Origin of the sequence: Halomonas denitrificans (assembly GCF_003056305.1) — a bacterium.
Taxonomy (GTDB): Bacteria; Pseudomonadota; Gammaproteobacteria; order Pseudomonadales; family Halomonadaceae; genus Halomonas; species Halomonas denitrificans.
The window spans coordinates 1-112158 of record NZ_PYVX01000004.1 but is presented as its reverse complement, the minus strand read 5'-3'; the positions used below and the strand labels follow the sequence as shown (position 1 = coordinate 112158).

Here is a 112158-nt window from a genome sequence, read left to right as displayed (position 1 = left end):
GCGGGGCCCGGCGGGGCGGCGAGCGTCAGCGCGTGAGGTCCAGCCGTTCGTCGGCGATCAGGATGCCGTTGTTGTCGGCATAGAGCCACTGGCCGGGCGCGATGGTCACCCCGGCGAAGGTCACCGGCAGGTCGCGCTGCCCCTCGCCGCGCTTCTCGCTCTTGCGCGGATGGGCGCCCAGCGCCTGGATGCCGAGCTCGGTCTCGGCCAGCACGTCGACGTCTCGCACGCAGCCGTACATCACCACGCCGGCCCAGCCGTTGCCGGCGGCCTGTTCGGCCAGCATGTCGCCGAGCATGGCGCAGCGGGTCGAGCCGCCGGCGTCGACCACCAGCACGGCCCCGTCGCCTGGCTCGGCCACGGCCTCCTTGACCCGGGAGTTGTCCTCGAAGCACTTGACGGTGCGGATCGGGCCGCAGAAGGCCTCCAGGCCGCCGACGTTGACGAAGAGGGGCTCGAGTACCTGGACGTCGGGGTAGGCGTCGCAAATATCGGGGGTGACGATCTGGCTCACGGTGATGGCTCCTGGGGTCGGTCCGGATGGCAGTGCCCCCCCATGATGCCACGCCCGGGGCGCCGCGACAGGCCCCCTTTGGTGGCAGAGACCTCATAAAAAAAAGCGCCCCCGGAGGGGCGCTTCGGTCATCGGCTCCGGCCACCGCGAACGGCGGCCTTCGATGGTGCGAGCATCGGAGTCGAGCTGATGGACTCACGACATCGGAGTTCAGGCTTCCTGGGCGATCGGAATCACGTTGGAAGCGGCGTTCTGATACTCCTCGATCTCGTGGAAGTTCATGTAGCGATAGATCTCGCCGGCCATGGCGTCGAACTCACCCATGTAGCGGCGATACTCGTCGACGCTCGGCAGGCGACCCTCCACCGCGGCCACGGCCGCGAGCTCGGCGGACGCCAGGTAGACGTTGGCGCCGTCGCCCAGGCGGTTGGGGAAGTTGCGGGTCGAGGTCGAGACCACGGTGCTCTTGGCGGCCACGCGGGCCTGGTTACCCATGCACAGCGAGCAGCCCGGCATCTCCATGCGCGCGCCGGCGCGACCGTAGATGCCGTAGTAGCCCTCCTCGGTCAGCTGGTGCTGGTCCATCTTGGTCGGCGGCGCCAGCCACAGCTTGGTCTTCAGGCTGCCGGCCGGCTGCTTCTCGAGCAGCTTGCCCGCGGCGCGGAAGTGTCCGATGTTGGTCATGCACGAGCCGATGAAGACCTCGTCGATCTTCTCGCCGGCGACCTCGGAGAGCAGGCGGGCATCGTCCGGATCGTTCGGGGCGCAGAGCACCGGCTCCTTGAGCTGCTCCAGGTCGATCTCGATGACCTCGGCGTACTCGGCGTCCTTGTCGGCGCGCATCAGGCTCGGGTTGGCCAGCCACTCCTCCATGCCCTCGATGCGACGCTCGATGGTGCGACGGTCGCCGTAGCCGTTGGCGATCATCCACTTGAGCAGGGTGATGTTGGACTTCAGGTACTCGGCGACGGAGTCCTCGCCCAGGGTGATGGTGCAGCCTGCGGCGGAGCGCTCGGCGGAGGCGTCGGAGAGCTCGAAGGCCTGCTCGACGGTGAGGTCCTCGAGGCCCTCGATCTCCAGCACGCGACCGGAGAAGGCGTTCTTCTTGCCCGACTTCTCGACGGTCAGCAGGCCCTGCTGGATGGCGTAGTAGGGGATGGCGTGGACCAGGTCACGCAGGGTGACGCCGGGCTGACGCTGGCCCTTGAAGCGCACCAGCACCGATTCCGGCATGTCCAGCGGCATCACGCCGGTGGCGGCGGCGAAGGCGACCAGGCCCGAACCGGCCGGGAAGGAGATGCCCAGCGGGAAGCGGGTGTGGGAGTCGCCGCCGGTGCCCACGGTGTCGGGCAGCAGCATGCGGTTGAGCCAGCTGTGGATGATGCCGTCGCCCGGGCGCAGCGAGACGCCGCCGCGGTTCATGATGAAGTCGGGCAGGGTGTGGTGGGTGTCCACGTCCACCGGCTTCGGGTAGGCCGCGGTGTGGCAGAAGGACTGCATCACCAGGTCGGCCTGGAAGCCCAGGCACGCCAGGTCCTTGAGCTCGTCGCGGGTCATCGGCCCGGTGGTGTCCTGGGAGCCCACGGTGGTCATCTTCGGCTCGCAGTACATGCCGGGACGCACGCCGTCCATGCCGCAGGCCTTGCCGACCATCTTCTGGGCCAGGGTGAAGCCCTTGCCGGTGTCGGTCGGCTGCTCGGGCAGGCGGAAGACGTCGGAGGGGGCCAGGCCCAGGGACTCGCGCGCCTTGGCGGTCAGGCCGCGGCCGATGATCAGCGGGATACGGCCGCCGGCACGCACCTCGTCGAGGATCAGCTGGGTCTTGAGCTCGAAGGTGGTGAGCACCTCGTCGGTGCCGTGCTTGCACACCTTGCCTTCGTAGGGGTAGACGTCGATCACGTCGCCCATCTCGAGCTTCTCGACGTCCATCTCCACGGGCAGAGCGCCGGAATCTTCCATGGTGTTGAAGAAGATCGGGGCGATCTTGCCGCCGAAGCAGAAGCCGCCGGCGCGCTTGTTCGGGACGTGGGGGATGTCGTCACCGAAGAACCACAGCACGGAGTTGGTCGCGGACTTGCGCGAGGAGCCGGTGCCGACCACGTCGCCCACGTAGGCGACCGGGAAGCCCTTGGCCTTCACTTCCTCGATCTGCTTCAGCGGACCGGTGGTGCCGGGGACTTCCGGGGTGATGCCGTCGCGCTCGTTCTTGAGCATGGCGTTGGCGTGCAGCGGGATGTCCGGGCGGGACCAGGCATCCGGGGCGGGGGAGAGGTCGTCGGTGTTGGTCTCGCCCGGCACCTTGAAGACGGTGAGGGTGATCTTCTCGTCGAGCGCCGGCTTGGAGAGGAACCACTCGGCCTCGGCCCAGGACTGGATGATCTCCTTGGCCACGGCGTTGCCCGCCTTGGCGCGCTCTTCCACGTCGTGGAAGGCATCGAACATCAGCAGGGTGTGCTTGAGCTGCTCGCCCACTTCCTTGGCCAGGTCGGCGTCGTCGAGGAGCTCGACCAGCGAGACGATGTTGTAGCCGCCCTGCATGGTGCCCAGCAGCTTCACCGCGTGGATGCGGTCGATCAGCGGCGACTCGGCCTCGCCCTTGGCGAGGGCGGTGAGGAAGCCGGCCTTGACGTAGGCGGCCTCGTCGACACCGGGCGGAACGCGATTGGTGAGCAGGTCGAGGATGAACTCCTCCTCGCCGGCCGGCGGATTCTTCAGCAGCTCGACCAGTGCGGCGACCTGTTCGGCGTTCAGCGGCTTCGGCGGCACGCCGTCGGCGGCGCGCTCCTCGACATGTTGGCGATAGGCTTCAAGCACGTTGGGACCCTCATCGGTAGTGGTGGCCAGGGCCGGCGATGCTCGTCGAGATCTCGACGAACGGCACGCTTCGGCACGGAAACGGGTCCGGCAGACCCGCCCGATCGGCCAGGGTGTCAGCGGTGCCGCGATTCTAGAGGAAACTGTCGACAATGTTAAGTTGAGCCCGTGGTTGACGCCTTGAACTTTGGTCGGCGGTGACGGGCGCGGGGCAACTTCGGGATGCCAGAGCGCCGCCCTGCGCGGTACCATGATCGTTTGCCAATCCACCTGAACGTCAACGGGAGGTCACATGGGAGAGCGCATCGTCTCGCCCTGCGTCGGCGTCTGTTCGACCACGCTCGGGGACCGGGTGTGTCGCGGCTGTCAGCGCACCGACGGCGAGATCCGCGACTGGCCGGCCTACAGCGGCGGCGAGCGCCGCGACCGCCTGGCCGACATCGACCGGCTGCGGGGCGAGATCGCCGCGCGCCACCTGGTGGTCGAGGACGCCGCGCTCCTCGAGAGCCAGCTGCAGCGCCATCGCATCCGCTTTCGCGAGGATCAGCCGGCGCTGTCCCGCGCGGTGGAGCTGTTGCGGGTGGGCCGCGGCCGCATCCAGGAGCTCGCGCGTTATGGCCTGGCCGGCCTCGAGCACCAGGACGCCCCCGCCCTGCACGCGGCGATTGCCCGTGACCTGCTGGCCGCCGCCGACCGGCGCCTCTCGACCTCCTTTGCTTCCACCGACCTGCCGACACCATGATGCCCTCGACCGACATCCTCGAATCGCCCGCTTGCCAGGACCTGCTGCCCGCCGAGCTGCACGCGTTCCTGCCCTGTGCCACCCCGGATGCCTGGGTGGCCTGGGCGCTGGAGAACCCCGAACTGCTGCTGATCGATCACGCCCAGTGCGAGAAGAAGGCGGCCTCCACGGCCATGAGCCTGCTCTACCGCTACGTCGACCAGCCGCTGCTGCTGACCAAGATGAGCCAGCTCGCCCGGGAGGAGCTGCTGCACTTCGAGCAGGTGGTCAAGCTGATGGAGGCGCGGGGCATCGTCTATCGCCACATCAGCGCCTCGCGCTATGCCGAGGGGCTGCGTCGGCACGTGCGCGGCGAGGAGCCCGAGCGGCTGATCGACATCCTGATCATCGGCGCGCTGATCGAGGCGCGCAGCTGCGAGCGCTTCGCGCGGCTGATTCCGCACCTGGACGCTGAACTTGCCAAGTTCTATCGCAGTCTGGTTAAGTCGGAAGGACGCCATTTCGAGGACTATCTGATGCTGGCGCGCCGCCTGGCCACGGCGCCCATCGACGCACGCATCGCCTTCTTCACCGATCGCGAGGCCGAGCTGGTCACCACGCCGGACACGGTCTTTCGTTTTCACAGCGGTGTGCCGGCCTGAGGCCACCCCTTCCGCCACGCAGGAACGCTCACCATGCGGGATGCAGCCGACGACGTACACGAGAACGACCGGGATCACCTGGCACTCTTCGGCCACTTTTCTCTGAACCTGGGCGACGACGTCCTGACCCAGTTCAGCTACGACAAGGTCAAGGCGCTGCTGGTCTATCTGCTGCTGCATGACCAGCCCGTCAACCGCGCCACCCTGGCCGAACTGCTGTGGCCCGACCAGGGCCTGTCGTCCGGGCGTACCAACCTGCGCCACGCCCTGCACTGCCTGCGCCAGTCGCTGGGCGACGAGGCCGAGCGGGTGCTGGCGGTCTCTCGCCAGACCATCGCCTTCCGGCTGCCGGAGGCCTGGCGCTTCGACATGCACCGCCTGCAGGCGCTGCTCGACGGCCCCGGCGACGTGGCGACCCTCGAGGCGGCACTCGCCTGCTACCGGGGCGACCTCGTCGAGGAGCTGCAGCTCGGAAGCTGCGCCGAGTACCAGCGCTGGCTGGTGCAGGTGCGCAACGAGTGGCGCCAGCGGGTGATCCGCTTCGCCGAGGGCGTGCTGGAGCGTCAGGAGCCGGTGCCCGCCGCGGTGCTGGAGGCGCTGGTCAGCCGCTTCTCCGGCTACGGCCCGTTCCACGAGCGGCTGGTGCGCCAGCTCGCCGAGCAGGGACAGCTGGCCGCCGCCCACGAGCAGTACAACGCCTACCTGCAGCTGCTGGCGCTCTCCGGCCAGCAGCCCGAGCCCGCCTTCCTGCAGCTCGCCCGCTACTGGTCCGATGCGCCGGCCGAGGGCTCGCCGCTGGGGCCCAGCGGCGCCTTCTCGCGGACCCTGGCCACCGACAGCGCGCCGCTGCGCGAGGACGAGATCGAGCAGCGCCAGCTCTCGGTGATGGCCATCCGCCTGCGCCTCAAGGCCGATCTCTCGGATCGTGCCGACGCCCGCGCCTGCCTGGCGCTGCAGGTCGAGCTGATGCGCTGGCTCGAGCAGCAGTGCCACCACCTGGGCGGCTTCTGGCTGCCCGGGGCGACCGGCGGCCTGGGACTGGCCTGCTTCGGCACCCACGGTCCGGCCCACCAGCTGGCCGAGCTGGTCGCGCTCTACGAGCACTGCCGCCGGGTGCTGCCCGAGGAGTCGCTGCGCCACTGGAGCGGGGAGGGCGAGCCGCCCAGCATCGAGCTGGCGGCGGGCCTCGACAGCGGGCGGGTGGTCTATCTGCCCGAGCGCCACCTGGTCGACCCGCTGGGGCAGGTGACCCAGGGCTCCCTGGACCTGATGAGCGCCGCCGGCGGCAGCGAGCTGGTGATCTCCCAGGACGCCAGCCAGCACATGCCGCCGGCCCTGGACCTGCAGCCCCGGCTCTCCACGCGTCTGGTGGCCAGCGACGGGCGCGTGCGCCTGCGCGCGCTGGTGCTCGGCGCCAACGAGGGCGGGCGCGAGGCGCTGCCGCCGAGCCTGGTGGGGCGCGAGACCTCGCTGCGCACCCTGCGCGACGCCCTGGCCCGGGCCGGCATCGGCCTGCGCCAGAGCGTGCTGGTGCGCGGCCCCTCGGGGCTCGGCAAGTCGGCGCTGCTGGTGGGCTTTCGCCAGCTCGAGCAGAGCCGTGAGGCGGCGATCTGCTGGCAGCCGACCACCCGGCTCTCCGTGCAGGAGCCCTACGGCGTGGCGCGTCAGCTGCTGCGCTGGCACCTGGGCGGGCGCATCGACGAGGCCGCGATTTCGCGCCTGCTGGCCGACGACGAGGCGCTGGCCCCCGACAGCGACCCGCGGCTGCTCCTCGAGGAGGCGCTCGGCGTGCGTGAGCCTCGCGAGATCACCGCGCTGGCCCAGAGCGGCGAGGCCGTGGAGCTCGTCGTCGGGCTGCTGCACCGCCTGATCGGCGAGCTGACCCGCCAGCGCACCCTGGTGCTGATGATCGACGACCTGCAGTGGCTCGACGAGCCTTCCTTCAAGGTGCTGGCCGGCCTGCAGGCGCGGCTGCCGATCAACTGTCCCTTCCTGCTGGTGGCCAGCCACCACGGCCGCGAGGCGCTGCCGTCCCGGCTGCACTGGGACCAGCAGATCTCGCTGGGACGGCTCGACCCGACCCAGTCCTCCCGGCTGCTTTCGCAGCTGGCGCGTCGCTACCGCATCCACCTCAGCCCGCGGCTGCGCGGCCAGATCATCGAGCGCTGCGACGGGGTGCCGCTCTACCTGCAGGAGATCTGCCGGCGGGTGGACATGGATCGCCGCGAGGGGCGCAGCGTGCAGCTCGACGAGCTGCCCCACGGCCTGCTGGGCCTGCTGGCGAGCCGCATCGACCAGCTCGATGGCGACCGCGAGGTGGCCCACGTGGCGGCGGTGCTGGGGCGGCGCTTCCGCCTCGACTTCCTCGCCGAGTGCAGCGGCTGGGAGATGAGCCGCCTCTCCGCGGCGCTGGAGCACATGCGGCGCCTGGAGATCATCGAGCCGGCCGACGGCGAGTCCGCCGAGCGCGAGTACCAGTTCACCCATCAGCTGCTCCAGGAGGCCGCCTACCTGGCCTGCCCGCGGGACGTGCGGGTCAGCATCCACCGCCAGGTGGTCAGCCTGATCGAGGAGCACTTCCCGATGTGGATCAGTCGCCACCCCGGCGACTTCGCCACCCACCTGCGGCGCAGCGGCCACTACGCCCGCGGCGCCCGCTACTTCGAGCTGGCCGCCCGGGAGGCGCTCAAGGTCAGCGCCAACCGCACGGCGCTGAAGATGGCGGATTTTGGCCTCGCCAGCCTGCGTCACGTCGAGGATCAGGCGGAGCGCGAGATCAGCCTGCTCACCGTGCGCGGCCAGGCGGCCTTCGCCCTTGAGGGCCACGGCTCGCCCACCGCCCACGAGAGCTTCGTGCGCGCCCGGGAACTGCTGGCCCAGCAGCCGGGCGGCCCGGAGGAGGGCGGCGACCTGGAGCAGGCCTTCCTGGTCAAGTGGGGGCTGTGGGTGGGCTGCAGCCAGCGCCATGCCCATGCCGACGCCTTCTCGCTGGCCTCGCGGCTGGCCGGCCTCGCCGACCGCCTGGAGGATCCCCGCTACCGGCGCCTGGCCGACTTCGCCCGCGCCAGCTGCGAGTACTGGGCCGGGCGCATCTCCCAGGCCTACGACCATCTCGAGGAGATCGACCCGCTCAACTCCTCGATGATGATCGAGTGGTTGCCGTTCTCCGATCACCCCCAGGTGGCCGCGGCCTGCTTCCAGGGCTGGGCGCTCTGCCTGCGCGGCGACTACCAGCGGGCGGAGCGGCAGGTGGAGTCGGCCATTCGCCTGGCCGAGCGCATCAACCACCCGGGCAGCCTGGCCATGGCGCTGATGTACGCCGCGGCCCTCTACCGCCAGCTGGGTCACGTGCACCTGGCCACCGTGCGCGCCGAGCGCGCCTTCGAGCTGACCGGCACGCCGGACCTGCACCTCTGGCAGGTCGCCTCGCGCTGCGTGCTGGGCTGGCAGCGGGCGCTCTCCGGCGACCGCGACGGCCTGGCCCAGATCGAGGCGGCCCTGGAGGAGCTGGCCGAGGTCACCGGGCGCGATCCCTACCAGCGCCCGGCGCTGTGGTACGTGGATGCCTGCGTGGCCCTGGGCGAGCTCTCCCGGGCCGAGGACTACCTCGATCAGTGCCTGATGATCGCCCGCGAGCGCACCACGCTGTTCGTCTCTGAGCTGGCGCTCAACCTGGCGCGGATCCGTCATCGCCTGGGGCACGCCCGCGAGGAGGTCAAGAGCTTGGCCGAGCAGGCCCTGGCGCATGCCCGGGAAGACGGCAACCTGCACCAGCAGCTCTCGGCGCTGGAGCTCTGGCTGACGCTGATCGACCCGCGGGACGAGGCGGCCCGGGCAGAGTTCCGTCGCCTGCTGGGCGTGGTGAGCCACGGCGATGCCCCGGTGCTGATGCGCTGGCGAAGCCTGCTCGACCGTCGCCTGCCCCACGCCGAGGACCTCTCCTCCTGAGGCCAGGCTCGCCATCGAGTCCCTGGAACGACAGCGGCGCCCCGAGGGGCGCCGCTGTCGTTGTTTGGGACGACGTATCGCCGTCGCTCAGGTGGCGAGCTCCAGGGCCGCGATGCGTTCGAGGGCCTCTTCGCGGTGGTCGCCGCACAGCTCGGGGTCGTGGTCGAAGCGCGCGCAGACCGCGGGGCGGCGCGGGTCGCCGAACAGCCGGCAGAGGTTGGCGTCGTCGAGCTGGACGCAGCGCACCCCCGCCGGCTTGCCCTCGGGCATGCCGGGGATCGGCGAGCTGATCGAGGGGGCGATGCAGCAGGCGCCGCAGCCCGGGCGGCACTCGCCGGGGGAGGCGGTCGCGTGCGCGCCGCTCACGGGCGCGCCTCGGCGATGGCCCCCTTGTCGATCCCCTCGAAGGCCTGGACCCGGGTGGCCCGGCCGCTCTCCCGGGCGATGGCCTCGGCCAGCCAGGCGGCGATCTGCTCCACGGTGGTGGGGGTCGGCAGCACGGCGCAGCGGTCCCGGGGCAGGCGCAGGAAGAACTGCCCCTGCTCGGCGCGGTAGCGGGTGGTCAGCCGGTCGTCGAGGCCCGGGTCGTCGTCCTCGACGATGTCCGCCTCGTCGACCAGGTAGCGCTCGCTGAGCCACTCGGCCCAGCGCGCCTCGATGGCCGGCTGGCGCCGCCCCTCCTGCCAGACGTGCAGCCGCGAGCGGTGGCCGTGGGCGATGCGCTGGCAGTTGCCGGCGTGGCGCTTCAGGCCGTGGCTGTAGCCGTAGGCGGCGCCCTCGATCGCCTCCTCGCGCAGGGTCAGGCGGACGGCGTCGACCCGCGGCGGCGGCCGGCGCATCAGCTCGTCGGCCAGGTGGCGAGCGAGGCGCTCGGCGGTGATCTCGGGCCAGGGCAGCAGGCTCATGGCCTGGCGCGGGGCGCGCATCTCCAGCGGGTAGGGGGTGTCGCTGCGCAGGCAGAGGCCCTCACGGCAGTCGTGCAGCGTCACCCCCAGCGCCTCGGTCGGCACCAGCAGGGTGTGATCGACGCCGCCGTCGATCGCGGCCTTGATCCAGGGCTTCACCTCGCCGAAGTCGAAGAGCATGCCGTCCTCGCCGAGCTCGCCGTCGAGTTCGGCATCGACCTGCCAGCTGGCGCCGACCAGGCCGCGCCGCGGGCACCACAGCGAGGCGTCGAGCTGGGTGAGGCGGTTGACGAAGAGGGTCATCAGTCGACTCCTGCGATCTTGTGGGTCTGCAGCGACAGCCGCCACTGGGGATGGGCCAGGCAGTAGGCCACGGTCTCGGCCATGGGATCGAGAGCGGCATCGCCCGAGAGGCCCCCGGGGGCGGTGTCCATGGGCTGCAGGAAGAAGTGGGCGAAGTCCAGCCGCGCGAAGCGCTCGGGGGTGATCCCGGCCTGGGGGTGGACCAGCTTGAGCTCGTCGCCGCCGGTGACGACCAGCGGGTTGTCGCCCTTGGGGCTCACGCAGAGCCAGTCGATGCCGGCGGGCACCGGCAGGGTGCCGTTGGTCTCCACCGCGACCTCGAAGCCGCGCTCATGCATGGCGGCGATCAGGGCCGCGTCGAGCTGCAGCAGCGGCTCGCCGCCGGTGAACACCACGTAGGGGGTGGCCACCCCGCCGTGATCGGGCCACAGGGCGGTGAGGTGGTCGGCCAGCGCCGCGGCATCCCGGAAGCGACCGCCGTGCTGGCCGTCGGTGCCGATGAAGTCGGTATCGCAGAAGCGGCAGGCCGCGCTGGCCCGGTCCGCCTCGCGGCCCGACCAGAGGTTGCAGCCGCTGAAGCGACAGAAGACGCTGGCGCGCCCCGCCTGGCCCCCCTCGCCCTGCAGCGAGTAGAAGGCTTCCTTGACGCTGTACATCAGGACTCTCCCGCGTCGGGATCGGCCCGCTCGGTCTCGGCGGTGGGGTCGGGCCGCTCTGCATAGCCCAGGGGATCGACGGCGCCGTGGGCGGCGAAGGCCGCCAGGCGCTCCCGGCAGCTGCCGCAGCGCCCGCAGGCGAGGTCCTCGCCGCGGTAGCAGGTCCAGGTGTCGGCGTAGTCGAGGCCCATGGCCAGGCCCTCGGCGAGGATCTCGGCCTTGCTCGAACGCAGGTAGGGGACGTGGATCGTCACCGGCGCGAAGTTGGCGATGCCGGCCACGTCGTTCATCGCCTCGACGAAGGCCGGGCGGCAGTCCGGGTAGAGCACATGGTCGCCGCCGTGGGCGCCGTAGTCGACCCGGCCGGCGCCGATGTTGACCGCCTTGGCGATGGCCAGTGACAGCAGCACCATGTTGCGATTGGGCACCACGGTGGCGGTCAGGTTGTCCTCGGCGTAGTCGCCCTCGGGCATGGCGCGGCTGGCGTCGGTGAGCGCCGAGTTGTCGATCAGACCGTGGATGGCGGTGATGTCGACCACCTGGTGGGGCACACCGAGTTCACGGCAGACGCGCGCGGCCACCTCGAGTTCGCGGCGATGGCGCTGGCCGTAGTCGAAGGAGAGGGCGTGTACATCGAGGCCCTCGCGCAGGGCGCGGTGCAGCACGGTGAAGGAGTCCATGCCGCCGGAGTAGATCACCACGGTGGCGGGAGCGGGGGAGTGGGTCATGTCGGAGACTCTGGTCGGAGAATTTGTCGCCCCCGCTGCGTATCGGGCCACGCGGCGGGAGAGGGCGCCGGGGTCCGGTCCGGCGCGCGACAGTGTACGCAAGGCCGCCGGATCTGGCCAGAATCGGTGCCAATTGCTAGACTTTCGCGCCTTCCCACACCCCTTGCACCCCCGCGGCCGCGGCCGCCGACGGTGCCATCGTCCTGACAACGGTGAATTCCATGAAAGCCCCTGAACTGCTGTCGCCCGCCGGCACCTTCAAGAACATGCGCTACGCCTTCGCCTATGGGGCGGACGCGGTCTATGCCGGCCAGCCGCGCTACTCGCTGCGCGTGCGCAACAACGACTTCAAGATCGACAACCTGCACAAGGGCATCGCCTACGCCCACGAGCGGGGCAAGCAGTTCTACGTGGCCTCCAACATCGCGCCGCACAACAGCAAGCTCAGGACCTACCTGCGCGACATGGAGCCGGTGATCGAGGCCGGGCCGGACGCGCTGATCATGTCCGATCCCGGCCTGATCATGATGATCCGCGAGCGCTGGCCCGAGCAGGTGATCCACCTCTCGGTGCAGTCCAACGTGGTCAACTACGCGGCCGCCAAGTTCTGGCAGCAGCAGGGCATCAGCCGCATCATCCTGTCCCGGGAGCTGTCGCTCGAGGAGATCGCCCAGATCCGCGCCGAGTGCCCGGATCTCGAGATCGAGACCTTCGTCCACGGCGCGCTGTGCATCGCCTACTCCGGGCGCTGCCTGCTCTCCGGCTACTTCAACCACCGCGACCCCAACCAGGGCACCTGCACCAACGCCTGCCGCTGGAAGTACAACACCGTGGCGGCCGCCGAGGACGAGACCGGCGACCTGGTGCCGGCCAACTCGGCCCGCGCCCACGCCGCCAGCGGCATCTGGACCCCGGGCCAGGAGGGCGGGCTGATCGCCTCGGGCGGCGGCAGCGCCGAGGCGAGCACCGCCACCGCCGGCGGCACCGAGGGCCAGGACGAGCTCTCGGCGCTGATCGAGGATCGCACCCGGCCCGGCGAGCTGATGCCGGTCTATGAGGACGAGCACGGCACCTACATCATGAACTCCAAGGACCTGCGCGCGGTCCAGCACGTGCCGCGCCTGGCCGAGATGGGCGTCACCTCGCTGAAGATCGAGGGGCGCACCAAGTCGCCCTACTACGTGGCGCGCACCGCCCAGGTCTATCGCCGCGCCATCGACGACGCCGTGGCCGGCCGCCCCTTCGACATGCGCCTGATGGACGAGCTCGACAACCTGGCCAACCGGGGCTATACGGAGGGCTTCTACCGTCGCCACGTCCACGACCAGTACCAGAACTACGAGCAGGGCAACTCGGTGGGCGTGCACCAGCAGTTCGTCGGCGAGATCACCGCCTATGACCCGGATCGTGGCGTGCTGGAGATCGACGTCAAGAACCGCTTCGAGGTCGGCGACTCCATGGAGCTGATGCTGCCCGGCGGCAACCGTCGCTTCACGCTCGAGCACATCGAGAACCGGCGCGGCGAGTCGGTGGGCGCGGCGCCGGGCTCCGGCCACGTGGTGCGCATTCCCGTGCCGGGCGAGGCGATCTCCCCCGAACGCATCGAGTTCGCACTGCTGATGCGCGACCTCTGAGACGCCGCGCGGCTGGACATCCCCGGCCGTCGGCGACAAGGTAGGGGACCATTGGCGAGCGAGCCGTTGGCAGTCACACAGGGAGCGTCATGGCGACCATCGAACATAGCGCGATTCTCAAGGCACCCCCGGAACGGGTCTTCGCCCTGCTCGAGCGGGTCGAGGACTTCGCCGACTACTCCGACCTGATCCAGGCCATCGAGCCGCTGGGTCAGGACCGCTACCGCTGGCACGTCCACGCGGTGGGGATGGACTGGACCTTCGACGTCGCCATCACCGAGGCGCGCTCGCCGGAGGTGCTGGCCTGGGAGTCGCTGGACGGCGTCCACAACCAGGGCTGCTACCGCCTGACCCCCGTCGAGGGGGGCACCGAGGTGGCCCTGACGCTGACCTACACGATCCGCAACCGGCTGCTGGAGAAGGCCGTCAACCGGGCGGCGAGGCCCCTGGTGGGCAAGGTGAGCCGCCAGATCCTGGAGCGCGTCGAGGCGCGGCTCTAGCCCTCCCGCAAGACTTTCGTCTGGCCGAAAACGACGCCGCCCGTCATCGTGACGGGCGGCGTCGTGCTGTGGGCGTGCGCCTCAGCCCTTGCGCAGCGAGGCGTCGAGGTGGTCGACGACCTCGGCCCAGTCGGCGTCCTCCTCGAGGGCCTCGCGCAGGAATTCCGCCTGGCCCTCGTTCCAGCAGGGGGCGTCCGGCAGGGCAATCTCCTCGGGAATCGGCGCGTGGCGGTCGATGAAGCGCTTGATCGCCGCGTGATCCGAGGCGAGGCCGAGCTGCTCGAAGAGTTCGCTGAAGGGGTGGTCGGGGTGTTCCATGGAGTGACTCCTGCTGACCGGTGAGGGTCCTCCCACCTTAGCGATTTCCGCGCCGGCGTGCATGCTGCGCGTCAACGCTCGCCGACCAGCGGCGTCAGGAAGCGCCGGCGGCGCTCGCGCTCCTCCAGGGGCTGGGCGAGCAGATGGATCAGCTTGGCGAAGGTCGCCTCGGGGGTCATGTCCTCGGCCGAGAGCACGCCGGCGTCCTTGAGCCCCTGGCCCGCGGCATAGCCGCCGAAGGCCACGGCGCCGTGGGGGCACTGGCTCAGCGCGGCCAGCAGCTTGCCCTCGCCGCTGGCCCGGGCCAGGACCCCGGCCAGCGCCGGATCCTCCGGCAGGTTGCCGCCGCCCCACACCTCGAGCACCGCGCCGCGGACCCTCTCATCGTCGAGCCAGGCCTCGACCTGCCAGGCCTGAAGGCCCGGCCACAGCGCCAGGCGTACCACGCCGCCCGCCGACAGTGGCGCGTAGTCGGGCAGCTCGAAGCGCGGGGCGCCGCGCTGATGATCCGCCAGCCCCCGGCCGGGGTAGAGCACCACCTCCGTGTCGACCCGCTCGCCGAGCGCCGCGAAGTTGGGGCTATCGAAGGCCGCGGCGTCCTGCGTCTGCCACTTGCGGCTGCGGCAGCCGCGCAGCAGCCGGCCGGCGAAGCATAGCGCCACCTCCTGGAGGCGCGGCATGACGGCGAAGCGCAGGGCATCCTCGACGTTGGCGGTGGCGTCGCTGCCCTCGGCCTCCAGCGGGCGCATGGCGCCGGTGAGGATCACCGGGCGATCGATCCCCTGCAGCTGGAAGGCGAGGCTCGCGGCGGTCCAGGCCAGGGTGTCGGTGCCGTGGAGGATGACGATGCCGGCGTGGCGGCGGTAGTGGCGGGCCACCAGTGCGGCCAGCGCCTGCCAGTCCCCGGGGGTGGCGCTGCTGGAGTCGATGGGGCGGTCGGTCTCGAGCACCTCGAAGGCGGGCAGGCTCGCCTGGCGGGCCGGGGGCAGGGCGGCGAGCGCCCGGCGCAGGCGGGCCTCGATGTCGCGGCCCGGCGTGAGCCCCCGGGGGCCCGGCACCATGCCGAGGGTGCCACCGGTGTAGATCACCAGTACGGGGGCGTCGAGGTCGGGTCCGGCGGTCATGGGGGCTCCTGGCGGGTCTGGGGCGGTTGGGGGGTCCCATGATACGGCCGGCGCGGCGCCAGGCAAGCCTGGGTGTTAAGCGCCAGGGGTCAGGCGTCCTCGCGGATTGCCGCGCCGTCGGCGAGCGCCTCGCTCGGGTGGGTCACGATGCGCTCCCCGGCCTCGAGGCCGTCGAGGACCTGGCTCGCGAGCCCGCTCTGGCGACCGATCTCGAGGTGGCGAAGCCGGGCGCGCCCCTCCTCGACCACGAAGGCCGCCCAGCGGCCGTCGTCGCGGAAGAGCGCGCTGGTGGGCAGCTGCAGCACCTCGTCGGCCTGCCAGATCAGGAATTCCACCTCGACCCGGAAGCCGCTGCCGAGCCCCAGGGCGGCGGGATCGGTGCCCGGGGCGAAATCGACGATCACCGGCACCCGCTGCTCGTCGACGCCCAGCGCCGAGGTGCGAGTGAAGCCCGCGGGCTCGATGCGTCGCACCTCGCCGGACAGTACAGGTCCGCCCCAGCCGGTGATGCGCACCGCCATGCCCGGACGCAGGCGCACCGCGTCCATGGAGAGCAGGTCGACGAGGATCTCCATGTCCGCCAGGCGGCCGAGCTCGAGGATCGGCTGGCCGGCCTCCACCGTGCCCTCGCAGCAGCGAAACCGCTCGAGCACCACGCCGGCCACTGGGGCGGCCACCTCGAGCAGCGGCTGATCGCTGCCGCTGCGCTGGCCGCTGGTCACCGCCAGCATCGCCCGGGCGCTCTCCACCTCGAAGCGCGCCGCCTCGACGCTCGAGGAGGCGGCCCGCTCCAGGGCGCGCTGGCGATCGCGCAGGCTCTCGCGATGCTCCAGGTCGGCGGTGGAGACCAGGTTGCGCTCGTGGAGCCGCTGGTAGCGCTGGTACTCGGCCTCGGCGAAGCGCCGCTCGGCCCGGGCCGTCTCCAGGTTGGCCTCGGCCGCATGGAGCCGGGCCTGGGCGGCCTGCAGGGCGTCCTCGGCCTGCTCGCGGCTGCGAGCGTCCAGGGCGGGCGCCGGACTCGGCTCGAGACGAAACAGCACCTGGCCCCGGTCGACCGCATCGCCTACCTCCAGCATCACGCGTCGCAGGTAGCCGGTGATCGGCGCCGTGACGTGCCAGGTTTCGCGAAGCCGGGTGCGCCCCTCCTCGTTGACCGCGTCGACGAAGGGTGCGCGCGCCACCGGGGCGGTGGTCACGGTGACCGGGGCCGGGTGCAGGGCCCACGCCAGCAGGCCCAGCGCGGCGAGGGTGGCCAGGGCCCAGAGCAGGCGGCGCGGGGTGAAGAGCGTGATGAGCGGGGCGCGAGGCATGGTGGACTCCGGGACAGGGATAGGGTCGGGCGGGCTCACTCCGGCGCCTTGAGCACGGCGACCTGGTCGAGGCGCCACAGGCGGCGCAGCATCAGCCCTCCCACCAGGGCCGAGGCCGCGATCACGCCGAGGGCCGAGATGGCGAAGATGCGCGGCGTGAAGATCAGCGGAATACGAAACAGCTCGCTGCTGAAGGCCTCGCTGAGCAGGGCACAGAAGCCCGCGCCGACGGCCCAGCCGGGCAGGATGGCGAACCCTCCCAGCAGCAGGATCTCGCCGAGCAGGATCCGCGAGACCTCGGCCCGGGTGTAGCCCAGCACCAGCAGGGTGGCCAGCTCCCGGGAGCGCTCGGCGAAGCTGATCCGCGCGGTGTTGTAGATCACCCCGAAGGCGATCGAACCGGCGAGGGTCACGAACACCAGGGCGAAGACCTGCAGCGTCTCGTCCAGGTAGCGGCGCACGCCGCGCTCGGCCTCGTCCATCAGCCCGATGCCGGCCACCGCCGGCAGCTCGTCGAGGGCCGCGATCAGCGCCGTGCGGTGGGCCGCGTCGACCAGCAGCCAGGCGCCGCCGATGGCGGGGCCCTCGCGCATCAGGCGGTTGAGCCGCTCGCGGCGCAGGTAGGCGCCGACCCCGATCGGCTCGTCGACCAGCGCGGCCACCGGCAGCGACGCCCGGCGGCGATGGCCCTCCATGATCGCGACCTCCAGGGTATCGCCGGCCTCGACCCCCAGCCACTCGCCGAGGTAGCGGGTCAGCACCAGGCCCTCGGGGGGCAGCGGTCGCGCCTGGCCTCTTGCATCGACGACCGGGCGCAGCAGGGGCCGGGCCTCGAGGCCGGTGAGGGCGGTGCGGTAGCGGCGGTGGCCGTGGATCAGGGTGGCGGGCACGCGGCGCCAGGGCTCCGCGGCCAGCACGCCGGGCAGGTGGCGAAGCTCGCCCAGGGCCCGCTCCGGGGTGGGGTCGTTGAAGGTCAGCTCGATGTCCATGCGCAGGATCTCCCGGTACTGGCGATCGAGCATCCGGTCGATCGCCGCGAGCTGCCAGGCGCCCATCATCAAAAGGCCCGCCGAGAGGGCGATGCCGGTCACCGACAGCGCCGTCTTGGCCGGCTGCCGGCCCAGTTGGCGCAGCACGATGCGCCCCTCGCTGCCGAGTGCGTGGCCCAGCGGCGAGCGCTCGAGCCAGGTGCGCCGGAAGCGCTCGGGCGCCGGCGGGCGCATCGCCTCGGCGGGCGGGGCGCCGACCGCCTGCCAGACCGCCCGCCCGGTGCCGGCCAGTGCCGAGAGGGCGGCCAGCAGCAGCGAGAGGGCGAGCGCCCAGGGCGGGATCGGGAAGCGCAGCTCGGGGAAGCGGAAGTACTCGGCATAGAGCCCGGCCATCCCCCGCGCGCTCCAGGCGCCGAGCCCCACCCCGAGCCCCCAGCCCAGCAGCACGATCAGCAGGGCGAGGCCGCCGTAGTGGCGGGCCAGCTCGGCATCGCGGTAGCCGAAGGCCTTGAGCAGCGCGATCTGCTGGCGCTGGGTGCCGATCAGGCGGGACATCACCACGTGGAGCAGGAAGGCCGAGACCAGCAGGAAGACGGTGGGCAGGATCGTCGCCTGGGCGCGCTGCTGGTCGAGCTCCTCCTCGAGGAAGCGATGCGACGGCTGGTCGTGGCGGGGGCGGGCGCCGGTGCCGCCGTAGCGGGCGAGGGCGAGGTCCAGGGCATCGATCACGCCCTCCTGGTCGGCCCCCGCCTGCAGGGTCAGCGAGAGCTGGTTGAAGGCGCCCTCCATGCCGTAGGCATCGGCCAGCGCCGTCTCGTTCATCCAGAGGATGGCGTAGCGCCGGTAGTCGGGGACCAGGTCGGTGGGGCCGGCCTGGTAGAGGAACTCCGGGCTCAGGGCGATGCCGCTCAGCGTCAGGCGCGTGTGGCGCCCGTCGATGATCGCCTCGATCTGGTCGCCGGGCACGAGCCCGTGGGCCGCGGCGAAGGCGTCGCTCGCCACCACCTCGCCCTCGCGCCCGGCGGTGGGCAGCTGGCCGGCCAGCAGGTGCAGGCGGTTCAGCGTCGGCTGGCGGCCGTCGGGAATCGACACCAGCTGGCCGCGCACCGGGTCGCGGAAGTCTGGCACCGTGAGACGTACCGGCGCACCCACCCGGGCCTCGACGAGGTTGACCCCGGGCAGGCGCTGCAGGCGCTCGACGAGCCCCAGCGGGGCGCGGGTGACGTCGGCGAACACCTCGGCGAAGTGGTGGCTGGCGTAGAAGCGTTCCTGGGCCCGGGTCAGGGCGTCGAGCATCGTCACCGCGAGGATCAGCGTCATCACCCCGCCGCCGATCACCACGGCGATGGCCAGCGCCTGCCCCTTCAGGCGCTCGAGGTCGCGCAGCTGCTTGCGCCGCAAAGCCCTCATGGGCTCACCACTCGAGCTCCGCGGCGCGGCGGCGCCGGGCCGGCACCGTGATGCCCTCCACGCGGCCGTCGCGCAGGTGCACCACCCGGTCGGCCATCTCGCCGATCACCGCGTTGTGGGTGATGATCGCCATGGTGGTGTCGGACTCGCGGTTGAGGGTCTCGATCACCTCGAGCACGCGGATGCCGGTACGGGAGTCCAGCGCCCCGGTCGGCTCGTCGCAGAGCAGCAGTGAGGGGCGCTTGGCGATCGCCCGGGCGATCGCCACCCGCTGCTGTTCGCCGCCGGAGAGCTGGGAGGGGAAGTGGTCGAGTCGCTCCTCGAGACCGACCCGGGCGAGGGCCGTCTCGGGCGTCAGCGGGTCGCGGCTGATGTCGGTGACCATCGCCACGTTCTCGCGGGCGGTCAGGCTCGCGATCAGGTTGTAGAACTGGAAGACGAAGCCGACGTGGTGGCGCCGGTAGGCCGTCAGCTGGCGCTGGGAGGCGTGGGTGAGGTCGTCATCGCCGTAGCGGAGGCTGCCGGACGAGGCGCGGTCCAGGCCGCCGAGGAGGTTGAGCAGGGTCGACTTGCCGGAGCCCGAGGCGCCGAGCAGCACGATCAGCTCGCCGCGGTGCAGGTCGAGGTCGACGCCGCGCAGCGCCTTAATGGTGACCTCGCCCATGCGGTAGTGCCGGGTCAGCCCCCGGGTCCTCAGCACCACGTCCCTGTCGTCGTCCATCCGCCGCGCTCCGCCGTCTCTCGACTGGAGTCTAGCGGGTGCAGAGCCGTCCCGCGTCGTCGACCTCCAGGCGACGGTTGCGCCCGGCGAACAGGGCGAAGCCCATGCTGACGGCGACGATGCCCAGCAGCACCCGGGTCAGGACGGCGAGCCCGACGTCGAACTGCAGCATCACGCCGATCGCCAGCGGGCCCAGGGCGGCCAGGGTGTAGCCGCCGCCCTGCACCAGTCCCGAGAGCTTGCCGGCCAGGCGCGAGGTGGCGGTGCGCAGCACGATCAGGGTGAGCGCGAGGCTGAAGCCGCCGCCCTGGCCGAGCCCCAGCAGCACGGCGCCGGGCCAGCGCCACACGGCGGGCGCCTGGAGCAGCAGCCAGAAACCGCCGGCGACCATGGCCAGCACGATCAGCAGGGCGGGGCGCTGGTCGCGGCCCAGGCGCGCCAGCCAGGGCGCCGCCAGGGCCGAGAGCAGCTGCACCATCACCGAGGCGCCCATCATCCAGCCGGCCTCCGCCTCGCTGTAGCCGCGGGCCATCAGCAGGGTCGGCAGCCAGCCGAAGACGATGTAGGCGAGCGACGACTGGCTGCCCATGTAGAGCATCACCTGCCAGGCTAGCGGCTGGCCGAGCAGTTCACGTACGGAACCCCCGGTCTCGGGCACGCCCGCGGCGGCGTCGTGGCGCGGCATCAATACCTGCCAGGCCACCAGGGCGGCCAGTGCCAGCAGCGCCCAGCTGGCGAGTCCCGCCGACCAGCTCCCCAGGTAATCGGCCAGCGGCACGCTGAGCCCCGCCCCCAGGGCGCCGCCGAGGCACAGCGCCATGGTGTAGACGCCGGTCATCAGGTCGGCGCCGGCCGGCAGCTCGCGCTTGACCAGTGCCGGCAGCAGGGTGCCGGCCACGCCGATGGCGGCGCCGACCATCAGGGTGCCGCCGTAGAGCGCGACCACCGCCGGCACGCCGCGCAGCGCCAGGCCGCCGGCCAGCAGCAGCAGGGCGGCGGCCAGGGTGTTCTCGGGGCCCAAGCGCTTGGCGAGCCAGGGGGCCAGCGGGGCGAAGATCCCCAGGCAGAGCACCGGCAGGGTGGTCAGGGCCCCGACCGCCAGCGCCGAGAGCCCGGTGTCCTGCTGGATGCGCGTGAGCACCGGGGCGAGGGTGGAGAGCGCCGGGCGCAGGTTGAGCCCGACCAACACCATCAGGCCGACGAACAGCGCCAGCCGGCGGGCCTCGGGGCCCCGCGGTCTAATGGTGCCTCCCGGGGCGCACCGGCGATCGGTAGGCGCCGCGCGGGTCGAAGGGGTCGGGCGTCTCGAGCTCGTTGTCGGCCCGGAAGGTGACCGTGCCGGGAAGCGTCGGGGTGTCGGAATCGATGCGCGAGCGCAGGCCCGAGACATCCTCGCTGCTCACCAGGCCCGAACCGCCGGCATGGCGCGCCGGCTCGGCGACGAGCGGCCCCTCGTAGGCCCAGCAGCGCTGGGGCACCTGGCTCACGCGCCAGCGGCGCCCCTGCCAGTGGGCCTGGCCGTCGTCGTCGAGGGTCAGTTCGTCGAGGGGGACCAGGGCCGCGAACAGCCGCGCGTTGTAGACCAGCCCGCCCCCCGCCATGTGCACCGCGCCGCGGTACTCGCCGCGCGACAGCTCGGCGAGCACCTGCTTGCGCCTGGCCTCGGGCGGCAGTTCGGCCTGGCCGCACAGGTGCAGCAGGTCGGGGTCGATCTGCTTGATCACCCAGACCCTGACGGGGGTCTTGCCGAACAGCTTCTTGAACATGCCGGACTACACCATATGACGGCGCAGGTCGCCTCGCACGGTGTCCAGCAGGGTGATGAAGCGCGTGTCGCGACCGCCATCGGTGCGATCGACGCGCACCACGCTGCTCACGCCGCGCTCGAGGTTGAGCTGGTCGAAGATCTCCAGCGTCAGCTTCTCGGCCGGCCGGCTGCCGGGCTCGAGGCGGCCCGTCTCGAGGGTGAAGGTGGTCAGCAGGGTGGCGCGCACCCGGGTGGAGCCGCCTTCCGCCAGCACGCGGCGCACGAACAGCCAGCCCTCGCAGGCCAGCGCCGTGTCGCCGTGATCGCGCAGGAAGAGGGTGCGATAGCTGGCCCCTTCGCTGGCGCCCTTCTCGGCCATGCTGCGGTAGGCCTCGGTCATGCGCGTGGCCGACACCTTGGCCTCGTCGAGGCGCTGGCTCGCCGCCTGGTGTTCGCGGTCGAGCCGGGCCTGGTGCTGGAAGCTCAGCCAGCGCCGGTAGTCGCGGATCAGGTTCATGTCATCCATGGGAGCATCCTGACGTGGAGAATGGACGGGAGCGGTCGAGGATGAGGCGCCCGGCGGACTACATTCGCATATCATGATGCAGTCCGCCAGGCAGGCCGTCGGGTCGGCGATCAGGCCTGGCGCGAGCCGCCACGACCACCGCGACGGCGCCGCGGGGCGCGGGCCTCGTCGCCGCCGCGGCCCTGGCCGGCGGCCTGGCCCTGACGGCGCTGTCCCTGGCCGCCGCGACCGCCATCGCCGCCACGCTTGCCGCGGCCGTTCTCGATCGGCTCGGGCTTGGCGTTGGGATCGGGCTCGAAGCCGGGTTCGATGCGCTTCTCGAGGTCGCGCTTGATCAGCCGCTCGATGCCCTTGAGCAGGCCATGCTCGTCGACACAGACCAGCGACACGGCCTTGCCTTCGCTGCCGGCCCGGCCGGTGCGGCCGATGCGGTGCACGTAGTCCTCGGCGACGTTGGGCAGCTCGAAGTTGACCACGTGGGGCAGTTCCTCGATGTCCAGGCCGCGGGCGGCGATATCGGTGGCCACCAGCACCTGCAGGTCGCCGGTCTTGAAGGCGGCCAGCGCCTTGGTGCGCGCCGACTGGCTCTTGTTGCCGTGGATCGCCATGGCCGGGATGTCCTGCTTGGACAGCTGTTCGGCCAGGCGGTTGGCGCCGTGCTTGGTGCGGGTGAACACCAGCACCTGATGCCAGTCGTGGCGGGTGATCAGGTGCGCCAGCAGGTCGCGCTTCTTCTCGCGGTCGACGCGGTAGATCGCCTGGTCGACGGTCTCGGCGGTGGTGTTGCGGCGCGCCACTTCGATCATCGCCGGCTCGTCGAGCAGCTTGTTGGCGAGCGCCTGGATCTCGTTGGAGAAGGTCGCCGAGAACAGCAGGTTCTGGCGCTTCTCCGGCAGCACGCGCAGGATCTTCTTGATGTCGTGGATGAAGCCCATGTCGAGCATGCGGTCGGCTTCGTCGAGCACCAGGATCTCGACCTTCGAGAGGTCGACGTGCTTCTGCTGCTGCAGGTCGAGCAGGCGACCCGGGGTGGCCACCAGCACGTCGAGGCCCTTGCGGATGGCGTCGACCTGGGGCTGCTGGCCGACCCCGCCGAAGATCACGTGGGAGGAGAGCGTCAGGTGACGGCCGTAGTCGGCCACGCTCTCGCCCACCTGGGCGGCGAGCTCGCGGGTCGGGGTCAGCACCAAGGCGCGGATCTGGCGCGGGGCCGGGCGCGGGCCATCGGCGAGGCGCTGCAGCATCGGCAGGGTGAAGCCGGCGGTCTTGCCGGTGCCGGTCTGGGCGCTGGCCAGCAGGTCACCGCCCTTGAGGACGGCGGGAATCGCCTGGTGCTGGATCGGGGTCGGGGTGGTATAGCCCTGTGCCTCGACGGCACGGAGCAGTTCGGCACGCAGGCCGAGGTCGGAAAAGGTCATGCGGTCTCCGCAGAGACGCCCTGGTCGCGCCGCGTCGTATCGACGCGGTCAGTCCCTGGCCAAGGCGTGGAAAAGGAATCGCGGCAGGAGGGACCATCGATCGCCGCGTGGCGCGCAGTATGCCACAGCGCGTGCGTCAGCGCAGCCGTTTGATTTCGCCGGCGATCTCGTCGACCGCCGTATCCCAGCCGCGGCCCAGGGCGCGGACCAGGGCGGGATAGCCGTCGCGGGCCAGGGGCACCTCGACCGCGAAGGGGGAGAGCGCCTGCAGGGCGCCCTCGGCGTCGCGCAGCTGCCACTGGCCCGCCACCACCGCCTGGCCATCAAAGCGGCCCTGGAAGCGGTCCACCGTGAGGCGCAGGGTGGCGGCGGCCTCCCGGGGCTCGCCGGCGGTCTCGCCGAGGATGCGGGTGTCCGGCAGGCGGGCCGCCAGGCGTGCCCTCAGGCGGCGCTCGAGCTGCAGCCCGAGGGGCTCGGCCCAGAGGTGGCGGCTCGCCTCGTTCAAGGTGATGTCGTCGAGCTGCAGGACCAGGCCGTCGACCGCCAGGAAGCGCGCCAGGCTCGGCTGGGCGACGATCAGGCGGTGGTCGGCCTCTGCCCCGGCCAGCGCGGCGGGGGCCGCCAGGGCGTCATCCGGCAGGGTGTAGCGGTTGGCCGGTGGGGCATCGGTGGCGCAGCCGGCCAGCCACAGCGCAGCCAGGGCCGCGGCGAGGGCCTTGATCGGGGTCATGGCGAGCTTCCTTGCGGGGTGGAGGTCGGCGCCCGGGGGATCGGGTCCTCGGTGTCCAGTCGATCGAAGAGCAGGGCGCTGGGGTTGTCGCGCAGGGTGCGCGCGGTGGGCTGCAGGTCGCGCAGCAGGCGCTCGAGCTGCTCCAGCGTCGTGCTGACGTCGCGGTAGGCGCGGGACTGGGGCGACACGCCGTCGAGGGTGGTGCGCAGCGACTCGAGGGTGGCGTTGAGGGTGCCGGGCAGCTCGCGCAGGCCGGGCTCCTCGACCAGGCCGCGCACGCTCGCGGTGAGCGACTTCACCTCCTCGAGGGTGGCCTCGGAGGCGTCGAGGTTGCGGTCGAGCCCGGCTAGCAGCGACTCGAGCTCCAGGCCGTTGAGCTTGTCGAGCAGGGCCGTCACCTGCGCCTGGATCTGGGCCAGGCCGCTGGAGGTCGTGGGGAAGACGGTGCGCTCGGCGAAGCTCTCGGCGACGTACTCGACCTCCGGCTCGCCCGCCTCGTTGCGCTGGAAGTTGAGGTCGACGAACAGCGCCCCGGTGAGCAGGCTGCCGCTCTTCAGCGAGGCCGTGAGCCCCAGCCCGAAGAGCCGTTCGAAGCGCGTCCGCCACTGCTCGAGGTCCAGCGCCTCGGCGTCGACGCCCAGGCGCTGGGGCTCGATGCGGATCAGCACCGGGATGGCGAAGTTGTCGCGGGAGTCGGGCTGGGGGGCGGTGAACTGCCAGGGCACGGCGGCCACGGTGCCGACCCGCACGCCGCGAAACTCCACCGGTGCCCCCCGGGAGAGGCCGCGCACGGTGTCCTCGATGAGCAGCACGTACTCCAAGTAGCGGCTGAAGGTGCCCTGGCGGGCGCTCTCCTCGTCGGGGTAGAGGGTGAAGGTGGTGTCCTCGTCCACGGGCCTGCCCTGGGGGAGGTCCTCGGGTACGCCGAAGGTGACGCCGCCGCCGATCAGCGCCTCCATGGAGTCGATGTTGACCCTAAAGCCCTCGGAGTCGAGGCGCACGTCGACGCCGCTGGCGGCCCAGAAGCGGGTGCCGTCGGTGACCAGCTCGTGGTAGGGGCTCTCGATGAACAGGCGATGGTGCATGCGCCGGGTAGTGCCGTCGAAGTTGGCCTCCTCGACGCGGCCGACGGTGAGGCCCTGGAAGGTGACCGGGTCGCCGACGCTCGGCGCGTCGCCGAGCTGGCTGATCAGGTTGATGCGCAGCCCCTCGGCGCCGGCCGGCGAGACCGGCGGCTGGTCGCTGACCTCGAACTCCCGGGCGTCGATCTCGCTCTGGCCCGGCTCGAGCTGGATGTAGGCGCCGGAGAGCACCGTGCCCAGGCCGCTGATCCCCTCGCGGCCGATGCGCGGCTTGACCACCCAGAAGCGGCTGTCCTCGACCAGCATGTCGTCGGTGTCGGGGCTCATGCGGGCGGTGATCACCGCCCGGGTCAGATCCTCCGAGAGGTGTACCCGCTCGACCCGCCCGACCTCGACGTTGCGGGTCTTGATCAGGGTATTGCCGGCCTCGATCCCCTCGGCGCTGTCGGTGACCAGGGTGATCTCGGGCCCGCGGCTGCGGTAGTTGTCGAAGACCAGCCAGGCACCGATCAGGATCGCCACGATGGGCACGATCCAGATCGGCGACAGCCGGGCCTGGGGCGTGGCGCGTGCGCGCTGCCCGTCTCGCTCGGGCGGGGCGGGAGTGTCGGTCATGGCGTCGCTCCTTGGGCGGGTCGGGCATCACGCGGCAGCGGCGCGTCCCAGAGCAGTCGGGGATCGAAGGTCATGGCGGCGAGCATGGTCAGCACCACCACCGCGCCGAAGGCCAGCGCCGCGGGGCCGGGGGTGATCGACAGCAGGGCGCCGGCGCGGATCAGCGCCACCAGGATCGCCACCACGAAGACGTCGACCATCGACCAGCGACCGATGAATTCCGTGAGCCGGTAGAGCCGCGTGCGGGTCGCCGCGTTGAGCTCGTCGCTGCGCTTCACCACCAGGCAGAGCCAGGCCAGGGCCACCAGCTTGCCCACCGGCACGATCACGCTGGCGACGAAGATCACCGCCGCCACCGGCCAGGAGCCCATCTGCAGCAGCTGCACCACGCCGCCGATGATGGTGGAGGGGGTGTCGTGACCGAGGCTGGTGGTGGTCATGATCGGGTAGAGGTTGGCCGGCACGTACATCAGCGTGGCGGCCGCCAGCAGTGCCCAGGTGCGCTGCAGGCTGTCGGGCTTGCGGGCATGCAGGCGCTCGCTGCAACGGCGGCAGCGGCCGTGGCCGGCGGCGTCGAGGCGATTGACCAGGCCGCAGGTGGCGCAGCCGGCCAGCCCCTGGGGGGCGGCGGTCTCGCCGGTGCGGGCGCCCTTCGGCGCCAGGGGCTCGCCGGCCAGGGAGAACCACATCCAGTCGGCGTCCAGCGACTGAGTGGTCAGCAGCAGCAGCAGCGCGAAGGCGCAGAAGGCCCAGAAGGAGATGCCGAGCCCCACCTCGGCCATGGCGGCGATCTTGATGAGGCTCACCAGGGCCCCGACGATGAAGACGTCGGCCATCATCCAGGGGTGCAGGTGGGCGAGCGAGCGGGCGATGCTGCGGCTCGCCGGCAGCGGCTCCCCGCGCAGCAGCCCGGCCTGCAGCCACACCACGCCCACCAGGTAGACGGCGGGCAGCACGCCGATGGTCAGCACCACCGCGATCGCCACCAGCGGCTGGTGAAAGCCGATCAGGGTGGTGGCGGTCTGGGTCAGCTCGATGCGATTGCCGATGCCGCTGACGGTGAAGCTGATGAAGGGGAAGGAGACGGCCAGCGCCAGGGCGACCAGCGAGGCCAGCGCCAGCGCCATGCTGCGCTGGGCCGGCTGGCGGTGGCGGGTGGCCAGCACGTGGCCGCAGCGCGGGCACTCGGCCCTCTCGCCGCCGTGCAGCGGCGGCAGGGCCGTCATCCAGTCGCACTCGTGGCAGGCCCGCAGCCGGCGCCGCGAGGTGCGCGTCTCCGGCGGCGAGCGATCCACCAGCGGGGTGCCGCGGGGCAGGGTAGGGGCGCGTAGGACAGGCCTGGGCACGGCGATGGGGGTCTCCTGGCGGTGATGTCGTCACCGGGAAAGTGTGTCACGTTGACGCGGGGGGCACCATAGTCAAACATGCACGCCTGAATGTACCCGAGGAGACGACATGATAGTGCCCGCGATAGCGGTGGTGGCAGGCCTGGTCCTGCTGGTGTGGAGCGCCGAGCGCTTCGTCGACGGGGCCGCGGCGACCTCGGCGCGACTGGGGCTCTCGCCGTTGCTGATCGGCATGCTGGTGATCGGCTTCGGCACCTCGGCCCCGGAGCTGGTGGTCTCGGCCCTGGCGGCCAGCCAGGGCAATCCCGGCCTGGCGCTGGGCAACGCCTACGGCTCCAACATCGCCAACATCGGCCTGATCCTGGGCCTGGTGGCGCTGATCTCGCCGCTGGCGGTGCACTCCGGCGTGGTGCGTCGCGAGCTGCCGGTGCTGGGCGCCGTCACCCTGGGCTCCGCTGCGCTGCTGTGGGGCGGTGTGATCGACCGGCTCGAGGGCACGCTGTTGCTGGGGCTGCTGGCCGCCTTCATCGGCTACAGCATCTACCTCGGCATGCGCCAGGGGAGCGACGTGCTCGGCAGCGACACCGAAGAGAGCCTGCAGGCCCACCCCATGTCGCTGAAGGCCGGGCTGGTCTGGACCGGCGTGGGCCTGGTGCTGCTGGTGGTCAGCTCCCGGGTGCTGGTGTGGGGGGCGGTGGCCATCGCCCAGGGGTTCGGCGTCAGCGACCTGGTGATCGGCCTGACGGTGGTGGCCGTGGGCACGTCGCTGCCGGAGCTCGCCTCCTCGATCAGCGCCCTGCGCCGGGGCGAGCATGACCTGGTGCTTGGCAACGTGGTCGGCTCGAACCTCTTCAACACCCTGGGGGTGGTGGGGCTGGCCGCGGTGATCGCGCCCATCGAGGCCGGCGGCGAGGTGCTGCTGCGCGACTGGAGCCTGATGACGGTCATGACCGCGACGATGGCGTTCTTCGCCATCGGCTGGCGCGGCCGGCCGGGGCGCATCAACCGCTATGAGGGCGCCGCGCTGCTGGCGATGTTCCTTGGCTACACCGCCTACATGATCAGCCTGGTGGTCGGGGGCGGCGGCTGAATCCTTTGCAATAGCCCGCTGCGACAATGCGACGCGCGATGACCCTCGCGAAGCGCCTGACAGCCGTCACGACGCGGGCGTAGGATGCGCCTCACGAGCGCTTCCCGGGCTCGCCGGCGGTGGGCATCGCCTTGATAGGCGCTTTCTATCGCCCTCGTCGGCTAGTCTGGGAGCGGTGTGAGGAGGAATGCGACAGGGTGTTGTCGAGCGGCACCCCAAGTACAAGAGCACGACGAGTGCCTGCGCATCCCTTGCGAATGTCCTTCGCAGGAACGAGGAGTGCGTCATGGAACTGGATCCCCTGCTGCTGTCGCGACTGCAGTTCGCCTTCGTGGTCGCCTTTCACGCCATCTTCCCGGTGTTCACCATCGGCCTGGCATCCTATATCGCCCTGCTCAACGGGCTCTTCTTCAAGACCGACAACCCCGCCTGGGATCGCCTGGCGCTGTTCTGGACCAAGGTCTTCGCCGTGGTCTTCGGCATGGGCGTGGTCTCGGGCATCGTCATGTCCTTCCAGTTCGGCACCAACTGGAGCAACTTCTCCCTGGCGGCGTCGAACTTCCTCGGCCCGGTACTGAGCTACGAGGTGGTCACGGCCTTCTTCCTGGAGGCGGCCTTCCTCGGGGTGCTGCTGTTCGGCCGCGGCAAGGTGCCCCAGGGCGTGCACCTCTTCGCCGCCATCATGGTCGCCATTGGCACCTTCATCTCCTCGTTCTGGATCCTCTCGGCCAACGGCTGGATGCAGACCCCGGCCGGCGTCGAGCTGATCGAGGGGCGCTTCCACGTCACCGACTGGAGCGCGGCGATCTTCAACCCCTCCTTCCCGTACCGCTTCACCCACATGGTGCTGGCGTCGTTCCTCACCGGCGGCTTCGTGGTGGCCGGGGTCAGCGCCTGGTACCTGCTGATCGGCCGCGACCGCGAGGCCAACCGCAAGGCGCTCTCCATGTGCCTGTGGCTGCTGCTGGTGCTGGCGCCGACCCAGGCGGTGGTGGGGGACTTCCACGGCCTCAACACCCTGGAGCACCAGCCGACCAAGGTGGCCGCCATGGAGGGCAACTGGGAGCGCAGTGCGAACACGCCGCTGCTGCTGTTCGCCTGGCCCGACCAGGAGGCCCAGGAGAACCGCCTCGAGATCGGCATCCCGAGCCTCGCGAGCCTCATCCTGACCCACGACGCCGAGGGCGAGGTGCCGGGCATCGGCGAGGTGCCCCCCGAGGAGCAGCCGCCGGTGTGGATCGTCTTCTGGGCGTTTCGGATCATGGTGGCCCTGGGCCTGGCGATGATCGCCGTGGCGCTGGCCGGCCTCTGGCTGCGTCGCGGCGGCCGGGTCTATGAGCATCGCGGCTTCCTGCAGCTGATGCGCGTGATGACCGTGACTCCCTTCGTCGCGGTGCTGGCCGGCTGGGTGGTCACCGAGACCGGGCGTGCCCCCTGGCTGGTCTACGGTCTGATGAGCCACGCCGAGGGGCTCACCCCCTCGCTGACCGGCGGCATGGCGCTGTTCACGCTGCTCGGCTACATGGCCGTCTACGCCGTGGTCTTCTGCTGCGGGGTCTACTACCTGACCCGGGTGGTCCGCCAGGGCATGCTGCCCGAGGCCGCCCACGACGGCGAGGTCGAGCGGCCCAAGCGACCGCTGTCGGCCTCCCACGTGCCCTTCGAGGACGCTTCCAGCCAACCGGGGAGGAGCTGACCCATGGCCATGTTCGACCTGAGTCTCATCTGGGCCGTGATCATCGGCTTCGGGGTGATGATGTACGTGCTGATGGACGGCTTCGACCTGGGCGTGGGGATCCTCTTTCCCTTCGCCCCGGATGAAGAATCCCGGGACGTGATGATGAACACCGTGGCGCCGGTGTGGGACGGCAACGAGACCTGGCTGGTGCTCGGCGGGGCGGGGCTGTTGGGGGCCTTCCCGCTGGTCTACTCGGTGTTCCTGCCGGCGCTCTACCTCGGCGTCTTCCTGATGCTCGCCGGGCTGATCTTTCGCGGCATCGCCTTCGAGTTCCGCTTCAAGTCTCGCCGCAACCGCCACTGGTGGAACCGCGCCTTCTGCTGGGGCTCGGCGGTGGCGGCCTTCGCCCAGGGCGTGGTCGTGGGGGCCTACATCCGGGGCTTCCCCGTCGAGGACTTCGTCTACGTCGGCGGTCCCTTCGACTGGCTGACCCCCTTCAGCGTGCTCACGGGCCTGGGGCTGATGGCCGGCTACGCGCTGCTCGGCGCCACCTGGCTGATCCTGAAGACCGAGGGGGCGCTGCAGGAGTGGGCCTATCGGCTCGCGCCCCGGCTGCTGCTGGCGGTGCTCGGGGTGTTCGTGATCATCAGCCTCTGGACGCCCTTCGTCGACGGCGCCGTGCGCGAGCGCTGGTTCGGGCACCTGCAGCTGATCTGGATCTTCCCGGCCCTGGCGCTCGTCTGCGCGGGACTCCTGTGGCGCGCCGTCCGCCAGCGCCGCGAGGGGCAGCCCTTCCTCGCCACCCTGGGGCTCTTCTTCTTCACCTACCTGGGGCTCGTGGTCAGCAAGTGGCCGGTCATCGTGCCGCCGGACTACACCATCTGGGACGCCGCCTCCGACCCGGGCTCCCAGCTCTTCCTGCTGATCGGCGTGCTCTTCGTGATCCCCATCGTGCTGGCCTACACCGCCTGGTCCTACTGGGTGTTCCGCGGCAAGGTCCGCCCCGGCGAAGGCTACCACTGAGGTGAGGGTCGAGAGCGAGGCCGACGCCGACGCACCCGGGCCCGCGGCCCGGGCGTGGCTGTCGCGGCTCGCCGCCGGGGAGCGGCGCCACCATCGCCTGGCGCTGCTCGCCGGCGGGGCGTTCGGGCTCGCCACCATCGTCCAGATGGCGCTGCTCGCCGGGCTGATCAGCGCCCTGCTGGTCGACGAGCGAGCGCTTGATGATCTCATCCCCTGGGGGGCGGGCCTCGCGGCCACGCTCTGCCTGCGGGCGCTGGCCCAGTGGGGCCAGGAGGTGGCGGGCCAGGCGGCGAGCCTGGGCATCCGCCGGCGGGCTCGGGCCGAGCTGCTCGATCACCTGGAGCGCCTGGGGCCGGTGCGCCTCACCGGCCACCACGGCGCGGGGCTCGCCCAGCGTCTGGTCGACCAGGTCGAGGCCCTGGACGGCTACTTCGCCCGCTATCTGCCCCAGCAGACGCTGGCGGTGGCGATCCCGCTGACGATCCTCGTCGTGGTCGCCTGGCTCGATTGGCTGGCCGCGCTCTTCCTGCTGGTCGCCGCCCCGCTGATCCCGCTGTTCATGGCGCTGGTGGGCATGGGAGCCGAGCGCCTGAACCGGGAGCAGTTCGTGGCCGTGGCACGCCTGGCCGGGCACTTCATCGACCGGGTGCGCGGCATCACCACCCTGCAGCTCTTCGGGCGCACCGCCCAGGCCACCCGCGAGGTGGAGGCGGTGGCCGACGACTACCGGCGGCGCAGCATGCGCACCCTGCGCCTAGCCTTCCTCTCCTCGGCGGTGCTGGAGTTCTTCTCCTCGGTGGCCATCGCCGTGGTGGCGATCTACGTCGGCTTCGGGCTGCTGGGCTACATCGAGTACGGGCCGGCGGACGAGCTGACGCTCTTCACCGGCCTGCTGGTGCTGCTGCTGGCGCCGGAGTTCTTCCAGCCGCTGCGAAGCCTCGCCCAGCACTACCACGACCGGGCCGCGGCCCTGGGGGCGGCCGCGGGCCTGGTGACCCTGCTCCAGGAGACGCCCGACGCCGGGCGCGGCGCCGGGCCCGTCGAGGGCTCCGGCGAGAGAAGCGCGCCCCCGCGACCCGCGTCGCCCGGTGTGCTGCTCGAGCTCGAGGGTGCGACCGTCGCCCACGCCGGGCGCGGCCGGATCCTCGGGCCCCTGGACCTGCGCCTCGCGCGGGGCGAGACGCTGGTGGTGACGGGGCCCTCCGGGGCCGGCAAGTCGAGCCTGCTGCAGCTGATGGCGGGCTTTCTCGACCCGACCGAGGGCGAGCGGCGGCTCGCCGCCGAGGCCGGCTTCGCCTGGCTCGACCAGCGCCCGCTGCTGGTCCAGGGGAGCCTCGCCGACAACCTGCGCCTCGCCGCGCCCCAGGCCAGTGACGACCAGATGCGCGAGGCGCTCGACCGGGCCGGGCTCGCCGCGCTGCTGGCGCGCCTGCCCGACGGGCTCGAGACGGCGCTGGGCGAGCGGGGCGAGGGGCTCTCCGGGGGCCAGGTGCAGCGCCTGGCACTCGCCCGGGTGTTCCTCTCGCCGGCGCCGCTGGTACTGCTCGACGAGCCCACCGCGAGCCTCGACGCCCGGACCGAGGCGCGGGTGATCGAGGCCCTGGCGCGGCTGGCCGCCGAGGGACGCACCCTGGTCATCGCCACCCACCATCCGGCGCTTCTGGCGCTGGCCGATCGCCGGCTGGCGCTCGAGGCCGCCCCCGCGCGGGAGACCGCCGATGCCTGAGGCGCGAGAGACCTCGCTGATCGCCACCCTGCGCCCCTGGTGGCGGCTGCTCGATCGTCGTCGCGGCCGGCTGCTCGCCGGGGCCGGCCTGCTGCTGCTCACCGTGGCTGCGGGGATCGGCCTGCTGGCGCTCTCGGGCTGGTTCATCACCGCCACGGCGCTGACCGGCCTGGCGCTCGCCGCCGGGCTCTCGGCGGGCCTCGACGTCTACGTGCCCGGCGGCGGGATCCGCTTCTTCGCCGTCACCCGCACCGTCGCGCGCTACGTCGAGCGGCTCTACAACCACGATACCGTGTTGCGCCTGCTGGCTGACCTGCGCGGCCGGCTGTTCGGCGTGCTGGCCGGCCTCGACGGGCGCACCCTGTCGCGTCGGCGCGCCAGCGACTGGCTCGATCGCCTCACCGCCGATATCGATACCCTCGACGGCCTCTACCTGCGCCTGGTGGCGCCGGCCGCGGTGGCGCTGCTGGCGATCCTGGCGCTGTCGGGCCTGCTCGCCCTCTGGCTGCCCCGCGCCGGGCTCGTGGCGCTTGCGCTGCTGCTGTCGGCCTGGCTGTGGCTGACGGTGGGCCAGGCGCGGCGCGGCATGGCCGCGAGCCGCGGCCAGGTCGAGGCGCTGGAGGCGCTGCGCGGCCGGCTGCTCGAGCACCTGCGCGGGCTCGCCGAGCTCGAGGCCTACGGCAGCCTGGCCGCCCATCGCGCGCGGCTCGACGCCATCGAGCGCCGCCTGCAGGCCGCGCAATGGCGCCTGGCCCGGGTCGCGGCGCTGGGCTCGCCCCTGGCGGGCCTCGCTGTCGGCGCCACCTGGCTCGCGGTGCTGCTGCTGGCGGCCCTGGCCTGGCAGGCCGGGATGCTGTCCGGCCCGGTGATGGTGCTGATGCCGCTGGCGGTGATGGCGCTCAACGAGGCGCTGGCCGCGCTGCCCATGGCCTTCACCCGGCTCGGCGCCACGCGGGCCGCCGCCGAGCGCCTCAACGCCCTGGAGGCCGCGCGCGTCCAGAGCGCCGTCGTGCCGAGGGTGGCGAGCGAGGCGCCGCCTCGCGGCCCCCTCGGCGTCTCGTTCGAGGCGGTCGACCTTCACTATCCCGGCGCCCTGCAGCCGGCGCTCTCCGGGCTGTCGTTCTCGCTGCCCGCGGGCCGGCGCCTGGCGCTGTGTGGCGCCTCCGGGGCCGGCAAGTCGAGCGTGGCCCAGCTGCTGACCCGCCAGCTCATCCCGAGCGCCGGCCGGGTGCGCCTCTCCGGCATGTCGATCGAGACGATCGACGAGGCGGCGCTGCGCCGGCGGGTGGCCTGCCTCACCCAGCGGGTGGAGCTCTTCGACGACAGCCTGGCCGCCAACCTGCGCCTGGGCGATCCGGAGGCGGACGAGGCGCGGCTGTGGCGGGTGCTGTCGATGGTCGAGCTCGCCGGCTGGGCGCAGGCGCTGCCCGAGGGGCTCGTGACCCGGGTGGGCGAGGGCGGCCGGCGCCTCTCCGGTGGCCAGGCCCGGCGCCTCGGCCTGGCGCGGCTGCTGCTGCGCGAGCCGGACCTGGTGATCCTCGACGAGCCCTTCGCCGGCCTCGATGCGCCCACCGCGGCGCGCCTGGCCGCCCGCCTCGACGAGTGGCTTTCCGGGCGCAGCGTCGTCTATCTGGTTCACCAGCTCGGCGAGGTCGTCGACCCGCCGGGCATCGATCGACGCCTGACCCTGTGCGAGGGAGTGCTTGGCACGGATGGTCAGGATGTTTCAGGATAGGACCGATGATCTTTCATGAGGTATGCCATGCGTGACTTCCTCCGGCGCCTGCCCAAGGCCGAACTCCACCTGCACATCGAGGGTTCGCTGGAGCCCGAGCTGATGTTCTCCCTGGCCGAGCGCAACGGCATCCGCCTGCCCTACGGCTCGGTGGAGGAGGTCCGCGCGGCCTACGACTTCGCCGACCTGCAGTCCTTCCTCGACCTCTACTACCAGGGCATGAGCGTGCTGCGCACCGCCGAGGACTTCCATGACCTGGCGATGGACTACTTTCGCCGCGCCAGCGCCGAGGGCGTCGTGCACGTCGAGATGCACTTCGACCCCCAGGCGCACCTGGCGCGCGGCGTCGAGCTGCCGGTGGTGATGGAGGGCCTCTCCCGGGCGCGCCGCCAGGCCTGGCGGGAGCTCGGGGTGTCCAGCGCGATGATCCTGGCCTTCCTGCGCGACCGGCCGGCCGAGGAGGCCATGCAGGTGCTGGAAAGCGCCGCCCCCTACTGGGAGATGCTCGACGCCGTGGGCCTGGACAGTGCCGAGCAGGGCAATCCGCCGGAGAAGTTCGCCGCGGTGTTCCGCTTCGCCCGGGAGCTCGGCATTCCCCGGGTGGCCCATGCCGGGGAGGAGGGGCCGCCCGCCTACATCCGCGAGGCGCTGGACCTGCTGGACGTCTGTCGCATCGATCACGGCGTGCGCTGCCTGGAGGACCCGACGCTGGTGGCCCGGCTGCGCGACGAGCGGGTGGTGCTCACCGTCTGCCCGCTCTCCAACGTGCGCCTGCGGGTGGTCGAGCGCATGGCCGACCACCCCTTGCCGCAGCTGCTCGAGGCGGGCCTGACGCTGACGCTGAACTCCGACGATCCCGCCTACTTCGGCGGCGGCATGCTGCAAAACTTCGCGGCCTGCCACGAGGCCTTCGGCTGGTCGAAGGAGACCTTCACGGGGCTCGCCCGCAATGCCCTCGAGGCCGCCTTCATGAGCGACGAGCGTCGCCAGGAACTGCTGCATCGGCTCGCCGAGACGCGCTGAGGCCCCGCCGGCCCCTGGCTGGCCGTCTGGCCCCTTGGTCTCACGCCAACGCATGGAACCCCGGCATGGCCGGGGTTCTTCGTATCATGCGTCTCGTCGGCCTCGGAGAAGCCTTCACTACTATCAGGTGGGCGCCGGGGCGTCGCGCCGGTGCTGGCGGCGACCGCCACTCCAGGTCTCGGCCACGGTGCGGTCGTCGCCGAGCATCATCAGCGCGAAGAGCGTCTCGGCGAGGCTCTGGCTGCGGGCCGTGCGCCGCGCCATCAGCGGGGTGGCGGCGGGGTCGAGGACCACGAAATCCGCCTCCATGCCCGGGGCGAGCCGGCCAATGCGGTCGTCCAGGGAGAGCGCCCGGGCGTTGCCCAGGGTCAGCCCGTAGAAGCCCTGCCAGGCGGTGAGCGGCTGGCCACGCAGCTGGCCGACCTGGTAGGCCGCCTTGAGGGTGGCCAGGCCCGAGAGGTCGGTGCCGCCGCCCACGTCGCTGGCGTAGCTGACGGCGAGGCCGGCCTCCCGGGCGGCGAGGCGGTCGAACAGGCCGCTGCCCAGGAAGAGGTTCGAGCTCGGACAGAAGGCGAGGTTGGCGCCCCGCGCCGCCAGGCGTCCGCGCATCTCCTGGTCGAGGTGGATGCCGTGGGCGAAGGTGCTGCGCGGGCCGACGAGCCCCGAGGTCTCGTAGACCTCGAGGTAGTCGCGGCAGTCGGGAAAGAGCTCGGCCACCCAGTCGAGCTCGCCGGTGTTCTCGGCGAGGTGCGTCTGCAGCCACAGGCTCGGGTCGGTGCGCAAGAGCCCACCGGTGGCATCGAGCTGGGCCCGGGTGGAGGTGGGCGCGAAGCGCGGCGTCAGGCTGTAGCCGAGCCGGTCCCGGCCGTGCCAGTCGGCGATCAGCCGCTCGCTGTCGCGGATGCCGCCCCGGGTGTCGTCGCAGAGCGCCTCGGGGGCGTGGCGGTCCATCAGCACCTTGCCGGCGAGCATGCGCAGGCCGCGCTCGCGACAGGCGGTGAAGAAGGCGTCCACCGAGGCCGGATGGCTCGAGCAGAACACCTGGGCGGTGGTGGTGCCGACCCGCAGCATCTCGTCGAGGAAGGCCGCCGACTGGGCCCGGGCGTGCTCGTGGGCGGCGAAGCGGCACTCCTCGGGAAAGGTGTAGTCGTTGAGCCAGTCGAGCAGCTGGCGGCCCCAGGAGGCCATGATCTCGAGCTGCACGTAGTGCACGTGGCTGTCGATGAAGCCGGGCACGATCAGCTTGCCGCGATGGTCCTCCACCACAAGGCCCTCGGGCAGCTCGGGGGCCAGCCGCGCCCAGGTGTCCAGCGCGCGGATGCGGCCGTTCTCGATCCACAGGGCGCCATCCTCGAGATGGCGCACGCTCCCCGCGGCGGGTGTGTCGCCCTCGCCGGGGTCGGCATCGAAGCTCAGCAGGTCGGCGCGCAGCACGCGCGAAGTGTCGGGAGTCATCACATCGAGGCTCATCTCGTCGGGGCTCGTGTCGGGAGTCGTGAAAGGGTCGTGACGGTCGGCGTCAGGCCGGCGCGTGCGGATCTTCGCGCCGGCGATCGCCCAGGGCCGCGCGCAGCTTTGCCGGGTCGAGGCCGCGTTGATCGGGGCGCGCCTCGCTGGCCATCAGCGGCAGCAGCTCGGCGACGGCGGCCAGGGCGATGGCGTAGGGCGTCTTGTCACCGCCCGTGCCGCCGGCCGCGGTGCCGATGGGGCAGCGCACCCGGGCGAGCGCCGCCTCGTCGTGGCCGGCCTCGCCCAGCCGGCGGCGAAAGCTCGCCCACTTGCTGCGCGAGCCGATCAGACCCAGCGAGCCCGTGTCGCCGCGGGCGAGCAGGGCGTCCACCAGGGCGCGGTCCTCGGCGTGATCGTGGGTCAGCACCAGGGCGTGGGTCCCGGGGGGCAGGGCGGCCACGGCCGCGGCGGGGTCGGGCGCCGGGCGGCACTCGAGCCGTGGCGTCTCGGCGGCCCACTCGGGGAAGGCGCCTTCGCGGCTGTCGTGCCACAGCAGCCGCCAGGGCAGCGGGGCGGCCAGGCGCACCAGCGCCTGGCCCACGTGGCCGGCGCCGAAGATCGCCAGGGTCGCGGCGCTGCCGGGGAAGACCTCGAGCAGCACGTTGACGAAGCCGCCGCAGCACTGGCCGCTGCGCCCGCCCAGCGAGAAGGCCTCCAGGCTCATGCCGGCCTCGACGCGGCCGTCGACGCCGGCGAGGCGTCCCCGGGCGGCCTCGATGGTCTGCCACTCGAAGGTGCCGCCGCCCAGGGTGTCATAGACGGCGTCGGCGGTGATCACCATGCGCGCGCCGGGCTCCCGGGGCGTGGAGCCGGCGCTGGTGACCTGGGTCGCCAGCACGTGGGGCCGCCCCTCGCGCTGCAGGCGATGCAGGGCGGCGTGCCAGGGCTCCGGTCGGGTGTCCGCGGCGCTCATGCGGGCTCCTCCCGGCTCACCGGCCGCGCTTCGTGGCGGGCGCGCAGGGCCTCGGCGGCCATCAGCACCCGCTCCGGGGTGGCCGGGGTGTCGAGCGCCGGGCTGACCCGGTAGTCGGCGAGGCTCGCCAGGGCGTCGCGCAGCGCCGACCACACCGAGATCGCCAGCATGAAGGGCGGCTCGCCCACCGCCTTGGAGCGGTAGATGCTGGCCTGGGAGTTGGGGTGGCCCTCGAGCAGCGCGACGTTGAAGGTCTCGGGCAGGTCGCCGAAGGCCGGGATCTTGTAGGTGGCCGGGCCGTCGGTGACCAGCCGGCCGGCGTCGTTCCACTTGAGCTCCTCGCTGGTCAGCCAGCCCATGCCCTGGACGAAGGCGCCCTCGATCTGGCCGATGTCGATGGCCGGGTTCAGGGAGTCGCCGACGTCGTGGAGGATGTCGGCGCGGCTGACCCGGTACTCGCCGGAGAGGGTGTCGACCTCCACCTCGGCCACCGCCGCCCCGTAGGCGTAGTAGTAGAAGGGGCGGCCGCGGCCGGTGGCGCGATCGTAGTGGATCAGCGGCGTGGCGTAGAAGCCCTTCTCGGAGAGCGAGACCCGCCCCAGGTAGGCCGCCTGGACGAGCTCGCCCCAGGGGATGCGCCGCTCGGCCTCGCCGATGCCGGCCACCAGCTGGCCGTCTTCCAGTCGCATGCTCTCGCGGTCGAGCCCGCCCGCCTCGCGGTCGAAGTGGCCCGCGGCGAAGTCGAACAGCCGCTCGCGCAGTTTGACGGCGGCGTCCCGAGCGGCCTGGCCGTTCAGGTCGGCGCCGCTGGAGGCGGCGGTGGGCGAGGTGTTGGGCACCTTGTCGGTGCGGGTGGCGCTGATGCGCACCCGCTCGAGGTCGAGGCCGAGCTCCCGGGCCACCACCTGGCACACCTTGGTGTGCAGGCCCTGGCCCATCTCGGTGCCGCCGTGGTTGATCATCACGCTGCCGTCGGTGTAGACGAGCAGCAGGGCGCCGGCCTGGTTGAGGTGCTGCACGGTGAAGGAGATGCCGAACTTCACCGGCGTCAGGGCGAGGCCCCGCTTGATGATCGCGCTTCGCGCGTTGAAGGCGGTGATCTCGCGCCGGCGGGCCCAGTAGTCGCTGCTCCCCTCGAGCTGGGACACGATGTCCTGCAGCAGCGAGAGCTGCTCGACCCGCTGGCCGTAGTGGGTCACGTCGCGGGACGTGCCGTCCGGGTCGGTGGCGCGATAGAGGTTGCGCTTCCGGATGGTCAGCGGGTCCTCGCCGAGGTGGCGGGCGATGTCGTCCATGGCCCGCTCGATGATCATCATGCCCTGGGGGCCGCCGAAGCCGCGAAAGGCGGTGTTGGAGGCGGTGTGGGTGCGGGCGCGCTTCCCGGTGACCCGGGCGGCCCCCAGCGAATAGGCGTTGTCGGCGTGGAACATGGCCCGATCGACGATGGCATCGGACAGGTCCGGCGAGTAGCCGCAGTCGCCGATCACCGTGATCTCGCCGCCGGTCAGCACGCCCTGCTCGTCGACGCCGAGCCGGTAGCGGTTGTGGAAGGGGTGGCGCTTGCCGGTGGCGCGGGTGTCCTCGGCCCGGGGCAGGCGCACCTTGGTGGCCCGGCCGGTGCGCCGGGCGACGAGGGCGGCGATGCAGGCCCAGGGCGAGGCCTGGGTCTCCTTGCCGCCGAAGCCGCCGCCCATGCGCCGGGTCTCCATGGTCACCGCGTGGAAGGGGATGCCGAGCACCTCGGCGACCAGCTTCTGGGTCTCGCTGGGGTGCTGGTTGGAGGTGTAGACCAGCACCCCCTCGTCCTCGGTGGGCTGCGCGAGGCAGGCCTGGCCCTCCAGGTAGAAGTGCTCCTGGCCGCCGACGAACTGCTCGCCCTCCAGCACATAAGTCGCCTCGCGCAGCGCCTGCTGCCAGTCGCCGCGCTCGTGGGTGTGGGACGGACGCACCACCTCGCCGCGCTCGGCGGCGGCGACCGGATCCAGGCAGGCCGGCCGCTCGTCGATCTCGACCACCGCGAGCTGGACGGCCAGGCGCGCGGCGCGATGGCTCTCGGCGGCCACGGCGAACAGGCACTGGCCGACGTAGCTGATCTCGTCATCGGCGAACAGCGGGTCGCCGGGGAAGACCGGGCCGATATCGGTGTGGCCGGGCACGTCGGAGAGCGTGATCACGTCCACCACGCCGGGTGCGGCCTTGACCTTCTCGAGGTCGAGGCGGGTCAGCCGGCCGTGGGCCACCGGCGAGAGGCCCAGCGCCACGTGCAGGCAGTCCCGCGGGACCGGCAGGTCGTCGATGTAGGCGGCCCGGCCGGTGACGTGCTTGATGGCGCTCTCGTGGGCGCGGGCGCTGCCGGCGCCGCCCCGGGCCGCGACGGTCTCGCGGGCCAGCGGCGCGTCGCCCTGGTTCCGCCGTGAGGTGTCTTGGGGAATGTCAGTGAGCGTACGCATCGAGGGTCACCTGGGTCGCGGAATGGGTGTCGTCGGCAGTGGCATGGTCGGCGGCGATCATCAGTCGCAGCCGCTCGAGCAGGTTGCCGGCGGCGAGGCGGCGGTACTCGGCGCTGCCGCGCACGTCGCTCATCGGCGCGAGCTCCTCGGCCAGCGCCGCGCGGGCGGCGGCGAAGGCCGCGGCGTCGGGGGCGCGACCCTCCAGGCCGGCCTCGGCGGCCGGTGCGCGGCGCGGGATCGCCGCCATGCCGCCGAAGGCCAGGTGGACGTCGCGCATCACGCCCTCCTCCAGACGCCAGGCGAAGGCGCCCAGCACCGCCGAGATGTCGTCCTCGCGCCGCTTGGAGAGCTTCCATACCTTGAGGCAGTGATCCGCCTTGGGGCGTGGGAGAAACACCGCGGCGATGAACTCGTCGGCTTCCAGCGCGGTTTTCCGATAGTCGAGGAAGAAGTCGGCCAGGGGCAGCTCCCGCGCGCCCCGGGCGCCGTCCAGGCGCAGCCGGGCGTCGAGGGCCAGCAGCACCGGCGGGGTGTCGCCGATCGGTGAGGCGTTGGCGATGTTGCCGCCCAGCGTTGCGCGGTGGCGGATCTGGGACGAGGCGAAGCGGTGCAGCAGGTGCTCGAAGGCCGGGTAGGGCGTGGCCAGCAGCGGCATCAGCCGGGCGAGGGTCACCGCGCCGCCGATCCACCAGCCCTCGGTGGTTTCCTCGATGGCGTTCAGCTCGGCGACCCGGCGCACGTCGATGAGATCCTCCAGCGCCTTGAGCTGCTGGGTGGTCTCGAGCCACAGGTCGGTGGCGCCGGCGACCAGCCGGGCCTGGGGCCGCTCGGCCTTGAGCTTTCGCAGCGCCTCGAGGCTCCGGGGCACCGCGTAGTGGCCGGTCTCGGCGGTGTCGGCGGCGACGGCGGCGACGGCCCGGTCGTCCAGGCGCTGGGTGAGGGTGGCATCGGTGAGCCAGGCGGGGTCGGCCGGCGGGTAGTCGCCCATGGCGAGCGCCGCCTCGCGGATCGGCCGGTAGCCGGTGCAGCGGCAGAGGTTGCCGCCGAGGGCCGCTTCGAGGCGCGCTTGGGTCAGCGGGGCGGGGGGCTCGTTACCATTTCGGCGCTGCTCCTCATAGAGAGTGAACAGCGACATCACGATGCCCGGGGTACAGAAGCCGCACTGGCTGCCATGGCAGTCGACCATCGCCGCCTGGGCGGGGTGCAGCCGCTCGCCCTCGGCCAGCCCCTCCACGGTCACCAGGTGGCAGCCCTGGAGCTGGTGGGCCGGGGTGATGCAGGCGTTGGCACTGCGATAGACGAACTCGCCGGAGGCGTCCGGCTCGCCGATGGCAACGGTGCAGGCCCCGCAGTCGCCGGAGGCGCAGCCCTCCTTGGTGCCGGTCTGGCCGAGGGTCGTGCGCAGCAGTTCGAGCACGCTCTCGTCGGCGCGCACGTCGGCACAGCGCTGGCGCCGGCCGTTGAGGTGGAAGTCGATCATGGTCGGCTCCGTTGTGGTTGTCATGGCCGAAACATCAGGGAATACCTTGATTCTTGACCATATGGTCAGCTTTGACAAGTTCCGCCGACACTTTTCGTCCAGAGACGGCGCGAATTGCCTTGTGGGGCGCCTCTCAGGCAAGCTCAGGGCCGACACGTCCCGGTCGACAGCAGCGAGGGCCCATGGCCAAGGCAGAACACCCCAGCGAGCAGGAAGGCGGCGCCATCCGCCGGCGTAACGAGCAGGCGATCCTGGCGGCGGCGGAGCGGGTCTTCGCCCGGCACGGCTACCGGGGCGCGAGCCTCCAGGCGATCGCCGAGGTGGCGGGCCTGCCGAAGTCCAACGTCCTCTACTACATGGGCAGCAAGCGCACGCTCTATGTCCGCCTGCTGGAGCGGATGATGGAGCGCTGGAACGCCATGCTCGACGATATCTCCGCCGAGGACGATCCGGCCGAGGTGCTCGCCGCCTTCATCCGCTCCAAGATGCAGATGTCGCGCCGCCACCCCGAGGGCTCGCGGCTCTTCGCCAGCGAGATCCTCGGCGGCGCGCCCTTCCTGCAGGAGTACCTCCGCGGCGAGCTGCGCGACTGGGTGCAGAGCCGTGCCGCGGTGTTTCGTGAGTGGGCCGACCGGGGTCTGATGGACCCGGTCGACCCCGTGTGGCTGATCTTTTTGATCTGGTCCTCCACCCAGCACTACGCCGACTTCGAGGCCCAGGTGCTGGGCATCACCGGCCGCGAGGCGCTCGACGACGACGATCTGGAGCAGATCACCGCCTTCCTGACCCGGGTGGTCATCAAGGGCTGCGGGGTGAAGCACCCCGCGGCCCGCGGCGAGGACCCGGTCTCGCTCACTGGGCGGTGAGCAGCATCAGCACCGAGAGCGCCGCGGAGACCCACATCGCCGGCTTGATCTCATGGATCCGCCCGGTGGCGGCCTTGATCAGCACGAAGCTCATGAAGCCGAAGGCGATGCCCAGGGTGATCGAGTAGGTCAGCGGCATCAGGATGATCGCCAGGAAGGCCGGCAGCGCCTGGTCGAAGTGGGCCCAGTCGATCTTGGCGATGGGCGCCATCATGAAGAGCCCCACCAGCACCAGGGCCGGGGCGGTGGCGATGCCGGGCACCAGCGACAGCAGCGGCGAGAGGAACAGGAAGGGCAGGAAGAGCAGGGCGATGACCACGGCCACGAGGCCCGTGCGTCCGCCCTGGGCGACGCCCGCGCCGGATTCGATGAAGGTCTGGGCGGCGCTGGTGCCGAGCGGCGCGGCGATCATCGAGGCGAAGGCATCCACTGTCATCGAGCGCTTGAGGTTGCGCGGGTTGCCGTCCTTGTCCTTGAGGTCCGCCGACTCCGACAGCGCCATGAAGCAGGAGAGCGCATCGAAGAAGTTGGTGAACAGCATCACGAAGATGAACGGCAGGTAGGCGACCTTGAGGGCGCCGAGGATGTCGACCCGCATCACCGCGCTGAAGTCGGGCCAGGCGGCCAGGCCGTTCCAGGCCACCATCACCTCCTCGCCCCACAGCCGACCCATGGGCGCGGCGAGCAGGGTGGTCAGGGCGATGCCCATGATCAGGGCGCCGTTGAAGCGCAGGATCACGAACACCCCGGTGGCCACCAGGCCGAGGAAGAAGGTGGCGAGGCTCGCGTCCATGTTGCCGAGGGTCACCAGGGTGGCGTCGCTGCCGACGATGAAGCCGGCGTTCTGCAGGCCGATGAAGGTGATGAAGAGCCCGATGCCGCAGGTGATGGCGTAGCGCAGCGACAGCGGGATCGCCTCGATGATCGCGCGTCGAACGTTGAACATCGCCAGCACCGCGAACATCACCCCGGACCAGAAGACGCAGCCCAGCGCCACCTCCCAGGAGAGGCCGGCGCCCAGCACCAGGGTATAGGTGAAGAGCGCGTTCATGCCCATGCCCGGCGCCACCAGGATCGGGTTGCGGGCATAGAGCCCCATGGCCAGGCTGCTCATGAAGCTGATCAGCACCGTGGCCGAGAGCGCCGCGGAGAAGGGGATGCCGGCGTCCGAGAGCACCGCCGGGTTGACCACGATGATGTACATGCCGGCGAGGAAGGTGGCGATGCCGGCCAGGAACTCGGTCTTCAGCGTCGAGCCGCGGCGGCTGACGCCGAACCAGCGGTCGAGGCGCGACAGGCCGTCGCCGGAGGCCGAGGAAGCGCGCCCGTCGGCGCGGGTCGTGGAGCTTGGTTGCATACCGGAACCTATTGTTGTTGTGTACGGGAATTTGACGCTGACACTTCCTGACCTATCGGTCAAGTTGCCAGGAGCCAGCCTAGTGCCGGCGGCGGATGCCCGCAAGCCGGCCGCTCGACTCGACTTTCAACGACGCCCGTCGCCCCGCGAAGGCCAGAGGCCCCGGGGTGCGGGCGGTATACCAGAGTGACTTCATGAACCGCGTTGCCCCCCCTTCCCCTGATGCCCTGCCCATCGAGGCGCGACTCGACGAGATCCAGGCCGCCCTGGCCGCCCGGTCGCGGGCGCTGCTGGTCGCCGAGCCCGGCGCCGGCAAGACCACCCGGGTGCCGCTGGCGCTACTCGACGCCGACTGGTGTCGTGGGGGCCGGCTCTTGCTGCTGGAGCCGCGGCGGGTGGCGGCGCGCCTCGCCGCCGGCTTCATGGCCGAGTCGCTGGGCGAGCGGGTCGGCGAGACGGTGGGCTATCGCATGCGCGGCGAGAGCCGGGTGGGGCCGAGGACCCGCCTCGAGGTGGTCACCCAGGGCGTGCTGACCCGCATGCTCCAGGAGGATCCCATGCTCGAGGGGGTGGAGGGCGTGATCTTCGATGAGTTCCACGAGCGCAGCCTCGAGGCCGACCTGGGGCTCGCCCTGACCCTCGATGCCCAGCAGGGCCTGCGCGACGACCTGCGCCTGCTGGTGATGTCGGCGACCCTGGACGTCGACGCCCTGCTGGGCGTGCTCGGCGAGGCCACGCCGGTGATCGACTGCCCGGGGCGCAGCTTTCCCGTCGAGACCCGCCATCGCCCGCTGCGCCCCCGTGAGGACGCCGCCCGCCAACAGGTCGCGGCGCTCCTTGAATCACTGGACGAGGCGCTGGATGAGACGTTCCCGGGTGAGGAGGGGGCGGGCGATGCCCTGGTGATCCTGCCCGGGGTGGGCGAGATCCGCCGCCTGGCCCGGGAGCTCGCGGGCCGCGCGCCCGAACTCGCCGTCATGGAGCTGCACGGCCGCCTGCCGCTGGAGGCCCAGCGGCGCGCCCTGCGCCCGGACCCCGAGGGCCGGCGGCGGGTGGTGCTCGCCACCGCCATCGCCGAATCGAGCGTCACCGTTGACGGCGTGCGCCTGGTCATCGATGCCGGCCAGGAGCGGGTGCCGGTCTTCCAGCCGCGCACCGGCCTGACCCGGCTCGAGACCCGCCGGGTCAACCGGGCGAGCGCCGATCAGCGCCGCGGCCGCGCCGGGCGCCAGGGCCCGGGACGCTGCGTGCGACTGTGGGCCGAGGAGCAGCCGCTGGTGCCCCATGGCGAGCCGGAGATCCGCCAGGCGGACCTCGCGCCGCTGGCCTTCGAGCTGGCCCGCTGGGGCATCACCGAGCCGGGCGAGCTTGCCTGGGTGACGCCGCCGCCCGCCGGGGCCCTGGCGGCCGGGCGGGCGCTGCTCGCGCGCCTCGGCGTGCTGGACGCCGCCTGCCACCTCACCGCCCTGGGCCGCGCCTGCGTGCGCTGGCCGACCCATCCGCGCCTGGCGGTGATGCTGGAACGTTCGGCCGAGCTCGAGGCCCGGCCGCTGGCCTGTGCCCTGGTGGCGGCCCTGGAGGGGCGCGATCTCGACCAGGAGCGCGACCTGGAGCGGGCGCTGGCCGCGCGGCTGGCCGCACCGAAGGACCATCGCCCGTGGCTCCGGGAGGCGCAGCGCCTGGCGCGCATCGCCGGCGTCGAGCTCGATGAGGGGAAGAGGATCGACCTGGCGCCGCTCGGCGAGCTTCTGGCGCTGGCCTATCCCGAGCGCATCGGGCAGCGCCTCGAGCCCGGCCGCTTTCGCCTGGCGGGCGGGACGCTCGCGACCCTGCCCGAGGCGCACCCCCTGGCCCATGCGCCTCTGCTGGTGGCCGCCGAGCTCGACGGCGAGGCGAGCGGGGCGCGCATCTTTCGCGCCGTGGCGCTGGCGCCGGAGCGGCTTGAGGCGCTCTATCCCGAGACCCGCGAGTGGCGGGCGAGCCTCGAGTGGTCCGACGCCCAGGGCCGGATACTCGGCGAGCAGGTGCGCGGGCTCGACGGCGTGGTGCTCGAGCGCCGGCCGCTCAAGACGCTGCCGCCGGAGGCGGTGAAGGCCGCCCTGCTCGCGGCCCTGCGGCGCCGCGAGCGGCTGCCTTTTGGTGAGGAGACCGAGCAGCTCCGCGGGCGGGTGGCGCTGCTGCGCCGAACCCTGAATCGTGACGACGACGGTGAGGAGGCGTGGCCGGACTGGTCAATGCCGGCCCTGCGCGAGACCCTGGAGGCGTGGCTCGGCCCCTACCTCGAAGGCGTGACCCGCCTCGACGCGGTGGAGAAGCTGCCGCTGTCGCGCATCCTCGTCGATTCGCTGCCCTGGCCGCTGCGCGCGCGCCTCGACGAACTGGCGCCGCCGCGCCTGGCGGTGCCGAGCGGCGCCAGCCACCGGCTCGACTACCGGCCGTGCCTCGAGGGCCAGCCGCCCGTGCTCGCGGTCAAGCTGCAGGAGTGCTTCGGCTGGCAGGGCTCGCCGCGGGTCGCCGACGGCCGCGAGCCGGTGCTCCTGCACCTGCTCTCGCCGGCGCGGCGGCCGCTGCAGGTCACTGCCGATCTGGCGAGCTTCTGGGCCAACGGCTACCCCGAGGTGCGCCGCGAGATGCGCGGCCGCTACCCCAAGCATCCCTGGCCGGAGGATCCCTTCGCCGCCGAGGCGACCGCCCGCACCAAGCGGCGCGGCTGAGCCCGGCCTCAGCGCGCCTCGGCGCGCTCCTCTTCCGGCGTGCTGTCCGGCGTCTCCCGGTCGCTCTCCTTTTCGCCCTCGGTTTCGCCGGGAGCGAGGCCGCGATGCGACTCGGCGTGGCGCCGGCGGTACAGGCGTCGCCGCACCCCTTTCTCCAGCTCCACCGCCAGGAAGATCGCCACGGCGACGGCGAGGATCGCCAGCCAGTGGTCGAGCCCCAGGGCGGCGCTGCCGAAGACGCGCTGCAGGAGCGGCAGGTAGGTCCAGCCGAGCTGCAGGAGCATCACCAGGGCGATGGCGAGCCACACCGGCCGGCTGCCGAAGAGCCCCTGGAGGGAGAGGCTGCTGCGGTGCAGGAAGCGGCTGTTGATCAGGTAGGCGGCGCAGCCGGTGACCAGCATGTTGACCGCCGCGGCGCGGGCCAGCGCGAGGCTCTCGCCCTGGCCGTTGAAGAGCCACGAGAAGATCCCGAACACGCCGAGCAGCAGCAGGATCGAGACGAACACCACCCGCCACAGCAGGAAGAGGTCGAGCAGCGGAGCGTCCGGGTCCCGGGGGCGGCGGCGCATCAGGTCTCGCTCGCCGGGCTCGAAGGCCAGCGCCAGGCCCAGGGTCACCGCGACCACCATGTTGACCCACAGCGCCTGCAGCGGCGTGACCGGCAGCACCTGCCCGGCCAGCACGGCGAGTAGGATCGCCAGCCCCTGGGCGCCGTTGGTGGGCAGCAGGAAGGTGATGGTCTTGCGTATGTTGTCGTAGACCTTACGCCCCTCGCGGATGGCGCCGACGATGGTGGCGAAGTTGTCGTCGGCGAGCACCATCTCGGCGGCCTCCTTGGCCGCCTCGGTGCCCTGCACGCCCATGGCCACCCCCACGTCGGCACGCTTGAGGGCCGGCCCGTCGTTGACGCCGTCGCCGGTCATGGCGCAGACCCCGCCCCGGGCCTGCATGGCGGTGACCAGGCGCAACTTGTGCTCCGGGGAGGCGCGGGCATAGACGTCGACGTCGAGGATGATCTCCTCCAGCTCGGCGTCGGACATCGCCTCGATCTCCCGCCCCGAGAGCGCCCGCTCGGTGTGCCGGAAACCGAGCTGGCGGGCGATGGCCAGGGCGGTGACGGCGTGGTCGCCGGTCACCATCACCGGGCGGATGCCGGCGGCGAGGCAGTCCTTCACCGCCGCCACGGCCTCGTCCCGGGGCGGGTCCTGCAGCCCCACCAGCCCCAGCAGCACCAGGCCGTCCTCGGCATGCTCATCGGCCAGCTCATCGACGCCCTCGGCCCGCTTCTCCGCCAGGGCCAGCACGCGAAGCCCCTGGGCCGAGAGCGCGTGCAGGTGCGCCTGCCAGGCCTCAAGATCGAGGGCGGCGTCGCCGGACTCGGTGCGCACCCGGTGGCACCGCTCCAGCAGGCGGTCCGGCGCGCCCTTGACCAGCAGCCACGGCTCGCCGTCCACCGCGTGGAGGGTGGCCATGTACTGGCGCTCGGACTCGAAGGGGATGGCGTCGTGGCGGTCGTGGTGGTCGCGCAGCTTGCCGGTGGCGAGGCCGGCCTTGGCGGCGGCCACCACCAGGGCGCCCTCGGTGGGATCGCCGTGGATGCGCCAGCGGCCCTCGTCCCGGGCGAGCTCGGCGTCGTTGCAGAGCACGCCGACCTCGAGGAAGTGGCGCAGGGCGGGGTGGGCGTCGAGGTCGAGGGGCGCGTCGAGGGCCTCGCCCTCGCGCACCTCGTGAAGGTTCCCCTCGGGGGCGAAGCCGCTGCCGGTGAGGCGGATCTCGGCCTCGGGCAGGCGGATCGCCCGGGCGGTCATCTCGTTGCGGGTCAGGGTGCCGGTCTTGTCGGAGAAGATGGTGGAGATCGAGCCCAGGGTCTCCACCGCGGGCAGCCGGCGGATGATGGCGTGCCGGCGGGCCATGGCCTGCACGCCCAGCGCCAGGCCAATGGTGACGATCGCCGGCATGCCCTCGGGGATGGCGGCCACGGCCAGGCCCACGGCGGCCATGAACATCTCGCCGAGCGGCTCGCCATGCACCAGCACCCCGAAGGCCGCGGTCAGCAGCGCCAGGGCCGTGATGATCAGCCCCAGCACGCGCCCGGCGCGGTCGAGCTGACGCAGCAGCGGCGTCCTGAGCGTCTCGACCCCGCGCAGCAGTTCGGAGATGCGCCCGATCTCGGTGCGCTCGCCGGTCGCCACCACCAGCCCCCGGGCGCTGCCCTGGACCACCAGGGTGCCGGCATAGGCCATCGAGCCACGCTCGGCCAGCTCGCTCTCCTCGCCGACCGCGTCGATCGTCTTGTCCACCGGGGTCGACTCCCCGGTCAGCGCCGCCTCCTCGTGGCGCAGCCGCTTGGCCTCGAGCAGGCGCAGGTCGGCGGGCACCCGATCGCCGCTCTCCAGCAGCACGATGTCGCCGGGGACCAGTGCCTCGGCATCGACCTCGTGGCGGTGCCCGTCGCGCAGCACCTGGGCGCGAGGCGAGAGCATGTCGCGGATGCGCTCCAGCGCCTGCTCGGCCTTGCCCTCCTGGAGAAAGCCGATCAGCGCGATGATCAGCACCACCCCGGCGATGGCCACGGCGTCCACCCCGTGGCCGAGGCCTAGGCTCGCCGCCGCGGCGACCAGCAGGATCAGCATCAGCAGGTTGTTGAACTGCCCGAGCAGGCGCCGCCAGGCGGGCCGTCCCTGACCCTGCTGGAGCCGGTTCGGCCCGTGTCGCGCCAGGCGCTCGCGGGCCTCAGATTCCGAGAGCCCCTCCGGCGTGGCGTCGAGGGCCGACAGCGCCTCCTCGGGCGTGAGGGCATGCCAGGGGCGGTCGTGGGCGGGGGCGTGGCGGCTCATCCTTGTCCTCCTTGCGTGGGCGTGTGGGGCTGCCCTGACAGGTGTACCACACTCTATGCTGCAGTGCGGTAGTCGCGGTCAAGGTTCCCGTCCGTCGCGGGGGCGGGAACCTCGCCGCCCGAGATGGCACAATGGCGCCATTTCCCGGGAGACCCGCCATGACCTGTGCCACGCGCCCCGATTCGGCCTGCCCCTGCGGCAGCCGGCGCGCCCTCGCCGAGTGCTGCGGCCGCTATCATCGCGGCGAGCCGGCACCAAGCCCCGAGGCGCTGATGCGCTCGCGCTTCAGCGCCTTCGCCCTCGACCTCACCGACTACCTGCGCGAGACCTGGCACCCGAGCACCCGGCCTGCGAGCCTGCCGAGCGACGACGCCACCCGCTGGGTACGCCTGGAGATCCTCGATCACGAGGAGCAGGGCGATCGCGGCCGGGTGCACTTTCGTGCCACCTTCCAGGAGGGGCGGCGCTGGGGCGTGCTGGAGGAGGCCTCGCGCTTCGTGCAGGAGGAAGGGCGCTGGTTCTACCTCGACGGCGAGCCTTCGGTGACTCGGCTCAAGCCCGGTCGCAACGACGCCTGCCCCTGCGGCAGCGGGCGCAAGTTCAAGGCCTGCTGCGGCCTTCGCTGATCGCCACGCTCTCGGTCAGACCGGCATGTCACGGCTGGCCGCCGGGCGGGGCAGCCCTTACACTGCCCGGCCAGCGGCCGTGTCGCCACGGCCTTGTCCCTTCATCCACCCAAGCCCGGTAGTGATCCCATGGCCCAAGATTTCTCGAAGCGCATCAACAAGTACATCCGCGAGAGCGGGATGTGCTCCCGACGGGATGCGGACCGCTACATCGAGCAGGGCAACGTCACCATCGACGGCCGGCGCGCCACCACCGGCGACCAGGTCTATCCGGGCAGCGTGGTCAAGGTCAACGGCCAGGTGGTCGAGCCCCTGGAGGAGGAGGACCTGGTCTTCATCGCCCTGAACAAGCCGGTCGGCATCGTCAGCACCACGGAGTCCAGCGAGAAGGCCAACATCGTCGACTTCGTCAAGCACGGCGCGCGCATCTTCCCCATCGGGCGCCTCGACAAGGACTCCCAGGGCCTGATCTTCCTGACCAACAACGGCGATCTGGTGAACCGCATCCTCCGGGCGAGCAACCACCACGAGAAGGAGTACCTGGTCACCGTCGACAAGCCCATCACCGACGACTTCCTCGCCGGGATGAGCGGCGGCGTGCGCATCCTCGGCCAGACCACCAAGCCCTGCCGGGTGGTCCGGGAGTCGCGCTTCGTCTTCAACATCACCCTGGTGCAGGGGCTCAATCGCCAGATCCGGCGCATGTGCGAGGTGTTCGGCTATGAGGTGGTCAAGCTCGAGCGCGTCCGCATCATGAACGTGACGCTCAAGGGACTGGCGCTGGGCGACTGGCGCGACCTGACCGAGCAGGAGGTGGCGACGATCCTGGCCGAGACCGAGCACTCCTCTTCCCAGGCCCAGGCGCCGGCCAAGAGCAAGCCCAAGGCCAAAGCGAAGGCGCCGGGCAAGCCGGCCGGCCAGGGCGCCAAGCGCGGGGCGTCGGCCAAAAAAGGCGCGCCCGCCAAGGGCGGCAAGCCGGCCAGGGCAGGGGCAGGCAAGGCAGGGGCAGGCAAGGGCGGTGCGCCGGCCAAGGGGGCCAAGGCCGCCGGCAAGGCGCCGCCCCGCCAGGCCAAGGGTGGCAAGCCGGCCCCGGGCGGTCGCAAGGTCAAGGGCAAGGGCGCGTCGCAGCCGGGCCGCGCGACCGGCCAGCGCCAGAAGCCCGGCAACGCCGCGCGCAAGGCCCGGGCCAAGAAGTGACCGCCGGTAGGCGCCGCCCGAACAGGAGACCGTCATGAGCGACGAACGACGCCACAGCCCCGCCGCGGCGCGCAACCGCCAGCCGATCCTCGAGGTGCTGCAGGCGGTGCTGCCGGCGCACGCCCGGGTGCTGGAGGTGGCCAGTGGCAGCGGCGAGCACGCCGTCCACTTCGCCGGGGCGATGCCGGGCTGGACCTGGCAGCCCAGCGACCCGAGCCCCCAGGCCTGCCGCTCCATCGAGGCCTGGCGGTCTCACTCGGGGCTTGCCAACCTGCTCCCGCCCCTGGCGCTGGACGTGACCGCGCACTGCCCGGCCGGCCCCGTCGACGGCGTGGTGGCGATCAACCTGTTGCACATCGCGCCCTGGGCGGTCGGCGAGGCGCTGCTCGACGGCGCCGAACGCTGCCTGCCCGCCGGCGGCGTGCTCTTCCTCTACGGCCCCTTCAAGCGCGAAGGGTGGCACACGGCGCAAAGCAATGCCGCCTTCGACGCCGACCTGCGACAGCGCGACCCCCGCTTCGGCATTCGCGACCTGGAGACGGTCGTCGAGGCGGCCGCGGCGCGCGGCCTCGGGCTCGAGCGGACGGTGGAGATGCCCGCCAACAACCTGAGCCTGGTCTTCCGGCGGGCCTAGCGCCGCTGCTCTCGCAAGGGCTCGTCGCAAGAGCCCATCGCAAGGGCTAGTCGCCAGAGCTCATCGCAAGGGCCCGGCGTCAGGATTCGGCCGCGGGCGCTACTCAGGCAACTCGCCGGGTATCCGATACTCCACGCCCTGGGCCTCGCGCTCCTCACGCGTCATGGTCTCGTCCTCGGCGGGCACGCCCCACACGGTCTCCCGGCGGCCGTCCTCCCAGGTGTAGGTGGTGCAGCCGGCCAGCAGGGCGAGGGCGGCGGTGACGATGAGCGTTCGAGGCATCACGGGACTCCTTGGGATGAGGCGTGCCGGCTCTGCTAGCCGGAGAGGCCGAGCAGGATCGGGACGTAGACCACCAGCAACAGCACCGCGACCAGGCTCAGCAGGTAGGGCACGATGGCGCGGGTGATGCGCTCCAGCGGCAGCCGGGTGACCGACGAGGCCACGTAGAGGTTGATCGCCACCGGCGGGGTGATCATGCCGATGGCCAGCCCCATCACGATGATCAGGCCGAAGTGGATCGGGTCGATGCCGAGCTGGGTGACCAGCGGCAGCAGCACCGGCGTGAGGATGATCAGGGCGCTGGCGGTCTCGATGAACACCCCGGTGAGCAGGATCACTGCCACTACCAGCAGCATGATCACCAGCGGGTCGGTGGAGAGCGACAGCACCGCCTGGGCGATGGCGCCGGGCACCTGCCAGCTGGAGAGGGTCCAGCTGAGCACCGCCGAGGTGGCGATCACCAGCATGATCACCGAGGTGGTGATCGCCGAACGGATCAGGATGCGGTAGACGTCCTTGATGCCGAGGTCGCGATAGACGAACAGCGACACCATCAGCGCATAGTTGACCGCCACCACCGCCGCCTCGCTGGGGGTGAAGATGCCGGAGAAGATGCCGCCGAGGATGATCACCGGCGTCGCCAGCCCCCAGCTGGCGCTCTTGAAGGTGCGCCAGATGGTCGCCGCCGAGAGCGCGGCGCCGCGCGGGTACTGGCGGCGGTAGGCCTGGACGATGGCGATGGTGGCCAGGCCCAGCCCCATGGCGATGCCGGGCAGGATGCCGCTCAGGAACAGCGTCGAGACCGACTGCTGGGCGATCACGGCGTAGATGATCATCGGCACCGAGGGCGGGATCACCACGCCGATGGTGCCGCTGGCGGCGATCAGGCTGGCCGCGGAGGCGGGCTCGTAGCCCTTCTTGCGCAGCTCCGGCACCAGGCTCGAGCCCACCGCAGCGGTGGTCGCCGCGCCGGAGCCGGAGATGGCGGCGAAGAACATGCCGGCGCCCACCGAGACGACGGAGAGCCCGCCCTTGAGGAAGCCGAACAGCGCATCGGCGAAGGCCACCAGCTTCTCGCTGACCTTGCCCTGGGCCATCAGGTCGCCGGCGAGGATGAACATGGGCACCGCCACCAGGGCGAAGGAGTTGATGCCCTGGAACATCTGCTGGGTGACCACCATCAGCGGTACCCCCTGGGCCTGGAGGGCCAGCAGGGTGCTGGCGCCGATGGCCAGGGCGACCGGCACGCCGAGCAGCATGAAGACGAAGAACAGCACGAAGAGCAGGGCGGTCATGCCGGAGGATCCTCGGGACGACGGGGGTCGATATCACCATCGGCGTCGCCGGTCGCGATCAGGCCGACCAGGTCGACGACGGCATACCAGGCCATCAGGGCGGCGCAGAGCGGCATCACGGCGTAGATCCAGGTCATGGAGAGGCGCAGCGAGGCCGACTTCTGGAAGCTCTGCACCTGCATGTACTCCCAGCCGATGCTCACCAGGGCGATCATGAAGCCGAGCACCACCAGCGTCGCGGCGATGCGGGCGAGTCGCGAGAGCCGGCCGGGCAGGGCATCGACCAGGAAGGTCACGGCGATGTGGCGGCCACGCTGGAAGGCCAGCGTGGCGCCGAGGAAGGTGATCCAGACCAGCAGGAAACGGGCCACCTCCTCGGTCCAGCCCACCGCCTGGAAGAACACCCGCGAGACGATCTGCAGCGTGATCACCCCGATCAGTGCCGCCATGCCCGCGAAGACCACGGGGCGAAGGGCGGCGTCGATGAGGCGCTCGGTGCGGTGCAGGAACGTCAGCGCGGCTGTCAGCACGGACAGGAGCGGACGAGACACTTACTTCAGCGCCTCCTGGATGCGCGGCAGGTAGTCGCCGAACTGCTCGCCGTACTGCTCGTAGACCGGCGCCACGGCCTGCTGGAAGGCCGCGATATCGGGCTCTTCGACGATCTGCATGCCGGCCTCGCGCAGCGCCGCCAGCTGTTCGGCGGCCATCTCGGCATTGACGCGCCGCTCGTGCTCGGCGGCTTCCTGGGCGGCCTCGTCGATCACCGTCTGGGCCGCCTCGGGCAGCTGGTTCCAGGCCGGCATGCCCATGACGAAGATCGCCGGGGCGTAGGTGTGGCGCGACAGGGTCATGTGGTCCTGGGTCTCGTTGAGCTTGAACGAATGGATCACGTTGACCGGGTTCTCCTGGCCGTCGATGGTGCCCTGCTGCATGGCGGTCAGCGCCTCGGTCCAGGCCATGGGGATGGCGTTGGCGCCCAGCTCACGGAAGGTGTCGACGTAGACCGGGTTCTCCATGACGCGGATGCGCAGCCCCTCGAGATCCTCGGGGGAGGTCACGGGGCGCTCGCTGTTGGTCAGGTTGCGAAAGCCGCGCTCGGCGTAGGCCAGGCCCTTGAGGTTGACCTCGGCCAGTCGGTCGAGGAGCTCCTGGCCGATCGGGCCGTCCAGCACCTCATAGGCCGCCTCCGGGGAGGGGAAGAGGAAGGGCAGCTCGAAGACCGCCATCTCCTCGACGAAATTGGCCACCGGGCCGTTGGTGATGACTCCCATGTCCACGGCGCCGATCTGCATCGCCTCGAGCAGGGTGCGCTCGTCGCCCAGGGTGGCGTTGGGGTAGAGCTCGATGTCCACCTTGCCCTCGGTACGGGCCTCCACCAGCTCCTCGAACTTCTCGGCGGCGATGTGGAAGCCGTCCTGCTCGTTGACCACGTGGGCCAGGCGCAGCGTGACCGGGTCCATGTCGTCGAAGGCGGCGGCCTGGGCGCCGGCGCTCATGGCCAGCGAGACGGAGAGTGCCAGCGTGGTGCGTGCAAAACCTTTCATTATCGTTTTTCCTTGGTCAGTCAATCGCTTGCTGAGCATGCCCGAGGCCGGTGTCGAGGGTCAACTGGACCGCCCGGGGCCCAGCTCGCCCGGCTCGGGCGGCGGACGGGCCCGCGGACCGGGAAGAGGGCGGGAAGGCGGCTAGCGGTTCGCCTGCTGGCCGCGCAGCCAGGCGATCTCCTCGGCCCAGATCGAGGGGTCGATGGTCTCGAGGATCATGGGGATGCCACCGATGCGCGGGTCGCGCATCAGGGTGGTGAAGGCGGTCAGGCCGATGTTGCCCTGGCCCAGGCTGTGGTGGCGATCCACCCGGCTGGCGAACTCGCTCTTGGCATCGTTCAGGTGCATGCCGCGCAGGTAGTCGAGGCCCACCACCCGGTCGAGCTCGTCGAGGGTGGCGGTGCAGGCCGCTTCGGTGCGCAGGTCGTAGCCGGCGGCGAAGGCGTGGCAGGTGTCGATGCAGACCCCGACGCGCGTCTTGTCGTCGACCTGGTCGATGATCTCGGCGAGGTGCTCGAAGCGCCAGCCGAGGTTGCTGCCCTGGCCCGCGGTGTTCTCGATCACCGCGGTGACGCCCGAGGTCTCGGCGAGCACCAGGTTGATCGACTCGGCGATGCGGGCGAGGCAATCGCCCTCGCTGATCTTTCTCAGGTGGCTGCCGGGGTGGAAGTTGAGCAGCGAGAGACCGAGGGCCTCGCAGCGGCGAAACTCGTCGAGGAAGGCGGCGCGTGACTTGGCGAGCCCCTCGGCCTCCGGGTGACCGAGGTTGATCAGGTAGCTGTCGTGGGGAAGGATCTGCCCGGGGCCGAAGCCGTGCGTCTCGCAGGCCGCGCGAAAGGCCTCGATGGTCGCCTCGGCCAGCGGCTTGGCCTGCCACTGGCGCTGGTTCTTGGTGAACAGGGCGAAGGCGTCGGCGCCGATCTCCACGGCCCGCTCCACCGCCTTGTCGACCCCGCCCGCCGCGCTGACGTGAGCGCCGAGATAGTTCATGGGTGTCCCCCTCACCGGTTAGATCAGTGATGCATGATGAAGGGGAGTCTACCGCAGCCGTCGTGTCGGGGCATGGCCGGTCGCCTGTCGGCAAGCAGGGTCGGGCGTGTGGCGCCTCAGTGGCGCTGGGTCGAGCTCTGCCGACGCGCCTTGGGCCGGTCCGCGGAGGCCTCGTTGGGGGCCGTCCTGGAACCGTCCTCGTGATGGATGATCAGCACGGTCTGCTGGTTGAAGCTGACCTGACGGCCGTAGGCCTCGGCGGCTTTCTTGGTGGCGAAATGCCGGCTGGCGCGCTTGCCGCCGTGTCGGTGAACGCTCCATCCCCCCTTGGGATTGGGGGTCACGTGATGGGTTGATGAAGGCATGACAGTCGTCCCTCCTGTGCGGTAGGGATACCGAATGGGCACAACCTTCAGTATAGCGCTCCCCGGGGTCGCGAGCGGACGGCAAGATGATTCGCGCGCGTCATGCGCTTGCCGACCCGCGACATCCGCCGGGTGCGGCGCCCGGCGCCGGCGCGGCCTTCCCGTGGGCCCGGCCAACGGGTCACACGAAGTCGGAATCCTGGGTGCGGACGGTGAGCGTCTCCTCCTCGCCGGGCACCGTCACGGCGAACTCGCCGCCGCCCAGGTGGGTCACGGCGTGGCCCTCGCGGGTGCGAAAGGCGGGCAGGCCGCCGCTGGCCGCGCCGGCATGCTGCAGGTCGGAGAGATCGCGGACGCTGACGAACACGTCGATGAAGTACTCGTTGCCGGCCTCGTCGAAGGCCAGGATGGTGCGTTCATGCTCGGACACGGCGACGCCTCGCTTCGGGAGATGTGCCGTCCAGTCTAGCCGTCCGCCGGCTCCCGAGGCGAGGGGGGAGCGCGTGTCGTGATCCCGCGACGCCCAGCGGGTATCCTCGTCGCCGTGGACACGCATCCCGGTCGGCCTCCCGCTGTCGAAGGGGGACCGATCGTTCGAAAGGAGTCGTAGCTTGCGTCTGGACTACCATGGGCTGCTGCCCGAAGCCGTCGGCTTCCTGCTGCTGCCGCGCTTCTCGATGATGGCCTTCTTCTCGGCCGTCGAGCCGCTGCGCATCGCCAACCGCATCGCGGCGCGACCGCTCTTCGACTGGCAACTGATCAGCGAGGACGGGGCCCCGGTCACCGCCTCCAACGGCATGACCCTGCTGGCCGATCGCGCCATCGGCGACGTGCACCACCTGCCGTCGCTGGCGGTGTGCAGCGGCTTCGGCCCGGAAGATACCCTGAGCCGCCCGCTGATGGCCTGGCTGCATCGCCTGGACCAGGCCGGCTGCGTGCTGGGTGGCCTCGACACCGGCGGCTTCCTGCTGGCCGAGGCGGGCCTGCTGGAGGGCGAGCGGGTCACCCTGCACTGGGAGAGCCTGCCGGCCTTCCAGGAGCGCTTCCCGGCCATCGAGACCTCCGACGAGCTCTTCGAGCTCGGCCAGCGGCGCTTCTCCTGCGCCGGCGGCACGGCGGCCATGGACATGGTGCTGGAGGTGATCGCCCGCCGGCACGGCTCGCGCCTGGCCATCGACGTCTCCGAGCAGCTGATCCACGAGCGGATCCGCACCCGGCGCGACCAGCAGCGCATGTCGCTGGCCCGGCGCCTGGGGGTGCACCACCGCCGGCTGGTCGAGGCGGTGGCGCTGATGGAGCGCCACCTCGAGACGCCGCTGCCGCTCGCCGAGGTGGCCAGCCGCAGCGGCGTGTCGCTGCGCCAGCTGCAGCGCCTCTTCGAGCAGCACCTCGACAGCACCCCCCGCGCCTGGTACCTCAAGCTGCGCCTCGAGCGCGCCCGCCACCTGCTCGTCGACACCGACATGGAGGTGCTCTCGGTGGGGCTGGCCTGCGGCTTCACCTCCGGCTCGAGCTTCGCCCGCGCCTTCAGGGCGCACTTCGGCGTCTCGCCGCGGGTGGCGCGCCGCCAGTGAGCGCGCCGGCGGGGGAAGGAACACGGGCCGGTGACGTGATGTCCCCTGGGGGACGGATGACCGACACCCGATCTGCAGGGGTTGCGTCGTGTCTAATATTTGAATAGGTTGTGTATAGCATTCGTAAAAGATGATGAATGCGCCACGTACCATTCACCGGATGAGAGGTACCCCCATGAAACGCATCACGATCACCGCATCAGCCCTGACGCTTGTGATGATGATGTCGGGCGCCGCCCTGGCGGAGCAGCATGAGGAGACCATGGCCGAGCCGACCGGCGTCGACTCCGCCAACCAGGTCAGCGACGGCACGGCCCAGGACGACGGCATGCTCGAGGACGATACGGTCGTCGAAGAGGGCGGCGTCGACAGCGCCAACGAGGTCGAGGTCGAGACCCCGGATGACGCCTCCCTGGACGACGACGAAGTCGCCCCGGATAGCGGCGTGGATGCGGCCAGCCAGGAGTAATCCTTCGGCACGCCCGCACTGACGATCACCCCCGGCCCGCCCGGGGGTGATTCATTTCTATCCCTCTGCTTTCTGGCGGTAACCCTCTCCGCTTCTCCTCAGCCTACGCTCGCCACATACTCGAGGGACTCCAGCGAGTCGGTGCCGGTGACGATCGCCTCCAGCTCGTCGCAGAAGGCGGTGAAGGCGTCGCTGGACGCGCCCGGCGTGCGGTGCAGCTCGATCTCGACGTACCCAAGCGCAGGCAGGCCCTCGTCGTCGCCGACGATGCGGCAGCCCTCGGGGATGCTGCGCGGCGTCTTCACCGTGACCGCGAGCCCGGCCTGGACCGGCAGGTTGATGCCGGTGGGCGACTGGCTGGAATAGCGCACGTCCCAGCGGCGCTCCGAGGCGCCCAGCGCCGCGAAGGCGTGGGCGCGAAAGGTACAGCCCTCGGGATTGAGCGCCAGCGGCAGGGTCTCCCAGTCGTCGATGGCGCGGTCCTCGGCCACCACCCAGACCATCTGCTCGCGCCCCAGCAGCCGGCCGGTGTGGGTAGGGCCGTGGCGCACCACCAGGGCGGCGTCGAGCAGCCCCTCCTGGAAGTCGTTGACCAGCGAGCCGCTGATGCCGCACATCACCTCCAGGCGCACCTCGGGGAAGCGCGCCGAGAAGCGCGGCAGCAGCTCGGGCAGGTAGGTGCTGGCCTGCTCCTCCGAGGTGCCCAGGCGAATCAGCTCGCCCTGGCGATCCACCCCCATTACCTGGCGCGCCTCGTCCTGCAGCTTGAGGATGTGCCGGGCGTAGGGCAGCAGGCGACCGCCCGGCGTGGTCAGCACCACGCTGCGGCTGGTGCGCTCGAAGAGCGTCTCGCCCATCTGATCCTCGAGTCGCTTGATCTGCAGGCTGACCGCCGACTGGGTGCGGTGCAGCACCTTGCCGGCGGCGCTGAAGCCTTCGCACTCGGCCACCGTGACGAAGGCGCGAAGCAGGTCGGTGTCCATGATCTATGAGCCCTTGCAATGCATTTTATCTGAACCATTCATTTCTATTATTAAACTCGGCTCACTACCCTGTCCAGACGTTATGAGTCAGGCAGGAGAACCGCCATGCAAGACGCCCTCATCCAGGAAGACGACGCCTCACTTCACGGCCTGATCGACCTGGAGCGCTACCCGATCCACGACCTCGACGGCGCGCGCGGCCGCGAGATGATCGCCGAGTGCCGCCGCCAGCTCGGCCACGACGGCTGCGTGGTGCTCAAGGGCTTCGTGCCGGAGGAGGCGCTGGCGCGGCTGGAGCGCGAGACCGAGCGGCTCTCGCCCGAGGCGCACTACAACCAGACCGAGACCAACCCCTACAACAGCGCCGGCGACCCGAGCCTGCCGGCGAGCCACCCCATGAACCGTTTCGACGACCGCACCAACGGCTTCGTCGCCGGCGATTGCATCGACGACGACACCATCATCCGCAAGGTCTACCAGCACGGCGGCTTCCAGCGCTTCATCGCCGGCGTGGTGGGGGAGGAGGAGATCCACCCCTACGCCGATCCGCTGGCGGGGCTCGTCATCAACGTGCTGCGCGAGGGCTGCCAGCACCCCTGGCATTACGACACCAACGAATTCATCGTCACCATGATGACCCGCCAGTCCCACGGCGGCGGACGCTTCGAGTACGCCCCCGGCATCCGCAGCCCCGAGGGCGAGAACTTCGACGAGGTCGAGCGGGTGATCGACGGCGACCGCTCGCGGCTCAAGTCGCTGGACCTTCAGCCCGGCGATCTGCAGATCTTCTTCGGTCGCTACTCGCTGCACCGGGTCACGCCGGTGGAGGGCGACAAGGAGCGCCACACGGTGATCTTCGCCTACGCCAAGGAGCCGGGCTTCATCGGTCGCCCCGAGCGTGCCCAGCGCATCTTCGGCCGCATGGCCCCGGTCCACGAGCGCCTGCTCGAGGAGGGCATGGAGCGCAGCGACGCCCTGGCCGATTGAGCCTGGCCGTCCCCTCCAACGCCCTCGACCCTTTCCAAGAAGAGACCCTGACATGAGCATCGTCGATTTCGAGAAGCTGACCGACCACGAGCCGGACAACATCCCGGTGATCCCCTCGGCCCCGATGGCCAACGGCGACAGCATCCCCACCGCCTTCGACCCGAAGCAGCTGCGGGCCGGGCGCCTGGCGCGCCTGCGCGCCATGATGGCCGAGCAGGGCTACGCCGCGGTGGTGCTGTTCGACCCTTACAACCAGCGCTACGCCACCGGCTCGCGCAACATGTTCGGCTACTTCCTGCGCAACTCCACGCGCTATATCTACGTGCCCCTCGACGGCCCGGTGATCCTCTTCGAGTACCCGGGCAGCGCCCACGTCTCGACCTGGCTCGAGACCATCGACGAGTCGCGCACCTCCAAGGTGGTCTGGTCGGCGGTCAACCAGCGCGACAACCTGTCGTCCGACCCCTTCGGCATCGAGATCGCCGAGCTGATCGAGGAGCACGGCTGCGGCAACAAGAAGATCGGCCTGGACCGCTGCGCGCTGAACCTGGCGCGCTCCCTGGAGGCCCAGGGCCTGGACGTCTACGACTGCATGCAGGACACCCTGCACTGCCGGCGCATCAAGACCCCGGAAGAGATCGCCTGCCTGGCCCAGTCCATGGCCGGCGCCGAGGCCGCCGTGGCCGAGGTGGAGGCCGCCATCAAGCCTGGCGTCACCGAGAACGACCTGTTCGCCACCATGTACGGCAACATCATCAAGCAGGGCGGCGAGTTCATCGAGACGCGCCTGCTCTCCTCGGGCCCGCGCACCAATCCCTGGTTCAACGAGGCGAGCGACCGGGTGATCCGCCCCGGCGAGCTGGTGGCGCTGGACACCGACACCATCGGCTGCCACGGCTACTACTCCGACTTCTCGCGCACCTTCCACGTCGGCCCGGGCAAGCCGAGCGCCTACCAGAAGAGCCTCTACCGCATGGCCTACGACCAGGTGCACCACAACATGGGCATCCTCAAGCCCGGCATGAGCTATCGCGAGATCGCCGAGAGCGCCTGGAAGATCCCCGAGCGCTTCCTCGATCGCCGCTACCCGTCGATCATCCACGGCGTGGGCATGCACGGCGAGACGCCGCTGGTCGCCCATCACATGGACTTCGACCGCTTCTCCAAGGACGGCATCCTCGAGCCCGGCATGGTGGTCTCAGTGGAGAGCTACATCGGTGAGGTCGGCGCCGCCGACGGCGTCAAGCTTGAGGAGGAGGTGCTGGTCACCGAGACCGGCATCGAGAAGCTCTCGCGCTACCCGTTCGACGAGGCACTGCTCGACCGGGAGGTCTGACGGCCCCGCCTGGCTCGATGAGCGCCGGGGACAAGGCGAAGCGAGGGTCTTTTGCCCTGGGTGAGGAGCACTGCTCCGAACGGGCTGGCCATGGATGGCCAGCACAGGACCTGCAAGCGGAGCAGGACGCGAGAGCGCCGCAGGGCAAAAGTAGCGCCCAGGGAAGGGTTTACAGCGCCCTCGCGATGGCCCGGCACCCCGGGGCTTGTCGCCGGCAAAGCTCATCGGCTCCGTAATGAAATACGTTCCAGGAAGACGCCACCGTGCGTCTTCCCGCTAATTCAAGAGAGACCCCATGACAGACGTGAACCACTGGATCGCCGGCGACCGCGTGGCCGGCGAGCGCAGGATCGACGTGTTCAATCCGACGACCGGCGAGGCGATCCGCCGCGTCGCCCTGGGCGACGTGGCCACCGTGGAGCGCGCCATCGCCGCCGCCCGCGAGGCGCTGCCGGCCTGGCGCGACCTGCCGCCGGCCAAGCGTGCCCAGGTGATGTTCCGCTTCAAGATGCTGCTCGAGCGCGACGCCGACGAGATCTGCCGCCTGGTCGCCGAGGAGCACGGCAAGGTGCTCGAGGACGCCATGGGCGAGCTCAAGCGCGGCATCGAGAACGTCGAGTACGCCTGCGGCGTGCCGGAGCTGCTCAAGGGCGAGTACTCCCATAACGCTGGCCCCGGCATCGACACCTGGTCCAACCACCAGCCGCTCGGCATCGTCGCCGGCATCACGCCGTTCAACTTCCCGGCCATGGTGCCGCTGTGGATGTACCCCATGGCCATCGCCTGCGGCAACGCCTTTATCCTCAAGCCCTCCGAGCAGGTGCCCTCGGCCGCCATCAAGATGGCCGAGCTGCTCGACGAGGCGGGCCTGCCGCGGGGCATCTTCAACGTGGTGCACGGCGACCGCGAGGCGGTCGAGGCGCTGATCGACGCCCCCGACGTGCGCGCGCTCTCCTTCGTCGGCTCCACCCCGGTGGCCAAGTCGATCTACCGCCGCGGGGCCGAGAACGGCAAGCGCGTCCAGGCCCTGGGCGGCGCCAAGAACCACGCCGTGGTGCTGCCCGACGCCGACCTCGACAACGCCGCCAGCACCCTGATCGGCGCCGCCTTCGGCAGCGCCGGCGAGCGCTGCATGGCGATCTCCGTGGCCGTCTGCGTGGGTGACGACACCGCCGATGCCCTGGTCGACCGGCTCGCCCTTGAGGCCCGCACGCTCAAGATCGGCCCCGGTACCGAGTGCGGCCTCGACATGGGCGCGCTGGTCAACGCCGCCCATCGCGACAAGGTCGCCGGCTACATCGAGCAGGGGGTGGCCGCCGGCGCGGAGCTGGTGGTCGACGGCCGCACGCATCCGCTGGTCGAGGGCTCGCCGGGCTACTTCCTCGGCGCCACCCTGTTCGACCGGGTGACCCCGGAGATGGGTATCTACCGCGACGAGATCTTCGGCCCGGTGCTCTGCGTGGTGCGCGTCGATACCTATGAGGAGGCCATCGCGCTGATCAACGCCCACCAGTACGGCAACGGCACCTGCGTGTTCACCCGTGACGGGGAGGCCGCGCGTCGCTTCGCCGATGCCATCGAGGTCGGCATGGTGGGCATCAACGTGCCGCTGCCGGTGCCGGTGGCCTTCCACAGCTTCGGCGGCTGGAAGGAGTCGCTGTTCGGCGATCTGCACGCCTACGGCCCCGACGCGGTGCGCTTCTACACTCGCCGCAAGGCCATCTCCCAGCGCTGGCCCGAGCGCAGCGCCCAGGAGAGCGCCCAGTTCAGCTTCCCCTCCTGAACGCGCTGACCGGCCTATAGCGGCCAAGTACCACGCCCGCCCCGGCAAGCCGGGGCGGGCGTTTTTATGTGCTTCAACTGGATGACGCACGGTCGTTTTCCGGTCGCTTCCCGGAAAGGCGCATGTTTTTCCGCGCCAAGGCACGCTAGATTAGGGGGCACTTAAACATTGAGCCCCCAGGGAAGGGGGCGTGGTCCACCCCGGATCACGGCGGCCAGGAAGGCGGTGCCCGCCAAGGCATTGCCCGGCGGTAGCGTGGGGCGGCATTTACAGAGGCGAGTTCGCAGGGGCTTTGTCCGGGCGCAGCTCATAACGGCAACTGCGTGAAAGACCGCAGGCTCGTTCGTCCTTGTTATGTGGCATGCACGATGATTGGCGTTATGTGGCCGAGCTATTGTTAATGACTTTTAAAATCAATGGCTTAGGAATATTTCGGTCTGCAAGATAATATTGTTATGCGCGCGCGCACGTTCAAGTTCTTATACGAGCACGCAGTCTAATCACTGTTATACGCATTCCATACATGGGAGTTAAATTGAAGTCTTTTATTTTAGAGTTGGTTAAATTGCTCAAAGGAACAATCATTGGAAAGGTAATTCTTACCCTTCTGGCTAGTGGAGTAAGTATTTTAGGATCTGCTCCTTTTTTCGATAAATATATTTCTGCAGCATTAAATAAATATTTATCCTTGGAAGCCTCAGACCCATCAGTTCCACTTGGGCTACTTTTAATATTTATCGCCGTTGCTCTAACTATCTGGGAGCGAATGAACCAAATTAAAATGGAGGCAGAAAAATTAATTTCTCCAAACAATAAAATAGAAAAACCGTTTGTTGATATTTGCAACAGAGGTATTTCGGTCAAAGAAATTGATGATCAAAAGGTCTTCTTTGATATCCCGTATTGTGCTGGCCCGAATGCTAATGCCTACCATGTGAAATTAGATAATGCACTTATCACCCCAAATGGGAATGACTTGATTTACAACTCTGGCTTCGGTGACCATTTTCCTGAAAACATAACTCTGACTAATGAGTTAGGAAAAGCAATGAATTATTCATTGCATCCTTTCTCGATCGAGTTAGCACTTCGATCTTATATCGTCGTAAAAGGGACATACAAAAATATTACTGATGATATGTATGATGTTTTTGATGTATTTAAGTTTAGTCACCCAGCAAATAGTTGGGTTCGAGCAATGGGTAAAGAGTTCGATAAAATTAAAAGCTTTGTTGAGTCTAGTGAAAAATGCGTATAACAAGTAAATCCAGGTGACGCCTGCGGCGCACCTGATTTAAGCGTTATGAGCCTCATTCGCTGGGTTAACATATTTGGAGCTGAATTCAGCGATGGCTTAAAACTATCCTCCGGGATTAAAAAGGATAGTCACCGCTAGTTTGAAGCTGGAAAAGTTGAAGGGATAGTCGAAAAATTTTATGCCTATATTGAAGAATATTATTAACGAAACGGAAGAATAGAAATGTCAAAACCGCTGAAAAAAGTACCGGCCAAGAAGAAGGCGGTGGAGCATAAATCAAAACACGAAAGCATATTAGGTAAACATCCCACTGGGAATAAATTTGGTGGCTTCACTACATTTACAGATTTAGTCACTGCTAAAAATATTGCGCATCGTGCCCTATTACTTCCTGACGAAAAGGTTGTCGATGCTGTTCAAGTGCTAAGGCCCGAGCTGATTGGGCATCACGCAAGCCCAGAAATGATAGCGCGAGACAACAGAAGGATTGCCTCGCTAAAAGAACTCGGCTATACCTTCGATGATGCTAATGTTCAGCGTTTTCCAACTCACTCAGATACACAGAAAGGCAACTTAACGGAAGTTTTTCTAGCTGAATATATTAGTGCTTCGTCTGGGGCTGATCTTCCAGTCTATCGATTAAGGCACAATCCAAACGTTGAGCAATCCATGAAGGGAGATGATGTCTTAGCATTTGACTTTCGGGGCAGAAGACCCCGAATAATAATCGGAGAAGCTAAATTCAGAGGTGTACCATCCAAAAAAGCCGTCGAAGAAATAATTAAGGGACTTAATAGTTCTTACCATGGAGGGTTGCCTGCTTCCCTACAGTTTGTAGCCGATCGATTATATGAATCTGGTCAGAATGCGTTAGCTGACCAAGTAGAAAGCTGCGCTCTGTATATGGCCAATGGAAACCTCGATCTAAATTATGCCGGGATACTTCTAAGCAATCAAAATAGTGCCAATCCAATAAATGCTCATGCAGATAGCAATATACGCGAACTCGTCATGATCTCATTGGCCATATCCAAACCCAACGAACTAGTTACTGCATGTTTTGACGGGATTGAGGAGGAAGCGCATGGCAATCCCTAGAGAAACCGCGCAAAGAATAATTGAAAGCTTTCAAGCCGATAGAACTTCAAACCTTTTTGCCCAATCAAATGCCAGCCACCTGCTATATGAAGTTGGAGAAATTCAAGACAACTTCCCTAACTTCGACCCATCCTTGCAAGATAAAGTGACTATATCGGCATACTCGATTTTGGCTGCTGCCATTAGCATTGCTGAAGAAGAATGGACTGATGACGCGATTAAGGCATTGGAGCTTGGTGCTGGTTTACTTGGAAACGTAAATCAACCCCATACAGAACAGAGCACATCAAGTGTCTTTCACGTTTTGATATCGGCAATGGCATTCTATGCCGCAGGCCAGTACTCTCGTGCTTTTGTAAGCATTAGAAAAATCGAGGCTAAATCTGATATAGCAGAAATCATCTCTGCTTTTATAAGAAAGAAACCTGAACAGGTAATTTTATTAACCAATAAATTTCTACTCGACGACCTTACAAGGTTTGAATCCCACCACGACATTCTTGATCACGCTGTTGCATTGATATGCTCACGAGCACTGAGCCTCACTCTAGAATATTTTGCATCAGGTGACGATAGAATTCCTGAAACCATAGATCAACTTCTTTCTAGTGGAGTCGAGTTGGCGTCAGATTATGACTCCCCCTCGCACTGGCTCATAATGCGCTTATTAAGGTTGATGCTGGCCGGAAATTTAGATGATTCGCTATGGTCCAGGCTAGTGCCCTTACTGTATGGCGATGAAGATATTATAAAAAAATATATACGCTTATTAGCTTTTGATAAGAACCGTATCACTGAATTGTGGACATCACAAATTGAAGCACTAGATCAAGCTCTCGACTCTGCGACTCCCGGTGCCGTAGTGAATATGCGCACTAGTGCTGGAAAAACCCGAGTGGCCGAACTTGCCATACTCCAAACATTGCTAGGTAACCCGGGGACCAAAGTTCTTTATTTGGCACCTTTCAGGTCGTTGGCAATCGAAATTGAGCAAACATTAAGCAAAACCTTTGACCCTCTAGGATTTCCCGTATCACATCTGTATGGCGGATTCAGGTTGAGCAGAGCGGATACCCAACTCGCTGAGTCATCGAGCATTACCATAGCTACTCCTGAAAAAAACCGTGCAATGTTGAGGGCGAGCCCTGAACTAATATCTCAAATTGGCCTAATAATCGTTGACGAAGGTCACCTGATAGGCGCTAACGAAAGGTATGTAAAAAATGAACTTTTTCTAGACCATCTTCGAGTACTTTCTAACAGGAATAATTCCAGAATTTTAATGCTTTCCGCTGTTCTTCCCAACTCAGACGATATTTCAAATTGGCTAACAAAAAATCCAGATAATGTCGCCAGATCAAACTGGAAGCCGTCCTCTGAAAGATTCGGCATATTGCAATGGCAAGGAAATAATGTTCGCATAGATTGGCGCGGCGAATATGAGTCATTTAACCCAAGATTCGTGCAACAAATAGAGTGCAATCGGCAATTTGATCATGTCACTGGAAGATGGAAAGGCAGACGAAAACCTTTTCCTTCAAACAAAGGAGAAGCTATTGCAGCTTCGGCAATACGCTTATGTGCCGTGGGGCCTGTGATGATTTTTTCAGCACGCGCTAACAGCATTCCAGGCCTTGCCTCCTCCACCTTAACTGCGATGGGAGAAGACGCCCCGAATCATAATTGGCCACAGCTCGAATGGGATTTATTTGAAGCCACATGCGTAGAAGACCTGGGAGAAGACGCCATAGAGCTTCACGCAGCACGTAAAGGCATTATCTGCCATAGCAACAGACTTCCCCCAGAGACCCGTCTCGCAATAGAGAGGTTGATGCGAAGTTTCGCGCCGAAGCTAGTTATTGCCTCAACTACTCTGGCACAAGGAGTAAACATTGGAATCTCATCTGTCATTGTTTCTACTCCTTTCAAGAGCAAAGATCCAATTGATCACCGAGACTTTTGGAACATATGCGGAAGGGCTGGCCGCGCGTTCGTAGATGGCGAAGGGAAAATTCTTTATGCGATCGACCGAACAAATGAAGATTGGAAAGTTCGAAAAGATCTTGCGTTAGCAAACTATTTTTTTAACCAGCAAAATAGCAACGAGGTACAGAGCGGCCTTCTTTTTGCTTTAAATCTATTGAAGCGCATCTCTGATGAACATCAACTCAATTTTGAACAACTCCTTGCCATGATTGCTGAGAATGATTTTACAACCCTTGAAGAGCAATCTCAGGAGGGATTCCATTACATTTTAGATCTTGTTGACGACAGCCTTTTAACGATCCAGGAAGACGAGATAATCAATCCAAACAACTTGCAGCCTGAACTATGGGTTGATGATTTTTTTCGGAATTCATTAGCTTCATTGCAGGCAAATGCAGATACAGGATTGGGCTCGGACGAACTGATTCAACTCTTAAGTACGCGAGCAAGCTATCTGATACGGTCTATCCCTGACAGGGCTCAAAGGAAGGCATATGGCTCATCAGGCCTACCAATATCTGTTGCGTCTAAGCTTTTTCTTGATATAGCCGCTTTTTCTACTCATGCACAGGCAGTGTCAATCTCAGAATACAGTATTGATTCGATACTTTCCTTTTTAAATTGGCTAGAAGATTGGTCGATACAAAACGCAAGTACTATTATTCAGGACGCACCATCCAAAGAATCGTTTAATAGTATAAGGTCTTTATGGCTGTCAGGAACCTCGATGCGTGAAATTACTTTACTCAATGACGGCGCCGATGAAATTTGCAAAGGAGTTTATGGATTCACTTTTCCTTGGCTAATACATGCAGCATCTCAACAGGTAAAAAGTATTGGCCTGGAAGAAGAATCAGACACCCTAAGCAATGTAGCGATCCTCGTCGAAATGGGACTACCTTCACTATTGGCTTGCTGGGTATTTCTATCTGGCATTAGATCTCGAAAGGCCTCAACTGAAATCGCCAATTCAGGTGTCGATTTAGGGAATAGCCTAAGACAAGTGCGTCTCCGCTTAAGAAGACCTGATATTTTAGAGGCCTTAAATAAAACTGTTAGCGATCATTCCAAGAATTGGTTAAGCCTGCATCGAATCAATCATGCATCAACTCCAGACAGACTAACTAAATTCAGAAGGTTTACTGTTAATGGGTTTGATGGAGAACCACCCGTTCTTCTACCTCGAAGCATTGAACAACGAGAGTATCTTTGCACTCCAGACGGGCGACAAAAACGGCTTGTTGGCTCTAATCACGAACTTCCATTTCGAGAAGTTGCAAATGATTACCGGGTTGCATTTGAAAGAAATAATGATGGGAGTTATGAAATAATTTTGAGAGACCCCCGTGCTCAACTAGAAGAGTAATCCTATTGATGAACTTGGAATCTCATAACAAGGCGCTGCTGTCGGACAAATTATCCGCTGCGCTCCAAATTTGCCGCAGAGCGCCGCGTTAGAAAAATCAATGGAGCCCCCATGGGTCTGATCATACTTCCCCTGCTGGCGGCGTGGCTGGCCTGCGCCGGGTACGCCGTCTTCCTGGGCTACTCGCTTTGGGCCGACGGCAAGCCGCTGCTCTATGTCGTCACCTTGCTCATAGTGGGCGTGCTGCTGGCGCTAGTGTACGCCTGCGTCGGCCTGTCGGGCTTCAAGACCCGGGAGGAGGTCTGGGCCTTCGAGATCCCCATGCACTTCCTGGTGAATAAAGCCGCCATCGCGATGTTCGTGCTGGCGGTGGCGATCTCCTTCCTGGCGCTGAACATGGCGGATTTCTCCCATACCGTCGCCGCCTGCTTCGTCGTGGCCTTCGCGCTCTCGGTCGGCACGGTGGCGGCGAGCCTCTATGCGGAGACTTTCGTGCGCCACCACGATATTCGCGTGACCTACTGACGATTTGGAAAAACCGGGCTAGGCGGGCGGCCCGACGCCGCCTCGCTCGCGCCGAGTCCTCGATTGCACCACCACGGGAGCCACCCGCATGTTTACCGGCCTCAGCGCCTTTCCCTTGACCCCGATGAACGAGCGCGGCCTGGACGAGCCCGCCTTCGTGCGCCTGATCGAGCGGCTGGTCGCCGCCAGGGTCGATGCCATCGGCGTGTTGGGTTCCACCGGCAACTACGCCTACCTGACCCGGGCCGAGCGGGCACGGGTGGTCCAACTCGCCGTGGCGCACGCCGGAGAGGTGCCGGTCATGGCGGGCATCGGCGCACTGCGCACCCGCGACGTGCTTGCGCTGGCCGACGATGCCCAAGCCGCTGGCGCGCGCGGGGTATTGCTGGCGCCGGTGTCCTACCAGAAGCTCACGGACGACGAGGTGTACGGGCTCTACGAGACGGTCACCCGGGCGCTCTCGGTGCCGCTCTGCGTCTACGACAACCCCGGCACCACGCGGTTTTCGTTCAGCGATGACCTGCATGGCGAGATCGCCAGGCTCCCCAACGTCGCCTCGATCAAGATCCCGGGCGTGCCGGCCGAGCCCGAGGCGGCGCGAGCACGGGTGGCGCGGCTTCGCGCGCGGCTGCCCGATCACGTAACGCTCGGTGTCAGCGGCGATGCCTTCGGCGCCACCGGCCTCAACGCCGGCTGCGAGGTCTGGTACTCGGTGATCGGCGGGCTCTTTCCCGCCACGGCGCTTGAGATCACCCGCGCGGCCCAGGCGGGGGATGCCGAGGAGGCGGCGCGGCTCTCGGCTCGGCTGCAGCCGCTGTGGGCGCTGTTCGCCGAGCAAGGCGGCAGCCTGCGGGTGATGGCGGCCGCCGCAGAGCTCTCGGGCCTCGTCGAGGCGCCGTGCCTGCCACTGCCGCTCAAGCCGCTGGGCGGTGCGGGGCGCCGGCGCCTCGCGGCGCTGCTCGAGGAGTGGCGTCTCGCCTGACGGATGGGCCCGGGAGGCCGCCGTGTCGCCCTGGTGCTTTTCGATGACGTTTTCCATGCCGCTCGCCGATCCGAAGCCGAGGCGGCGGTGGGGGCAGCGGCCTATTCTTGGGCTAGCCATGACGACGGCGGCGCCTCGTGGCCACCGGGTCGGCACCGGCCGACACAGTCGGATACCTTGCGGCGTCGCCGTCGGGACGTGGCGTTCGCGTCATACGCGTCAGAGGAGCGACAAGCGATGTCTACGCTGATCGTGTTTCACGAGGTCGAGGATGGCGAGCACTGGGCCAAGGCGTGGCAGGAGGGGCCGGGCAGCCGGCATGAGATGTTCGCCCGGATCGGGGTCTCCGCCCGCACCTTCAAGAATCCCGAGCACCCGAACTCGGTGGGGCTGATCCTCGAGGTGCCGGACATGGAGCGCTTCCAGGCCTTCATGGCCTCCGACGAGGCGCGGCAGGCCATGGAGGAGGATCGGCTGAAGGTCGATACCCTGCGGATGCTGGGCGAGTTCACGCCCTGATCCGCCCCGGCCGGGAGCGGCGCGAAGGGGGCAGGGCGAGAGAGAGTCCGTGGGGATGGGGCGCCAGGGTGCCTGGATGTTTGCCGCCCGGGTTGAATCCGTCGCCTTTGACCATCATGCAGTGAGGAGAGCGTCGCGGCTCGTGCCATGACGCTCGAGCATTTACCCGACACGTCGACAGAGGAGGTTGCCCCATGGCCTTTGCACCCTCGAGCATGCAGCTCACCAGCACTGCCTTCGCCCACCACGAGGCGATTCCCACCCGCCACACCGGGGAGGGAGAGAACGTGTCGCCGGCGCTGGCCTGGCGCGACGCCCCCGAGGGCACCAAGGGCTTCGCGGTGATCTGCCACGACCCGGACGCCCCGCTGGTGCAAAACGGCAGCTACGGCTTCGTGCACTGGCTGCTCTATAACCTGCCGGCCGACGTCACCGCGCTCGACGAGGCCACCACGGTGGGCACCGCCGGCGTCAACGATACCGGCAGCCTTGGCTATGGCGGCCCCATGCCGCCGGAAGGCCACGGCGTGCACCTCTACTACTTCTGGGTGCTGGCGCTGGATACGGTTACCGAGTTGCCCGAGGGGCTGACCCTGCCGGAGCTGCTGGAGAAGCTCGAGCCGCATCTGCTGGGCATGAACCGCCTGGTCGGCAGCTATCGCCGCGACTGATCGCCACGCCTAGCGACGCACCCGTCGCTCCCCCCAACGAAAACGCCACGGCTCAGCCGTGGCGTTTTTCGTTTCCGGGGCGATTGCGTGATCAGTCGCGCTTGCCGCTACCCGGCCAGGCCTTGCGGTCGACCTTACCGGCCAGCTTGGGGAACTGGTCGGGGTCGAAGCTCGGCTCCTGGCCGGCCTTGAGCTGGCGCTCGTAGTCGCGGAACAGCGCGAAGGCGACCGGCGAGAGCAGCAGGATGGCGACCAGGTTGATCAGCGCCATCAGGCCCATGGAGAGGTCGGCGAAGCTCCAGATCGGCTTGAGGCTCGCCACTGCACCGATCATCACCATGGCAAGCACCGCCAGGCGATAGATCAGGATCGCCAGCGCCGCGCGCTTGGGACCGGCCAGGTACTCGATGTTGGACTCGCCGTAGGAGTAGTTGGCGATCACCGAGGTGAAGGCGAACAGCAGGATCGCGATGGCGATGAACTGGCCGCCCCAGTCACCGACCTGCTGGGAGAGGGCGATCTGGGTGAGCTGGATGCCGTTGGCCTCGTCGCTCGCCAGCAGCTCGGGGCCTGCCATGATGATGATGGCGGCGGTGGCGGTGCAGATCACCAGGGTGTCGAGGAAGACGCCGAGCATCTGCACGAAGCCCTGGGCGGCCGGATGGTTCGGGTGCGTGGAGGCGGTGGCGGCCGCGTTCGGCGCCGAGCCCATGCCCGCCTCGTTGGAGAAGAGGCCGCGCTTGATGCCGTTCATGATCGCCTGGGCCACGGCGTAGCCCATGGCGCCGCCGGCGGCCTGTTCGAGGCCGAAGGCGCTCTTGATGATGGTCATGAACGCCGCCGGGAGCTCCGAGGCGTTGAGCATCACCACCACCACGGCCAGCAGCAGGTAGAGGACCGCCATCAGCGGCACCACGAGCTCGGCGACCCGGGCGATGGACTTGAGGCCGCCGAAGATGATCGGCGCCACCACCACGACCAGCGCCAAGCCGACGCTCCATGTGGGCAGCGCGAAGGCCTCCTGCATGGCCTGGGCGATGGAGTTGGACTGCACGCTGTTGAAGGCGAGGCCGAAGGCGATGATCAGGCAGACCGAGAAGGCCACCGCCAGCCAGCGCGAGCCGAGGCCGCGCTCGATGTAGCGCGCCGGGCCGCCGCGGTAGGTGCGGTCGCCGTGGTCGACCTTGTAGGCCTGGGCCAGGGTCGACTCGATGAAGCTGGTGGCCATGCCGACCAGTGCCGTCATCCACATCCAGAAGATGGCGCCGGGGCCGCCGAAGTAGATGGCCACGGCCACGCCGGCCAGGTTACCGGTGCCGACCCGGGCCGCGAGGCTCGTCGAGAGCGCCTGGAAGGAGGAGATGCCGCCATCGGCCTCCCGGGAGTGGCGCAGCAGCTTGAACATGTGCCCGAAGTACCGGAACTGGATGCCGCGGGTCATGACGGTGAAGTAGAGGCCGGCGCCGATCAGCAGGTAGATCAGCAGGCTGCCCCAGATCAGGCCGTTACCGGCGGCCACGAAGTCCGTGAAGAACGAGGGGAGGGTGAGGTCCATGGTGTTGTGATTGCCCGTATGCGCTATGAATTCGGGGCGTCATTCTTCATGAATGGGCAGAAATGGCAAGGATCACTGAAAATATCGTTATTCGCGTAGAGATCTTCCGTCTATCGTCGGGTAACAGCAGGTTGTTGCTGCCGAAGGGGGCTTCGGTGTTCGTTGAGGCCCGGGGGCGAGCGCACGAACGGCCTGTCGCCGCGTGCGGCGCGATGCTTGGCGTGGGCAGCAGGCGTGAGGCGAATGAGCGCGCAGGGGGCGCGAAACGGGGAAGTCGAGCAGGAGGAACTCGCAAGGCGGAGCCTGGTGCCGGGGCGGCGGACGTGCGTGAGGAGAGGAGCGTCAGGAGAGGACGAGACGAGCGAGGGAGCACGACTCGCGCCGCCGGGGGCAGCGCGAGCGGCGATCAGGCGTAGGTGTTGATCTGGGTGCCCACGCTGCCGTCACCGGCGAGCTGCGGGCCCACGGATGCCGATTCGAGCAGCGCCGTGACCTGCTGCTCCTGGGTGTCCAGGGCCTCCTTGAAGATCTTCATCTGGGCCTGCTGGGCGGTCTGCGCCTGCGACAGCGCCATGGACTGCGCGACGACGTTGTTGACCGATGTGTCCATCCGACATTCCTATATGAGTGGGTTGCGCTACTACGCTAGCAGCTTCCCACCCGGGCCGAAAGTCATCGCGCCACCGCCGCGCCGACGGCTCAGCGATAGCCGGCCATCAGGTCGCGCACCAGCGGGGTATCGGCGTCGCGATGGGTGGGCAGCTCGAAGCGGGCCCGGGCGATGGCGGTACGCGAGAGCCTCGCCTCGATCAGCATCTCGCGATCCTCGGCCTGGGCGAGGATCTCGCCGCGCGGGCCGAGGATGCGCGAGCCGCCCCAGAAGTGGCTCTCGCCCTCGGGCCCGTAGCGGTTGGCCATGATCACCGGGGTGCCGTAGGTCATGGCGTAGAAGTGCAGGTTGACCGCCCAGTTCTGCTCATTGGAGAAGTCCTCGCTGACGATGCCGGAGGCCGAGTTGATCGGCGCGCAGAGCACCGTGGGGCGCGCCAGCAGCGCGGCATGCACCAGCCCCGGGTTCCAGAGATCGGCGCAGATCAGCGAGGTCGCCGACCAGCCCGGCCGCACGCTGCCCTGGGTGAGCTCGCTGCCGTGGGTGAAGAGCTTGCCCTCCTCGAGACCGCCGTAGGTGGGCAGGTTGAGCTTGCGGTGCACCGCCTGCAGCTCGCCGTGCTGGAGGATCGCCAGGGCGTTGTAGTACTCGCCGGGGCTCGCCTCCTCGACGAAGCCGACCACCGTCTGCATCTCGCCGGCCTCCCGGGCGAGGTCGGTCAGCCGCGGGTCCTGGGCGGGACAGGCCAGCTCGATCACCTGGTTGCCGAGGCTGTAGCCGGTCAGCGAGAGCTCCGGGAACACCAGCAGCTCCAGCCCCGCCCGGCGGGCCTGGGCGATCATCTCGCGGTGACGCTCGAGGTTGGCATCGACATCGCCCAGGGTGGCGTTGATCTGGGCGGCGCCGACACGCAGGTGGTCCTGAAAGTGCATGGGGGTGTCTCGCTGTCGTGAGGAGGTGGAACGGTGGCAGGCGTGACGGGCTGCTGGCGCTCGCCCGGCCGTGGGCGCGGATCATCGCACCGCTCCGCAGACGCATCAAGGCGGGCGGCGCCCTAGCGCAGGAAGGCCGCCCGCGGGCGGCCTTCGGTCGTCAAGCGCTGCGATCGTGTCGCGATCAGAGCAGGTCATGCTCCTCGAGGAAGTTCTCGGCGACGCGCTCGATGGTCACCTTCTCGACGTCGACCTGGGCGTTGAGGCTCGACATGGTCTCATCGTCCAGCAGGCCGGAGAGAGTGTTCATCTGCTCGGCGAGCTCGGGGTTGGCCTCGAGGGTCTCCTCGCGTACCACCGGGGTCAGGGCGTAGGCCGGGAAGTAGTTCTGGTCGTCTTCCAGCACGCGGAAGTCGAAGGCCGGGATGCGGCCGTCGGTGGCGAACACCAGACCGACCTCGACCTGGCCGTCGCGCAGCGCCTGATAGACCAGGCCGGAGTCCATGCGCTTGACGTCGGCGCGGCCGACGCGGAAGTCGTAGGCCTGCTGCAGCGGGCGCCAGCCGTCCTCGCGGGCGTAGAACTCGGCGTTCAGGGCGAAGGTCAGCTCCTCGCCGTCGTTGACCGCCTGGGCCAGGTCGGAGAGGGTCGCGATGCCGCGCTCCTCGGCGTCGTCCTCGCGCATGGCCAGGGCGTAGGTGTTGTTGGCCTCGGAGGGCTCGAGCCACACCAGGCCCTTCTCGGCGTCGAGCTCCTTGACCCGCGAGTAGGTCTCTTCCGGCGACAGGCGCTCGGTGACGTCGTTGTAGTTGATCAGCGAGGTGCCGGTGTACTCCCAGTAGAGATCGATCTGGCCGTTCTCCTGGGCTTGGCGGAGCACCGCGGAGCCCATGCCGGAGCGCTTCTCGACGTCATAGCCCAGGGCGTCGAGGTACTGGCTGGTCATGCTGGCCAGTATCTGCTGTTCGGTGAAGTTCTTGCCGCCCACCACGATCTCGTTGGCCTGGGCGGTGGTCAGGCTGCCGGCCAGGGCCGCGCCGGTGAGCAGGGTCATCAGAGTCTTCATGGAGTCGCTCCTTGTTGTGATTACCGGGTCGTTGTGTGCCGGCCCCGTCGAGCCGGCAGGGTGAATCGTGCGGTGTCGATGCGGCGCTCGCGCCGGGCGGGTCAGGCCCGGCCCGGGTTCACGCCCCGCGGCACCACCAGGAAGGCGGTGACGGCGATGAGCATGTCGACCACGACCGCCAGCAGCGCCGTCGGGATGGCGCCGGAGAGCATCATCACCGGGTCGTAGAGGTCGATGCCGGTGAAGATCAGCTCGCCGAGGCCCCCGGCGCCGATCAGGAAGGCCAGCGGCACGGTGCCGACGTTGATCGCCAGGGCGGTGCGGATTCCGGCGAAGATCACGTAGAGGGCGTTGGGCAGCTCGACCTTCAGCAGGCGCTGGCCGGGCGACATGCCGATGCCCGCCGCGGCCTCCATGAGCGCCGGCGAGACGCCCTTGAGGCCAGTGTAGGTGTTGCGGGTGATCGGCAGCAGCGTCGCCACGAAGAGGCCGAACACGGCCGGCACGGTACCGATGCCCAGGAAGCTCATCGACAGCGCCAGCACCGCCAGCGTCGGGATGGTGGTGCCCACGTTGAGCACCTGCATGGCGGATTCGGCGACCCTGGCCATGCTGGGGCGCGACAGCAGGATGCCCAGCGGGATGGCGACGAGGATCGCGAGGCTACCGGAGACGGCGGTCAGCCACAGGTGCTGCACCGCCAGGTACTGGATGTCCGGGAGGTAGAAGATGAAGTCGTCGATCACGCCGCTGGACTGGCTCCAGACCCCGGCCACGAAGACCGCGACGAGCACCAGCAGGCGCATCGCGCCCGAGAGGTTCAGCGTCGGCATGGGCTTACTCCTCGCTGGCCGATGATGACGGTGACGCCTCGCCGGCCCCGGAATGGGCGCGGTAACGCGACCCCAGGTGATGGGTGATCGCCCGCTGGGTGATCTGGCCGACGATGCGGCCGTCGTCGTCGACGCAGGGCACCCAGGTCATGTCGTTGGAGAACATCAGCGAGGCGACCTTGCGCAGGTCGTCGTCGAGGTTCACTACCACCGGCACGCTCTGGAAGTGGTCCCGGCAGTGGCCCTTGGTGGTGCGCGCCACGGCGGCGTTGATGATGCCCACCGGCTGGCGCTTGGCGTTCACCATCACGATGCTGGTCTGGTAGCCGTAGTCGTCGATGCGCTGGAGGGCCGTCTCCAGGGTGTCGTCGGGGCGTACCAGGCCGATCTCGTCGCTCGCCAGGTCGCGCACCTTGACCAGGTTGAGGCGCTTCAGCGCCCGGTCCTCGCCGAGGAAGGACTCGACGAACTCGTTCTTTGGCGCGGCCAGCAGCTCGTCGGGCTCGGAGTACTGCACCAGCTTGCCGGCGCGGAAGATGGCGATGCGATCGCCCATCTTGATCGCCTCGTCGATGTCGTGGCTGACGAACATGATGGTCTTCTTGAGCTCCTGCTGCATCTTCAGGAACTCGTCCTGGATCACCGCGCGGTTGATCGGGTCGATGGCGCCGAAGGGCTCGTCCATCAGCATCACGGGCGGGTCGGCGGCCAGCGCCCGGGCCACGCCGATGCGCTGCTGCTGCCCGCCGGAGAGCTCGCTCGGGTAGCGCTTGAGGAAGGCGTCGGGCTCCAGCGCGATCATGCGCATCATCTCCCGGGCGCGCTCCTTGTACTTCGCCTTGTCCCAGCCGAGCAGCTTGGGCACGACGGTGATGTTCTCCTCGATGGTCATGTTGGGGAACAGGCCGATCTGCTGGATCACGTAGCCGATGCTGCGGCGCAGGTCCTGGGTATCGAGGCTGGTGGTGTCCTCGCCGTTGATGAACACCTTGCCGGAGGTCGGGCGGATGATGCGGTTGATCATCTTCAGGGTGGTGGTCTTGCCGCAGCCGGAGGGGCCGAGCAGGATGCAGATCTCGCCGCTGGGGACCTCCATGCTGATGTGGTCGGCGGCGGTCACGGCACCCTTGGGCGTGTCGAAGACCTTGGTCAGGTTATCGAGTCGAATCATGTGGCGGTCCTTGTCTGGGCGGCCTCGTCGGGGCGGCCGTCTTGTCGGGTCGTCAGCGGATCGGGCGGGCAGAGCGTGGCGCGGGCGACGGTTCAGGCCGTGGCGGCGGCGCGCTCCATGCCCTTGGGCGTCAGGCGCTTCTGCAGGGCCAGCAGCGAGTAGTCGACGATGATCGCCAGCACGCTGACGGCCACGGCGCCGATGATCAGCTGGCGCGGATCGGACTGGGAGATGCCGCGACTGATGAAGGTGCCCAGGCCCCCGGCGCCGATGTAGGCGGCGATCGCCATCACGCCGATGTTGAGCACCACGGCGGTGCGCACGCCGGCCATGATCACCGGCACGGCGAGCGGGATCTCGACCATGCGCAGGCGCTGGTTGGGGCTCATGCCGATGCCGCGGGCGGCCTCGCGCAGGGCCGGGTCGACGTTGTTGATCGCCGTGTAGGTGTTGCGGATGATCGGCAGCTGCGAGTAGAGCAGCACCGCGATGACCGCCGGCAGATATCCGATGCCCTGGCCGATCAGTGAGAGGATCGGGATCATGATCCCGAACAGCGCGATGGAGGGGATGGTCACGATGATCGAGGCGATGTAGAGCACGATCTGGGCGGCGCGCTCGTTCTTGGTGATGGCGATGCCGATCGGTACCCCGGTCAGGGTGGCGATGCCGACGGCCACGCCCACCAGCGAGATGTGCTCGACCGTTCGGGTCAACAAGAGCTCCAGGTTGTCCAGAGCGTACTGAAACAGTTCCAAACGACGTCTCCTTTATTCTTTGCTTCTCTATCTTGCCGTGATTTCTTGCCGCTAGGCGTTACCTCCGTTGCCGACGCGTGCCGGGGAGGGGACGGTCGGGGAGTCAGGCGGTACCGCGCCCGAACGCGGTCAGGGGTGCAGGCGCGAAAGCCGGCGTAGCGTATCAGAGTCACATAGCTCGTTGTTATTAATATAAATGACGATCCAAAATGCCAATTATTGGCGATGGTGATGCAGCGCCGGAATGGGCGGGTCTGGCCTGAGAATAGGGGCCAGGCTGCCATCCGGCTAGCCGGGCGGCCGCCGAGGAGCGGGGCGTCGTGAAGGCCCCTCGAGAGGGTGGGGAGAGTACGGGGGCCGCCGGGCGCGATTCTGGCTAACGAGTCTGGAAGGCGACCCGGGTGCCGTGGGCCAGCACGCTCTGCGGGTCGCTCGGGGTGTCGGGCAGGCCGATCATCTCGTCGGTGACCTCGGCCCAGGTCAGCACGCCATGGGTGAGGCCCAGTGGCAGCAGCGCCCGGCTCACCCACTGGGTGCCGGTGAAGCGCCGGGCCTGGTCGTCGGCGTTGACCAGCTGGCTGATGCCATGGGCATGGTGCAGGCGCACCAGGTAGTAACCCTGGTCGATCGACTGCACCTCGACGATGGGCGCCTCGTCGGTCGAGGCCCGGCCGGTCTGCAGCCAGTCGCCGAGGGCCTCGAGGGTCACGCGGTCAGGCAGGGGAGCGGTGCTTGCCGGCATGCGGGTCTCCTGGGCGGCGGGGGTGGCAAGCAAAACTTATATCCGGCGAGCATTATGTACAAGGCTTGGGGTACTCCCAGCGATAGGCGCACCGGCGATCGTCCTGAGGCGACGCGCGCAGAGCATGACGCAGCTGTCCCTCCTTCCGTCTGATATCCCGGGCCCCGGCTGACGCCAGCCTGGGGCTCTCTGTTACCGTGGGCGAGGCGGCTATCGGTATCCCCGGCTCTGCGGTAGGTTGATCGAGGGTCAGAGGGCCGGTGATGGCGCTTCCGCCCATGCCTGCTGCGCTCGCGTGCGGCAGTTTGCCTATGCAACCAGACGGTGAGGGGGTCATGGTGATCAACACCAACAACCATATCGAGCAGCCGCGGGCGTGCATCGCGCGCAGGGAGGCGGTCGCATGAGGTCACCTTCCAGCACGGAATTCGCGCTGCTTGGCGCGGCGCTGATCGCGATCAGCTACGGCCTTGCGCGTTTCGCCTTCGGCCTGTTCGTCCCCCCGATTCGCGAGGAACTCGGCCTCACGCCGACGGTGATCGGTATCATCGGCTCGCTGCCGCTGATCAGTTTCCTGCTGGCCACGCTGATCGCGCCTCTCGTCACCCATCTTTTTGGTGCCCGTAACGCGGCGGTGCTCTCCGGGGCGTTCGGCGTTGCCGGCCTGGGGCTGATCAGCCAGGCGCCCGGCGCGCTGCTGCTCGGGATCGGGGTGTTCGCCTGCGGCATCTGCACCGGCCTGATGATGCCGGCGCTCACGGCCGCCATGCAGGCACTGGTGAAACGCTCGCTTCACGGGCGCGTCAGCTCGGTCATGAATGCCGGGACCAGCATCGGCGTGATCGTGGCCGTGCCGACGGTGCTGTTCATGGTCGGCGCCTGGCGTCTCGCGTACATCTCCTTTGCCCTCCTGGCGGGTGCCGGGGTGGTCGCCGCCTGGCTCTTCCTGCCCTCGGTGTCGCGGATCACGCCGGCCAACGCGGCGCCGCCGCCGCCGATCAGTGAGCTGCCCTGGTCGCGCCTGATCCGGCTCACATTGTTCGCCTTCGTGATGGGCTTCGTCTCCGCCGCCTACTGGATCTTCGCCCCCGACCTTGTGGTCACCCTCGGGGGCCTGACGTCCGGCGCCACCGGGTGGCTGTGGCTGGCGGTGGGCATCGCCGGCCTGGGCGGGGCCGTGGTGGCTGATCTCGCCGATCGCAACAATCCCCCCATCACGCATTCGCTGATGCTGATGATGCTCTCCGCGAGCCTGGCGCTGCTCGCCGCCAGCCCCGGTCAGACCTGGCTGGCGGCCTTTTCGGCGCTGGTCTTCGGCCTGGCCTACATGAGCCTGACGGGACTCTACCTGATGACCGGCATCCGCCTGCTGCCGGGCCGGTTGGCGGTGGGGCCGGTACTGCCCTTCATGGCGGTCTCGCTGGGGCAGGCGACCGGCTCGCCGGTCGTCGGCTCGCTGGTGAACAACTTCGGCTATGCCACTGCCTTTGCCATGTTCTCCGCGCTGGGCATCCTCTTCGCCATCCTTTCGCCGTTCTACCCGGGCTACATCGCCCAGGCCGAGGAGGAAGAGGCCGAGGAGGAGTCCGGTCTCCAGGCGGCCTACGACTACCAGCTTCAGGACGAGCAGGGGGAGCCGCTCCACCCCGCGGCGGACCTGGCGGAAGAAGCGCAGGAGGCCGAAGCCGCAGCCGCCGAGAAAGATGCCAAGGCCGAGGAAGAGACTGGGGAAAAGGCGAGGGCCGAAAAAGAGGCGAAGGTGGAGGAAGTCGCTGAAGCGGACCAGGACGCTAGAGCCTCCGCCTCCCTGAAGCCCAGCAACAAGGGCGTTACCTGAATCGGGTCTGAAGAGGCCGCCCCCCCGGGCGCTTCTTTTCGAGACGCCCGGGGGGCGTAGGCTTGCGGAGAGAGCGCCCGCGTGGGGCGATGGGACACCCGGGCGAGTCCTGACTCGTGCGTTTACGCCTCGCGGTTTCCGTTAAATATCGCCCCGATTCATTCCCTCGTTGCCCGGGGCATTCATGGTAGGTTCGGCGTATCGATATGCCGACAAAGCCTGACCGTGAGCCCCGCCATGCTGCCACCCGTTCCCGACAATGACGCCGCCCGCCTGGCCGCCCTGGCGGCGCTGGGCGTGCTCGATTCCGCGCCCGATGCGGGCTTCGACCAACTGGTCGAGCTGGCGCAGGAACTCTTCGAGGTGCCCATCGCGCTGGTTTCTCTGGTCGCCGAGGACCGGCAGTGGTTCAAGGCCTGCGTCGGGCTGGACGTGCGCGAGACCTCGCGGGAGGTCTCCTTCTGTGGCCACGCGGTCGCCGCGGCCCAGCCGCTGGTGGTGCCGGATGCCGTCGAGGACGCCCGCTTCCGGGACAATCCCCTGGTGACCGGCGAGCCCGGCATCCGCTTCTACGCCGGGCACCCGCTGCTGCCGGACCGGGAGCATGCCGTGGGCACGCTCTGCCTGATCGATACCCGGCCGCGGGAGTTCTCCGAGCGCGAGCGGCGCCTGCTGGCCCGCCTGGCGAGCCAGGCTGAGGCCCTGTTGCGCAAGCACCGGCTGCGGATGACACAGGAGGCCCAGCAGCACGAGCTGGTGACGCTCAATCAGCGCCTCTCCGAGGCCGGTGATCGGCTGGCCAAGGAGCGCCAGCTGCTGCGTGCCGTGCTGGACGGCAGTCGCGACCCGATCTACGCCCGCAGCCGCCGCGGACGCTACCTGGCGGCCAATACCGCCTGCCTGTCGCTGCTGGAGGGCACCACCGGCGCGCCGCTCGACGACGACGCGCCGCGGCTGCCCGTCGAGCTGCAGTCGTTCCTCGATGCGGCGGAGGCCGAGGTGATGGCCAGCGGCGTTCCGCAGCGGGTCTCGCTGCCCCCCCTGCAGGGGCGCCACCACGACCTGCAGCTCGGGCCGCTGAAGGACGACGACGGCGTCATCCGCGGCGTGGTGGGCGTGGCCCGGGACACCACCGAGGCGGTGCGCCAGGCGAGCCTGATTCGCGTGCTGCACCGCGGGATCACCGACTACCAGGCGCTGATGTCGGGCCACCGGCTGTGGGATTTCCTGATGGAGGCGCTGCGCGAGCTCACCGACAGCGACTACGCCCTGATCGGCGAGGTGATCGAGGACGCGGGCGTACCGGCGTTGAAGATTCACGCCATCACCGACCTCTCCTGGAACGAGGAGTCGCGGCTGCTGATGGAGCGACTGCGCAGCGGCGACATGACGCTCTCCAACCCCGCGTCGCTGCTCGGCCGGGTGTTCGCCCACGGCGAGGTGGTGATGACCGATGACCTGGATGGCCATCCGCACCGCAGCGGTTTCCCGCCCGGACACCCGCCGCTTCACAACTACCTGGGGGTGCCGATCTTCGATGGCCGGCGCCTGATCGGGATGTTCGCCATCGCCAATGGCCGTCGCCGCTATGACCAGGCCCTGCTGGAGTGGCTGCAGCCCTTCACGGCAACCTGCGCCCTGCTGATCAACCTCTATCGGCAGATGGCCGAGCGTGAGGGCTACATCGAGGCGCTCTCCGAGGCGCGGGACAGCGCCGACCGGGCCAATCGCGCCAAGAGCGAGTTCCTCTCGTCGATGAGCCACGAGCTGCGCACGCCCCTGAACGCCATCCTTGGCTTCGCCCAGCTGCTGGCAAGCGGCAAGCGCCATCCGCTGGAGGCGCGCCAGCAGCGCCAGGTCGCCCAGATCGCCCGCAGTGGCCAGCACCTGCTGGAGCTGATCAACCAGATCCTGGACCTGGCCCGGGTCGAGGCCGGGCAGCTGAGCCTCTCCATGGAGGCGATCTCGCTGGTCGATGTGGCCGAGGACGCGGCCGGCGCCCTGGAGGCGACGGCCCTGGCCCACGAGGTGACGATCGAGCAGCGGGTCGGCGGGCCGCTGCCGGCGGTTCACGCCGACTACACGCGGCTCAAGCAGGTGCTCCTCAACCTGCTCAGCAACGCCATCAAGTACAATCGCCCGGGCGGCTGGGTGCGCCTGGAGGCCGCCCCGGAGGGAGAGCACCTTCGCTTCACCGTGCGCGACAGCGGCCAGGGGATCCGCGACGAGGACCTGGCGCGGCTCTTCCAGCCCTTCCAGCGCCTGGGGGCGGAGCACCAGGGCATCGAGGGCACCGGCATCGGCCTCGCCATCACCCGTCAGCTGCTCGAGGCGATGGGCGCCACGATCGAGGTCGAGAGCGTGGCGGGGAAGGGCAGCGCCTTCCACTGCCGCCTGGCGCTGGCCGGGGTCGATCGGCCGGACACGCGCCGCACCGAGCCGCCGTGCACCGCCGCACCGGACGAGGTGGCGGCGCGCGTCGTCTACATCGAGGACAACCCTGCCAACCAGCGCCTGATGGAGGATGTCTTCGCGCAGTGGCCGGCCTGCGAGCTGCGCATCTACCCCAGCGCCGAGCTCGCCCTGCCGCCGATCGAGGCGCGCCCCCCGGACCTGGTGCTGATGGATCTGAACCTGACGGGCATGAGCGGCTACGAGGCCCTGGAGCGGCTACAACGGCTGCCGCAGCCACTGCCGGTGATCGCGCTCTCCGCCAATGCCATGCCGGGCGACATCAAGCGCGGTCTGGCGGCGGGATTCGATGACTACCTGACCAAGCCCCTCGACCTGGCCTCGTTCTGGTCGACCCTCGCCCGCCACCTCTCTTCACTGGAAGGAAACCCGGATGCCTTCTGATCCCGCCCTCTACCACAAGCGGCTGCTGGTCGTGGACGACCATGCGGTCAACGTCGAACTGCTTCAGGACCTGCTGGAGGATTACGGCTACCAGGACGTCGCCGGCCTCACCGACCCGCGGGAGGTGCTGGCGCACTGCCGCACGCAGGTGCCGGACCTGCTGCTGCTGGATGTCCGCATGCCCCACCTGGATGGCTACGGGGTGCTCGAGGCCCTGCAGGGAGCCTTTGGCGTCGAGGCGCCGCCGACCATCGTGTTGACCGCCCAGGTCGACGACGAGACCCGTCGGCGGGCCCTGGCCATGGGGGTACGCGACTTCCTGACCAAGCCGTTCGATCACGAGGAGGTGCTGGCGCGGATTCACAATGCCCTGCGCGACCAGAGCCGCTATCAGTGGCGCCGCGAGCAGGCGAGTACCCTGGAGCGGCTGGTGGCCGAGCGCACGGAGGCGCTGGAGCGGCTTTCCTGCACCGACCCGGTGACCAGCCTGCCGAACCGGCGCGGACTCACCGCGTCCCTCGGGGAGTGGCAGCGGGAGGGCAGCGAGGCGGGGGCGCTCTTCATCGTGCTGGAGGGGATCGACGCCATCATGCGCTACCAGGGGCATCGGGTGACCGAGGCCTTCCTGAACGAGCTGGCCCATCGCCTGGTGGCCGCCCTGCCGGAGCAGGGCGTGATCGGGGTCTGGGGCAGTCATGAGCTGTTGCTGATCCAGCCCCGGGCCTCGATCGCCGAGCTCGAGCACCTGGCGGCTCGCGTGCGCGGGGTGCTCAAGCGTCCCCTGGCGGTCTGCGGCGTGCGGCTGTGGGTCGATGGCCGGATCGGCGTCGCCGGCGGACGCGGGCTGGAGCCGGAGCGACTGGTGCACATGGCGGCGCTGGCGGTGCCCCACGCGCGACAGGGGGAGGCCATCCAGGCCTACACCCCGGCGCTGGAGGCCCATGAGCAGCGGCGCATGCAGCTGCGCCAGGCGCTGCCCCAGGCCTGCGAGCGCGGCGACACTTCGCTTCACTACCAGCCCAAGGTAGCGCTCGCCACCGGGAGCATCTGTGGTGCCGAGGTGCTGCTGCGCTGGACGGACCCGGTGCTCGGAACGGTCTCGCCGGCCGAGTTCATCCCGATGGCCGAGGCGAGCGGCGACATCCTGGCATTGGGCGCCTGGGTGCTGGAGTCCGCCCTCGCCACCCTGAGCCGCTGGCGGCGCGAGGGGCACGTCGCGCGCTCCTTCAGCCTTGCCGTGAACGTCTCCGCCCATCAGCTCTGCCAGCCGGGCTTCGTCACACAAGTGACGGCGGCCCTGGCGCGACACGACCTGCCCCCTGCGGCGCTGGAGGTGGAGGTGACCGAGTCCGCCGTGATGACCGACCTGGAGGCGGCCACGGGGCAGCTCCAGCAGTTGGCGGACCTGGGGGTCAACATCGCGATCGACGATTTCGGCACCGGCCACTCGTCCCTCGCCTACCTGCGGCGTATGCCGGTGAATACCATCAAGATCGATCGCAGTTTCCTGACCCACCTGCTGGAGGATGCCGAGAGCCATCGGCTGGTCGAGTCGATCGTCGCCATGGCCCATGGGCTCGGCTGCCGGGTGGTCGCCGAGGGGATCGAGGCACCGGAGCAGGCGGCCAGCCTGGCGGCCATGGGCTGCGAAATGGGCCAGGGTTTCTGGTTCGCATGCCCCCAGCCCGCCGAGGCCTTCCTGACCGTGCTCGACGCCTGCCGCTGAGGACCGGGAGCCGTCAGAGCTCCCGGATGGCCTCGGAGACGCTCTGCGCGCCGGCGCGTATCTCCCGGATCACGTCCTGGGTGGCGCGGACCCGCTGCTGGTTGACCCGGCTGTGCTCGACCACGTCGAGGATCTTACGATTGGCCAGCCCGATGCGCGCGTTGTTGTCGTTGAGCACGCGGGTGATCTCGTCGGCGGCGCGGGTCGACCCTTGGGAGAGCTCCCTTACCTCCTTGGCCACCACGGCGAAGCCGCGGCCGTGCTCGCCGGCTCGGGCGGCCTCTACGGCCGCATTGAGCGCCAGCAGGTTGGTCTGCTGGGCGATGCGCGAGATCGCGTCGGTGATGCCGTTGATGGTCCGCACCTGCTCCTGGAGCGCCGAGATGATCTCCTGGGTGGCACGGATCTCCTCGTCGGCCTGGCGCGTCGAGTCGACGGCCTCCTCGAGCTGGGTCAGGCCGTCGGCGGCGATGGTTTCGGTCTGCCGGGCGCTTGCCCGGGCGGACTCCACGGTCTGGCGGGCCGCCGCCTCCGCCTGGATGGCGGGGGTGATGTCAGTGGCGAACTTGACGATGCGCGTGACCCGGCCCTCGCCGTCGGTCACCGGGTTGTAGGTCGCCTCGAGCCACACCGGCCGGCCTTCCGCGGCGAAGCGCTCGTAGCGCCCCTGCTTGAAGACGTTATCGGCGAGTTCGGCCCAGAAGTCGGGATGCTCGGCGTAGAAGGCCTCGCTGCAGAACATCCGGTGGTGCCGGCCCAGGATCTCCTCGAGGCGATAGCCCATGGTGGCGAGGAAGTTGTCGTTGGCGCGCAGGATCTCGCCGTGCGGCGTGAACTCGATCACCGCCATGGACGCATTCAGCGCGCCGAGCAGTGCCTGCTGGTCGTCGGCCGCCTGGCGTTGCCGGCTCACGTCGCTGGCGATCTTGATGATGTAGGCGACGCGGCCGCGTGCCCCCTTGACCGGCACATAGGTGGCCTCGAGCCAGAGCGGCACCCCGTGGGCGTCGAGCCGCTCGAAGGTGCCCGTCTGGTGCTGGCCCCTCGCGAGTGCCGCCCAGAATGTGCGATAGGCCGGGTCATCCTGCACTGCCGTGGGGCAGAAGAGGCGGTGGTGCTTGCCCTTTATCTGGTCGAGGCGATAGCCGACCGTGTCGAGGAAGGAAGGGCTCGCCTCCAGGATGATGCCCTCGGGGGAGAAGGCGATGCAGGGCGTGTGAGTGGTCAGGGCTCGGTGCAGCGGAGTGCTTCGTGTCGTCGTCAGCATTCGGGCTTAATGTCAGTGAGGCGTCGAATGACGTCTCTGGGAACGACTATCGGCCAGAAGGGGCGAGACTTGAAGCTTTCGAGGGTCGGCGAGGCACATTCGAGCGGGAGGCATCGGCAGATGCCCAGTGAGAAGGGGCGTACATATAAAGTGGCAGGCACAAAAAAGCGGTCACCGCCCGAAGGCATGGTGACCGCTTTTTTTCAATTCAGTGGTCGGAGCGACAGGATTCGAACCTGCGACCTTTGCAACCCCATTGCAACGCGCTACCAAGCTGCGCCACGCTCCGACTCTTCGCTTTCGGGTTTTTCGCCATGCGGCGTGTCCCCCGAGAACGAGGCGTATACTAGCGCGCCTCGCGGCAAATGAAAAGTCCTTTTTGCGCTTTCTTTTCAATCGCTTGGCTAGCAGGGGCCTGAGGTCCCCGGAGCACGCAGCTTCTGTCACACTATTGGCAACGACGATAGGCTCCCCGGGAGCCGCAAAAAGGACGATACGATGCCGTTGATCATGGGGATGAGCATGCTGCTGGCGTGCCAGTTCGCGGGGGAACTGTTGGCAAAGGGGCTGCTGTTGCCGATACCGGGGCCGGTGATCGGCATGGTGATCCTGCTGGTGGCGTTGCTGGTCCGCGGCAAGGTGCCTTCCTGCCTGCGTCTGGCGGGGGAGGGGCTGCTGCGCTACCTGACGCTGCTGTTCGTGCCCGCCGGGGTCGGGCTGATGGTGCACTTCGAGCTGATCGGCGCGGATCTGTGGCCGATCGCGGTGACCCTGCTGGTGTCCACGGCGGTGACCCTCACCGTGACGGCCTGGGTGCTCGAACGCCTGCAGCGTCGCAGCGGCGGCAAGGGCGGCCGGGTGGAGGAGAACGCATGAACGTCGCCTCCTTCGATCAGCTGTGGGTCTATCTCTCCGGCAATCCGCTGCTCTCGCTGCTGGCAACCCTGCTGGTCTTCGCCCTGGCCGTGAGGATCAACCGCGCCGTGGGCGGCACGCCGCTGCTGCATCCGGTCACGCTCTCCATCGCGATGCTGATCATGCTGCTGCTGCTGGTGGACATGGACTATGCCACCTACTTCGAGGGGGCTCAGTTCATCCATTTCCTGCTGGGGCCGGCCACGGTGGCCCTGGCGATCCCCCTGTATGACCATCGCCAGCGCGTCTACCGCCTGCTGTGGCCGCTTTTGCTGGCCTGTGGGGCAGGGGTGCTCACGGCGGTGTCGACCACCATCGGGCTCGCCATGCTGCTCGGCGCCGATCCCAAGACGCTGCTGTCGCTGGCCCCCCGCTCGGTGACCTCGCCCATCGCCATGGGCATCGCCGAGCAGATCGGCGGCATTCCCTCGCTGGCGGCCGGGCTGGTCCTGCTGACCGGCTCCATCGGCTGTGCCCTGGGACCCACGATCCTGCGGCTCTTGCGCATCACCGATCCGGCCGTCCAGGGCTTCACCATGGGGCTCTCGGCCCACGGCTTCGGTACCGCCCATGCCTTCGCGCGCATGGGCGCCGTCGCCGGCGCCTTCTCGGGCCTCGCCATGGGGCTCTCGGGCCTGGTGACGGCCTTCCTGCTGCCGCTGATCACCGGCCTTCTGGGGGTGGGCTGAGCCTCGCCGCCGTCAAAGCTCCTCCCAGACCCGGCGCCGGAACTCGTGTGACAGCTCGGCGGCCTTCTTCATGCGGTCCATCTGTGCATCGGTGAGCTCCGAGATCAGGGTCTGGTAGCGCTCTTGCATCTCGGCCGGGGTCTGGGGGGGATCGCCGTCGAGGGACTGGGCGATCTTCTGGCCGCTGTCGGCGAGCGTCTTGAGAAACTGCGCCTCGAACTGCATCGCTTCGGCCATGCTCTGCATCCAGGCCAGCTGCATGCGCGCCATGGGTGTCACGCCCTGGCTCCACTGTTTCTGCCACCACTCCATCATCGGTTCGGCGGCAGATAGGGCCGGGTTGTCTTTTTGCTGAGTCATGGTCGGTCTCCTGAAGACGGGCGGTTGATCGGCCGCGTCGTGTCGGCGGGCCACCTGAAGTATAGAAGACGATCCGGCGATGGTGCGCTGCAGCGAAGGTCCCCTGCAGCCTTTTTCGACGCCTGCGTGAAATGCCTTCAACGGGAGTCCGTCCGCAACTGGGCTACGGTCAGGGGAGGACGAGAGCAACGCGAGAGGAGGGTGGTGATGTGGCAGGCGATCAAGTCGGTGCTGGCCGCCTTTCTGGGCGTGCAGAAGGACGAGCGCCGCCGCGAGGATTTTCGCTCCGAGCGCCCCGGCACCTTCATCGCGGCGGGGCTGATTGTGGGCGTGATTTTCGTGTTGCTGGTGGCCTTCGTCGCGGTGATGGCCGCGCGCTGAGCGCGAGCGTTGACGCCCGCGTTTATCGTGCAAAGGCGCGTCGCGTGAAGAACGGCGGCGCTCTTCTATACTCCTTCAAGCGCTGACTAATACAACAATGACCCAAGGAGGCGTCGATGCGCAGGCTGCTCATGTGGATGGCGGTAGGGGTGACCTTGGCAGCCCTGACGCCGATGGTGCTCGCCAACGGCTGGAACATGCCCGAGGGCGTCACGGCGGTGAGCCGCGATATCTACTCCCTGCACATGATCATCTTCTGGATCTGCGTGGTCATCGGGGTGATCGTCTTCGGGGCGATGTTCTACTCCCTGTTCCGCTACCGCCACTCCCGCGGCGCCAAGGCCGCCACCTTCCACGAACACACCAGCGTGGAGGTCATCTGGACGGCGATACCGCTGCTGATCCTGGTGGCCATGGCGGTCCCCGCCACCGCTACCCTCAAGACCATGTATGACCCCTCGGAAGCCGATCTCGACGTGATGGTCACCGGGCAGCAGTGGCGCTGGCGCTACGACTACCTGGGCGAGGATGTCGCCTTCACCTCCAACCTGAGCACCTCGCGGGAGCAGATCAGCGGCACCAGCGAGAAGGGCGAGAACTACCTGCTCGAGGTGGATGAGCCCCTGGTGCTGCCGGTGGGGCAGAAGGTGCGCCTGCTGCTGACCTCGGACGACGTCATTCACTCCTGGTGGGTGCCCGAGCTCGCCGTCAAGCAGGATGCCGTGCCCGGGTTCGTCAACGAGAACTGGGTGCGCATCGACGAGCCCGGCATCTATCGCGGCCAGTGCGCCGAACTCTGCGGTCGCAACCATGGCTTCATGCCGGTGGTGGTCGAGGCCGTGGAGCCGGAACGCTTCGACGAGTGGATGGCCCAGCGCAAGGAGGCGGCGCAGCAGGAGGCGATGAGTGCCGATCGCGAGTGGGGCCTCGATGAGCTGATGGCCCGCGGCGAGCAGACCTACGGCGCGGTCTGTGCCGCCTGCCACCAGCCTGACGGCAGCGGCAGCCCGCCGGCCTTCCCGGCGCTGGCGGGCAACCAGACGCTGCTGGACGAGCCGGATCGCCACATCAGCACCGTGATCGATGGCGTGGCGGGATCTGCCATGCCGGCGTTCCGCAACACGCTCAGCCCGGTGGAGATCGCCGCGGTGATCACCTACGAGCGCAACGCCTGGGGCAACGAGGCCGGTGACACCGTGCAACCGTCGGAGATCGCCGAGCGCCTCGCCGCCCAGGACGAATGACCGGCGCTTCCGCTCCTCTTTCGTGATGGCCCACAGGAGATGTCCGATGGCTTCCCAGCTGCCACCCAAGCCGACTCTGCAGCACAGCACGACCACCGCCGGCGGCATGGCCGAGGCCGGGCATTCCCGGCCGCGCGGGATGATGCGCTGGCTCTTGACCACCAATCACAAGGAGATCGGCACCCTCTACCTGCTCTTCTCCCTGACCATGTTCTTCATCGGCGGGATCTTCGCCCTGGTGGTGCGTGCCGAGCTGTTCCAGCCCGGCCTGCAGCTGGTGCAGCCCGAGTTCTTCAACCAGATGACCACCATGCACGGCCTGATCATGGTGTTCGGCGCCATCATGCCGGCCTTCGTCGGCCTGGCCAACTGGATGGTGCCGCTGCAGATCGGCGCCCCCGACATGGCCCTCCCCAGGCTCAACAACTTCAGCTTCTGGCTGCTGCCGGTGGCCTTCCTGCTGTTGCTCTCGACCCTGCTGATGCCGGGCGGCGGCCCGAATTTCGGCTGGACCTTCTACGCGCCGCTCTCGACGACCTACGCCCCGCCCTCAACGAGCTTCTTCATCCTGTCGCTTCATCTGGCCGGCATCAGCTCGATACTCGGCGCCATCAACATCATCGCGACCATCCTCAACCTGCGCGCGCCGGGGATGCGCCTGATGGACATGCCGCTGTTCGTCTGGACCTGGCTGATCACCGCCTTCCTGCTGATCGCCGTGATGCCGGTGCTCGCCGGGGTGATCACCATGATGCTGATGGACATCAACTTCGGCACCAGCTTCTTCAATGCCGCCGGGGGCGGTGACCCGGTGCTCTTCCAGCACCTGTTCTGGTTCTTCGGGCACCCCGAGGTCTACATCATGATCCTGCCGGCCTTCGGCATCGTCTCGGCGATCATCCCGACCTTCTCCCGCAAGCGCCTGTTCGGCTACGCCTCCATGGTCTACGCCACGGCGGCCATCGCGATCCTCTCCTTCATGGTCTGGGCGCACCACATGTTCATCGTCGGCCTGCCGCTGGTGGCCGAGCTGTTCTTCATGTACACCACCATGCTGATCGCCGTGCCGACCGGCGTGAAGGTGTTCAACTGGGTGGCGACGATGTTCCGCGGCTCGATCAGCTTCGAGCCGCCCATGCTCTTCGCCCTGGCCTTCGTGGTGCAGTTCACCGTCGGCGGCTTCTCGGGGCTGATGCTCGCCATCGCGCCCGCCGACTTCCAGTACCACGACACCTACTTCGTGGTGGCGCACTTCCACTATGTACTGGTGCCCGGGGCGCTCTTCGCCATCCTCGCCGGCGCCTACTACTGGCTGCCCAAGTGGACCGGCCACTACCCGCCGCTGCGTCTTTCCCAGTGGCACTTCTGGCTGTCGGTGATCGGCGTGAACCTGACCTTCTTCCCGATGCACTTCTCGGGGCTCGCCGGCATGCCGCGCCGGATCCCCGACTACGCCCTGCAGTTCGCCGACTTCAATCTCGCCTCTAGCCTCGGCGGCTTCCTGTTCGGCGCCTCCCAGCTGCTCTTCGTGCTGGTGATCATCAAGTGCGTGCGCGGCGGCGAGAAGGCGCCGGCCAAGGCCTGGGAGGGCGCCGAGGACCTGGAGTGGAGCGTGCCGAGCCCGGCGCCGCTGCACACCTTCGAGACGCCCCCGACGTTTCATCCTCGCGAGCACTGAGCGAGCCCATCCGGGCCCAGGAGGCAGCCATGAGCAGCCGTGACGAACAGTCCGCAGGCCGGGAAGGGGTTAGGCGCACCGTGACCCGCACCCTGGTGGTGCTCGCCGGCATGTTCGTCTTCGCCTTCGCTCTGGTGCCGCTCTACGACGTCTTCTGCGACCTGACCGGCCTCAACGGCAAGACGAGCGCGAAAGCCCAGCCGCTGGTCGAGCAGGAGGTCGACGCCTCACGCACGGTCACGGTGCAGTTCATCACCCGAGGCAGCCAGGGCCTGCCCTGGCACCTCGAGGTGGACACCCGCCAGATTCGCCTGCACCCCGGACAGCGCGAGGAGGTGTTCTTCACCTTCCGCAACAACGGCGATGCGACGACCCGCGCCCGCGCGGTGCCCAGCGTCTCGCCGTCGGCGGCCTCGCTGCACCTTCGCAAGCTGACCTGCTTCTGCTTCCAGGAGCAGCAGCTGGCGGCCGGCGAGAGGTTGGAGGCGCCCCTGGTCTTCCAGCTGACCCGCGACCTGCCGCCCGACATCAAGACGGTGACCCTGGTCTACACCCTCTATCCCGTTTCGTCGACGACGGCCGAGGTCGCGCGCCGCGGGTCGATCACAGAAGGAGACAGCGCATGAGTGGTGGCAGCTACTACGTACCCGAGTCCAGCAAGTGGCCGATCCTGGGGTCGCTGTCGCTGGGGGCGATGATGGTCGGCACAGGCACCCTGCTGGTGCATGGTCTGGCGGGGATGCCGGTGATGGTGATCGGCCTGCTGGCCATCCTTGCGGTGATGACGCTGTGGTTTCGCGACGTCATCCGCGAGTCTCGCGGCGGGCTCTATGACGCCCAGATGGACCGTTCCTTTCGCTGGGGCATGGGCTGGTTCATCTTCTCGGAGGTGATGTTCTTCGCCGCCTTCTTCGGGGCGCTCTTCTACGTGCGTACCTTCGCGTTGCCGTGGCTCGGCGGGGAGGGCGCCAAGGGGGTGGCGTCCCTGCTGTGGCCCGATTTCACCGCCACCTGGCCGCTGCTCAATCCGCCGGACGCCAGCATCGAGGGCCCCAGCGAGACCTTCAGCCCCTGGCACCTGCCGCTGGTCAACACCCTGATCCTGGTGAGCTCCAGCATCACCCTGACCATTGCCCACGAGGGCATCAAGGAGGGTTTCCGCGACAGCGCCCGCTTCTGGCTGACCGTCACGGTGCTGCTAGGCCTCACCTTCATCACCGTGCAGGGGGTCGAGTACTACGAGGCCTATGCCCACTACGGGATCACCCTGCAGGCCGGGATCTACGGCGCGACCTTCTTCCTTCTCACGGGGTTTCACGGGCTGCACGTGATCATCGGCACCATCATCCTGGCGGTGATGCTGTGGCGCGTCTATCGAGGGCACTTCACCGCTGACGATCACTTCGCCTTCGAGGCCGGGGCCTGGTACTGGCACTTCGTCGACGTGGTGTGGATCGGCCTGTTCACCTTCGTCTACGTCTTTTGAGGCGAGGATGCCGATGACGAGACCCTCAGGGAGCGAGGTCTCGAGGAGGGGCAGGGAGGGCTGGCCCGTCGGTTCAGGTACCGAGGTCACCGAGGTAGAAGCCGTAGCCCAGCAGGATCAGCAGCAGTGCCGCCAGGCCGACGCGCAGCTTGAGCGAGACCAGCACGCGACGGGAGCGTCCCCCGTCACGGATCAGGAAGCCGGCGCCAGCGGCGAGACTGATCACCATGGCGAGAAAGACGAGAGCAATCATTATCTTGAGTAACATTCACGGCTCCATGAAAGCGTCGGCATCGAAGCGGCATCGTCGTCCAGTCCCGACGCGTCGACTCGGCTGGTGGGGGTTCTGGTCCTGCCTGGTGATGCTGGGTCTCGCCCTGGGACTATGGCAGTGGGAGCGGGCCGACGACAAGCGTGACTACCTGGCGCGCCTGGCGGCGGCGCCCCGGCTGGAATCACCGACCGACACCCCGCCGCCCGGCGCCCGGATCGAGCTGCGCGGGGAGTACCTGGTCGGCGAAACGCTGTTCCTCGATAACCGCACCCACGAGGGGCGCCTGGGCGTGGCGCCCCTCACCCCCTTTCGCGACCAGCAGGGTCAGCTCTGGCTGATCCAGCGTGGCTTCCTGGCGACCGGCCCGACGCGAGACGATCCGAGCATCGACACCCCCGGTGGCGTGGTGCGTCTGGAAGGCCGCTGGCAGGCGTCGGGTGATGCGGCCCCGCTCTACGGTCCCAATCGCGAGGGCAACCGCCTGCAGCGCATCGATCCCGCGGCCTGGAGCCTCGGCGAGGGCTTCACCCACGCCGGCTGGCTGCATCTCGAACAGGGACCGGGCCATCTCGCCTCCTGGTGGCAGCCAAGCGTGGTGCCGCCGGCCCGTCACCTGGGCTACGCCCTGCAGTGGTGGGGGCTCGCCCTGGCGGCTTTCGTGATCATGCTGGTGGGTGCGCGTCGCCTGGCGCGCCCCGATTCGATCTCCTCTCCGAGCAAGGAGTCTCCCCGATGACCCACACCGGACGCCAGCGCCTGAAGCTGCTGGCCCTCTTCGCGATCTTCGCCCTGCCCCTGGTGCTGGCCTGGGGCATGGTGCAGTTCCGGCTGGGCATTCCCGACGGGCGCACCGCCCACGGGGAACTGGCGCCCACGCTGCCCGAGCTGGCGCAGTGGCCCCTGACGGGGGTGGAGAAGGATGGGGCGAGCGACTGGCTGCTGGTCTTCGACTGCGGCGAGGCCTGCGACGAGGCGGCCGATCGCTGGTGGCGCCTGCATCGCGCCCTGGGGCGCGAGGCCGACCGGGTCAGCCGCCTGCGTATCGGCGGAGACGCCGCGCCGTTGCCCGGGGCCGCCGTGGCCCGGTGGACGCAGGCGGTCGAGTGGCGAGGCGACCAGCGCCTGTGGATCCTCGATCCCGAGGGGCGCGCGGTGCTGGGTTACGGACCGGAGGTCGCGGCCGCCGATGTGCTGACCGATCTGCGTCGCCTGCTGCGGCTCAATCCCGAGTCGCCGCTGGCGCAGTATGCCACCGTGCGGGACGAGTCCGGCACGGACGACGCCACCGAGGAAAGGTCTCACGCAGGGGAGGTCGCCGATGGTCAGGGATGAGCACGTCGCGCGCCTTGAGGCCCGCCGCCGCTGGCTGGTGCGACTGAGCCTGGCGGGGAGCCTGTTCACCGCACTGGTGGTGCTGGTGGGGGCCTGGACCCGGCTGGTCGACGCCGGCCTCGGCTGCCCCGACTGGCCGGGCTGTTACGGTGCCCTGGTGGTGCCGGATGCCGAGCGGGCCCTGGCCCATTCCCCGACGGTGCCGCTGGAGTCCGCCAAGGCCTGGGTGGAGATGGTGCACCGCTACCTCGCTTCCCTGCTCGGGCTGCTGGTGATCACCCTGATCGTGCTGGGCGCTCGCTGGCGCGGGGAGGCGGGCTATCCGTGGCGGATCAGCCTGGCGCTGCTCGCCGTGATCCTGATGCAGGGCGCCTTCGGCGCCTTCACCGTGACGCTCAAGCTGTGGCCCCAGGTGGTCACCCTGCATCTGCTGGGCGGGCTCAGCGTGATGGTGCTCTTCCTGTGGCTGCACCTGCGCTTGCGTCGCTTCCGGCCCGGCGAGCACCGGGCTAGCAGTCCTCGGCCGCTGACCCCGCTGTGGCGGCTGGCGCTGGTGCTGCTGGTCGCCCAGCTGGCGCTCGGCGGCTGGACGTCGAGCAACTATGCCGGGATCGCCTGCCAGGGCTTTCCCTCCTGCAACGGCGAGTGGTGGCCGAGCCTGGACTGGAGCGAGGGCTTTCACCTGACCCAGACGGTGGGGCCCAACTACCTGCACGGGCAGCTGCATGCCGAGGCGCGCAGCGCCATCCAGGTCGGCCATCGACTGGGTGCCCTGGCGCTCGCTCTCGGCCTGGTGCTTCTCGCGGTGCGCCATCGCCATGCGGCCGGCATGCGCCCCTGGTGGGGGCTGCTGATCGGCACCCTCGGCGCACAGCTCGCCCTGGGCGTGGCCAACGTGCTGGCGTGGCTGCCGCTGTGGCTGGCCCTGCTGCATACCGCCGGGGCGGTGGCGCTGGTGGCGGCCATGACGCTCGCCCTGTGGCACTGGCGCTGGTCGAGCGTGGCGGAGGGCAGCACCGCGCCAAAAGCGGGACATTCGGTAACGAAGAAGGAGTGGGCTCATGTCTGAGGTCGTGATGGAACGGGCGGCGGTCGGCCAGATGGCCAGCTGGGGCTGGCGAGATCTCTACACCCTGTGCAAGCCCCGGGTGGTGGCGGTGATGCTCGTGTGCACCCTGGTCGGCATGCTGCTGGCCGCGCCCCTGCCGGGGGCGGAGGCGGTGCTCTTCGGCCTGGCGGGGATCGGCCTGGCCGCCGGGGGCGCGGCGGCCTTCAACCACGTGGTCGATCGGCGCCTCGATGCCATGATGCTGCGCACCGCGGGCCGGCCCCTGGCCACCCGCCGCCTGCCCACGGGGCTGGCGCTTGGCTGGGCGACACTGCTCTCGGTCTGCGGCATCGGGCTCTTGGCCTGGCAGGTCAACCCGCTCACGGCCTGGCTGACCCTGGGGTCGCTGATCGGCTACGCGCTGATCTACACCGCCTTCCTCAAGCACGCCACGCCGCAGAACATCGTCATCGGCGGGGTCGCGGGGGCGGCGCCGCCACTGCTCGGCTGGACGGCGGTCACCGGGCAGCTCGGCCCCGAGCCGCTGCTGCTGATGCTGATCATCTTCGCCTGGACGCCGCCGCACTTCTGGGCGCTGGCGATCCACAAGCGCGACGAGTACGCCCGAGCCGGCGTACCGATGCTGCCGGTCACCCACGGTGAGGCCTTCACTCGCCTGCAGGTCTGGCTCTACGGCTGGCTGACGGTGGCGGTGACGCTGCTGCCGTTTGCCATCGGCATGAGCGGTGCGCTCTACCTGGTCGGGGTGACGGCCCTCAATGCCCGCTTCATGGTCTGGAACTGGCGGGTCTGGCGCGGCCGTGACCCGCAGGCGCCGCTGGCCGCCTTCTGGTTTTCCATCCGCTATATCCTCGGCGTGTTCGGTGTACTGCTGCTGGATCACTATGCCGCGGCCTGGCGACTCGTCGGCTGAGCCCGGCGCCCTGAGACGAAGCGCCCGGCCGTGTGGCCGGGCTCTGTCGTTTCCGGGGGCCGGGGCGTTACCAGAGGCTGACGATCAGGAAGTAGGCTATCAGGGTCACGACCAGCGTGCTGATCAAGTTGAGCATGAAGCCGGCCCGGATCATCGACTGGATCTTCATGCGGCCGGTGGCGAAGACGATCGCATTGGGGGGCGTGGCCACCGGCATCATGAAGGCGCAGCTGGCGGCGATGGCCGCGGGCACCGTGATCAGCAGGGGCGAGATGTCCAGCGACAGCGCCAGGGCGCCGAGCAGCGGCAGGAAGGCGGCGGCGGTGGCGGTGTTGGAGGTCACCTCGGTGAGGAAGATGATCACCAGCACCACCACCCCGACCATGGCGAGCAGCGGGAAGGCGCCGAAGATGCCGAGCTGCTGGGCAATCCACTCCGCCAGTCCCGAGCGGCTGATGGCCCCGGCCAGCGCCAGGCCGCCGCCGAACAGCAGCAGGATGCCCCAGGGGAGCTCCTTGGCGGCGTCCCAGTCCATCAGGCGTTCCCCGTCGCCGTTGCCGGCCGGCACCAGGAACAGAGCGATGCCGGCGATGATGGCGATCCCGGTGTCGGAGAGCCAGTCGAGGCCGGCGTCGTTGAGCAGCGGGCGCAGCATCCAGGTCACCGCCGCCAGCAGAAAGATCGCGCCCACGCGGCGCTCGGGCGCGCCGATGCGGCCGAGTGCCGCCAGCTCGTCGCGCACCATGCCGGCGCTGTCGTCGCCGACCTGAAGGTCGAAGCCACGGCGGGTCAGCCACCACCAGGCGCTGACCATCATCGCCGCGCTGATCGGCAGACCGATCATCATCCACTGGGCAAAGCCCAGGTCGATGCCGCGGTCCTCGGCCAGGTAGCCGGCCAGCAGGGCATTGGGCGGGGTGCCGATCAGGGTTGCCACGCCGCCGATGCTGGCGGAGTAGGCGATCGCCAGCAGCAGCGCCGTGGCGTAGCGGTTGAGCTCCGCCGGGTCGGCGTCGTCCAGCAGGCTGACCACCGACATGCCGATGGGCAGCATCATGATGGCGGTGGCGGTATTGGAGACCCACATGCTGAGAAAGCCGGTCGCCAGCATGAAGCCGCCGATCTGGCGGCGCGGCTGGTGGCCGACCACGCGCAGCACGTGCAGGGCGATGCGCCGGTGCAGGGCCCAGCGCTGCATGGCGATGCCGAGCAGGAAGCCGCCGAGGAAGAGGTAGATGATCGGGTTGGCATAGCTGGCCGCGGTCTCCTGCATCTCACCGATGCCCAGCGCCGGGACCAGGGCCAGCGGCAGCAGCGAGGTGGCGGGGATCGGAATGGCCTCGGTGGACCACCAGGTGGCCATCAGCAGCGCCAGGCCGACGCAGGCCCAGGCCGGGTCGGACATGCCGGTGGGGGCCGGCGCAAGCAGGGTCAGCACTACCCAGAGCGGGCCCAGCCACAGGCCGATGCGGGCGGAGAGGGCAGGCCGCGTGGGCGTGGCGTGAGTGGCGTCGGATATGGGCATCGTCGTTCCATCGTTTCATGCGCATTGGGTGAAGCGCTCATTCTACGCAAGGCCGCCGTCGGCTGCCGAGGCTCCGGTGACATGTCGCGAGCGCCCCCGTCGGGCCGTCCGGGACGATTTCTGGCCTCGGCGGGCGGCGTGTAGAATGAGGATCCTACACGCACCGACACGGGACATGCCCATGAACTCGACCCTGGCACTCATTCTTCTTGGCCTGGGGCTGGCGATCATCGCCGGCCTCGGGGCCTATGCCTTCACGCTCTGGAAAGAGGTGCGGCGGCGGCGGACCTTCCGGGAAGACGAGCTGCGGCGTGCCCATGAGAACTGCCTGGAGAACCTCGAGCTGGTGGCCTCGGCGCTGGCCCAGGAGCAGGTCGATATCACCGAGGGGTCCTGGCGCTGCAAGGTGCTGCTGGAGATCCTCGACCAGGACCTGACCCAGCGCCCCGACTTCCAGGCCTTCGACGAGGTGCACCGCCGGACCCAGCACCTGCATACTCATGCCGCTCGCAAGGCGTTGAGCCCGAAGGCGCGGTTCCAGGAGGACCGCGAACGCCTGGCGGTCGAGGATGAGATGCGTGAATCGGTGCTCAAGGCCGCGACGGCGGTGATCGAATTCCGTCGCGGCTGGCCGGGCAGCCTGCACTGACGGCCATCGGCTGTGGTGACCGTCAGGGGAGGCCGCAAAGCGTCCCGTCAACGATTGCAACCCTTACGACTCTGCGGCAAGCTGGCGCCTGCACGTTGACGGCTAATATGCAGTGGATGCCTTAGTCGCGGTGTCTGGAACTGGCCGAGAGAGACGTTACGTGCTTTCTTGGGAGGTGCAGGAAACGGTTCGGGGGCCGTTTCCCTCCGTTCATTCCTCGGAACCCCCTGGCGACGGCAGCACCTACCGTCCGCGCCGGGATGTAGTTAAGAAGAAGGAGTCTTGCATGAAAAAATCAACGACTGGTCTGTTGCTTGGTTCCGCGCTGGTGGTCGGTCTGTCCGGCTGTGCCAGCTCGGGGTCATCCTCCTCTAGCATGGACAGCGGCGTCTCCTCTGACCGCGCCTGGTACCAATCTCCCTTCGTCTGCAGCCTCGCCGGCGGCCTGATCGGCGGCGGCATCGGTTATGGCACGAGCGGCGAGTCTGACGAGGACCAGGGGGCGGCCATCGGCGCCACCGCTGGCGCCGTGATCGGCGGCTTGCTCTGCGCCGAGCCCAACCGTTCGCCCGAACCGGCACCGCGCGATACCGACGGCGACGGCGTCTTCGATGCCGACGACCAGTGCCCGGGCACCCCGGCCGGCGTGGCCGTGGATGCGGTGGGCTGCCCGCTCGACTCCGACGGTGATGGCGTGCCGGACTACCAGGACCAGTGTCCGGGTACCCCGGCCGGTGCCGAGGTCAACGCCCTGGGCTGCGAGGAAGACCTGGTGCTGCGCGACGTCAACTTCGAGTTCGACTCCGCGACCCTGACCATGGGCGCCGAGCAGATCCTCGACGACGTCGCCGAGAAGCTGGTCGCCAACAAGAACGTCCGCGTGCGCATCGAAGGCCACACCGATGCCGTGGGTAGCGACAGCTACAACCAGGACCTCTCCCAGCGTCGCGCCGACTCCGTCGCCGACTACCTGGCGAGCCAGGGCGTCTCGATGGACCGCATGCGCACCATTGGCTATGGCGAGTCCCAGCCGGTGGCCAGCAACGAGACCGACGCTGGCCGTGCCGAGAACCGTCGCGTGGAGCTGGGCGAGTGGGAGTGATCCTGCCCTGACCCGTTCCACCGCCCCGGCTCCCGGGGCGTGACGCGAGCACGAGAGAAGGCGCCTTCGGGCGCCTTCTCTCGTTTCGGCCGTCCCCCGTGGCGCCCCACGGGGCGCTTCTGCTAGGCTATGCGGCTTTCAGACCACGACCATTCGTCTGGCGACACGTGATCCCTGGTATGGATCACCACTGCGCACAAGGAAGCCTTCATGCCCATCGTGACCCTGCCCGACGGCAGTCAGAGAACCTTCGACGACCCCCTCAGCGTGATGCAGCTGGCCGAGAGCATCGGCCCCGGTCTCGCCAAGGCCTGCGTGGCCGGCAAGATCGACGGCGTGCAGGTGGATGCCGCCGACGTCATCGACCGTGATGCCGAGGTGGCGATCCTCACCGCCCGCGACGAGGAGGGGCTCGAGGTCATTCGCCACTCCTGCGCCCACCTGATCGGCCATGCCGTCAAGCAGCTCTACCCCGACGCCAAGATGGCCATCGGCCCGGTGATCGACGACGGCTTCTACTACGACGTCGACTTCGGGCGCTCGGTGACTCCCGAGGATCTCGAGGCCATCGAGGCGCGCATGAAGGCGCTGATCGATCACGAGTACGACGTGGTGCGCGAGTACGTCGATCGCGACCAGGCCATGTTGACCTTCCTGCATCGCGATGAGCCCTACAAGCAGGAGCTCGTGCGCGGCATTCCCGAAGGGGAGACCATCCGTCTCTACCACCACGAGGAATACGTCGACATGTGCCGGGGCCCTCACGTGCCCAATACGCGGCACCTCAAGGCGTTCAAGCTGACCAAGCTGGCCGGCGCCTACTGGCGCGGCAACGCCGAGAACCCCATGCTGACCCGCATCTACGGCACCGCCTGGGGGGACAAGAAGCAGCTCAAGGCCTACCTCAAGCGCCTCGAGGAGGCCGAGAAGCGCGATCACCGCAAGCTGGCCAAGAAGATGGATCTCTTCCACCTCCAGGAAGAGGCCCCGGGCATGGTCTTCTGGCACCCCAACGGCTGGACGATCTACCAGGCGCTCGAGCAGTACATGCGCCGCGTGCAGATCGAGCACGGCTACCAGGAGATCAAGACCCCTCAGGTGGTCGATCTCTCGCTGTGGAAGGCCTCGGGGCACTGGGGGCACTACAGCGAGCTGATGTTCACTACCGAGTCGGAGAAGCGCGAGTACGCGGTCAAGCCGATGAACTGCCCCTGCCATGTGCAGGTGTTCAACCAGGGCCTGAAGAGCTACCGTGACCTGCCGCTGCGCCTGGCTGAGTTCGGCAGCTGCCACCGCAACGAGCCCTCCGGCTCCCTGCACGGCCTGATGCGGGTGCGCGGCTTCACCCAGGACGACGCCCATATCTTCTGCACCGAGGGGCAGATCCAGGCCGAGGCCGAGGCCTTCATCGCCCTGACCCTCCAGGTCTACAAGGAACTCGGCTTCGACGACGTGGAGCTCAAGCTCTCCACCCGTCCCGAGGGCTTCATGGGCGAGCCCGCGCTGTGGGATCGCGCCGAGGCCGGTCTCGAGGCCGCCCTGAACGCCACCGGCCTCGACTGGGAGCTGCAGCCGGGCGAGGGCGCCTTCTACGGCCCCAAGATCGAGTTCTCGCTGCGCGACTGCCTCAACCGCGTCTGGCAGTGTGGTACCCTGCAGCTCGACTTCAACCTGCCGGGTCGCCTGGGGGCGCAGTTCGTCGACGAGGATGGCGTGCGCAAGACGCCGGTGATGCTGCATCGGGCGATCCTCGGCTCCTTCGAGCGCTTCCTCGGCATCCTGATCGAGCACTATGCCGGTGCCATGCCGCTGTGGCTGGCGCCGCAGCAGGCAGTGGTGATGACCATCACCGATGCGCAGCGTGATTACGCCGTCGAACTGGTCGAACGGCTGCAGAAAGTCGGTCTGCGCGTCAAGTCGGACTTGAGGAACGAGAAGATCGGCTTTAAAATCCGTGAACATACGTTGCAGAAGGTCCCCTATCTCCTGGTGGTGGGAGATAAGGAAGTCGAGTCCGACTCGGTGGCCCTGCGCACCCGCAGCGGCGAGAATCTCGGGACGATGACGGTAGACGCCTTCATCGAGCGGATTCAGACCGAACGGCAATAGCGACATCTTCCAAGCGATAGTGGAGACGGAACCATCAAGCGAAGCAACCCAAGAGGGCGCGTTCAGGATAAACGCCCCCCGATGAACGAGCGCATTACCGAGGATCAGGTTCGCCTGATCGACAGCGACGGCGAACAGTTGGGCGTCGTGCCCACCAGCGAGGCGCTGGAGCGAGCCGAAGCGGCCGGAATGGACCTCGTACAGATTTCCAACGCCGATCCCATCGTCTGCAAGATCATGGATTACGGCAAGTTCGTCTTCGAGCAGAAGAAGCAGAAGTCTGCTCAGAAGAAGAAGACGAAGCAGATCCAGGTCAAGGAAGTGAAATTCCGGCCTGGCACCGACGAGGGCGACTATCAGGTCAAGATGAAGAACCTGACGCGTTTCCTCGAAGGTGGCGACAAGGGTAAGGTCACCCTGCGTTTTCGCGGTCGTGAAATGGCGCACCAGGACATCGGCCGCAAGCTGATGGAGCGGATCGCCTCTGACCTCGAGGACCTGGGCACCGTGGAGTCCTTCCCGAAGATGGAAGGGCGCCAGATGATCATGATCATTGCCCCTAAGAAGAAGTGATTCGACGGCCCGTTCAACGGCCGGAAGGCAGTGATGCCTTCCGGCGGCCCCGAATTTTCTGAAAAAACCTCGAGCGGAGTTAGTCTCATGCCGAAGATCAAGAGCAACAGCGGCGCTGCCAAGCGCTTCAAGAAGACGGCCAACGGCTTCAAGCACAAGCAGTCGTTCCGTAGCCACATCCTGACCAAGAAGACCACCAAGCGGAAGCGCCAGCTGCGTGGGATGAAGCAGATCCACGCCGCCGACAAGCCGCTCATCCAGCGGATGCTGCCGACTCTGTAACTTCCCGGGTGTACCCCTTTAACGTCAGGAGAAAGCCATGACTCGCGTCAAGCGTGGTGTCGTCGCACGTCGTCGTCACAAGAAGATTCTGAAGCAGGCCAAGGGTTACTACGGTGCCCGTTCGCGCGTCTTTCGCGTCGCCAAGCAGGCCGTCATCAAGGCCGGCCAGTATGCGTACCGCGACCGTCGCCAGCGCAAGCGTCAGTTCCGTGCCCTGTGGATCCAGCGTATCAACGCCGGTGCCCGCCAGCACGGCCTGTCCTACAGCCGCTTCGTCGGCGGCCTGAAGAAGGCCGGTATCGAGATCGACCGCAAGGTGCTGGCCGATCTGGCCGTTCACGAGAAGGCTGCCTTTGCCGCCATCGTCGAGAAGGCCAAGGCTGCCCAGTAAGGGAGTCGACCCTGGCCGGTGAGCGGCTCGTGTCGCACCGCCGGTCCGTGATCGTCGCAGGGGAAGAGCAGCCGCTCTTCCCCTGTTTTTTTGAAAGACTTCTTTGAAAGACTTCGGAGCTCAACGGATGGACCACCTTCCCACTCTGGTTGCCGAGGCCCGCGACGCCATCCACGCCGCCGACAGCCTGGCCGCGCTGGACGAGCTGCGCGTGCGCTATCTCGGCAAGAAGGGCGAGATCACCGCCCTGCTCAAGGGGCTCGGCAAGCTGCCCGCGGAGGAGCGCCCGGCCGCCGGGGAGCGGATCAACCAGGCCAAGCAGGCGCTGGGCCAGGAACTCGACGAGCGCCGCCAGGCGCTGGAGAAGGCGGCGCTGGAGGCGCGCCTGGCCGCCGAGCGCCTGGACGTGACCCTTCCGGGGCGCGGCCAGCCCAGCGGCGGCCTGCACCCGGTGACCCTGACCCTGGAGCGCATCGAGGCGCTGTTCACGCGCATCGGCTACGACGTGGCGGTCGGCCCGGAGATCGAGGACGACTACCACAACTTCGAGGCCCTCAACATTCCCGCCCATCACCCGGCGCGGGGCATGGCCGATACCTTCTACTTCGACGCCACCCGACTGCTGCGCACCCACACCTCGCCGGTGCAGGTGCGGACCATGAAGGAGGGCGAGCCGCCGATCCGCATCGTCTGCCCGGGCCGCGTCTATCGCAGCGACTCCGATCTGACCCACACCCCGATGTTCCACCAGGTCGAGGGCCTGCTGGTCGACGAGGACGTCAGCTTCGCCGACCTCAAGGGCACCATCCAGGACTTCCTGCACGCCTTCTTCGAGCGCGACGACCTCTCGGTGCGCTTCCGCCCCTCCTACTTCCCCTTCACCGAGCCCTCGGCCGAGGTCGATATCGAGTGCGTGATGTGCAGCGGCGACGGCTGCCGGGTCTGCTCGCACAGCGGCTGGCTGGAGGTGATGGGCTGCGGCATGGTGCACCCCGAGGTGTTCCGCCACTCCGGCATCGATACCGAGCGCTACACCGGCTTCGCCTTCGGCATGGGCGCCGAGCGCCTGGCGATGCTGCGCTACGGCGTCAACGACCTGCGGCTGTTCTTCGACAACGACCTGCGCTTCCTGCGCCAGTTCGCCTGATCGACCACCGGATACGCAGAACACAGGAGTTGTCATGAAATTTTCCGAACAGTGGCTGCGCGACTGGGTCTCGCCGGCCCTCTCTACCCAGGCGCTCGCCGACCAGATCACCATGGCCGGCCTCGAGGTCGACGGCGTGGAGCCCGTGGCCGCGCGCTTCAGCGACGTGGTGGTCGCCCAGGTGGTGGCCAAGGCCCCGCACCCGGACGCCGACAAGCTCAACGTCTGCCAGGTCGAGGACGGCAGCGGCGAGCGGGTCCAGGTGGTCTGTGGCGCCCCCAACGTGGCCGAGGGCCAGCGGGTCGCCTTCGCCCGGGTCGGCGCCGTGCTGCCCGGCGACTTCAAGATCAAGAAGGCCAAGCTGCGGGGCGTCGAGTCCCGCGGCATGATCTGCTCCGCCTCGGAGCTTGGCCTCGAGGAGGAGACCTCCGACGGCATCCTCGAGCTGCCGGCCGACGCGCCGGTGGGCGAGGACTTCCGCGCCTTCATGGGGCTCGATGACCACACCATCGAGGTCGACCTCACGCCCAATCGCGGCGACTGCCTGAGCCTCAAGGGCCTGGCCCGCGAGGTCGGGGTGCTCAACCGCCTGGCGGTCCAGGGCCCCGAGCTCGCCCCGGTGGCGCCGGTCCACGACGAGACCTTCCCGGTGCGCGTCGAGGACGGTGAGCGCTGCCCGCGCTACCTCGGCCGGCTGATCAAGGGGGTCGACGTCACCGCCGAGACGCCGCTGTGGATGGTCGAGCGGCTGCGCCGCAGCGGCATCCGCTCCATCGATCCGGTGGTGGACGTCACCAACTACGTGATGCTGGAGCTCGGCCAGCCGCTGCACGCCTTCGACCGGGCCAACCTGCACGGCAGCGTGATCGTGCGCCTGGCCCGCGAGGGCGAGCGCCTGGTGCTGCTCGACGGCCAGGAGATCACCCTCGAGGGCGAGACCCTGGTGATCGCCGACGAGCGGGGCCCGCTGGCCATCGCCGGCATCATGGGCGGCGAGCACTCCGGCGTGACCGCCGAGACCCGGGACATCTTCCTCGAGTCGGCCTTCTTCTCGCCGCTGGCCGTGGCCGGCCAGGGCCGTCGCTATGGCCTGCACACCGATGCCTCCCACCGCTTCGAGCGCGGCGTCGATCCGTCCCTCGCCCGCGAGGCCGCCGAGCGCGCCACCGCGCTGCTGATCGAGATCACCGGCGGCGAGCCGGGTCCGCTGGTCGAGGTGGCGAGCGAGGCGCACCTGCCCGGCGCCCGCCAGGCGACCCTGCGTGCGGCGCGCCTCGAGCAGGCGCTCGGCAAGTCGCTGCCGGCGGACGAGGTCGCCGAGATCCTCGAGCGCCTGGGGCTCGGCGTCACCGCCACCGGCGAGGGCTGGACGGTACAGGTGCCGAGCTGGCGGTTCGACATCGCCATCGAGGAGGACCTCATCGAGGAGGTGGCGCGCATCCACGGCTACAACCGCCTGCCGGTGCGTCGTCCCCAGCTGCGCCTGGCACTGCGCCCGGCCGACGAGGCCCACACGCCGCTCGGCCGGCTGCGTCGCCAGATGGTCGCCCGCGGCTACCAGGAGGCGGTGACCTACAGCTTCGTCGCCCCGGAGCTGCAGCAGGCGCTGCACCCCGAGGCCGTCTCGCCGGCGCTCGCCAATCCCATCTCCAGTGACCTGTCGGTGATGCGCGCAAGCCTCTTCCCGGGCCTGGTGCGTGCCCTCACGCACAACCTGAACCGCCAGCAGAACCGGGTGCGGCTGTTCGAGACCGGCCTGGTGTTCCGCGGCGAGCTCGACCACCTGCACCAGATCCCGATGCTCGGCGCGCTGGTCTGCGGGCCCCGCGAGCCCGAGGGCTGGTCCGGCGACAAGGCCGCGGTCGACTTCTTCGACCTCAAGGGCGACCTCGAGAGCCTGCTGGCCCTGGGCGAGCCCGAGGCGTGGCGCTTCGAGCCGGGCGAGCATCCGGCCCTGCATCCTGGGCAGTGCGCACGCATCCTGCACCGCGGCGAGGAGGCCGGCTGGATCGGCACCCTGCACCCGGCGGTGCGCGCCAAGCTGGGCCTCAAGGTCGATGCGCTGCTCTTCGAGGTGCGCCTCGATGCGCTCACCCAGGGCCGGGTGCCGGCCTTCACGCCGCTGTCGCGCCATCCCGAGGTGCGTCGCGACCTGGCCTTCCTGGTCGACGCCGACCTGCCGGTCCAGGCGCTGCTCGATACCATTCGCGGCCAGGCGGGCGAGTGGCTGGTGGACTCGCACCTGTTCGATGTCTATCAGGGCAAGGGCGTGCCGGAGGGGCGCAAGAGCGTGGCCCTGGGCTTGACCTGGCAGCATCCTTCGCGCACGCTTAATGACGAGGAAATCAATCAGTTGGTTGATGCCATCGTCGCGGAATCGCAGCAGCACCTGGGCGCCGAGCTGCGTTCATGACCGCGTCGCGAGACAGGGCGGCGCGCCCCGGCGATCGGCAGGACCTGCGCCACGAGGACGACAACATGGGTGCGTTGACCAAGGCGGAACTGGCCGAACATCTGCACGCCGAACTTGGCCTCTCCAAGCGCGAGGCCAAGTCCATGGTGGAGGCCTTCTTCGAGGAGATCCGCGGCTGTCTGCGCGAGAACGAGCAGGTCAAGCTGTCGGGGTTCGGCAACTTCGACCTGCGCGACAAGCGCGAGCGCCCCGGTCGCAACCCGAAGACGGGCGAGGAGATCCCCATCTCCGCCCGGCGCGTGGTCACCTTTCGGCCCGGTCAGAAGCTCAAGAGCCAAGTCGAGGGGTACGAGGGCGAGGTGCACTGAGCGCCTCCCGTCCCGCGCCGACGGTCGCCACGCAAGACGCCACTCCCCGGAGTGGCGTCTTCGCGTTGGCGCCGGTGCCAGGAGGGGCTAGACGCCGACGCCGCTCTCCAGCGTCCAGGTGATCACCACCTTCAGCACGTAGCCCAGCATCCCGGCGCCCAGCACCACGAACAGCATGATGGTGCCGAAGCGTCCGGCCCGGGACTTCTTGGCCAGATCCCAGATGATGAAGCACATGAAGAGGATCAGGCCGCCGATCATGATCGGCGTGATCCAGGTCTCGAAGGCGTGCCGCATGATGTCTCCTGCAGGAAGGGGGAATGTCCGACCATTATACTCGGTCTCCCTCGGCAGGGCAGTCGTCGCGGCGTGGCCCCATGCCGCACCCTCGTGTTAATATCCGAGTGAAATTCTCAGGTAAATCCATGACATGCCCATGCTCAAGATCATCGTAGGCACCATGTATGGCGGTGCCCTGGACGTCGCCGAACAGGTCAAGCCGCTCTTCGAGGAGGCCGGTTACGAGGTGGCGATCTTCGACCAGCCGACCCTGGATGACCTCATCGGCTCGCCCACCGACCTGGCGCTGTTCTGCGTCTCCACCACCGGCAGCGGCGATCTGCCCGGCAACATCGTGCCTTTCGCCCGGGCGCTCGAGGAGCAGAGCCCCGGCCTCGGCTCCCTGCGCTATGGCCTGATCGCCCTGGGCGACAGCTCCTACGGCGACACCTTCTGCGGCGCGGGGCGTTACCTCGACGAGCTGCTCGAGGGGCAGGGCGCCCAGCGGCTTGGCGAGCGCCTCGAGATCGACGCCATGGAGACCTTCATGGCCGATGACGCCGCGCTGCCCTGGGTCGAGGAGTGGATCGACGCCCAGCAGCTGAAGGTGGCCTGAGATGGGCGCCACACCGACCGCGGAACGCGTGAGCCTGCTGCTGGGGCTTGGCGTGCTGATGCTGGCGACCCTGCCGCGCTATCTGGCCGCCGGGCTCGAGACGCGCCAGTCGCTGATGCTGATGGCGCTCGCCGTGGTCGCCATCGCGACCCTTCTGCAGTGGCGGATGCTCGGCGAGGAGGCGCGCGCGCGCCTGCCGGGGCTGGTGCGTCGGCTGGGGCTCTGCCTGGGGTTGGGCGCGGTCGGCATGACCGCCTGGCACGCCCTGACCAGCGACTTCTTCGGCTGGGAGCTCATCGCCTCCCACGGCGCCACCCTGGGCCTGCTGCTGCATGCGCTCTGGCTGTGGTGGCGTCCCGTGCGCGCCTAGCGTGCAGCGCCCACCTCGGCGTCGGGGCGCGCGATACCGGTCGTGAGACACAGGAAACCCGCCTGTCTGGCGGGTTTCCTTGTTGCTGCGGGATGGGGCGCGCCCTGTCAGGAGCGGTGTGGGGCTATCCCAGCGTGTAGCAGGGCACGTAGTCGCCGGCGAGCTTCATGCGCCCCTGATCGACGAAGGAGGAGAGCAGCTCGTCCAGGCGCGCCATCAGCTCCGGCTCGGCGTGCAGCCGGAAGGGGCCGTGGGCCTCGATGGCGCGCAGGCCCTGCTCCTTGACGTTGCCGGCGACGATCCCCGAGAAGGCGCGGCGCAGGTTGGCGGCGAGCTCGTGCACCGGTTGCTCCCGGTGGAGCGCCAGGCTCGCCATGGCCTCGTGGGTGGGCGCGAAGGGCTCCTGGAAGTTGCGCGCCACGGTCAGCCGCCAGTTGTAGTAGAAGGCGTCCTGGCGGCTGCGGCGGTACTCGGCGACCCGGTCGATGTTCACGCGCATGGCGCGCGCGACCTCGACGGGGTCGTCGACGATGATGCGGTAGTGCTCGCGCACCTCCTCGCCCAGGGTGTAGACCAGGAACTCGTCGATGCGCTTGAAGTAGTCGGCGGCGCTCGCCGGGCCGGTGAAGATCACCGGCAGCTCCATGTCGGCGTTGTCCGGGTGGAGCAGGATGCCGAGCAGGTAGAGGATCTCCTCGGCGGTGCCCACGCCGCCGGGGAAGACCAGGATGCCGTGGCCGAGGCGCACGAAGGCCTCCAGGCGCTTCTCGATGTCGGGCATCACCACCAGCTCGTTGACGATGGGGTTGGGCGCCTCGGCGGCGATGATGCCGGGCTCCGAGACCCCCAGGTAGCGGCCCTGGCTGCGCCGCTGCTTGGCGTGGGCCACGTTGGCGCCCTTCATGGGGCCCTTCATGGCGCCCGGGCCGCAGCCGGTGCAGATATCCAGCTCGCGAAGCCCCAGGTGGTAGCCCACCGACTTGGTGTAGTCGTACTCCTCGCGGGAGATCGAGTGCCCGCCCCAGCAGACCACCAGGCTCGGATCCCGGCCCGGCTTGAGGGTGCCGGCCTTTCTCAGGATGTGGAACACCGCATTGGTGGTGCCTTCCGCGGTCTGCAGGTCGAAGCGGTGGCGGGTCTGGATCTCGTTGTAGACGTAGACGATGTCGCGCAGCACCGCCGAGAGGTGCTCGCGGATGCCGCGGATCATCTTGCCGTCGACGAAGGCCTCGGCGGGGGCGTTGGTGATCTTGAGCCTGACGCCGCGGTCCTGCTGCTGCACCTCGATGTCGAAGTCGGGGTAGGTCTCGAGCAGGGCCAGGCCGTCATCGGTGAGGTTGCCGCAGTTGAGCACCGCCAGCGCACAGTTGCGCAGCAGGTCGTGCAGCCCGCTCCGGGAGGTATCGTGCAGCCGCTCGACCTCCTGCTGGGAGAGGATCTCGAGGCTGCCTTCCGGTGAGATGGTGGTGGAGATGGTGTCGGGCATCCGTGGCGTTCCCTGTCGTCATGGCCGGATTGGTCGTGCCTCGATGCTACCACGGCGGCCGTCGGGCGGGCAGCGCTGCGGCTGCCGCGGCGAGCTGGTAGAATCACCGCTGCCCGGCCACCGCCTCGACGTGACATCCCATGTTCAACGCCCGCTACTTTCGCACCTTCATCACGCTGGTCGAGACCGGCAGCTTCACCCGTACCGCCCGTCGCCTCGAGATGACCCAGCCCGGCGTCAGCCAGCACGTCCGCAAGCTCGAGCAGTACCTCGGCAAGTCGCTGCTCGATCGCCAGGGGCGGCGCTTCGTGCTCACCGAGGCCGGGCGCCGCGCCTACGACTACGCGCTCAAGCTGTTCGCCGAGCACGAGCAGTTCCGCCACTCCCTGGACAATGACAGCCTCGACAGTGGCGAGTGTCGCCTCGCCTCGCCGGGCAGCATCGGGCTGATGCTCTACCCGTTCATCCTCGGCCAGCAGCAGATGCAGCCGGGCCTCACGGTCAGCTACAGCTTCGCCTTCAACGGCGAGATCGTCGCCGACGTGCTGTCGGGCCGTCACGACCTGGGCATCGTCACCGAGTCGGTGCGCCATCCGGAGCTCGACTGCGAGGCCTGGCACCAGGAGCCGCTCTGCCTGGTGGTGCCGGCGGACTTCGCCGGCAATGGCCTGGGCGACCTGATGGCGCTCGGGGTGATCGGCTACCCGGGCGGCAACGATCATGCCGGGGCGCTGCTGCGCGCCAACTTCCCCGATTTCCGTTCGATGAGCTACTTCCCGCGCCAGGGCTTCACTAATGAGGTGGGCATGGTGCTGGACGCGGTGGCCCGGGGGCTCGGCTTCGCGGTGGTCTCCCGGGTGGTGCTCGAGACCTCGCCCTGGCAGCGCCAGGTCAAGGCGCTCTCCCTGGCCCACGCCTCCCACGAGTTCCTCTACCTGGTGACCCGCAGCGGGGCGCACATGCCGCGCCGCTACGTGCGCCTGCTCGAGGGCTACCGCGAGCAGCGCCGTCACGAGCGCCTCGGCTACGGCGAGGTGATCGAGGGCTGAGCCCCCCGGGCGGCGTCGGTGGCGCCGGACTCTCATCCATAGCGAGGACCGAGGCCGGAACGCCAAAGCTTCTACAAGAAAAGGGCCCCGCCGAAGCGGGGCCCTTGTCGTTGGAGCCCGGACGTTGGCGATCGGGCGGCGCCGGGGAGGCGCCGCCGCGATGCCTCAGCCGCGTATCAATCGCGGTACTCGTCGATGCTCGGGCAGGAGCAGATCAGCTGCCGGTCGCCGAAGACGTTATCGACCCGGTTGACCGAAGGCCAGTACTTGGCGGCGCGGGTCGCCTCGGAGGGGAAGGCGCCGAGTTCACGCGAGTAGGGGCGCTCCCAGGCCGCGTCCATCAGGTCGGCCATGGTGTGCGGGGCATTGACCAGCGGGTTGTCGTCCGCCGGCCAGTCGCCGCGCTGCACCGCGTCGATCTCCTCGCGGATCGCGATCATGGCGTCGCAGAAGCGGTCGATCTCGTAGCGCGACTCCGACTCGGTGGGCTCGATCATCAGCGTGCCGGGC

100 protein-coding genes, 1 tRNA gene and 1 pseudogene are annotated in these 112158 nt (G+C 68.6%); 54 read left to right on the top strand and 48 right to left on the bottom strand.

Annotation, left to right across the window (positions count from 1 at the left end; translation table 11 throughout):
* Window positions 1-25: 25 nt before the first annotated feature.
* Together rraA and acnB are read right to left on the bottom strand one after the other, a co-directional pair.
* On the bottom strand, window positions 26-514 hold the full coding sequence (gene rraA / locus C9F13_RS12200) for a ribonuclease E activity regulator RraA (protein ID WP_108446548.1): 489 nt from the start codon (window positions 512-514) through the stop codon (window positions 26-28).
* Window positions 515-724: 210 nt separating this feature from the next.
* Complete coding sequence (gene acnB / locus C9F13_RS12195; protein WP_108446547.1) at window positions 725-3328, bottom strand: bifunctional aconitate hydratase 2/2-methylisocitrate dehydratase; 2604 nt, start codon at window positions 3326-3328, stop codon at window positions 725-727.
* A 292-nt stretch (window positions 3329-3620) separates the two neighbouring features.
* On the opposite strand from acnB, the gene C9F13_RS12190 reads away from it, so the two are divergent.
* Genes C9F13_RS12190 through C9F13_RS12180 form a run of 3 tightly spaced genes read left to right on the top strand, consistent with a single transcriptional unit; the run spans window position 3621 to window position 8659 of the window.
* Window positions 3621-4070, top strand: a complete 450-nt coding sequence (locus tag C9F13_RS12190) for a DUF1289 domain-containing protein (protein WP_108446546.1) — start codon at window positions 3621-3623, stop codon at window positions 4068-4070.
* Window positions 4070-4711, top strand: a complete 642-nt coding sequence (locus C9F13_RS12185; RefSeq protein WP_108446749.1) for a MiaE family protein — start codon at window positions 4070-4072, stop codon at window positions 4709-4711. Before C9F13_RS12190 ends, C9F13_RS12185 begins: the two co-directional genes overlap by 1 nt.
* A gap of 33 nt (window positions 4712-4744) precedes the next feature.
* The gene (locus tag C9F13_RS12180; RefSeq protein ID WP_108446545.1) at window positions 4745-8659 is read left to right on the top strand and encodes an ATP-binding protein; all 3915 of its coding nucleotides are present in this window, start codon (window positions 4745-4747) and stop codon (window positions 8657-8659) included.
* Between the two features lie 87 nt (window positions 8660-8746).
* Here C9F13_RS12180 and C9F13_RS12175 read toward each other — a convergent pair whose 3' ends face one another.
* From C9F13_RS12175 to queC, 4 genes are read right to left on the bottom strand one after another with little or no spacing between them, the layout of a single operon-like run.
* Complete coding sequence (locus C9F13_RS12175; RefSeq protein WP_108446544.1) at window positions 8747-9025, bottom strand: YkgJ family cysteine cluster protein; 279 nt, start codon at window positions 9023-9025, stop codon at window positions 8747-8749.
* Window positions 9022-9867, bottom strand: a complete 846-nt coding sequence (locus tag C9F13_RS12170) for a 6-carboxytetrahydropterin synthase (protein WP_108446543.1) — start codon at window positions 9865-9867, stop codon at window positions 9022-9024. The genes C9F13_RS12175 and C9F13_RS12170 overlap by 4 nt, the downstream gene beginning before the upstream one ends.
* Window positions 9867-10523 (bottom strand): 7-carboxy-7-deazaguanine synthase, encoded by a 657-nt coding sequence (gene queE / locus C9F13_RS12165; protein ID WP_108446542.1) that lies wholly within the window; start codon window positions 10521-10523, stop codon window positions 9867-9869. Before queE ends, C9F13_RS12170 begins: the two co-directional genes overlap by 1 nt.
* Window positions 10523-11251 carry a 7-cyano-7-deazaguanine synthase QueC gene (gene queC, locus C9F13_RS12160; RefSeq protein ID WP_108446541.1) on the bottom strand — a complete coding sequence of 243 codons (729 nt, stop codon included), beginning with the start codon at window positions 11249-11251 and terminating at the stop codon, window positions 10523-10525. Before queC ends, queE begins: the two co-directional genes overlap by 1 nt.
* Window positions 11252-11472: 221 nt before the next feature.
* Here queC and trhP point away from each other — a divergent pair, with 221 nt between their 5' ends.
* Together trhP and C9F13_RS12150 are read left to right on the top strand one after the other, a co-directional pair.
* Window positions 11473-12885: a prephenate-dependent tRNA uridine(34) hydroxylase TrhP gene (trhP, locus tag C9F13_RS12155; protein WP_108446540.1), complete on the top strand. Its 1413-nt coding sequence runs from the start codon at window positions 11473-11475 to the stop codon at window positions 12883-12885.
* An 89-nt stretch (window positions 12886-12974) separates the two neighbouring features.
* Window positions 12975-13385 (top strand): SRPBCC family protein, encoded by a 411-nt coding sequence (locus C9F13_RS12150; protein ID WP_108446539.1) that lies wholly within the window; start codon window positions 12975-12977, stop codon window positions 13383-13385.
* 81 nt (window positions 13386-13466) lie between these two features.
* Here the strand turns inward: C9F13_RS12150 and C9F13_RS12145 are convergent, their stop codons facing one another.
* The 12 genes from C9F13_RS12145 to C9F13_RS12090 form a co-directional block, all read right to left on the bottom strand.
* A complete protein-coding gene (locus C9F13_RS12145; RefSeq protein ID WP_108446538.1) occupies window positions 13467-13703 on the bottom strand; it encodes a DUF2789 domain-containing protein in 237 nt (78 codons plus the stop codon).
* 71 nt (window positions 13704-13774) lie between these two features.
* A complete protein-coding gene (locus C9F13_RS12140; RefSeq protein ID WP_108446537.1) occupies window positions 13775-14827 on the bottom strand; it encodes an asparaginase in 1053 nt (350 codons plus the stop codon).
* Between the two features lie 89 nt (window positions 14828-14916).
* Window positions 14917-16137: an efflux RND transporter periplasmic adaptor subunit gene (locus tag C9F13_RS12135; RefSeq protein ID WP_108446536.1), complete on the bottom strand. Its 1221-nt coding sequence runs from the start codon at window positions 16135-16137 to the stop codon at window positions 14917-14919.
* A gap of 35 nt (window positions 16138-16172) precedes the next feature.
* Window positions 16173-18536, bottom strand: a complete 2364-nt coding sequence (locus C9F13_RS12130; protein ID WP_108446535.1) for an ABC transporter permease — start codon at window positions 18534-18536, stop codon at window positions 16173-16175.
* 4 nt (window positions 18537-18540) lie between these two features.
* Complete coding sequence (locus C9F13_RS12125) at window positions 18541-19257, bottom strand: ABC transporter ATP-binding protein (protein WP_108446534.1); 717 nt, start codon at window positions 19255-19257, stop codon at window positions 18541-18543.
* A gap of 31 nt (window positions 19258-19288) precedes the next feature.
* Entirely contained in the window at window positions 19289-20449 is a 1161-nt protein-coding gene (locus C9F13_RS12120; protein ID WP_108446533.1) for an MFS transporter, read from the bottom strand.
* Window positions 20450-20495: 46 nt separating this feature from the next.
* Window positions 20496-21023: a hypothetical protein gene (locus C9F13_RS12115; RefSeq protein ID WP_108446532.1), complete on the bottom strand. Its 528-nt coding sequence runs from the start codon at window positions 21021-21023 to the stop codon at window positions 20496-20498.
* Between the two features lie 6 nt (window positions 21024-21029).
* Complete coding sequence (locus C9F13_RS12110; RefSeq protein ID WP_108446531.1) at window positions 21030-21530, bottom strand: hypothetical protein; 501 nt, start codon at window positions 21528-21530, stop codon at window positions 21030-21032.
* Between the two features lie 110 nt (window positions 21531-21640).
* Window positions 21641-22948, bottom strand: a complete 1308-nt coding sequence (locus C9F13_RS12105; RefSeq protein WP_108446530.1) for a DEAD/DEAH box helicase — start codon at window positions 22946-22948, stop codon at window positions 21641-21643.
* A gap of 136 nt (window positions 22949-23084) precedes the next feature.
* Entirely contained in the window at window positions 23085-23678 is a 594-nt protein-coding gene (locus C9F13_RS12100; protein ID WP_108446529.1) for a PqiC family protein, read from the bottom strand.
* Window positions 23675-25375 carry an intermembrane transport protein PqiB gene (gene pqiB, locus C9F13_RS12095; RefSeq protein ID WP_108446528.1) on the bottom strand — a complete coding sequence of 567 codons (1701 nt, stop codon included), beginning with the start codon at window positions 25373-25375 and terminating at the stop codon, window positions 23675-23677. Before pqiB ends, C9F13_RS12100 begins: the two co-directional genes overlap by 4 nt.
* Window positions 25372-26721 (bottom strand): paraquat-inducible protein A, encoded by a 1350-nt coding sequence (locus C9F13_RS12090; protein WP_108446527.1) that lies wholly within the window; start codon window positions 26719-26721, stop codon window positions 25372-25374. The genes pqiB and C9F13_RS12090 overlap by 4 nt, the downstream gene beginning before the upstream one ends.
* A 109-nt stretch (window positions 26722-26830) precedes the next feature.
* Between C9F13_RS12090 and C9F13_RS12085 the strand changes: the two genes are divergently transcribed.
* The 6 genes from C9F13_RS12085 to C9F13_RS12060 all read left to right on the top strand — a co-directional run bounded on the left by C9F13_RS12085 (window position 26831) and on the right by C9F13_RS12060 (window position 34996).
* Window positions 26831-27811 carry a calcium/sodium antiporter gene (locus C9F13_RS12085; protein ID WP_108446526.1) on the top strand — a complete coding sequence of 327 codons (981 nt, stop codon included), beginning with the start codon at window positions 26831-26833 and terminating at the stop codon, window positions 27809-27811.
* 286 nt (window positions 27812-28097) lie between these two features.
* Window positions 28098-29507, top strand: a complete 1410-nt coding sequence (locus tag C9F13_RS12080) for a cytochrome ubiquinol oxidase subunit I (protein WP_108446525.1) — start codon at window positions 28098-28100, stop codon at window positions 29505-29507.
* A 3-nt stretch (window positions 29508-29510) separates the two neighbouring features.
* On the top strand, window positions 29511-30512 hold the full coding sequence (gene cydB / locus C9F13_RS12075; protein ID WP_108446524.1) for a cytochrome d ubiquinol oxidase subunit II: 1002 nt from the start codon (window positions 29511-29513) through the stop codon (window positions 30510-30512).
* A gap of 1 nt (window position 30513) precedes the next feature.
* Window positions 30514-32238: a thiol reductant ABC exporter subunit CydD gene (gene cydD / locus C9F13_RS12070; RefSeq protein ID WP_108446523.1), complete on the top strand. Its 1725-nt coding sequence runs from the start codon at window positions 30514-30516 to the stop codon at window positions 32236-32238.
* Complete coding sequence (gene cydC, locus C9F13_RS12065) at window positions 32231-33973, top strand: thiol reductant ABC exporter subunit CydC (protein WP_108446522.1); 1743 nt, start codon at window positions 32231-32233, stop codon at window positions 33971-33973. The genes cydD and cydC overlap by 8 nt, the downstream gene beginning before the upstream one ends.
* Before the next feature lie 27 nt (window positions 33974-34000).
* On the top strand, window positions 34001-34996 hold the full coding sequence (locus C9F13_RS12060; RefSeq protein WP_108446521.1) for an adenosine deaminase: 996 nt from the start codon (window positions 34001-34003) through the stop codon (window positions 34994-34996).
* A gap of 123 nt (window positions 34997-35119) precedes the next feature.
* Here the strand turns inward: C9F13_RS12060 and guaD are convergent, their stop codons facing one another.
* The 4 genes from guaD to xdhA all read right to left on the bottom strand — a co-directional run bounded on the left by guaD (window position 35120) and on the right by xdhA (window position 41348).
* Window positions 35120-36451 (bottom strand): guanine deaminase, encoded by a 1332-nt coding sequence (gene guaD / locus C9F13_RS12055; RefSeq protein WP_108446748.1) that lies wholly within the window; start codon window positions 36449-36451, stop codon window positions 35120-35122.
* A 64-nt stretch (window positions 36452-36515) separates the two neighbouring features.
* Entirely contained in the window at window positions 36516-37418 is a 903-nt protein-coding gene (gene xdhC / locus C9F13_RS12050) for a xanthine dehydrogenase accessory protein XdhC (RefSeq protein ID WP_108446520.1), read from the bottom strand.
* The gene (gene xdhB, locus C9F13_RS12045; RefSeq protein WP_108446519.1) at window positions 37415-39868 is read right to left on the bottom strand and encodes a xanthine dehydrogenase molybdopterin binding subunit; all 2454 of its coding nucleotides are present in this window, start codon (window positions 39866-39868) and stop codon (window positions 37415-37417) included. Before xdhB ends, xdhC begins: the two co-directional genes overlap by 4 nt.
* Window positions 39852-41348 (bottom strand): xanthine dehydrogenase small subunit, encoded by a 1497-nt coding sequence (xdhA, locus tag C9F13_RS12040; RefSeq protein WP_108446518.1) that lies wholly within the window; start codon window positions 41346-41348, stop codon window positions 39852-39854. The genes xdhB and xdhA overlap by 17 nt, the downstream gene beginning before the upstream one ends.
* A 182-nt stretch (window positions 41349-41530) precedes the next feature.
* On the opposite strand from xdhA, the gene C9F13_RS12035 reads away from it, so the two are divergent.
* Window positions 41531-42214, top strand: a complete 684-nt coding sequence (locus C9F13_RS12035; protein ID WP_108446517.1) for a TetR/AcrR family transcriptional regulator — start codon at window positions 41531-41533, stop codon at window positions 42212-42214.
* Here C9F13_RS12035 and C9F13_RS12030 read toward each other — a convergent pair.
* The gene (locus C9F13_RS12030; protein ID WP_108446516.1) at window positions 42201-43571 is read right to left on the bottom strand and encodes an NCS2 family permease; all 1371 of its coding nucleotides are present in this window, start codon (window positions 43569-43571) and stop codon (window positions 42201-42203) included. The genes C9F13_RS12035 and C9F13_RS12030 overlap by 14 nt on opposite strands.
* A gap of 194 nt (window positions 43572-43765) precedes the next feature.
* On the opposite strand from C9F13_RS12030, the gene hrpB reads away from it, so the two are divergent.
* Window positions 43766-46285 (top strand): ATP-dependent helicase HrpB, encoded by a 2520-nt coding sequence (gene hrpB, locus C9F13_RS12025; protein ID WP_108446515.1) that lies wholly within the window; start codon window positions 43766-43768, stop codon window positions 46283-46285.
* Between the two features lie 8 nt (window positions 46286-46293).
* On the opposite strand, the gene C9F13_RS12020 is transcribed toward hrpB, so the two are convergent.
* Window positions 46294-49122 carry a cation-translocating P-type ATPase gene (locus tag C9F13_RS12020; protein ID WP_108446514.1) on the bottom strand — a complete coding sequence of 943 codons (2829 nt, stop codon included), beginning with the start codon at window positions 49120-49122 and terminating at the stop codon, window positions 46294-46296.
* A 158-nt stretch (window positions 49123-49280) separates the two neighbouring features.
* On the opposite strand from C9F13_RS12020, the gene C9F13_RS12015 reads away from it, so the two are divergent.
* From C9F13_RS12015 to C9F13_RS12005, 3 genes are all read left to right on the top strand, one after another.
* On the top strand, window positions 49281-49748 hold the full coding sequence (locus C9F13_RS12015; RefSeq protein ID WP_108446513.1) for a YchJ family protein: 468 nt from the start codon (window positions 49281-49283) through the stop codon (window positions 49746-49748).
* A gap of 129 nt (window positions 49749-49877) precedes the next feature.
* Window positions 49878-50945 carry a 23S rRNA pseudouridine(2604) synthase RluF gene (gene rluF / locus C9F13_RS12010; RefSeq protein ID WP_108446512.1) on the top strand — a complete coding sequence of 356 codons (1068 nt, stop codon included), beginning with the start codon at window positions 49878-49880 and terminating at the stop codon, window positions 50943-50945.
* A gap of 34 nt (window positions 50946-50979) precedes the next feature.
* Entirely contained in the window at window positions 50980-51579 is a 600-nt protein-coding gene (locus C9F13_RS12005) for a DUF938 domain-containing protein (protein ID WP_108446511.1), read from the top strand.
* Window positions 51580-51678: 99 nt separating this feature from the next.
* On the opposite strand, the gene C9F13_RS12000 is transcribed toward C9F13_RS12005, so the two are convergent.
* From C9F13_RS12000 to C9F13_RS11970, 7 genes are all read right to left on the bottom strand, one after another.
* Window positions 51679-51861, bottom strand: coding sequence for a hypothetical protein (locus C9F13_RS12000; protein WP_108446510.1), 183 nt, complete (start codon window positions 51859-51861; stop codon window positions 51679-51681).
* A gap of 35 nt (window positions 51862-51896) precedes the next feature.
* Complete coding sequence (locus tag C9F13_RS11995) at window positions 51897-53156, bottom strand: TRAP transporter large permease (RefSeq protein ID WP_108446509.1); 1260 nt, start codon at window positions 53154-53156, stop codon at window positions 51897-51899.
* Window positions 53153-53707, bottom strand: coding sequence for a TRAP transporter small permease (locus tag C9F13_RS11990; RefSeq protein ID WP_245888773.1), 555 nt, complete (start codon window positions 53705-53707; stop codon window positions 53153-53155). The genes C9F13_RS11995 and C9F13_RS11990 overlap by 4 nt, the downstream gene beginning before the upstream one ends.
* Window positions 53708-54703, bottom strand: coding sequence for a TRAP transporter substrate-binding protein (locus tag C9F13_RS11985; protein ID WP_108446508.1), 996 nt, complete (start codon window positions 54701-54703; stop codon window positions 53708-53710). It lies immediately after the preceding gene.
* Between the two features lie 141 nt (window positions 54704-54844).
* Window positions 54845-55693 carry a deoxyribonuclease IV gene (gene nfo, locus C9F13_RS11980; protein WP_108446507.1) on the bottom strand — a complete coding sequence of 283 codons (849 nt, stop codon included), beginning with the start codon at window positions 55691-55693 and terminating at the stop codon, window positions 54845-54847.
* Between the two features lie 116 nt (window positions 55694-55809).
* Window positions 55810-56058: a DUF2188 domain-containing protein gene (locus C9F13_RS11975; RefSeq protein ID WP_108446506.1), complete on the bottom strand. Its 249-nt coding sequence runs from the start codon at window positions 56056-56058 to the stop codon at window positions 55810-55812.
* A 181-nt stretch (window positions 56059-56239) separates the two neighbouring features.
* Window positions 56240-56488, bottom strand: a complete 249-nt coding sequence (locus C9F13_RS11970; protein ID WP_108446505.1) for a hypothetical protein — start codon at window positions 56486-56488, stop codon at window positions 56240-56242.
* 181 nt (window positions 56489-56669) lie between these two features.
* Between C9F13_RS11970 and C9F13_RS11965 the strand changes: the two genes are divergently transcribed.
* Together C9F13_RS11965 and C9F13_RS17510 are read left to right on the top strand one after the other, a co-directional pair.
* On the top strand, window positions 56670-57632 hold the full coding sequence (locus C9F13_RS11965; protein WP_108446504.1) for a GlxA family transcriptional regulator: 963 nt from the start codon (window positions 56670-56672) through the stop codon (window positions 57630-57632).
* 175 nt (window positions 57633-57807) lie between these two features.
* Window positions 57808-58101 carry a hypothetical protein gene (locus tag C9F13_RS17510; protein WP_157955195.1) on the top strand — a complete coding sequence of 98 codons (294 nt, stop codon included), beginning with the start codon at window positions 57808-57810 and terminating at the stop codon, window positions 58099-58101.
* 98 nt (window positions 58102-58199) lie between these two features.
* Here the strand turns inward: C9F13_RS17510 and C9F13_RS11955 are convergent, their stop codons facing one another.
* A complete protein-coding gene (locus C9F13_RS11955; protein WP_108446502.1) occupies window positions 58200-59084 on the bottom strand; it encodes a LysR substrate-binding domain-containing protein in 885 nt (294 codons plus the stop codon).
* Between the two features lie 105 nt (window positions 59085-59189).
* Between C9F13_RS11955 and C9F13_RS11950 the strand changes: the two genes are divergently transcribed.
* The 10 genes from C9F13_RS11950 (at window position 59190) to C9F13_RS11910 (ending at window position 71595) form a co-directional block, all read left to right on the top strand.
* Window positions 59190-60071, top strand: a complete 882-nt coding sequence (locus tag C9F13_RS11950; protein ID WP_108446501.1) for a HalD/BesD family halogenase — start codon at window positions 59190-59192, stop codon at window positions 60069-60071.
* Between the two features lie 52 nt (window positions 60072-60123).
* Entirely contained in the window at window positions 60124-61407 is a 1284-nt protein-coding gene (locus C9F13_RS11945; RefSeq protein ID WP_108446500.1) for a M24 family metallopeptidase, read from the top strand.
* 295 nt (window positions 61408-61702) lie between these two features.
* Entirely contained in the window at window positions 61703-63190 is a 1488-nt protein-coding gene (locus tag C9F13_RS11940) for a CoA-acylating methylmalonate-semialdehyde dehydrogenase (protein WP_108446499.1), read from the top strand.
* Window positions 63191-63725: 535 nt separating this feature from the next.
* On the top strand, window positions 63726-64448 hold the full coding sequence (locus C9F13_RS17505; protein WP_157955194.1) for a hypothetical protein: 723 nt from the start codon (window positions 63726-63728) through the stop codon (window positions 64446-64448).
* Between the two features lie 222 nt (window positions 64449-64670).
* The gene (locus C9F13_RS11935) at window positions 64671-65546 is read left to right on the top strand and encodes a Hachiman antiphage defense system protein HamA (RefSeq protein WP_108446498.1); all 876 of its coding nucleotides are present in this window, start codon (window positions 64671-64673) and stop codon (window positions 65544-65546) included.
* Window positions 65533-68898 (top strand): DEAD/DEAH box helicase, encoded by a 3366-nt coding sequence (locus C9F13_RS11930; RefSeq protein ID WP_108446746.1) that lies wholly within the window; start codon window positions 65533-65535, stop codon window positions 68896-68898. Before C9F13_RS11935 ends, C9F13_RS11930 begins: the two co-directional genes overlap by 14 nt.
* Window positions 68899-69009: 111 nt before the next feature.
* A complete protein-coding gene (locus tag C9F13_RS11925) occupies window positions 69010-69423 on the top strand; it encodes a hypothetical protein (protein WP_108446497.1) in 414 nt (137 codons plus the stop codon).
* Between the two features lie 88 nt (window positions 69424-69511).
* On the top strand, window positions 69512-70405 hold the full coding sequence (locus C9F13_RS11920; protein WP_108446496.1) for a dihydrodipicolinate synthase family protein: 894 nt from the start codon (window positions 69512-69514) through the stop codon (window positions 70403-70405).
* A 237-nt stretch (window positions 70406-70642) separates the two neighbouring features.
* Window positions 70643-70924: a hypothetical protein gene (locus tag C9F13_RS11915; protein ID WP_108446495.1), complete on the top strand. Its 282-nt coding sequence runs from the start codon at window positions 70643-70645 to the stop codon at window positions 70922-70924.
* Window positions 70925-71118: 194 nt separating this feature from the next.
* Window positions 71119-71595 (top strand): YbhB/YbcL family Raf kinase inhibitor-like protein, encoded by a 477-nt coding sequence (locus tag C9F13_RS11910; RefSeq protein WP_108446494.1) that lies wholly within the window; start codon window positions 71119-71121, stop codon window positions 71593-71595.
* A gap of 91 nt (window positions 71596-71686) precedes the next feature.
* Here the strand turns inward: C9F13_RS11910 and C9F13_RS11905 are convergent, their stop codons facing one another.
* The 8 genes from C9F13_RS11905 to C9F13_RS11870 form a co-directional block, all read right to left on the bottom strand.
* Window positions 71687-73150 carry an alanine/glycine:cation symporter family protein gene (locus C9F13_RS11905; RefSeq protein WP_108446493.1) on the bottom strand — a complete coding sequence of 488 codons (1464 nt, stop codon included), beginning with the start codon at window positions 73148-73150 and terminating at the stop codon, window positions 71687-71689.
* A gap of 406 nt (window positions 73151-73556) precedes the next feature.
* Complete coding sequence (locus C9F13_RS11900; RefSeq protein WP_108446492.1) at window positions 73557-73760, bottom strand: putative motility protein; 204 nt, start codon at window positions 73758-73760, stop codon at window positions 73557-73559.
* Between the two features lie 89 nt (window positions 73761-73849).
* A complete protein-coding gene (locus tag C9F13_RS11895; protein ID WP_108446491.1) occupies window positions 73850-74692 on the bottom strand; it encodes a nitrilase-related carbon-nitrogen hydrolase in 843 nt (280 codons plus the stop codon).
* Window positions 74693-74876: 184 nt separating this feature from the next.
* Window positions 74877-75758 (bottom strand): glycine betaine ABC transporter substrate-binding protein, encoded by an 882-nt coding sequence (locus C9F13_RS11890; protein ID WP_108446490.1) that lies wholly within the window; start codon window positions 75756-75758, stop codon window positions 74877-74879.
* A 101-nt stretch (window positions 75759-75859) separates the two neighbouring features.
* On the bottom strand, window positions 75860-76591 hold the full coding sequence (locus tag C9F13_RS11885; RefSeq protein WP_108446489.1) for an ABC transporter permease: 732 nt from the start codon (window positions 76589-76591) through the stop codon (window positions 75860-75862).
* 4 nt (window positions 76592-76595) lie between these two features.
* Window positions 76596-77762 (bottom strand): ABC transporter ATP-binding protein, encoded by a 1167-nt coding sequence (locus C9F13_RS11880; protein ID WP_108446488.1) that lies wholly within the window; start codon window positions 77760-77762, stop codon window positions 76596-76598.
* Window positions 77763-77854: 92 nt separating this feature from the next.
* Window positions 77855-78520 carry an ABC transporter permease gene (locus tag C9F13_RS11875; RefSeq protein ID WP_108446487.1) on the bottom strand — a complete coding sequence of 222 codons (666 nt, stop codon included), beginning with the start codon at window positions 78518-78520 and terminating at the stop codon, window positions 77855-77857.
* A gap of 376 nt (window positions 78521-78896) precedes the next feature.
* Entirely contained in the window at window positions 78897-79262 is a 366-nt protein-coding gene (locus C9F13_RS11870) for a DUF6482 family protein (protein ID WP_108446486.1), read from the bottom strand.
* Between the two features lie 403 nt (window positions 79263-79665).
* Here C9F13_RS11870 and C9F13_RS11865 point away from each other — a divergent pair, with 403 nt between their 5' ends.
* From C9F13_RS11865 to C9F13_RS11855, 3 genes are all read left to right on the top strand, one after another.
* On the top strand, window positions 79666-81099 hold the full coding sequence (locus C9F13_RS11865; RefSeq protein WP_108446485.1) for an MFS transporter: 1434 nt from the start codon (window positions 79666-79668) through the stop codon (window positions 81097-81099).
* Between the two features lie 237 nt (window positions 81100-81336).
* Window positions 81337-83955 (top strand): GAF domain-containing protein, encoded by a 2619-nt coding sequence (locus C9F13_RS11860; RefSeq protein ID WP_108446484.1) that lies wholly within the window; start codon window positions 81337-81339, stop codon window positions 83953-83955.
* Window positions 83945-85681, top strand: a complete 1737-nt coding sequence (locus tag C9F13_RS11855; protein ID WP_108446483.1) for a putative bifunctional diguanylate cyclase/phosphodiesterase — start codon at window positions 83945-83947, stop codon at window positions 85679-85681. The genes C9F13_RS11860 and C9F13_RS11855 overlap by 11 nt, the downstream gene beginning before the upstream one ends.
* A gap of 13 nt (window positions 85682-85694) precedes the next feature.
* Here C9F13_RS11855 and C9F13_RS17800 read toward each other — a convergent pair whose 3' ends face one another.
* The gene (locus C9F13_RS17800; protein ID WP_108446482.1) at window positions 85695-86948 is read right to left on the bottom strand and encodes a methyl-accepting chemotaxis protein; all 1254 of its coding nucleotides are present in this window, start codon (window positions 86946-86948) and stop codon (window positions 85695-85697) included.
* A gap of 212 nt (window positions 86949-87160) precedes the next feature.
* Window positions 87161-87237 (bottom strand) — tRNA-Pro (locus tag C9F13_RS11845).
* Window positions 87238-87446: 209 nt separating this feature from the next.
* On the opposite strand from C9F13_RS11845, the gene C9F13_RS11840 reads away from it, so the two are divergent.
* Both C9F13_RS11840 and C9F13_RS11835 read left to right on the top strand, forming a co-directional pair.
* A complete protein-coding gene (locus C9F13_RS11840; protein ID WP_108446481.1) occupies window positions 87447-87824 on the top strand; it encodes a CidA/LrgA family protein in 378 nt (125 codons plus the stop codon).
* Entirely contained in the window at window positions 87821-88552 is a 732-nt protein-coding gene (locus C9F13_RS11835; RefSeq protein WP_108446480.1) for an LrgB family protein, read from the top strand. The genes C9F13_RS11840 and C9F13_RS11835 overlap by 4 nt, the downstream gene beginning before the upstream one ends.
* A 12-nt stretch (window positions 88553-88564) precedes the next feature.
* Here the strand turns inward: C9F13_RS11835 and C9F13_RS11830 are convergent, their stop codons facing one another.
* Window positions 88565-88912: a hypothetical protein gene (locus C9F13_RS11830; RefSeq protein ID WP_108446479.1), complete on the bottom strand. Its 348-nt coding sequence runs from the start codon at window positions 88910-88912 to the stop codon at window positions 88565-88567.
* A 207-nt stretch (window positions 88913-89119) separates the two neighbouring features.
* Between C9F13_RS11830 and C9F13_RS11825 the strand changes: the two genes are divergently transcribed.
* From C9F13_RS11825 to C9F13_RS11805, 5 genes are all read left to right on the top strand, one after another.
* The gene (locus C9F13_RS11825; protein WP_108446478.1) at window positions 89120-89293 is read left to right on the top strand and encodes a DUF2970 domain-containing protein; all 174 of its coding nucleotides are present in this window, start codon (window positions 89120-89122) and stop codon (window positions 89291-89293) included.
* 116 nt (window positions 89294-89409) lie between these two features.
* Window positions 89410-90537, top strand: a complete 1128-nt coding sequence (gene coxB / locus C9F13_RS11820) for a cytochrome c oxidase subunit II (RefSeq protein WP_108446477.1) — start codon at window positions 89410-89412, stop codon at window positions 90535-90537.
* A 46-nt stretch (window positions 90538-90583) separates the two neighbouring features.
* Window positions 90584-92215: a cytochrome c oxidase subunit I gene (gene ctaD / locus C9F13_RS11815; protein WP_108446476.1), complete on the top strand. Its 1632-nt coding sequence runs from the start codon at window positions 90584-90586 to the stop codon at window positions 92213-92215.
* 29 nt (window positions 92216-92244) lie between these two features.
* On the top strand, window positions 92245-92841 hold the full coding sequence (locus C9F13_RS11810; protein ID WP_108446475.1) for a cytochrome c oxidase assembly protein: 597 nt from the start codon (window positions 92245-92247) through the stop codon (window positions 92839-92841).
* Window positions 92838-93701: a cytochrome c oxidase subunit 3 gene (locus C9F13_RS11805; RefSeq protein ID WP_108446474.1), complete on the top strand. Its 864-nt coding sequence runs from the start codon at window positions 92838-92840 to the stop codon at window positions 93699-93701. The genes C9F13_RS11810 and C9F13_RS11805 overlap by 4 nt, the downstream gene beginning before the upstream one ends.
* Window positions 93702-93774: 73 nt before the next feature.
* Here the strand turns inward: C9F13_RS11805 and C9F13_RS11800 are convergent, their stop codons facing one another.
* Window positions 93775-93969 carry a DUF2909 family protein gene (locus tag C9F13_RS11800; RefSeq protein WP_108446473.1) on the bottom strand — a complete coding sequence of 65 codons (195 nt, stop codon included), beginning with the start codon at window positions 93967-93969 and terminating at the stop codon, window positions 93775-93777.
* A 94-nt stretch (window positions 93970-94063) separates the two neighbouring features.
* On the opposite strand from C9F13_RS11800, the gene C9F13_RS11795 reads away from it, so the two are divergent.
* Genes C9F13_RS11795 through cyoE form a run of 4 tightly spaced genes read left to right on the top strand, consistent with a single transcriptional unit; the run spans window position 94064 to window position 97289 of the window.
* Complete coding sequence (locus C9F13_RS11795) at window positions 94064-94711, top strand: SURF1 family protein (protein ID WP_245888772.1); 648 nt, start codon at window positions 94064-94066, stop codon at window positions 94709-94711.
* Window positions 94708-95307: a hypothetical protein gene (locus C9F13_RS11790; protein WP_342747802.1), complete on the top strand. Its 600-nt coding sequence runs from the start codon at window positions 94708-94710 to the stop codon at window positions 95305-95307. The genes C9F13_RS11795 and C9F13_RS11790 overlap by 4 nt, the downstream gene beginning before the upstream one ends.
* Complete coding sequence (locus tag C9F13_RS11785; RefSeq protein WP_108446471.1) at window positions 95294-96376, top strand: COX15/CtaA family protein; 1083 nt, start codon at window positions 95294-95296, stop codon at window positions 96374-96376. The genes C9F13_RS11790 and C9F13_RS11785 overlap by 14 nt, the downstream gene beginning before the upstream one ends.
* A complete protein-coding gene (gene cyoE, locus C9F13_RS11780) occupies window positions 96369-97289 on the top strand; it encodes a heme o synthase (RefSeq protein ID WP_245888771.1) in 921 nt (306 codons plus the stop codon). The genes C9F13_RS11785 and cyoE overlap by 8 nt, the downstream gene beginning before the upstream one ends.
* A gap of 67 nt (window positions 97290-97356) precedes the next feature.
* On the opposite strand, the gene C9F13_RS11775 is transcribed toward cyoE, so the two are convergent.
* A complete protein-coding gene (locus C9F13_RS11775) occupies window positions 97357-98814 on the bottom strand; it encodes an SLC13 family permease (protein ID WP_108446470.1) in 1458 nt (485 codons plus the stop codon).
* A 181-nt stretch (window positions 98815-98995) separates the two neighbouring features.
* Between C9F13_RS11775 and C9F13_RS11770 the strand changes: the two genes are divergently transcribed.
* From C9F13_RS11770 to ihfA, 9 genes are all read left to right on the top strand, one after another.
* Window positions 98996-99463 (top strand): DUF2489 domain-containing protein, encoded by a 468-nt coding sequence (locus tag C9F13_RS11770; RefSeq protein WP_108446469.1) that lies wholly within the window; start codon window positions 98996-98998, stop codon window positions 99461-99463.
* A gap of 286 nt (window positions 99464-99749) precedes the next feature.
* Window positions 99750-100565, top strand: coding sequence for an OmpA family protein (locus tag C9F13_RS11765; protein ID WP_108446468.1), 816 nt, complete (start codon window positions 99750-99752; stop codon window positions 100563-100565).
* A 210-nt stretch (window positions 100566-100775) separates the two neighbouring features.
* The gene (gene thrS / locus C9F13_RS11760) at window positions 100776-102674 is read left to right on the top strand and encodes a threonine--tRNA ligase (protein WP_108446467.1); all 1899 of its coding nucleotides are present in this window, start codon (window positions 100776-100778) and stop codon (window positions 102672-102674) included.
* Window positions 102675-102707: 33 nt separating this feature from the next.
* Window positions 102708-103247 (top strand): translation initiation factor IF-3, encoded by a 540-nt coding sequence (gene infC / locus C9F13_RS11755; protein ID WP_281261075.1) that lies wholly within the window; start codon window positions 102708-102710, stop codon window positions 103245-103247.
* A gap of 87 nt (window positions 103248-103334) precedes the next feature.
* Complete coding sequence (rpmI, locus tag C9F13_RS11750; protein ID WP_108446465.1) at window positions 103335-103529, top strand: 50S ribosomal protein L35; 195 nt, start codon at window positions 103335-103337, stop codon at window positions 103527-103529.
* 37 nt (window positions 103530-103566) lie between these two features.
* Window positions 103567-103920, top strand: coding sequence for a 50S ribosomal protein L20 (rplT, locus tag C9F13_RS11745; protein WP_021817421.1), 354 nt, complete (start codon window positions 103567-103569; stop codon window positions 103918-103920).
* Between the two features lie 127 nt (window positions 103921-104047).
* Window positions 104048-105067 carry a phenylalanine--tRNA ligase subunit alpha gene (gene pheS, locus C9F13_RS11740; RefSeq protein ID WP_108446464.1) on the top strand — a complete coding sequence of 340 codons (1020 nt, stop codon included), beginning with the start codon at window positions 104048-104050 and terminating at the stop codon, window positions 105065-105067.
* Between the two features lie 34 nt (window positions 105068-105101).
* A complete protein-coding gene (pheT, locus tag C9F13_RS11735; RefSeq protein WP_108446463.1) occupies window positions 105102-107480 on the top strand; it encodes a phenylalanine--tRNA ligase subunit beta in 2379 nt (792 codons plus the stop codon).
* Window positions 107477-107848, top strand: a complete 372-nt coding sequence (gene ihfA / locus C9F13_RS11730) for an integration host factor subunit alpha (RefSeq protein ID WP_281261073.1) — start codon at window positions 107477-107479, stop codon at window positions 107846-107848. Before pheT ends, ihfA begins: the two co-directional genes overlap by 4 nt.
* A gap of 87 nt (window positions 107849-107935) precedes the next feature.
* Here the strand turns inward: ihfA and C9F13_RS11725 are convergent, their stop codons facing one another.
* On the bottom strand, window positions 107936-108145 hold the full coding sequence (locus C9F13_RS11725; RefSeq protein ID WP_108446462.1) for a DUF2788 domain-containing protein: 210 nt from the start codon (window positions 108143-108145) through the stop codon (window positions 107936-107938).
* A gap of 133 nt (window positions 108146-108278) precedes the next feature.
* Here C9F13_RS11725 and C9F13_RS11720 point away from each other — a divergent pair, with 133 nt between their 5' ends.
* Both C9F13_RS11720 and C9F13_RS11715 read left to right on the top strand, forming a co-directional pair.
* Window positions 108279-108743: a flavodoxin gene (locus C9F13_RS11720; protein ID WP_108446461.1), complete on the top strand. Its 465-nt coding sequence runs from the start codon at window positions 108279-108281 to the stop codon at window positions 108741-108743.
* Window position 108744: 1 nt separating this feature from the next.
* Window positions 108745-109113, top strand: a complete 369-nt coding sequence (locus tag C9F13_RS11715) for a hypothetical protein (protein WP_108446460.1) — start codon at window positions 108745-108747, stop codon at window positions 109111-109113.
* A gap of 124 nt (window positions 109114-109237) precedes the next feature.
* On the opposite strand, the gene ppnN is transcribed toward C9F13_RS11715, so the two are convergent.
* Entirely contained in the window at window positions 109238-110599 is a 1362-nt protein-coding gene (ppnN, locus tag C9F13_RS11710) for a nucleotide 5'-monophosphate nucleosidase PpnN (protein ID WP_108446459.1), read from the bottom strand.
* Window positions 110600-110739: 140 nt separating this feature from the next.
* On the opposite strand from ppnN, the gene C9F13_RS11705 reads away from it, so the two are divergent.
* Window positions 110740-111648, top strand: coding sequence for a LysR family transcriptional regulator (locus C9F13_RS11705; protein ID WP_108446458.1), 909 nt, complete (start codon window positions 110740-110742; stop codon window positions 111646-111648).
* A 176-nt stretch (window positions 111649-111824) separates the two neighbouring features.
* On the opposite strand, the pseudogene C9F13_RS11700 reads toward C9F13_RS11705, so the two are convergent.
* A pseudogene (locus tag C9F13_RS11700) lies at window positions 111825-112158 on the bottom strand (glycine dehydrogenase (aminomethyl-transferring)); the annotation flags it as partial.

What these genes read in the sequence shown, in the direction of transcription:
- C9F13_RS12190 (WP_108446546.1), top strand. Translation starts at nt 3,621, where the DNA reads ATGGGAGAGCGCATCGTCTCGCCCTGCGTCGGCGTCTGTTCGACCACG.
- C9F13_RS12185 (WP_108446749.1), top strand. Translation starts at nt 4,070, where the DNA reads ATGCCCTCGACCGACATCCTCGAATCGCCCGCTTGCCAGGACCTGCTG.
- C9F13_RS12180 (WP_108446545.1), top strand. Translation starts at nt 4,745, where the DNA reads ATGCGGGATGCAGCCGACGACGTACACGAGAACGACCGGGATCACCTG.
- C9F13_RS12170 (WP_108446543.1), bottom strand. Translation starts at nt 9,867, where the DNA reads ATGACCCTCTTCGTCAACCGCCTCACCCAGCTCGACGCCTCGCTGTGG.
- queE (WP_108446542.1), bottom strand. Translation starts at nt 10,523, where the DNA reads ATGTACAGCGTCAAGGAAGCCTTCTACTCGCTGCAGGGCGAGGGGGGC.
- queC (WP_108446541.1), bottom strand. Translation starts at nt 11,251, where the DNA reads ATGACCCACTCCCCCGCTCCCGCCACCGTGGTGATCTACTCCGGCGGC.
- trhP (WP_108446540.1), top strand. Translation starts at nt 11,473, where the DNA reads ATGAAAGCCCCTGAACTGCTGTCGCCCGCCGGCACCTTCAAGAACATG.
- C9F13_RS12150 (WP_108446539.1), top strand. Translation starts at nt 12,975, where the DNA reads ATGGCGACCATCGAACATAGCGCGATTCTCAAGGCACCCCCGGAACGG.
- C9F13_RS12145 (WP_108446538.1), bottom strand. Translation starts at nt 13,703, where the DNA reads ATGGAACACCCCGACCACCCCTTCAGCGAACTCTTCGAGCAGCTCGGC.
- C9F13_RS12140 (WP_108446537.1), bottom strand. Translation starts at nt 14,827, where the DNA reads ATGACCGCCGGACCCGACCTCGACGCCCCCGTACTGGTGATCTACACC.
- C9F13_RS12135 (WP_108446536.1), bottom strand. Translation starts at nt 16,137, where the DNA reads ATGCCTCGCGCCCCGCTCATCACGCTCTTCACCCCGCGCCGCCTGCTC.
- C9F13_RS12130 (WP_108446535.1), bottom strand. Translation starts at nt 18,536, where the DNA reads ATGAGGGCTTTGCGGCGCAAGCAGCTGCGCGACCTCGAGCGCCTGAAG.
- C9F13_RS12125 (WP_108446534.1), bottom strand. Translation starts at nt 19,257, where the DNA reads ATGGACGACGACAGGGACGTGGTGCTGAGGACCCGGGGGCTGACCCGG.
- C9F13_RS12120 (WP_108446533.1), bottom strand. Translation starts at nt 20,449, where the DNA reads ATGGTGTTGGTCGGGCTCAACCTGCGCCCGGCGCTCTCCACCCTCGCC.
- C9F13_RS12115 (WP_108446532.1), bottom strand. Translation starts at nt 21,023, where the DNA reads ATGTTCAAGAAGCTGTTCGGCAAGACCCCCGTCAGGGTCTGGGTGATC.
- C9F13_RS12110 (WP_108446531.1), bottom strand. Translation starts at nt 21,530, where the DNA reads ATGGATGACATGAACCTGATCCGCGACTACCGGCGCTGGCTGAGCTTC.
- C9F13_RS12105 (WP_108446530.1), bottom strand. Translation starts at nt 22,948, where the DNA reads ATGACCTTTTCCGACCTCGGCCTGCGTGCCGAACTGCTCCGTGCCGTC.
- C9F13_RS12100 (WP_108446529.1), bottom strand. Translation starts at nt 23,678, where the DNA reads ATGACCCCGATCAAGGCCCTCGCCGCGGCCCTGGCTGCGCTGTGGCTG.
- pqiB (WP_108446528.1), bottom strand. Translation starts at nt 25,375, where the DNA reads ATGACCGACACTCCCGCCCCGCCCGAGCGAGACGGGCAGCGCGCACGC.
- C9F13_RS12085 (WP_108446526.1), top strand. Translation starts at nt 26,831, where the DNA reads ATGATAGTGCCCGCGATAGCGGTGGTGGCAGGCCTGGTCCTGCTGGTG.
- C9F13_RS12080 (WP_108446525.1), top strand. Translation starts at nt 28,098, where the DNA reads ATGGAACTGGATCCCCTGCTGCTGTCGCGACTGCAGTTCGCCTTCGTG.
- cydB (WP_108446524.1), top strand. Translation starts at nt 29,511, where the DNA reads ATGGCCATGTTCGACCTGAGTCTCATCTGGGCCGTGATCATCGGCTTC.
- cydC (WP_108446522.1), top strand. Translation starts at nt 32,231, where the DNA reads ATGCCTGAGGCGCGAGAGACCTCGCTGATCGCCACCCTGCGCCCCTGG.
- C9F13_RS12060 (WP_108446521.1), top strand. Translation starts at nt 34,001, where the DNA reads ATGCGTGACTTCCTCCGGCGCCTGCCCAAGGCCGAACTCCACCTGCAC.
- guaD (WP_108446748.1), bottom strand. Translation starts at nt 36,451, where the DNA reads ATGACTCCCGACACTTCGCGCGTGCTGCGCGCCGACCTGCTGAGCTTC.
- xdhC (WP_108446520.1), bottom strand. Translation starts at nt 37,418, where the DNA reads ATGAGCGCCGCGGACACCCGACCGGAGCCCTGGCACGCCGCCCTGCAT.
- xdhB (WP_108446519.1), bottom strand. Translation starts at nt 39,868, where the DNA reads ATGCGTACGCTCACTGACATTCCCCAAGACACCTCACGGCGGAACCAG.
- xdhA (WP_108446518.1), bottom strand. Translation starts at nt 41,348, where the DNA reads ATGATCGACTTCCACCTCAACGGCCGGCGCCAGCGCTGTGCCGACGTG.
- C9F13_RS12035 (WP_108446517.1), top strand. Translation starts at nt 41,531, where the DNA reads ATGGCCAAGGCAGAACACCCCAGCGAGCAGGAAGGCGGCGCCATCCGC.
- C9F13_RS12030 (WP_108446516.1), bottom strand. Translation starts at nt 43,571, where the DNA reads ATGCAACCAAGCTCCACGACCCGCGCCGACGGGCGCGCTTCCTCGGCC.
- hrpB (WP_108446515.1), top strand. Translation starts at nt 43,766, where the DNA reads ATGAACCGCGTTGCCCCCCCTTCCCCTGATGCCCTGCCCATCGAGGCG.
- C9F13_RS12020 (WP_108446514.1), bottom strand. Translation starts at nt 49,122, where the DNA reads ATGAGCCGCCACGCCCCCGCCCACGACCGCCCCTGGCATGCCCTCACG.
- C9F13_RS12015 (WP_108446513.1), top strand. Translation starts at nt 49,281, where the DNA reads ATGACCTGTGCCACGCGCCCCGATTCGGCCTGCCCCTGCGGCAGCCGG.
- rluF (WP_108446512.1), top strand. Translation starts at nt 49,878, where the DNA reads ATGGCCCAAGATTTCTCGAAGCGCATCAACAAGTACATCCGCGAGAGC.
- C9F13_RS12005 (WP_108446511.1), top strand. Translation starts at nt 50,980, where the DNA reads ATGAGCGACGAACGACGCCACAGCCCCGCCGCGGCGCGCAACCGCCAG.
- C9F13_RS12000 (WP_108446510.1), bottom strand. Translation starts at nt 51,861, where the DNA reads ATGCCTCGAACGCTCATCGTCACCGCCGCCCTCGCCCTGCTGGCCGGC.
- C9F13_RS11995 (WP_108446509.1), bottom strand. Translation starts at nt 53,156, where the DNA reads ATGACCGCCCTGCTCTTCGTGCTGTTCTTCGTCTTCATGCTGCTCGGC.
- C9F13_RS11985 (WP_108446508.1), bottom strand. Translation starts at nt 54,703, where the DNA reads ATGAAAGGTTTTGCACGCACCACGCTGGCACTCTCCGTCTCGCTGGCC.
- nfo (WP_108446507.1), bottom strand. Translation starts at nt 55,693, where the DNA reads ATGAACTATCTCGGCGCTCACGTCAGCGCGGCGGGCGGGGTCGACAAG.
- C9F13_RS11975 (WP_108446506.1), bottom strand. Translation starts at nt 56,058, where the DNA reads ATGCCTTCATCAACCCATCACGTGACCCCCAATCCCAAGGGGGGATGG.
- C9F13_RS17510 (WP_157955195.1), top strand. Translation starts at nt 57,808, where the DNA reads ATGAAACGCATCACGATCACCGCATCAGCCCTGACGCTTGTGATGATG.
- C9F13_RS11955 (WP_108446502.1), bottom strand. Translation starts at nt 59,084, where the DNA reads ATGGACACCGACCTGCTTCGCGCCTTCGTCACGGTGGCCGAGTGCGAA.
- C9F13_RS11950 (WP_108446501.1), top strand. Translation starts at nt 59,190, where the DNA reads ATGCAAGACGCCCTCATCCAGGAAGACGACGCCTCACTTCACGGCCTG.
- C9F13_RS11945 (WP_108446500.1), top strand. Translation starts at nt 60,124, where the DNA reads ATGAGCATCGTCGATTTCGAGAAGCTGACCGACCACGAGCCGGACAAC.
- C9F13_RS11940 (WP_108446499.1), top strand. Translation starts at nt 61,703, where the DNA reads ATGACAGACGTGAACCACTGGATCGCCGGCGACCGCGTGGCCGGCGAG.
- C9F13_RS11935 (WP_108446498.1), top strand. Translation starts at nt 64,671, where the DNA reads ATGTCAAAACCGCTGAAAAAAGTACCGGCCAAGAAGAAGGCGGTGGAG.
- C9F13_RS11930 (WP_108446746.1), top strand. Translation starts at nt 65,533, where the DNA reads ATGGCAATCCCTAGAGAAACCGCGCAAAGAATAATTGAAAGCTTTCAA.
- C9F13_RS11925 (WP_108446497.1), top strand. Translation starts at nt 69,010, where the DNA reads ATGGGTCTGATCATACTTCCCCTGCTGGCGGCGTGGCTGGCCTGCGCC.
- C9F13_RS11920 (WP_108446496.1), top strand. Translation starts at nt 69,512, where the DNA reads ATGTTTACCGGCCTCAGCGCCTTTCCCTTGACCCCGATGAACGAGCGC.
- C9F13_RS11915 (WP_108446495.1), top strand. Translation starts at nt 70,643, where the DNA reads ATGTCTACGCTGATCGTGTTTCACGAGGTCGAGGATGGCGAGCACTGG.
- C9F13_RS11910 (WP_108446494.1), top strand. Translation starts at nt 71,119, where the DNA reads ATGGCCTTTGCACCCTCGAGCATGCAGCTCACCAGCACTGCCTTCGCC.
- C9F13_RS11905 (WP_108446493.1), bottom strand. Translation starts at nt 73,150, where the DNA reads ATGGACCTCACCCTCCCCTCGTTCTTCACGGACTTCGTGGCCGCCGGT.
- C9F13_RS11900 (WP_108446492.1), bottom strand. Translation starts at nt 73,760, where the DNA reads ATGGACACATCGGTCAACAACGTCGTCGCGCAGTCCATGGCGCTGTCG.
- C9F13_RS11895 (WP_108446491.1), bottom strand. Translation starts at nt 74,692, where the DNA reads ATGCACTTTCAGGACCACCTGCGTGTCGGCGCCGCCCAGATCAACGCC.
- C9F13_RS11890 (WP_108446490.1), bottom strand. Translation starts at nt 75,758, where the DNA reads ATGAAGACTCTGATGACCCTGCTCACCGGCGCGGCCCTGGCCGGCAGC.
- C9F13_RS11885 (WP_108446489.1), bottom strand. Translation starts at nt 76,591, where the DNA reads ATGCCGACGCTGAACCTCTCGGGCGCGATGCGCCTGCTGGTGCTCGTC.
- C9F13_RS11880 (WP_108446488.1), bottom strand. Translation starts at nt 77,762, where the DNA reads ATGATTCGACTCGATAACCTGACCAAGGTCTTCGACACGCCCAAGGGT.
- C9F13_RS11870 (WP_108446486.1), bottom strand. Translation starts at nt 79,262, where the DNA reads ATGCCGGCAAGCACCGCTCCCCTGCCTGACCGCGTGACCCTCGAGGCC.
- C9F13_RS11865 (WP_108446485.1), top strand. Translation starts at nt 79,666, where the DNA reads ATGAGGTCACCTTCCAGCACGGAATTCGCGCTGCTTGGCGCGGCGCTG.
- C9F13_RS11860 (WP_108446484.1), top strand. Translation starts at nt 81,337, where the DNA reads ATGCTGCCACCCGTTCCCGACAATGACGCCGCCCGCCTGGCCGCCCTG.
- C9F13_RS11855 (WP_108446483.1), top strand. Translation starts at nt 83,945, where the DNA reads ATGCCTTCTGATCCCGCCCTCTACCACAAGCGGCTGCTGGTCGTGGAC.
- C9F13_RS17800 (WP_108446482.1), bottom strand. Translation starts at nt 86,948, where the DNA reads ATGCTGACGACGACACGAAGCACTCCGCTGCACCGAGCCCTGACCACT.
- C9F13_RS11840 (WP_108446481.1), top strand. Translation starts at nt 87,447, where the DNA reads ATGCCGTTGATCATGGGGATGAGCATGCTGCTGGCGTGCCAGTTCGCG.
- C9F13_RS11835 (WP_108446480.1), top strand. Translation starts at nt 87,821, where the DNA reads ATGAACGTCGCCTCCTTCGATCAGCTGTGGGTCTATCTCTCCGGCAAT.
- C9F13_RS11830 (WP_108446479.1), bottom strand. Translation starts at nt 88,912, where the DNA reads ATGACTCAGCAAAAAGACAACCCGGCCCTATCTGCCGCCGAACCGATG.
- C9F13_RS11825 (WP_108446478.1), top strand. Translation starts at nt 89,120, where the DNA reads ATGTGGCAGGCGATCAAGTCGGTGCTGGCCGCCTTTCTGGGCGTGCAG.
- coxB (WP_108446477.1), top strand. Translation starts at nt 89,410, where the DNA reads ATGCGCAGGCTGCTCATGTGGATGGCGGTAGGGGTGACCTTGGCAGCC.
- ctaD (WP_108446476.1), top strand. Translation starts at nt 90,584, where the DNA reads ATGGCTTCCCAGCTGCCACCCAAGCCGACTCTGCAGCACAGCACGACC.
- C9F13_RS11810 (WP_108446475.1), top strand. Translation starts at nt 92,245, where the DNA reads ATGAGCAGCCGTGACGAACAGTCCGCAGGCCGGGAAGGGGTTAGGCGC.
- C9F13_RS11805 (WP_108446474.1), top strand. Translation starts at nt 92,838, where the DNA reads ATGAGTGGTGGCAGCTACTACGTACCCGAGTCCAGCAAGTGGCCGATC.
- C9F13_RS11800 (WP_108446473.1), bottom strand. Translation starts at nt 93,969, where the DNA reads ATGTTACTCAAGATAATGATTGCTCTCGTCTTTCTCGCCATGGTGATC.
- C9F13_RS11795 (WP_245888772.1), top strand. Translation starts at nt 94,064, where the DNA reads ATGCTGGGTCTCGCCCTGGGACTATGGCAGTGGGAGCGGGCCGACGAC.
- C9F13_RS11790 (WP_342747802.1), top strand. Translation starts at nt 94,708, where the DNA reads ATGACCCACACCGGACGCCAGCGCCTGAAGCTGCTGGCCCTCTTCGCG.
- C9F13_RS11785 (WP_108446471.1), top strand. Translation starts at nt 95,294, where the DNA reads ATGGTCAGGGATGAGCACGTCGCGCGCCTTGAGGCCCGCCGCCGCTGG.
- cyoE (WP_245888771.1), top strand. Translation starts at nt 96,369, where the DNA reads ATGTCTGAGGTCGTGATGGAACGGGCGGCGGTCGGCCAGATGGCCAGC.
- C9F13_RS11775 (WP_108446470.1), bottom strand. Translation starts at nt 98,814, where the DNA reads ATGCCCATATCCGACGCCACTCACGCCACGCCCACGCGGCCTGCCCTC.
- C9F13_RS11770 (WP_108446469.1), top strand. Translation starts at nt 98,996, where the DNA reads ATGAACTCGACCCTGGCACTCATTCTTCTTGGCCTGGGGCTGGCGATC.
- C9F13_RS11765 (WP_108446468.1), top strand. Translation starts at nt 99,750, where the DNA reads ATGAAAAAATCAACGACTGGTCTGTTGCTTGGTTCCGCGCTGGTGGTC.
- thrS (WP_108446467.1), top strand. Translation starts at nt 100,776, where the DNA reads ATGCCCATCGTGACCCTGCCCGACGGCAGTCAGAGAACCTTCGACGAC.
- rpmI (WP_108446465.1), top strand. Translation starts at nt 103,335, where the DNA reads ATGCCGAAGATCAAGAGCAACAGCGGCGCTGCCAAGCGCTTCAAGAAG.
- rplT (WP_021817421.1), top strand. Translation starts at nt 103,567, where the DNA reads ATGACTCGCGTCAAGCGTGGTGTCGTCGCACGTCGTCGTCACAAGAAG.
- pheS (WP_108446464.1), top strand. Translation starts at nt 104,048, where the DNA reads ATGGACCACCTTCCCACTCTGGTTGCCGAGGCCCGCGACGCCATCCAC.
- pheT (WP_108446463.1), top strand. Translation starts at nt 105,102, where the DNA reads ATGAAATTTTCCGAACAGTGGCTGCGCGACTGGGTCTCGCCGGCCCTC.
- ihfA (WP_281261073.1), top strand. Translation starts at nt 107,477, where the DNA reads ATGACCGCGTCGCGAGACAGGGCGGCGCGCCCCGGCGATCGGCAGGAC.
- C9F13_RS11725 (WP_108446462.1), bottom strand. Translation starts at nt 108,145, where the DNA reads ATGCGGCACGCCTTCGAGACCTGGATCACGCCGATCATGATCGGCGGC.
- C9F13_RS11720 (WP_108446461.1), top strand. Translation starts at nt 108,279, where the DNA reads ATGCCCATGCTCAAGATCATCGTAGGCACCATGTATGGCGGTGCCCTG.
- C9F13_RS11715 (WP_108446460.1), top strand. Translation starts at nt 108,745, where the DNA reads ATGGGCGCCACACCGACCGCGGAACGCGTGAGCCTGCTGCTGGGGCTT.
- ppnN (WP_108446459.1), bottom strand. Translation starts at nt 110,599, where the DNA reads ATGCCCGACACCATCTCCACCACCATCTCACCGGAAGGCAGCCTCGAG.
- C9F13_RS11705 (WP_108446458.1), top strand. Translation starts at nt 110,740, where the DNA reads ATGTTCAACGCCCGCTACTTTCGCACCTTCATCACGCTGGTCGAGACC.